The sequence below is a fragment of the Janthinobacterium sp. PAMC25594 genome (genome assembly GCF_019443505.1).
Taxonomy (GTDB): Bacteria; Pseudomonadota; Gammaproteobacteria; order Burkholderiales; family Burkholderiaceae_D; genus Janthinobacterium.
This window is the reverse complement of sequence record NZ_CP080377.1, coordinates 5,040,622-5,155,964: the sequence shown is the minus strand read 5'-3', so window position 1 is coordinate 5,155,964 and position 115,343 is coordinate 5,040,622. Positions and strand designations below refer to the sequence as shown.

Annotated in this window: 100 protein-coding genes, 1 tRNA gene and 3 pseudogenes (2 of these 104 only partly in view); 66 read left to right on the top strand and 38 right to left on the bottom strand. The window is 58.9% G+C overall.

Annotated features, from left to right (window positions below; genetic code table 11):
• A protein-coding gene (locus KY494_RS23155) for a tetratricopeptide repeat-containing diguanylate cyclase (protein ID WP_308836394.1) crosses the window boundary here: on the top strand, positions 1 to 85 show its 3' end. Its footprint begins 1,976 nt before the window's first position; only the last 85 of its 2,061 coding nucleotides appear in the window; its start codon lies off the left edge, out of view; its stop codon occupies positions 83 to 85.
• A gap of 34 nt (positions 86 to 119) precedes the next feature.
• Here KY494_RS23155 and KY494_RS23150 read toward each other — a convergent pair whose 3' ends face one another.
• On the bottom strand, positions 120 to 449 hold the full coding sequence (locus KY494_RS23150; RefSeq protein ID WP_219136614.1) for a hypothetical protein: 330 nt from the start codon (positions 447 to 449) through the stop codon (positions 120 to 122).
• A 149-nt stretch (positions 450 to 598) separates the two neighbouring features.
• Positions 599 to 1,834, bottom strand: coding sequence for a cytochrome-c peroxidase (locus tag KY494_RS23145; RefSeq protein ID WP_375143394.1), 1,236 nt, complete (start codon positions 1,832 to 1,834; stop codon positions 599 to 601).
• A 163-nt stretch (positions 1,835 to 1,997) separates the two neighbouring features.
• On the opposite strand from KY494_RS23145, the gene acpA reads away from it, so the two are divergent.
• A complete protein-coding gene (gene acpA / locus KY494_RS23140; protein WP_219888383.1) occupies positions 1,998 to 4,118 on the top strand; it encodes an acid phosphatase in 2,121 nt (706 codons plus the stop codon).
• A gap of 57 nt (positions 4,119 to 4,175) precedes the next feature.
• Here the strand turns inward: acpA and KY494_RS23135 are convergent, their stop codons facing one another.
• Positions 4,176 to 5,069, bottom strand: a complete 894-nt coding sequence (locus KY494_RS23135) for a hypothetical protein (RefSeq protein WP_219888382.1) — start codon at positions 5,067 to 5,069, stop codon at positions 4,176 to 4,178.
• Positions 5,070 to 5,237: 168 nt separating this feature from the next.
• On the opposite strand from KY494_RS23135, the gene KY494_RS23130 reads away from it, so the two are divergent.
• Together KY494_RS23130 and KY494_RS23125 are read left to right on the top strand one after the other, a co-directional pair.
• Positions 5,238 to 6,125, top strand: a complete 888-nt coding sequence (locus KY494_RS23130; RefSeq protein WP_219888381.1) for a hypothetical protein — start codon at positions 5,238 to 5,240, stop codon at positions 6,123 to 6,125.
• The gene (locus tag KY494_RS23125) at positions 6,122 to 7,624 is read left to right on the top strand and encodes a choice-of-anchor X domain-containing protein (RefSeq protein ID WP_219888380.1); all 1,503 of its coding nucleotides are present in this window, start codon (positions 6,122 to 6,124) and stop codon (positions 7,622 to 7,624) included. The genes KY494_RS23130 and KY494_RS23125 overlap by 4 nt, the downstream gene beginning before the upstream one ends.
• 93 nt (positions 7,625 to 7,717) lie before the next feature.
• On the opposite strand, the gene KY494_RS23120 is transcribed toward KY494_RS23125, so the two are convergent.
• Positions 7,718 to 8,137, bottom strand: a complete 420-nt coding sequence (locus KY494_RS23120) for a hypothetical protein (protein WP_219136608.1) — start codon at positions 8,135 to 8,137, stop codon at positions 7,718 to 7,720.
• A gap of 327 nt (positions 8,138 to 8,464) precedes the next feature.
• On the opposite strand from KY494_RS23120, the gene KY494_RS23115 reads away from it, so the two are divergent.
• Positions 8,465 to 9,535: a hypothetical protein gene (locus tag KY494_RS23115; RefSeq protein ID WP_219888379.1), complete on the top strand. Its 1,071-nt coding sequence runs from the start codon at positions 8,465 to 8,467 to the stop codon at positions 9,533 to 9,535.
• Here KY494_RS23115 and KY494_RS23110 read toward each other — a convergent pair.
• A complete protein-coding gene (locus KY494_RS23110) occupies positions 9,528 to 10,487 on the bottom strand; it encodes a LysR family transcriptional regulator (protein WP_257572330.1) in 960 nt (319 codons plus the stop codon). The genes KY494_RS23115 and KY494_RS23110 overlap by 8 nt on opposite strands.
• Before the next feature lie 109 nt (positions 10,488 to 10,596).
• Here KY494_RS23110 and KY494_RS23105 point away from each other — a divergent pair, with 109 nt between their 5' ends.
• The 13 genes from KY494_RS23105 to KY494_RS23045 all read left to right on the top strand — a co-directional run bounded on the left by KY494_RS23105 (position 10,597) and on the right by KY494_RS23045 (position 27,974).
• The gene (locus KY494_RS23105; protein ID WP_219888378.1) at positions 10,597 to 11,436 is read left to right on the top strand and encodes a phytanoyl-CoA dioxygenase family protein; all 840 of its coding nucleotides are present in this window, start codon (positions 10,597 to 10,599) and stop codon (positions 11,434 to 11,436) included.
• Entirely contained in the window at positions 11,436 to 12,254 is an 819-nt protein-coding gene (locus KY494_RS23100) for a sugar phosphate isomerase/epimerase (protein WP_219888377.1), read from the top strand. Before KY494_RS23105 ends, KY494_RS23100 begins: the two co-directional genes overlap by 1 nt.
• Positions 12,255 to 12,299: 45 nt before the next feature.
• The gene (locus KY494_RS23095) at positions 12,300 to 12,761 is read left to right on the top strand and encodes a MarR family winged helix-turn-helix transcriptional regulator (protein WP_219888376.1); all 462 of its coding nucleotides are present in this window, start codon (positions 12,300 to 12,302) and stop codon (positions 12,759 to 12,761) included.
• Positions 12,762 to 12,926: 165 nt separating this feature from the next.
• Entirely contained in the window at positions 12,927 to 15,296 is a 2,370-nt protein-coding gene (locus tag KY494_RS23090; protein ID WP_219888375.1) for a M1 family metallopeptidase, read from the top strand.
• On the top strand, positions 15,293 to 15,781 hold the full coding sequence (locus tag KY494_RS23085; protein ID WP_219136602.1) for a DUF6702 family protein: 489 nt from the start codon (positions 15,293 to 15,295) through the stop codon (positions 15,779 to 15,781). Before KY494_RS23090 ends, KY494_RS23085 begins: the two co-directional genes overlap by 4 nt.
• A gap of 14 nt (positions 15,782 to 15,795) precedes the next feature.
• The gene (locus KY494_RS23080) at positions 15,796 to 17,832 is read left to right on the top strand and encodes a TonB-dependent receptor (RefSeq protein WP_219888374.1); all 2,037 of its coding nucleotides are present in this window, start codon (positions 15,796 to 15,798) and stop codon (positions 17,830 to 17,832) included.
• 105 nt (positions 17,833 to 17,937) lie between these two features.
• Positions 17,938 to 18,672 carry a 2OG-Fe dioxygenase family protein gene (locus tag KY494_RS23075; RefSeq protein WP_219888373.1) on the top strand — a complete coding sequence of 245 codons (735 nt, stop codon included), beginning with the start codon at positions 17,938 to 17,940 and terminating at the stop codon, positions 18,670 to 18,672.
• A 142-nt stretch (positions 18,673 to 18,814) separates the two neighbouring features.
• Positions 18,815 to 20,176, top strand: coding sequence for a hybrid sensor histidine kinase/response regulator (locus KY494_RS23070; RefSeq protein ID WP_219888372.1), 1,362 nt, complete (start codon positions 18,815 to 18,817; stop codon positions 20,174 to 20,176).
• A 263-nt stretch (positions 20,177 to 20,439) separates the two neighbouring features.
• Positions 20,440 to 21,168 carry a CerR family C-terminal domain-containing protein gene (locus KY494_RS23065; RefSeq protein WP_219888371.1) on the top strand — a complete coding sequence of 243 codons (729 nt, stop codon included), beginning with the start codon at positions 20,440 to 20,442 and terminating at the stop codon, positions 21,166 to 21,168.
• Positions 21,165 to 22,580 carry an efflux transporter outer membrane subunit gene (locus KY494_RS23060; protein ID WP_258194379.1) on the top strand — a complete coding sequence of 472 codons (1,416 nt, stop codon included), beginning with the start codon at positions 21,165 to 21,167 and terminating at the stop codon, positions 22,578 to 22,580. The genes KY494_RS23065 and KY494_RS23060 overlap by 4 nt, the downstream gene beginning before the upstream one ends.
• A gap of 13 nt (positions 22,581 to 22,593) precedes the next feature.
• Positions 22,594 to 23,757 (top strand): efflux RND transporter periplasmic adaptor subunit, encoded by a 1,164-nt coding sequence (locus tag KY494_RS23055; protein WP_219888370.1) that lies wholly within the window; start codon positions 22,594 to 22,596, stop codon positions 23,755 to 23,757.
• A 9-nt stretch (positions 23,758 to 23,766) separates the two neighbouring features.
• Positions 23,767 to 26,883: an efflux RND transporter permease subunit gene (locus KY494_RS23050; RefSeq protein ID WP_219136596.1), complete on the top strand. Its 3,117-nt coding sequence runs from the start codon at positions 23,767 to 23,769 to the stop codon at positions 26,881 to 26,883.
• Positions 26,884 to 27,014: 131 nt separating this feature from the next.
• Entirely contained in the window at positions 27,015 to 27,974 is a 960-nt protein-coding gene (locus KY494_RS23045) for a hypothetical protein (RefSeq protein WP_219888369.1), read from the top strand.
• Between the two features lie 19 nt (positions 27,975 to 27,993).
• On the opposite strand, the gene KY494_RS23040 is transcribed toward KY494_RS23045, so the two are convergent.
• The 6 genes from KY494_RS23040 to KY494_RS23015 form a co-directional block, all read right to left on the bottom strand.
• Entirely contained in the window at positions 27,994 to 28,734 is a 741-nt protein-coding gene (locus tag KY494_RS23040; RefSeq protein ID WP_219888368.1) for a tetratricopeptide repeat protein, read from the bottom strand.
• A 95-nt stretch (positions 28,735 to 28,829) separates the two neighbouring features.
• Entirely contained in the window at positions 28,830 to 30,224 is a 1,395-nt protein-coding gene (locus KY494_RS23035) for an efflux transporter outer membrane subunit (protein ID WP_219888367.1), read from the bottom strand.
• Positions 30,221 to 31,393 (bottom strand): HlyD family secretion protein, encoded by a 1,173-nt coding sequence (locus KY494_RS23030; RefSeq protein WP_258194377.1) that lies wholly within the window; start codon positions 31,391 to 31,393, stop codon positions 30,221 to 30,223. The genes KY494_RS23035 and KY494_RS23030 overlap by 4 nt, the downstream gene beginning before the upstream one ends.
• Entirely contained in the window at positions 31,380 to 33,074 is a 1,695-nt protein-coding gene (locus KY494_RS23025) for an MFS transporter (RefSeq protein ID WP_219888366.1), read from the bottom strand. The genes KY494_RS23030 and KY494_RS23025 overlap by 14 nt, the downstream gene beginning before the upstream one ends.
• A 197-nt stretch (positions 33,075 to 33,271) precedes the next feature.
• Positions 33,272 to 35,683: a catalase gene (locus tag KY494_RS23020; protein ID WP_219888365.1), complete on the bottom strand. Its 2,412-nt coding sequence runs from the start codon at positions 35,681 to 35,683 to the stop codon at positions 33,272 to 33,274.
• 242 nt (positions 35,684 to 35,925) lie between these two features.
• Complete coding sequence (locus KY494_RS23015; protein ID WP_219136591.1) at positions 35,926 to 36,279, bottom strand: YqjD family protein; 354 nt, start codon at positions 36,277 to 36,279, stop codon at positions 35,926 to 35,928.
• Between the two features lie 330 nt (positions 36,280 to 36,609).
• Here KY494_RS23015 and KY494_RS23010 point away from each other — a divergent pair, with 330 nt between their 5' ends.
• Positions 36,610 to 38,010 carry a PLP-dependent aminotransferase family protein gene (locus KY494_RS23010; RefSeq protein ID WP_219888364.1) on the top strand — a complete coding sequence of 467 codons (1,401 nt, stop codon included), beginning with the start codon at positions 36,610 to 36,612 and terminating at the stop codon, positions 38,008 to 38,010.
• 98 nt (positions 38,011 to 38,108) lie between these two features.
• Here the strand turns inward: KY494_RS23010 and KY494_RS23005 are convergent.
• The 3 genes from KY494_RS23005 to pepN form a co-directional block, all read right to left on the bottom strand.
• Positions 38,109 to 38,184: transfer RNA gene (locus KY494_RS23005), tRNA-Thr, on the bottom strand.
• 115 nt (positions 38,185 to 38,299) lie between these two features.
• Positions 38,300 to 39,301 carry a class 1 fructose-bisphosphatase gene (locus tag KY494_RS23000; protein WP_219888363.1) on the bottom strand — a complete coding sequence of 334 codons (1,002 nt, stop codon included), beginning with the start codon at positions 39,299 to 39,301 and terminating at the stop codon, positions 38,300 to 38,302.
• Positions 39,302 to 39,414: 113 nt separating this feature from the next.
• Positions 39,415 to 42,069 (bottom strand): aminopeptidase N, encoded by a 2,655-nt coding sequence (gene pepN, locus KY494_RS22995; protein WP_219888362.1) that lies wholly within the window; start codon positions 42,067 to 42,069, stop codon positions 39,415 to 39,417.
• Between the two features lie 197 nt (positions 42,070 to 42,266).
• On the opposite strand from pepN, the gene KY494_RS22990 reads away from it, so the two are divergent.
• Entirely contained in the window at positions 42,267 to 42,896 is a 630-nt protein-coding gene (locus tag KY494_RS22990; RefSeq protein ID WP_219132904.1) for a DUF4136 domain-containing protein, read from the top strand.
• Between the two features lie 171 nt (positions 42,897 to 43,067).
• Here KY494_RS22990 and KY494_RS22985 read toward each other — a convergent pair whose 3' ends face one another.
• The 4 genes from KY494_RS22985 to KY494_RS22970 form a co-directional block, all read right to left on the bottom strand.
• Complete coding sequence (locus KY494_RS22985; protein ID WP_219132903.1) at positions 43,068 to 44,057, bottom strand: quinone oxidoreductase; 990 nt, start codon at positions 44,055 to 44,057, stop codon at positions 43,068 to 43,070.
• Between the two features lie 23 nt (positions 44,058 to 44,080).
• Entirely contained in the window at positions 44,081 to 44,470 is a 390-nt protein-coding gene (locus KY494_RS22980; protein WP_071075681.1) for a methylglyoxal synthase, read from the bottom strand.
• A 29-nt stretch (positions 44,471 to 44,499) separates the two neighbouring features.
• Positions 44,500 to 45,420, bottom strand: a complete 921-nt coding sequence (locus KY494_RS22975) for a DMT family transporter (RefSeq protein WP_219888361.1) — start codon at positions 45,418 to 45,420, stop codon at positions 44,500 to 44,502.
• A 172-nt stretch (positions 45,421 to 45,592) separates the two neighbouring features.
• Positions 45,593 to 48,076 (bottom strand): alkaline phosphatase, encoded by a 2,484-nt coding sequence (locus KY494_RS22970; RefSeq protein WP_258194376.1) that lies wholly within the window; start codon positions 48,074 to 48,076, stop codon positions 45,593 to 45,595.
• 217 nt (positions 48,077 to 48,293) lie between these two features.
• Between KY494_RS22970 and KY494_RS22965 the strand changes: the two genes are divergently transcribed.
• From KY494_RS22965 to KY494_RS22900, 15 genes and pseudogenes are all read left to right on the top strand, one after another.
• A complete protein-coding gene (locus tag KY494_RS22965; protein ID WP_010401062.1) occupies positions 48,294 to 49,019 on the top strand; it encodes a YebC/PmpR family DNA-binding transcriptional regulator in 726 nt (241 codons plus the stop codon).
• A 73-nt stretch (positions 49,020 to 49,092) separates the two neighbouring features.
• Entirely contained in the window at positions 49,093 to 50,361 is a 1,269-nt protein-coding gene (gene purD / locus KY494_RS22960; RefSeq protein ID WP_096237665.1) for a phosphoribosylamine--glycine ligase, read from the top strand.
• An 81-nt stretch (positions 50,362 to 50,442) separates the two neighbouring features.
• Entirely contained in the window at positions 50,443 to 51,189 is a 747-nt protein-coding gene (locus tag KY494_RS22955) for a hypothetical protein (protein ID WP_219888360.1), read from the top strand.
• Between the two features lie 83 nt (positions 51,190 to 51,272).
• Positions 51,273 to 52,547, top strand: a complete 1,275-nt coding sequence (locus KY494_RS22950) for a hypothetical protein (protein WP_219888359.1) — start codon at positions 51,273 to 51,275, stop codon at positions 52,545 to 52,547.
• 16 nt (positions 52,548 to 52,563) lie between these two features.
• Positions 52,564 to 53,211, top strand: coding sequence for a hypothetical protein (locus KY494_RS22945; RefSeq protein ID WP_219888358.1), 648 nt, complete (start codon positions 52,564 to 52,566; stop codon positions 53,209 to 53,211).
• Positions 53,208 to 54,011 carry a hypothetical protein gene (locus KY494_RS22940; protein WP_219888357.1) on the top strand — a complete coding sequence of 268 codons (804 nt, stop codon included), beginning with the start codon at positions 53,208 to 53,210 and terminating at the stop codon, positions 54,009 to 54,011. Before KY494_RS22945 ends, KY494_RS22940 begins: the two co-directional genes overlap by 4 nt.
• A gap of 101 nt (positions 54,012 to 54,112) precedes the next feature.
• The gene (gene hemF / locus KY494_RS22935) at positions 54,113 to 55,027 is read left to right on the top strand and encodes an oxygen-dependent coproporphyrinogen oxidase (protein WP_219888356.1); all 915 of its coding nucleotides are present in this window, start codon (positions 54,113 to 54,115) and stop codon (positions 55,025 to 55,027) included.
• A 56-nt stretch (positions 55,028 to 55,083) separates the two neighbouring features.
• Positions 55,084 to 55,695 carry a nicotinate (nicotinamide) nucleotide adenylyltransferase gene (nadD, locus tag KY494_RS22930; RefSeq protein WP_258194973.1) on the top strand — a complete coding sequence of 204 codons (612 nt, stop codon included), beginning with the start codon at positions 55,084 to 55,086 and terminating at the stop codon, positions 55,693 to 55,695.
• The gene (rsfS, locus tag KY494_RS22925) at positions 55,696 to 56,382 is read left to right on the top strand and encodes a ribosome silencing factor (RefSeq protein WP_219888355.1); all 687 of its coding nucleotides are present in this window, start codon (positions 55,696 to 55,698) and stop codon (positions 56,380 to 56,382) included.
• A gap of 6 nt (positions 56,383 to 56,388) precedes the next feature.
• Complete coding sequence (rlmH, locus tag KY494_RS22920) at positions 56,389 to 56,859, top strand: 23S rRNA (pseudouridine(1915)-N(3))-methyltransferase RlmH (RefSeq protein ID WP_034747108.1); 471 nt, start codon at positions 56,389 to 56,391, stop codon at positions 56,857 to 56,859.
• A gap of 8 nt (positions 56,860 to 56,867) precedes the next feature.
• Positions 56,868 to 57,488, top strand: a complete 621-nt coding sequence (locus tag KY494_RS22915) for a nucleoside triphosphate pyrophosphatase (protein WP_141170572.1) — start codon at positions 56,868 to 56,870, stop codon at positions 57,486 to 57,488.
• Positions 57,489 to 57,529: 41 nt separating this feature from the next.
• The gene (gene rng / locus KY494_RS22910; RefSeq protein ID WP_034747098.1) at positions 57,530 to 58,993 is read left to right on the top strand and encodes a ribonuclease G; all 1,464 of its coding nucleotides are present in this window, start codon (positions 57,530 to 57,532) and stop codon (positions 58,991 to 58,993) included.
• A gap of 2 nt (positions 58,994 to 58,995) precedes the next feature.
• A pseudogene (locus KY494_RS29885) lies at positions 58,996 to 59,223 on the top strand (AraC family ligand binding domain-containing protein); the annotation flags it as partial.
• 47 nt (positions 59,224 to 59,270) lie between these two features.
• Complete coding sequence (locus KY494_RS22905; RefSeq protein ID WP_258194375.1) at positions 59,271 to 59,792, top strand: helix-turn-helix transcriptional regulator; 522 nt, start codon at positions 59,271 to 59,273, stop codon at positions 59,790 to 59,792.
• A 79-nt stretch (positions 59,793 to 59,871) separates the two neighbouring features.
• Positions 59,872 to 60,498, top strand: coding sequence for a LysE family translocator (locus KY494_RS22900; protein ID WP_219888354.1), 627 nt, complete (start codon positions 59,872 to 59,874; stop codon positions 60,496 to 60,498).
• Here the strand turns inward: KY494_RS22900 and KY494_RS22895 are convergent.
• Positions 60,474 to 61,013, bottom strand: a complete 540-nt coding sequence (locus KY494_RS22895; protein WP_219888353.1) for a hypothetical protein — start codon at positions 61,011 to 61,013, stop codon at positions 60,474 to 60,476. The two genes, KY494_RS22900 and KY494_RS22895, sit on opposite strands and share 25 nt — an antisense overlap.
• A 64-nt stretch (positions 61,014 to 61,077) precedes the next feature.
• Entirely contained in the window at positions 61,078 to 62,103 is a 1,026-nt protein-coding gene (locus KY494_RS22890) for a LacI family DNA-binding transcriptional regulator (RefSeq protein WP_219888352.1), read from the bottom strand.
• Positions 62,104 to 62,310: 207 nt separating this feature from the next.
• Between KY494_RS22890 and KY494_RS22885 the strand changes: the two are divergent.
• Positions 62,311 to 63,549: pseudogene (locus KY494_RS22885) on the top strand (malic enzyme-like NAD(P)-binding protein); the annotation flags it as partial.
• A gap of 103 nt (positions 63,550 to 63,652) precedes the next feature.
• Here the strand turns inward: KY494_RS22885 and KY494_RS22880 are convergent.
• From KY494_RS22880 to KY494_RS22870, 3 genes are all read right to left on the bottom strand, one after another.
• A complete protein-coding gene (locus tag KY494_RS22880; protein ID WP_219888351.1) occupies positions 63,653 to 64,867 on the bottom strand; it encodes an O-antigen ligase in 1,215 nt (404 codons plus the stop codon).
• A 119-nt stretch (positions 64,868 to 64,986) separates the two neighbouring features.
• A complete protein-coding gene (locus KY494_RS22875; RefSeq protein ID WP_219888350.1) occupies positions 64,987 to 66,375 on the bottom strand; it encodes a HAMP domain-containing sensor histidine kinase in 1,389 nt (462 codons plus the stop codon).
• Positions 66,372 to 67,058 (bottom strand): response regulator, encoded by a 687-nt coding sequence (locus tag KY494_RS22870; protein ID WP_219888349.1) that lies wholly within the window; start codon positions 67,056 to 67,058, stop codon positions 66,372 to 66,374. The genes KY494_RS22875 and KY494_RS22870 overlap by 4 nt, the downstream gene beginning before the upstream one ends.
• A 159-nt stretch (positions 67,059 to 67,217) precedes the next feature.
• On the opposite strand from KY494_RS22870, the gene KY494_RS22865 reads away from it, so the two are divergent.
• Positions 67,218 to 68,036, top strand: coding sequence for a MipA/OmpV family protein (locus KY494_RS22865; protein WP_219888348.1), 819 nt, complete (start codon positions 67,218 to 67,220; stop codon positions 68,034 to 68,036).
• 148 nt (positions 68,037 to 68,184) lie between these two features.
• Positions 68,185 to 68,415: a DUF6139 family protein gene (locus KY494_RS22860; protein ID WP_071075660.1), complete on the top strand. Its 231-nt coding sequence runs from the start codon at positions 68,185 to 68,187 to the stop codon at positions 68,413 to 68,415.
• A 64-nt stretch (positions 68,416 to 68,479) separates the two neighbouring features.
• On the opposite strand, the gene dnaE is transcribed toward KY494_RS22860, so the two are convergent.
• Positions 68,480 to 72,019, bottom strand: a complete 3,540-nt coding sequence (dnaE, locus tag KY494_RS22855; protein ID WP_257571960.1) for a DNA polymerase III subunit alpha — start codon at positions 72,017 to 72,019, stop codon at positions 68,480 to 68,482.
• Positions 72,020 to 72,156: 137 nt separating this feature from the next.
• Here dnaE and KY494_RS22850 point away from each other — a divergent pair, with 137 nt between their 5' ends.
• From KY494_RS22850 to KY494_RS22785, 14 genes are all read left to right on the top strand, one after another.
• Positions 72,157 to 73,047 carry a sulfurtransferase gene (locus tag KY494_RS22850; RefSeq protein WP_219888347.1) on the top strand — a complete coding sequence of 297 codons (891 nt, stop codon included), beginning with the start codon at positions 72,157 to 72,159 and terminating at the stop codon, positions 73,045 to 73,047.
• Between the two features lie 365 nt (positions 73,048 to 73,412).
• Entirely contained in the window at positions 73,413 to 74,495 is a 1,083-nt protein-coding gene (rfbB, locus tag KY494_RS22845) for a dTDP-glucose 4,6-dehydratase (RefSeq protein ID WP_219888346.1), read from the top strand.
• Complete coding sequence (rfbA, locus tag KY494_RS22840; protein ID WP_219132883.1) at positions 74,492 to 75,385, top strand: glucose-1-phosphate thymidylyltransferase RfbA; 894 nt, start codon at positions 74,492 to 74,494, stop codon at positions 75,383 to 75,385. The genes rfbB and rfbA overlap by 4 nt, the downstream gene beginning before the upstream one ends.
• A gap of 265 nt (positions 75,386 to 75,650) precedes the next feature.
• On the top strand, positions 75,651 to 76,379 hold the full coding sequence (locus KY494_RS22835) for a GNAT family N-acetyltransferase (protein ID WP_219888345.1): 729 nt from the start codon (positions 75,651 to 75,653) through the stop codon (positions 76,377 to 76,379).
• Positions 76,376 to 77,500, top strand: a complete 1,125-nt coding sequence (rffA, locus tag KY494_RS22830) for a dTDP-4-amino-4,6-dideoxygalactose transaminase (protein WP_219888344.1) — start codon at positions 76,376 to 76,378, stop codon at positions 77,498 to 77,500. Before KY494_RS22835 ends, rffA begins: the two co-directional genes overlap by 4 nt.
• 2 nt (positions 77,501 to 77,502) lie before the next feature.
• A complete protein-coding gene (wzxE, locus tag KY494_RS22825) occupies positions 77,503 to 78,762 on the top strand; it encodes a lipid III flippase WzxE (protein WP_219888343.1) in 1,260 nt (419 codons plus the stop codon).
• An 84-nt stretch (positions 78,763 to 78,846) separates the two neighbouring features.
• Positions 78,847 to 80,118 carry a glycosyltransferase gene (locus KY494_RS22820; RefSeq protein WP_219888342.1) on the top strand — a complete coding sequence of 424 codons (1,272 nt, stop codon included), beginning with the start codon at positions 78,847 to 78,849 and terminating at the stop codon, positions 80,116 to 80,118.
• Positions 80,119 to 80,256: 138 nt separating this feature from the next.
• Positions 80,257 to 81,411: a hypothetical protein gene (locus KY494_RS22815; RefSeq protein WP_219888341.1), complete on the top strand. Its 1,155-nt coding sequence runs from the start codon at positions 80,257 to 80,259 to the stop codon at positions 81,409 to 81,411.
• Between the two features lie 14 nt (positions 81,412 to 81,425).
• The gene (locus tag KY494_RS22810) at positions 81,426 to 82,400 is read left to right on the top strand and encodes an NAD(P)-dependent oxidoreductase (protein WP_219132877.1); all 975 of its coding nucleotides are present in this window, start codon (positions 81,426 to 81,428) and stop codon (positions 82,398 to 82,400) included.
• Positions 82,397 to 83,626: a glycosyltransferase gene (locus tag KY494_RS22805; RefSeq protein WP_257571959.1), complete on the top strand. Its 1,230-nt coding sequence runs from the start codon at positions 82,397 to 82,399 to the stop codon at positions 83,624 to 83,626. The genes KY494_RS22810 and KY494_RS22805 overlap by 4 nt, the downstream gene beginning before the upstream one ends.
• A 54-nt stretch (positions 83,627 to 83,680) precedes the next feature.
• Positions 83,681 to 84,640, top strand: coding sequence for an SDR family oxidoreductase (locus KY494_RS22800; RefSeq protein ID WP_219888340.1), 960 nt, complete (start codon positions 83,681 to 83,683; stop codon positions 84,638 to 84,640).
• A complete protein-coding gene (locus tag KY494_RS22795) occupies positions 84,624 to 85,184 on the top strand; it encodes a sugar transferase (RefSeq protein WP_219132875.1) in 561 nt (186 codons plus the stop codon). The genes KY494_RS22800 and KY494_RS22795 overlap by 17 nt, the downstream gene beginning before the upstream one ends.
• 136 nt (positions 85,185 to 85,320) lie before the next feature.
• Entirely contained in the window at positions 85,321 to 87,267 is a 1,947-nt protein-coding gene (locus KY494_RS22790; protein WP_219888339.1) for a nucleoside-diphosphate sugar epimerase/dehydratase, read from the top strand.
• Between the two features lie 89 nt (positions 87,268 to 87,356).
• Positions 87,357 to 88,610: a lipopolysaccharide biosynthesis protein gene (locus tag KY494_RS22785; RefSeq protein ID WP_258194374.1), complete on the top strand. Its 1,254-nt coding sequence runs from the start codon at positions 87,357 to 87,359 to the stop codon at positions 88,608 to 88,610.
• 353 nt (positions 88,611 to 88,963) lie between these two features.
• On the opposite strand, the gene KY494_RS22780 is transcribed toward KY494_RS22785, so the two are convergent.
• Positions 88,964 to 90,517 (bottom strand): DEAD/DEAH box helicase, encoded by a 1,554-nt coding sequence (locus KY494_RS22780; protein WP_219888338.1) that lies wholly within the window; start codon positions 90,515 to 90,517, stop codon positions 88,964 to 88,966.
• 363 nt (positions 90,518 to 90,880) lie between these two features.
• On the opposite strand from KY494_RS22780, the gene KY494_RS22775 reads away from it, so the two are divergent.
• Positions 90,881 to 91,099: an oxidoreductase-like domain-containing protein gene (locus KY494_RS22775; RefSeq protein ID WP_219132871.1), complete on the top strand. Its 219-nt coding sequence runs from the start codon at positions 90,881 to 90,883 to the stop codon at positions 91,097 to 91,099.
• Positions 91,100 to 91,123: 24 nt separating this feature from the next.
• On the opposite strand, the gene KY494_RS22770 is transcribed toward KY494_RS22775, so the two are convergent.
• Positions 91,124 to 91,297 carry a hypothetical protein gene (locus KY494_RS22770; RefSeq protein ID WP_219888337.1) on the bottom strand — a complete coding sequence of 58 codons (174 nt, stop codon included), beginning with the start codon at positions 91,295 to 91,297 and terminating at the stop codon, positions 91,124 to 91,126.
• Between the two features lie 274 nt (positions 91,298 to 91,571).
• On the opposite strand from KY494_RS22770, the gene KY494_RS22765 reads away from it, so the two are divergent.
• The 4 genes from KY494_RS22765 to KY494_RS22750 all read left to right on the top strand — a co-directional run bounded on the left by KY494_RS22765 (position 91,572) and on the right by KY494_RS22750 (position 94,012).
• The gene (locus KY494_RS22765; protein ID WP_035828139.1) at positions 91,572 to 92,291 is read left to right on the top strand and encodes a Crp/Fnr family transcriptional regulator; all 720 of its coding nucleotides are present in this window, start codon (positions 91,572 to 91,574) and stop codon (positions 92,289 to 92,291) included.
• Between the two features lie 342 nt (positions 92,292 to 92,633).
• A complete protein-coding gene (locus KY494_RS22760; RefSeq protein ID WP_219888336.1) occupies positions 92,634 to 93,125 on the top strand; it encodes a DUF4265 domain-containing protein in 492 nt (163 codons plus the stop codon).
• A gap of 120 nt (positions 93,126 to 93,245) precedes the next feature.
• Positions 93,246 to 93,614: a BPSL0067 family protein gene (locus KY494_RS22755; RefSeq protein ID WP_219888335.1), complete on the top strand. Its 369-nt coding sequence runs from the start codon at positions 93,246 to 93,248 to the stop codon at positions 93,612 to 93,614.
• Entirely contained in the window at positions 93,611 to 94,012 is a 402-nt protein-coding gene (locus KY494_RS22750) for an STY0301 family protein (RefSeq protein ID WP_219888334.1), read from the top strand. The genes KY494_RS22755 and KY494_RS22750 overlap by 4 nt, the downstream gene beginning before the upstream one ends.
• Before the next feature lie 120 nt (positions 94,013 to 94,132).
• On the opposite strand, the gene KY494_RS22745 is transcribed toward KY494_RS22750, so the two are convergent.
• On the bottom strand, positions 94,133 to 94,858 hold the full coding sequence (locus tag KY494_RS22745; protein ID WP_219888333.1) for a pyridoxine 5'-phosphate synthase: 726 nt from the start codon (positions 94,856 to 94,858) through the stop codon (positions 94,133 to 94,135).
• Positions 94,859 to 94,983: 125 nt separating this feature from the next.
• Here KY494_RS22745 and KY494_RS22740 point away from each other — a divergent pair, with 125 nt between their 5' ends.
• Entirely contained in the window at positions 94,984 to 95,697 is a 714-nt protein-coding gene (locus tag KY494_RS22740; RefSeq protein WP_219888332.1) for a YjjG family noncanonical pyrimidine nucleotidase, read from the top strand.
• A gap of 109 nt (positions 95,698 to 95,806) precedes the next feature.
• Here KY494_RS22740 and KY494_RS22735 read toward each other — a convergent pair whose 3' ends face one another.
• The 4 genes from KY494_RS22735 to KY494_RS22720 form a co-directional block, all read right to left on the bottom strand.
• Positions 95,807 to 96,142 carry an FKBP-type peptidyl-prolyl cis-trans isomerase gene (locus KY494_RS22735; RefSeq protein WP_219888331.1) on the bottom strand — a complete coding sequence of 112 codons (336 nt, stop codon included), beginning with the start codon at positions 96,140 to 96,142 and terminating at the stop codon, positions 95,807 to 95,809.
• A gap of 199 nt (positions 96,143 to 96,341) precedes the next feature.
• Positions 96,342 to 98,348: an NACHT domain-containing NTPase gene (locus KY494_RS22730; RefSeq protein ID WP_219888330.1), complete on the bottom strand. Its 2,007-nt coding sequence runs from the start codon at positions 98,346 to 98,348 to the stop codon at positions 96,342 to 96,344.
• Between the two features lie 197 nt (positions 98,349 to 98,545).
• Positions 98,546 to 99,556 (bottom strand): IS110 family transposase, encoded by a 1,011-nt coding sequence (locus KY494_RS22725; protein ID WP_219888329.1) that lies wholly within the window; start codon positions 99,554 to 99,556, stop codon positions 98,546 to 98,548.
• A gap of 33 nt (positions 99,557 to 99,589) precedes the next feature.
• On the bottom strand, positions 99,590 to 100,738 hold the full coding sequence (locus KY494_RS22720) for an IS5 family transposase (protein ID WP_219888328.1): 1,149 nt from the start codon (positions 100,736 to 100,738) through the stop codon (positions 99,590 to 99,592).
• Between the two features lie 712 nt (positions 100,739 to 101,450).
• Here KY494_RS22720 and KY494_RS22715 point away from each other — a divergent pair.
• From KY494_RS22715 to KY494_RS22695, 5 genes are all read left to right on the top strand, one after another.
• The gene (locus KY494_RS22715; protein ID WP_219888327.1) at positions 101,451 to 102,737 is read left to right on the top strand and encodes a site-specific integrase; all 1,287 of its coding nucleotides are present in this window, start codon (positions 101,451 to 101,453) and stop codon (positions 102,735 to 102,737) included.
• The gene (locus KY494_RS29875; protein WP_258194373.1) at positions 102,718 to 103,302 is read left to right on the top strand and encodes an AlpA family transcriptional regulator; all 585 of its coding nucleotides are present in this window, start codon (positions 102,718 to 102,720) and stop codon (positions 103,300 to 103,302) included. The genes KY494_RS22715 and KY494_RS29875 overlap by 20 nt, the downstream gene beginning before the upstream one ends.
• Before the next feature lie 431 nt (positions 103,303 to 103,733).
• Positions 103,734 to 103,952 carry a recombinase family protein gene (locus tag KY494_RS22705; RefSeq protein ID WP_219888326.1) on the top strand — a complete coding sequence of 73 codons (219 nt, stop codon included), beginning with the start codon at positions 103,734 to 103,736 and terminating at the stop codon, positions 103,950 to 103,952.
• Between the two features lie 210 nt (positions 103,953 to 104,162).
• Entirely contained in the window at positions 104,163 to 105,512 is a 1,350-nt protein-coding gene (locus KY494_RS22700) for a primase-helicase family protein (protein WP_219888325.1), read from the top strand.
• Between the two features lie 253 nt (positions 105,513 to 105,765).
• The gene (locus KY494_RS22695) at positions 105,766 to 106,296 is read left to right on the top strand and encodes a hypothetical protein (protein WP_219888324.1); all 531 of its coding nucleotides are present in this window, start codon (positions 105,766 to 105,768) and stop codon (positions 106,294 to 106,296) included.
• A gap of 56 nt (positions 106,297 to 106,352) precedes the next feature.
• On the opposite strand, the gene KY494_RS22690 is transcribed toward KY494_RS22695, so the two are convergent.
• Entirely contained in the window at positions 106,353 to 106,835 is a 483-nt protein-coding gene (locus KY494_RS22690; RefSeq protein WP_219888323.1) for a hypothetical protein, read from the bottom strand.
• Positions 106,836 to 106,983: 148 nt separating this feature from the next.
• A complete protein-coding gene (locus KY494_RS22685; protein ID WP_219888322.1) occupies positions 106,984 to 107,226 on the bottom strand; it encodes a hypothetical protein in 243 nt (80 codons plus the stop codon).
• A gap of 156 nt (positions 107,227 to 107,382) precedes the next feature.
• Here KY494_RS22685 and KY494_RS22680 point away from each other — a divergent pair, with 156 nt between their 5' ends.
• Both KY494_RS22680 and KY494_RS22675 read left to right on the top strand, forming a co-directional pair.
• Complete coding sequence (locus KY494_RS22680; RefSeq protein WP_308836393.1) at positions 107,383 to 107,622, top strand: helix-turn-helix transcriptional regulator; 240 nt, start codon at positions 107,383 to 107,385, stop codon at positions 107,620 to 107,622.
• Positions 107,623 to 107,715: 93 nt separating this feature from the next.
• Complete coding sequence (locus tag KY494_RS22675) at positions 107,716 to 108,384, top strand: recombinase family protein (protein ID WP_219888321.1); 669 nt, start codon at positions 107,716 to 107,718, stop codon at positions 108,382 to 108,384.
• Between the two features lie 802 nt (positions 108,385 to 109,186).
• On the opposite strand, the gene KY494_RS22670 is transcribed toward KY494_RS22675, so the two are convergent.
• The gene (locus KY494_RS22670; protein ID WP_219888320.1) at positions 109,187 to 110,344 is read right to left on the bottom strand and encodes a DUF3800 domain-containing protein; all 1,158 of its coding nucleotides are present in this window, start codon (positions 110,342 to 110,344) and stop codon (positions 109,187 to 109,189) included.
• A gap of 28 nt (positions 110,345 to 110,372) precedes the next feature.
• A complete protein-coding gene (locus tag KY494_RS22665) occupies positions 110,373 to 111,431 on the bottom strand; it encodes a hypothetical protein (RefSeq protein WP_219888319.1) in 1,059 nt (352 codons plus the stop codon).
• A 49-nt stretch (positions 111,432 to 111,480) separates the two neighbouring features.
• Between KY494_RS22665 and KY494_RS22660 the strand changes: the two are divergent.
• A pseudogene (locus KY494_RS22660) lies at positions 111,481 to 111,687 on the top strand (integrase core domain-containing protein); the annotation flags it as partial.
• A gap of 76 nt (positions 111,688 to 111,763) precedes the next feature.
• Here the strand turns inward: KY494_RS22660 and KY494_RS22655 are convergent.
• The 3 genes from KY494_RS22655 to KY494_RS22645 all read right to left on the bottom strand — a co-directional run.
• Positions 111,764 to 113,041: a hypothetical protein gene (locus KY494_RS22655; protein ID WP_219888318.1), complete on the bottom strand. Its 1,278-nt coding sequence runs from the start codon at positions 113,039 to 113,041 to the stop codon at positions 111,764 to 111,766.
• A gap of 582 nt (positions 113,042 to 113,623) precedes the next feature.
• Positions 113,624 to 114,916, bottom strand: coding sequence for a type II secretion system protein GspD (locus KY494_RS22650; protein ID WP_219888317.1), 1,293 nt, complete (start codon positions 114,914 to 114,916; stop codon positions 113,624 to 113,626).
• On the bottom strand, positions 114,913 to 115,343 hold the end of the coding sequence (locus tag KY494_RS22645) for a zonular occludens toxin domain-containing protein (protein ID WP_219888316.1). Its footprint extends 724 nt past the window's final position; the window shows 431 of its 1,155 coding nt (coding positions 725-1,155); the start codon falls outside the window, past its right edge; the stop codon is at positions 114,913 to 114,915. Before KY494_RS22645 ends, KY494_RS22650 begins: the two co-directional genes overlap by 4 nt.

The following is a 115,343-nucleotide window of genomic DNA, read 5'->3' as shown; positions in this document are numbered from 1 at the left end:
GATGGACGGTGCGGATACAGCGACTGCGGCGCATGGCAGGCAAGCTGGCGCCAAAGATGGCATCGCCGCAGCCGCCATCACCTGACGGCAGCGGCGGGCGGGCGCGCTGATTGCGATGATTACTTGTGCGCGGCGTCCTGCATCTTTTCGCCGGCTTTTTCCACTTTCTTGCCCACGGCATCGGCCGCTTCGCTCATTTTCTTGTCGGCGTCAGCGGCGACCTGGTCCATCTTGGCGCCCGTATCGGTGGCAGCCTTGCTCATGGCGTCGTCAGCCTTGGTAGCGGCGGCCTTGATGTCGGCTTCAGCCTTGGCAGCGGCGGCATCGATCTTCTGGCCAGCTTGTTCAGCAGGACCAGCGGCGACATCGCTCTTCTTCTGGCAGGCAGCCAGTGCCACAACCATCATCCCGGCGGCGCACACGGTCATCCAATTTTTGCTTACTTTCATGATATTCCCTTTCATTATTATCAAAAGACACAGATCAGTTCGCAATATACACCTGCCTAAAATTTTCTAGCGTGCGCTAACGCACATAAAAACAGGCTTTTGTGGCGTAATTGTAAGCAATGGTATCTTGATATTTTTTAGTATCCCGTTCAGTGCGTGGCAGGGACCGCTTGATAGCCATCCGTCAAGGTGTGCAGGAAAACGATCACGTCGGCGATCTCCCGCGCGTTCAGGGCCGGCGCCTGGCCCGGCTGGCGGTCGAACGGCGCTGCCACATTCACGTTCGCTGCCAGGCCGGGCGGCAGATCGTCGTATTTGCGCACCTTGCCGTTTTTATCTGTCGGATACCATTTTTGCGGCGCCGTGTCGCGCTGCACGTAAAAACGCAGCACCTGCTCCAGGCTGTCAAAGCTGCCATTGTGAAAGAACACCTTGCGCAGGGCGACATTGCGCAGGGACGGCGTCTTGAAGCTGCCGCAATACTCCTTATGCAGCATCAAGTCGGTGCGGTCCGGGCCGCACAATCCCATGTCGAAGAAGGCCGGGTCCCCATTCGCCGGCAGTCTGGCATTGCGCGGCACGCCGATATTGATCAAGCCGTAGTCGGTAAATTGGGGAAAGGCGCCGCCGGAGCTCACCTGGCTGATGTGGCAGGAGGCGCAATTGCCCTTGCGCTCATCGTTGAACAGGGCCAGGCCGCGCGCTTCCTGCGGCGTCAGGCTGGCCTGCTTGCGCAGGAAGGCGTCGTACTTGCTCGTGTACGGATAGAAATCTGGCGGGCTTTCCTGGAACACTTCCAGCGACATCAGCGCCCAGCGCAGCGCCTGGCCCGGCTGTTCGAAGATATCGGCGCCATACGTCTGGCGGAACTGCGCCGCCAGGGGGCCGGCCCGCAGTTTGGCGACCACGGCCGCCGCATCGCGGTTGCCCATCTCGCGCTTGGATAACAGGGGCGCCAGCGCCTGTTCGTGGCCGGACTGGGCGCGGCCATCCCAGTTGCGCCCGCCCGTGGGCCCGGCGTCGACGCTGTCGTCGCCGTCATCATCGTGGTAGTGCTCGCTGAACGGCGGCGCGTTCTGGAGATAGCGCAGCGAGGGCGCGGCGCGCGTGCCCGCATCCTTCAATGCCGGGCCGCCCAGCTGCACCGCCAGCGCGTTCGGCGGACCGTACGCGTGTTCGGGACTGTGGCAGCTGGCGCACGACATCTTCCCGGACACGGACAGGCTCGGTTCGAAAAACATGGCGCGGCCCATGGCCGTCATTGCCGCCACCGAAGGCTGGCTTTTCAGGGTGGGCGCATACGCGCCCGCGTCTTTTGGCGGCGCGGGCTGGCAGGCGGACAGCACGCACATGGCGAGCAGCAGGGCAGGTATCGTTTTCATCATGGGCTGGCAGCGTAGCAAGGGCATGTGACAACTGCGTGACAAGCCCCCGCAAAACGTCATGTATCAAGTTCGTACATTACGTCATGTAACAGACGCTGACATGTCACGCAGCTGACATATTGCCTGCCTAGCATGCGACGTTTTCCACCCAGAAGGCATGAACATGAACTTGCACGCAAAAACTTCTTTACGGCCCCTGCCGTTGCTACTGTCGCTGGGCCTGGCCGCCTGCGGCAGCGACTACGCCGTCACGCCCCATATCACGGGCCAGGTCATCGGCAGCTACTATGAAAACGCCCAGGTGTGCCTGGAAAGCGGCACGACCAAGCTGACCTGCGACAGCGGCTCGGCGGCCGTGCGCACGGCCGCCGACGGCAGCTACACGCTCGATGGTCAGGGCGCCGTGCTCGTGACCATCGGCACGGATGCCATCCGCCACGAAGCCATCGGCGACGCCGGCAGCAAGGTCACGCAAAAGCTGCTGCTGCGCGCCCCCGCCGGGCACAGCGCCTTCGTCAGCGCCCTGTCGACGGAACTGGCGCAAGTCATGGACGGCAACGGCGGCGACTTTACGGCTGCCAGCGGCAAGCTGGCCGCGCGCCTGGGCGTGTCGGAAGCGGGCCTGGCATCGGACTTCAACAAGGCCAGCGGCGACGAGCTGGCGAAACTGAAGGCGGAAAACGCCAGCGTGACGGCCTTGATCGCCAGCGCCAGCGCACAGGCGGCGCCGGCCGACGCGCTGGCCGCCCTGAACGGCGCCCTGGCGCTGAACAATATCCAGACCATCGTCGTCATCTACGCGGAAAACCGCGGCTTCGACAATCTGTACGGCCTGTTCCCGGGCGCGAATGGCGTACCGGGCGTCAATCCCACATCGACTTCCGCCTATGTGCCGCAGAAAGACTATGACGGCAGCACCCTGCCCGTGCTGCCGCCCACCTGGGGCGGCATGACGGCGGCCGGCCAGAGCACTGTCATCACCCAGGCGCAGTCGGCCAACCTGCCCAACAAACCGTTCCAGATCGACGATGCCGGCAGCCCCCTGTACCTGCCGCAATCGGTCATCACGCGCGACCTGGTGCACCGCTTCTACAACAACCAGATGCAGATCAACGGCGGCGCCAACGACAAGTTCGCCGCGTATTCCGACGCGGGCGGCCTGTCCATGGGCTATTACGACGGCAGCAAGATGCAGCTGTGGGACATCGCCAAACAATATGCGCTGGCCGACAATCTGTTCATCGGCGCCTTCGGCGGCTCCTTCCTCACGCACCAGTACCTGATCTGCGCCTGCGCGCCCACCTATCCGAACGCGAACACCTCGGTGGCCAAGGGCTCGATCGCGAAGATCGACGTCGACGCCAACGGTAACTTCGTGCGCCTGACGCCGTCCGCCACGGCACCGAGCACCGTGCTGAACGGCGCGCCCGCCTATGCCAACGACGGCGCGCTGACGCCGGCCGACGGCACCGGCATGTTCTACGCCGTCAACACCATGCAGCCGCCGTTCCAGCCCAGCAGCAACGCGCCCGCGTCCGGCGACAGCAGCAAGCTGTATGCGGACACGGGCAAGGCCAACACCCTGCCGCAGCAGACGCAGACGAATATCGGCGACTTGCTCTCTGGCAAGAACATCGACTGGGCCTGGTATGCGGGCGCCTGGAAGGATACGACGGCCCTGGCCACGGCCAGCGCGCGCGCCGGCAGCTTCCCGAATCCGCCCAACTTCCAGTTCCACCACCAGCCGTTCAATTACTTTGCCAACATGGACCCGGTGAAGGCGCCCGCCTACCGCGCCGCCCACCTGCGCGACTTCGACAGCCAGTTCCTCGCCGATGCCAGCGCCGGCAAGCTGCCGCCCGTGGCCTTCTACAAGCCGCAGGGCAATTTGAACCAGCATGCGGGCTATGCCAGCGTGGCCGACGGCGACGCGCATATCGCCAGCGTCATCGCCCAGCTGAAAAAGAGTCCGCAGTGGAAAAACATGCTGGTCATCGTCACCTACGATGAAAACGGCGGCTTTTATGATCACGCCGCGCCGCCGAAGGGCGACCGCTGGGGTCCGGGCACGCGCGTGCCGGCCATCCTCGTCTCGCCGTACGTGAAAAAGGGCTTGGTTGACCATACGCAATACGATTCGGCCTCGATCCTGCGCGCCATCACGCACCGCTTCGGCCTGCCCGTGCTCGACGGCCTGAGCACGCGCGACAAGGCGCTGGTGGCCAATGGCGGCAAGCCCATGGGCGACTTCAGCGCGGCGCTGGCGCTGGTGCCGCAAGAGTAAGGCTGCGTAAAGTGCGCCCGCCCGGCCTGGCCGCGGCGGGCGTTTTAGTTGTTGGCGCTACTGGCCTGGTGACGCATCGAGCAGCGAACGTTCGAGCAATTGCGACAAAGCCGCGCGCAGCGCCTGCGTGCGCGCCGCCAGTTCCGGCCGTTGATAGCGCTCGGCGGCGATCAGGCTGTTTTCCAGGCAGACGCGGTCGCTTTTCGCCAGACAGGCGTCGGCCGCATCGAGCTGGGCGCTGGCCAGTGCCACTTTTACTTTGGCATCGAGTTCCAGCGTATCGGGATCGTCGCCCCAACGCTTCACATAGGCGGCCAGGCGCGTGGCGGCCAGCTCCGGCTTGCCCGCATCGAGCGCCTGCCTGACGCTGTCTTGCAGCGCCGTCCACGCCTGCGCCCGCTGCTGTTGCCGGTCGCACGCGGCGGCGGACTTGCTGATGTTCGCCTGCAAGCGCTTGATCTGCGCGGCGGACGCCCTGGCGCTTTTCAGCACGGCCAGCGCGCTGCGCGCCCCGTCCAGGTCGCACTGCGCCGCCAATGCGGTGGCGGCCTCGACCTGTTCCGCCACGCTGGCCGGCTTGTCGGCCGGCTTGTTATAAAACCAGATACCGGTCAGCACCACGGCCGCCGCGATCCACGTGCGCAAGCGCACGGGAGGGCGTGGCGGCGGCACCGAAGCCCTGGCGGCCGGTTTCGCGGGCGGCGCCTTGACTGGCGCGGGCGCCGGTGGCAGGACAGGCTGGGGAGCGGGCTGGGGCATGGGAGCGGGCGCGGGCGCGACTACCGGCACCGGCGGCGGCATGCGCGGCAGCGAGGGCGGCGCTGGCACTTTCTCTAATACAGGCGCTGCAGCCACCTGGCGCGCGCCGCAAAACGGGCAATGCGCCACGCGCAGCGGCAAGGTCCGGCCGCAAGCGGCGTTGATGCAAACTTCATTCACTTTTTCAGACACGTTCCAACCTTTTCCTGGATTTACTCAGCTGCATTCTGCCGCAATCTTACCCCACGCAGGCGCCGCCACGGCGTGCCTGCGCAGCGATCCGCAGACTTGATGCCGATCAAGAGGCCAGGGCCGCCGCGGCCTAAGCTACAAGCACCGGCCACGGACAAGGAGATTGCCATGTCAGCCCACCTGATCATCGAAGACGGCCAGCCCTGGTGGTGGGATAGCGCCGATATCTGGGTCGTGCCCGGTAATGATCCGAATGGCCCACCCGGCGCGCCCATTGCCGGCACCAGCAATTACCTGTGGGGCCGCGTGCACAACACGGGCAACAGCGCCTCGAATGGCGTGCGCGTGGACTTTTACTGGGCCGACCCGTCCGGCCAGATCGCCGTCGGCGCCGCCACGCAGATCGGTTCCGCGTTTGCCGACCTGCCGCCCGGCGCCACGCAGGAAGTACTGTGCCTGGTGCCCTGGGTGCCCGTCATCGTCAATGGCGGCCACGAATGCCTGCTGGCCGTGGCCCACGGCGCGGGCGACATCAACCCGCTGCCCGACCCGCTGCCCAACGGTTTCCCCTTCCAGCCCACCTTGCACGAGCAGATCGCGCAGCGCAACGTCACCGTGGTGCTGGCGGCCAGGCGCGCGCAGCTGCTGGCCCTCACGGTGGCGGCCCTGCCCCGCGCAGCGAGGAAAGTGGAATTGCACATTGAACAGGGTGGCGAACTGCCGGCGCGTTTGCTGGCCACCCTGGGCCTGGACAGATGGCAGCCGGCCCGAGAAGCGCGCCTGACAGCGGGCCTGGCACGCACGCCCCACTGCAATGGCGATGTGCCCGGCGAGCAAAAACTGGCGCTGGAAGTGCCGCGCGGCCAGGCGCAGGCCGCGTACCTGAGCCTGCGTGCCGAAGCCTTGCCGCCACGCCAGTATGCGCTGCTGCGCGTGCTGGAGAGCCAGGACGGCAAGGTACTGGGCGGCATCACGTATGTCGTCACCGCTCTGGAGAAAGAGCAAGCTCAAGAGCAGGCGCAAGAACAGCACAGCCCCGAGGAGCAAGCATCATGAGCGACACCCCCATGCAGGTGCTGACGCGGCCGTTCGCGATCGAGCCCGTCACCAATATCATGCTGCCCGATGGCATTTTCGACAATGCCATCTATGGCTTGCGCATCGCCGCCCACGTCACCAACATGTCCAGCAGCGCGATGACGAATGTCACGGTGTACCTGGAAAGCGTGGGCGACCCCGGCATCGTACCCGTGGCGCGCACCTTTTTCTTTGCCAGCATTCCCGCCGGCGCGGCCATGCTGGTGATGTGGGACGCCGACTTCCAGCATGCGGCGCCCGGCAAGAGACTCGTCAGCTTTGTCGCCAAGGCCGACGGCTACACGCCGCGCCGCTCGATCCAGCAAATCTTCGTCTCGCAGACGCGCTTCGACAGCACCACCAACACCTACACGTGCACGGTCGAGGAAGGCACGCTGGAACTGTCCAAGCCGCAGGGGCACTTGCCGGGCAAGCGCTGGGGCGGCACGGGCACGGATGGGAAGGAGTGCCGCTGCCCGCCCGGCCTGGGGCCCATCGTGCCGACCGGCATGACCCTCGTCTGGACGCCGAACCCCGCCTACGCGGGCACGCATGGCGAGCTGCCGTTTTCCGACCCGTGGTGGAAGATACTCGCCATCATCATCGCCATCATCGCCGCGCTGGTGGCCATCATTGCCGCCGCGCTCGGCTCCGGCAAGGCCAGTTTCAGCGTGGGCGGCAGCTTCGAGGAAACGGAGCCCGACGTGCATTGCTGTTCGCTGGAAGGGGCCGGTTCGGGCCAGCCCGAATTCACGGTGGCGGGCGTGGCCTCGGCCATCGCCTCGGGCGCCATCGCCGTCGCCTGCTCCGATATCGCCGACCCGTTCTGGCGTGGCCAGGAAGCAACACCACCGGCCGCCGGCGAACTGACCCTGGCCGAACGCGTCGTGGCGCAATGGGTGTTGCCGGAAGCGCCGAACGCGGGCCTGCCCTACACGGCCGACATCAGCTGGGAGTATCAACGTTTCACGACGGGCGCCACCTACCAGCATGCGGTGACCGAAACACAAGTCAACATCCATGTGGCGGGGCCTGTGGAAACGGATACGCCGGCCGTCGTGCAAGCGTATGAACCGTTGTGGATACGCGCCAGTTTCAAGCGCGACAACGGCACTGTCTTCCGCGGCACGGAGCTGTATGCCTTCGTGCTGTTCCAGGCACCGCAGGGCCTGTATTTCGTCGAATCGCTGACGGACGATGGCCTGGGCTTCGACGCGGGCGCCAACGACGGCGTATATGCAGGCAGCCTGGACTTGAAGCGCGCTTACCGCACCCTGCTGCAATATGATCAAAAGGTCTACGGCACCTGGCGCGTGTTTGTCTTCGCGCAAGACGTCAACCTGACCAAGCCCGGCACGCCGCCGGAAATCGCCGCCCAGCACATCGGCGGCATGTTCGTCGCCAGCGCCATCGAAATCACTTTCGACGACACCCTGCCCTGCCCGCTCAAGGCGCAGGCGAATATCATCGTGGTATAGGAATAAGCAAGGTCAGGCGTAGGTCGAGTAGGTCGGATTAGCGCGGCAAAGCCGCGCGTAATCCGACAACATTGTTGGCTCCCGTATGCACACCTACACCTTGACGGCGTCAATCTTGGCGATCACCGTGCGCGGAATGATATCCGTCACCGGGCAAGTCTCCATCGCATCCGAATACGCGAGCCAGCGCTGCAGGCTTTCCATACGGCGGATGGTGATGCCCTTGCCATTGATGTAGCCGATCTGCTCGAAATTGACGGGGCTGGTGGTCAGCTTCGACACGGTGGGCGCATTGTCGACCAGGCGGTCGTAGGCCTTGCGCGCCTTGTGCTCCCACTTGGCCAGCACGGGGTCGTCAAAGCGGTTGCTTTCAAAATACACGGTGATCGTGCGGTCGTGATTGGCAAAGCCGACGATCGCCGCACCCTTGCGTATGGTCAGCAGGACATCTTCCTTGACGCCCGTGACGGGAACGAATACGGCAGCGCGCCCATCCGTATCTGGCCGCTCCATGGGAATATCTTGTCCGATTATGCTCATCACATCACACTCTTAGTCATCGCCTGTTGGCTTGTTGTCCCTGCATCACTGAAAGCGTGTCACCGTGCGCATGTGCGGCTTTGCCGCTGCGCCGGTCCGCTTCCAGGCTCGCTGCCATGTCCTGCCATACCATACCATTTCTCAAATAATACATTGCCATAAAGCACTACACAAGATAATCAGGGGCGCGGCAGCCACAGGTCCTCCGCCCGATGGGGAATGGTGTGCCCTGCCGCAATCACCTTAAGCAGCAATCACCTTATAATGCTGCGATTCCTTCACGCCAGACACCTTCGCACCATGACGCTTCCCGAGAATGACACCAGCCGGCTCGACGCCATCAGCGCCGCCGCCACCGAAGTGGCCGCGCAAAACGTGGCCGACCTGCTGGCCATGGCCATCTGCCACCGCCCGGACGAACCGGCCCTGATCGTCTGCGACAAGCGCAGCTGGCTCAATGTCGTACTGACGGAAGCGTATCGCCAGGCCTTGCCGGACGCGAGCTTCATCGATTTCGACGAGGTCACGCCGGACGCCGTGCTGGCCGCGTTTGCCGAACTGCCCGCCGGCAGCCTCGTCGTGCTGATCCAGTCGACCAGCTTCCGCCTGGAAGCGTTCCGCATCCGCATCGAACTGTTCAAGCGGGGCCTGAAAGTGATCGAACACGTGCATTTGTCGCGCATGCCCGGCGTGCAGGGACTGCACTACATCGCTTCGCTGGCCTACGACCCCGCCTATTATCGCGGCGTCGGCCATGCGCTCAAGGCCCGCATCGACCGCGCCCGTCACGGCATGGTCGACAGCGGCGGCGAGCAGCTGGTCTTTGCCTCGCCGTTCGAATCGGCCAAGCTGAATATCGGCGACTACAGCGGCATGAACAATATCGGCGGCCAGTTCCCCCTGGGCGAAGTGTTTACGGAAGCGCAGGACCTGGAAGCGGTGAACGGGCGCGTACGCATCTTCGTCTTTGGCGACACGCAGTTCATGGTCAACCGCCCCGACACGCCGATCACCCTGATCATCGACAAGGGCCGCGTGACGGGCACGGAGCATGCCACGCCGGAATTTACCGCCATGCTGGAGATCATCCGCGCGCATGAGGGCGAAGTGTGGGTGCGCGAACTGGGCTTCGGCATGAACCGCGCCTTTTCGCGCGAGCAGCTGGTCAACGACATCGGCACGTATGAACGCATGTGCGGCATCCACCTGTCGCTGGGCGCCAAGCACGGCGTGTATACAAAACCGCAGTTCAAGCGCAAGGATGCGCGCTACCACGTCGATATCTTCGCCGTTACCGAGGCCGTTTACCTCGACGACGAAAGAGTGTACGCGGACGGCGCATGGACGCTGGAACCCGTCACCCTCAACTAAAAAAACCCGCCGCTGCCAGCTCGCGGTCCCACGGCGGCACGGGCTGGTATTCGGCCACCAGGAAATCGATCAGCGCGCGCACCTTCGGCGACGGCTGGCGGCTGGCAGGATACAGCGCGCTCAAATGATTCAGCGGCAGCTCCCAGCCGGACAGCACGGGCAGCAGGCTGCCATCGAGCAGATTGCGCCAGGCGAGGAAGGTGGTGCTGTAGACGATGCCCAGTCCCCGCAGCGCCGCCTGGTGCAGCACCAGCCCATTGTTCGCCGTGAATCCCGCCTGCACGCGCACGTCCACATCCTCGCGCTGCTCCCCTTCTCCCCGCTGGAAATGCCAGTGCGTGCCGTCGGTCAGGTGGCTGAAATGCAGGCACTGGTGCTGCAATAAATCTTGTGGCGTCTGCGGCACGCCCCATTGCGCCAGATAGGCGGGACTGGCGCACAGCACGGCGCGGCACGGCGCCAGCGGGCGCATGGCCAGCGCGCTGCTGTCCGGGATGCCGCCCACGCGGATGGTCAAGTCAAAGCCGTGGCGTATCGGGTCGAGCAGCGCATCGTCGACAAACAGCTCGGCCCGCACCTGCGGGTGCAGCAGGCTGAAACGGGCCACGGCATCGGCCAGCCACGCGCTGCCGAAACTCGATGGCGCCTGGATGCGCAGCGGTCCGGCCAGCGCCGCCCCCGCTCCCGTCTGCGCCACGTGCGCCACCATGCGCGCCGCTTCCTGCGCCTGGCTGACGGTGGCCATGCATGGCGCCAGGTAGGCGCGACCCGCATCCGTCAGACTCACTTCGCGCGTGGAGCGGTGCAGCAGACGCGCGTTCAGGCGCTCTTCCAGCTGCATGATGGTCTTGCTGACCATGGCGCGCGTCAGGCCCAGGCGCTGCCCGGCCAGCGTAAAGCTGCGCTGGCGCGCCACTTCGACAAAGATTTCCATCGCTTTTAGTTGATCCATGTCAAAGATTGTCTGCGTTTTGGCGACAATCTGTCAACCGCCGGGCGATTGTTTGCGCACTGTCCCCATCCTACAATGGCGCTTTCCCTTGACCTCCGGAGCCGCCGCCATGCTAACGATCGAACAACAAGAACAATACCAACGCGACGGCTACATCATCCTGCCCGATTTCAAGGCAGCGGACGAAATCGCCGCCTTGCGCGCACGCGCCGAGCAGATTGTCAACGAATTCGATCCCGGCGTCAGCCAATCCATCTTCACCACGCGCGACCAGGCGAAGAACACCAACGATTATTTTCTCGCCTCCGACAACACCATCCGCTGCTTCTTCGAGGAAGAGGCATTCGGCCCGGACGGCCAGTTAAAACAGGCCAAGTCCCTGTCGATCAACAAAATCGGCCACGCCATGCATGACCTGGATCCCGTCTTCCGCGCTTTTTCGGCCGACCCGAAACTGGCCGAGGTGGCGCGCGACCTGGGCTTGGCGGACGCGCAGGTCTGGCAATCGATGTACATCTTTAAACAGCCCGGCATCGGCGGCGAAGTGCGCTGGCACCAGGACGCCACCTACTTCGAAACCACGCCGATCAGCGTGACCACGTTCTGGTTCGCGCTGGAAGACGCGACCCTGGACAACGGCTGCCTGTGGGCGGAACCGGGCGGCCACCGCGGCCCCCTGCGCGAACGCTTCATCCGCAACGGCAATGCCGTGCGCGTGGAAAAACTCGATGCCATGCCCTGGCCCGACGACAGCACGGCCGTGCCACTGGAAGTGAAGGCGGGCGCGCTGGTCTGCTTCCACGGCTTGCTGCCCCATTACAGCGCGCCAAACCGCTCGCCCGTTTCACGCCATGCCTACACCCTGCACGCCACCGATGGCCAGACCGAATACGCGGCCCACAACTGGATACAGCGCGACGCGGCGTTTCCCGTGCGGGGCTTCGTCTGATGCGCATCCAGGTTTTCGCCGCCCACTGGGGCAATAACGAGCTGGCGCCCCAGGTCTTCATTGACAAGGTAGCGGCGGCCGGCTTCGACGGCATCGAAATGTCGCTGCCGCTGGACGCCGCCCTGCGCGAGGAATGGACGGACCGCATCGCCAGGGCGGGACTGGAACTGATCGCCGCGCAGTGGGAAACCGTGTTCCACAGCGACTTCGATCTGCACCGCGCCGCCCTGGCCGAGCTGCTGGAAAACGCCTGCCTGGTGCGCCCCGTGCTGGTCAACACGCACACGGGCAAGGATTACTACACCCCGGCGCAAAACGCGCAGCTGATCGACCTGGCCGCCGCCATCTCGGAAAAGCACGGCGTGCCCATCGTGCATGAGCTCCACCGCAGCCGCTTTTCCGGCCACCCGATGCTGCTGCTGCCGTATCTGCGGCAGTACCCGCACCTGCCATTGACGGCCGACCTGTCGCACTGGTGCTGCGCCTGCGAATCGCTGCTGGAAGACCAGCCACAGACCCTGGCACAAGTGCTGCCGCTGGTGCGCCATGTGCATGCGCGCGTGGGCCATGCACAGGGGCCGCAGGTGGCCGACTTCCGCGCGCCGGAAGCGAAGCAGGCGCTTGACGCCCACCTGGCGTGGTGGGATGCCATCGTCGCCCTGCGCCGCGCGGCCGGTGCCGAGCGCATGACGTTTACGCCGGAATTCGGTCCCGCGCCCTACCTGCAAACGCTGCCGTACACGCAGCAGCCCGTCAGCGATGCATGGGAACAGAACGTCGCCATGCTCGAACTGCTGCGCGCGCGTTACGCCGGGTAGGCGCCGCGCATTGCAATTAGGTAGTGCGCTATATATACTGTGCCAATGGATACCACCACTTCTCCCAACCCGCTGCACCAGGTGCCGCGCCTGGACAGCCAGCTGTGCTTTGCGCTGTACTCGACCTCACTCGCCATGAACAAGCTGTACCGCAAGCTGCTGCGCAAGCTCGGACTCACGTACTCGCAATATCTGGTGATGATGGTGCTGTGGGAGCGCGACGGCTTGACGGTGTCGGAAGTGGGCGAGCGCCTGTTCCTCGACTCGGCCACCCTGACGCCCCTGCTCAAGCGCATGGAGCAAGCGGGCCTGTTGACGCGCACGCGCGCCGCCAGCGACGAGCGCCAGGTCATCATTTCGCTCACGGAGCAAGGCGACCAGCTGCGCCACGAGGCGGCCCTGCTGCCCGAAGCCATCCTGACGGCCAGCCATTGCAGCGTGGAGCAGGTTGTGGACATGAAACAACAACTGAACCAGTTGCGCGACAGCCTGATGAAAAGTGAGTAAAAGCGCCGCTTTTCCGAGCAAAATCAGGTAAAGCATCACCCGGACGGCGCCAGGCAAAAGCTGGCGCACAATCCGCCTTTCTTTATTACAAATCGATACAAGGATGGCCACACCCTGCGTATAGAATAGTTGCCACTATTTCCTTACAACAACACCAGGGTGACCATGCGCATACCTTTCGGCTCCGTAGCCTCGTTGGCTCTATGTTTTACCGTGTCGGCGTTCGCCGCCGAACCATTCGACGACAAGTTCCGCCAGCTCGACGAAGTGCTGCCCACCCCGAATACCTACCGCACCGCCTCCGGCGCGCCGGGCCACGCCTACTGGCAGCAACGTGCCGATTACACCATCCGCGCCACCCTGGATGAAGCCAAACGCGAGATCGCCGGCAGCGGCAGCATCACCTACCACAACCAGTCGCCCGACACCCTCGGCTACCTGTGGCTGCAACTGGACCAGAATATCTACAAACCCGATTCCGACGCGCGCCGCATGACCACGGCGCCGTCGCGCCAGGCGTGGGCCAAAACGGCGGGCGACGAGACCATGAAATTCGAAGGCTTGCGCGGCATGCTGGCGCGCGGCGACTTCCAGGGCGGCTTCCATATCCGCGCCTTGAAAGGCGCGGACGGCCAGCCGCTGAAATACGTAGTGAACCGCACCATGATGCGCGTCGACCTGCCGCAGCCCCTGAAGCCGGGCCAGGATTTCGTCTTCCAGATCGACTGGGATTACCGCATCAACGAACAGAAGGTGCTGGGCGGGCGCGCAGGCTATGAAGTCTTCGACGACAAGAACGCCCTGTTCGAAGTGGCGCAGTGGTTTCCCCGCATGGCGGCCTACTACGACGCGGCCGGCTGGCAGCACAAGCAGTTCCTGGGCTCGGGCGAATTCACGCTGGAGTTTGGCGACTACGACGTGCAGTTGACGGTTCCCGCCGACCATATCGTCGCCGCCACGGGCGCGCTGCAAAATCCGCAGGAGGTGCTGTCCGCCGCGCAGCGCGAGCGCCTGGAGAAGGCCCGCGGCAGCGACAAGCCCGTCGTCATCGTCACGCAGAAAGAGGCGGAAGCGGCCGAAAAAACGGTGAGCCGCGCGCAAAAGACCTGGCATTTCAAGGCGGCCAACGTGCGCGACTTCGCCTGGGCATCGAGCCGCAAGTTCATCTGGGATGCGCAGGGCTACAAGAAGGGCGGCAGCGATGTGATGGCCATGTCCTACTATCCGAAAGAGGGCAATCCGCTATGGGAGAAATACAGCACGCAAGCCATCGTGCACACGATAGAACAGTACAACAAGTACAGCATAGCCTACCCGTATCCGACAGCCATTTCCGTCAACGGCCCCGTGGGCGGCATGGAGTATCCGATGATCTCGTTCAATGGCCCGCGTCCCGTGAAAGACAAGAAAACGGGCGAGCTCACGTATTCGAAGCGCACCAAGTATGGCTTGATCGGCGTGATCATCCACGAAGTGGGCCACAACTACTACCCGATGATCATCAACTCGGACGAGCGCCAGTGGACGTGGATGGATGAAGGCCTCAACACCTTCGTGCAATACCTGGCGCAGCAGGCCTGGGAAGAAGACTACCCTGCCTCGCGCGGCGAACCGCGCGAGATCGTCGACTACATGCGTAGCCGCGACCAGGTGCCCATCATGACCAATTCCGAGTCCCTGCTACAGTTCGGCAACAACGCCTACGCCAAGCCGGCGGCGGGCCTGAACATCCTGCGCGAAACCATCCTCGGACGCGAACTGTTCGACTACGCGTTCAAGGAATATGCGCAGCGCTGGAAATTCAAGCGTCCCACGCCGGCCGACTTTTTCCGCACCATGGAAGACGCCTCCGGCACGGACCTCGACTGGTTCTGGCGCGGCTGGTTTTATACCACCGATCCGGTCGACATCAGCATCGATGGCATCAGCGAATACGGCGTGAGCTCAAAAGATCCCGCCACGGAAAAAGCCTGGAAAAAGGCGCAAAAGGCCGCCCAGCCGGAATCGGTGACGAGCCGCGCCAACAAGGGCATGCCGCGCCGCGTCGATGCGCACCCGGAGCTGAAGGATTTCTACAACCAGCACGACGATTTCACGGTGACCAACAAGGACCGCAACGCCTACGCCGAAGCGCTGGCCAGCCTGGAGCCGTGGGAAAAGGACCTGCTGAAACAGGGCAAGCACCTGTACCTGGTCGACCTGTCGAACGTGGGCGGCATGGTCATGCCCCTGATCCTCGAGATCGAACTGAAAAGCGGAAAAAAGTACGTGGAGCGCGTGCCGGCCGAAGTGTGGCGCTACTCGCCAAAAAAGATCACCAAGGTCGTCATCACGGATGAACCGATGGTGGGCCTGGTGCAGGACCCGTACTGGGAAACGGCCGACATCGACACCAGCAACAATAGCTGGCCGAGAAAGATCACGCCATCGCGCCTGGAACTGTTCAAGAGCGAAAAATCGCCCAAGGATAACCTGATGCGCGACTTTCATACGCCGTTGAAAGGCAGCGGCGCGACCAAAGGCGACGAGGCGTGAAGCGCTGGCGCCTCCTCGCTTGCGCCGTGCTGGCCTGCGCCAGCATGGCGGCCGGCGCCCATAACTTCCACATGGGGATCGCCGACATCAGCTACAACGCTGCCAGCGGCAGCACGGAAGTGGTGCACACCTACACGGGCCACGACGTCGAGGCGCTGCTGACAAACCTGTACCAGCGCCGCTTCGACCTGGGCCAGGAAGACAGCGAAGCGGCCCTGCGCCGCTATGTCGAAAAACAGTTTTACCTCGTGGCGCCGGACGGCAAGCGCTTGCGCCTGAACTGGGTCGGCATGAAGGTCAATGCCGACAATGTGGTGATCTTCCAGGAGATCGAACGCACGCGCCTGGCGCCCGCCACGCGCATCCATAACCAGTTGCTGATCGACTTCCTGCCCAGCCAGCGCAATACCCTCAACGTGCAGGACAGCGGCAGCATCCAGACGCTGATTTTCGACCGCCAGAACACGGAATTGCCGATCCGCTAAGCCCCAGTACACCCATGACGCCACGCTCTCTTCCCCTGCTCCTCGCCGCCCTGTTTTCACCCGCCGCCGTCCATGCCGACGACATCTTCCAGCGCGTGCTGGTCGACGGTTCGCGCCTGAACCAGCTGGGCGTGGCCGATTCGGCCAACGCGGGCAGCGTCACGCAACAGCAACTCGACGCGCGCACCAGCTACCGGCCCGGCGAATTGCTCGAAGCCGTGCCGGGGCTGATCGTCAGCCAGCATAGCGGCGAGGGCAAGGCCAACCAGTTCTACCTGCGCGGCTTCAACCTCGACCACGGCACGGACTTGCGCACCAGCGTCGACGAGATGCCCGTCAACCAGCGCAGCCATGGCCACGGACAGGGCTGGACGGACCTGAACTTCCTGATCCCCGAACTGGCCATGCGCCTCGATTACAAAAAGGGGCCGTACGCGGCGGCGCAAGGCGATTTTTCCTCGGCGGGAGCGGCGTCCATCGTCTATGCGAACCGCCTGACGCAAGGTATCGCCAGCGCGGGCATGGGGCAAAACGGCTTTCGTCGCGCCCTGCTGGCCGATTCGTTTGACGCAGGCGACGGCAGCCTGCTGTACGCGCTCGAAGCGCAGCATAACGATGGCCCGTTCACGCAGCCGGACCGCTACCGCAAGCGCAATGGCGTGCTGCGCTACAGTCAAGGCTATGCCAACAACGGCTTCAACGTCACGGCCATGGCGTACGACGCCAGCTGGAACGCCACCGACCAGATTCCGCTGCGCGCCGTGCAGGACGGTAGCCTGGGCCGCTTCGACGCCATCGATGCCAGCGACGGCGGCAAGGCGCAGCGCTACAGCCTGTCGGGCGCCTGGCGCCAGACGACGGACGACGTGTCGTCCAGGGTCAGCGCGTATGTGATCGCCAACCGCCTGGCCCTGTTCTCGAATTTCACGTATGCGCTGGACGACCCCGATAACGGCGACCAGTTCGCCCAGCCCGACCGGCGCGTGACGTCAGGCCTCGATGCCAGCCATACCTGGCACCGTCACACGGACAGCGGCAGCAGCGACACCACCATTGGCCTGCAGCTACAGAACGACAATATCCACAATGGCCTGTACAACACGCGCCAGCGCCAGATCCTGTCGACCACGCGGCAAGACCATATCGTCGAAACGAGCATCGGCGTGTATGGCGAAAACAGCACGCGTTGGTCGCGCTGGCTGCGCACCGTGGCCGGCCTGCGCGCGGACGCCTACCGCTTCGACGTGCGCAGCGACCGCGCCGCCAATTCGGGCCAGGCCAGCGACCATTTGTTCAGTCCCAGCCTGAGCGTGATCGCGGGGCCGTGGCGCGACACGGAAGCGTACTTCAACATTGGCAATGGTTTTCACAGCAACGACGCGCGCGGCACGACGATCGCCATCGATCCGAAGACGGGCGAGGCGGCCGACAAGGTCACGCCCCTGGTGCGCTCGCGGGGGCTGGAACTGGGCTTGCGCAGCGCCGCCATCGCCGGCCTGCAAACCTCGCTGTCGCTGTACCGCCTGGACTTCGATTCCGAACTGCTGTTCATCGGCGACGCCGGCGCCACGGAAGCGGGCCGCCCCAGCCGCCGCTACGGCATCGAGTTTTCCAGCTACTACAAGGCGGCCAGCTGGCTGTCGCTGGACCTGGACCTGGCGTATGCGCGGGCGCGCTCGCGCGGCAGCGATCCGGCGGGCGACTTTATCCCCGGCGCCATCGAAGGCGTAGCCCAGCTGGCCATGACGGTGACGCCGCGCGGGCCATGGTCAGGCTCTTTGCGCCTGCGCTACTTCGGCCCGCGCCCGCTGATCGAAGACAACAGCGTGCGCTCGTCGGCCAGCGTGGGCTTGAACGGGCGCATCGCCTACCAGATCGACAAGACCTTGCGCGTGGAGGTCGAAGGCTACAACCTGGCCAACCGGCGCGACTCGGCCATCGATTACTACTATGCCTCGCGCCTGCCCGGCGAGGCGCTACCGGTCGACGATATCCACTTCCATCCGGTGGAATCGCGCTCGCTGCGCCTGACCCTGGTAAAGAATTTTTAACTCGACAAGCATAATTCCTGGCGGACGTAGCACAAGAGTCGCCGCGAAGTCGTAGAATGCCAGGCTGGATAAACTGAGACAGGCCGCGTTCCGGCCCGCACCGCCATGAGCACTTCCGCACCGATCTTTACCGACCCGTCCCACATCAAGGACGCCTTGCGCGATGACGGCTATGCCGTGCTGCGCCCGCAAGACGTGGCGGCGCTGTCCGGCTGCCCGCTGGCCGCACTGCGCGCGCTCGAACCGAGCTGGAATACCCTGGCGCTGGACAATTACCTGAAGGATGGCGGCCGCTATCGCCGCCGGCGCCACTCGTGCTTCGTGCAGGATGGCGCGCGCCTGACGCAGACCGCGCACCGCCCGCACTGGCAGCCGGTGGAATACAACGCCCTGCATGGCGGCATGCACCGCCTGTTCGAACCGGTCGAGCCGGCCATCGTCGCGCAGGCGGCATGGCAGCAGCTGATCCGCGCGCTGGGCGACGCCTGCTCGCAGGTCAGGGGCAGCCAGCCGTGGTTCATCGAGGCGCACCAGTTCCGCATCGATACGACCGATGGCATCGGCCGCCCCACGCCGGAAGGCGCGCACCGCGACGGCGTCGATTTCGTCGCCGTACTGCTGATCGGACGCGAGCAGGTCAAGGGCGGCGAGACGCGCATCTTCGAAGCCAATGGTCCCAACGGCAAGCGCTTTACCCTGACCGAGCCATGGTCGCTGCTGCTGCTCGACGATGCGGCGGTGATCCACGAATCGACGCCGATCCAGCCCATCGGCGAACATGGCCACCGCGATACGCTGGTGCTGACGTATCGCGCCGGCCAGTTCCAGGGTGAAAACTGACAGGCGGCCACAGCATTCCCTGTGGCCAAAATAGTTACTTGGAAGTTACTTTTGCAGACCTAAATCCGATATAGTCATACGATGTCGATATTGTGCGCTCATTGCGCCCAGCATCACCACACTGAAATCCTAGGAGAGGTCTGTGGACTCCAACAACCAAATCAAGCCTGACGAAATCGAGATCCTGATCGTCGAGGACAGCCCGACCCAGGCGGAGCGCTTGCGCCGCCTGATCCAGTCGCTGCACTACAGCGCGCGCGTGGCGGCGAATGGCCAGCTGGCCCTGGCCGCCATCCGCGAGCGCAAGCCGCACCTGGTGCTGTCCGATATCGTCATGCCTGAAATGAATGGCTACGACCTGTGCCGCGCCATCAAGACCGATCCGACCCTGCGCGACATTCCCGTGATCCTCGTCACCTCGCTCAACGACCCGAAGGACATCATCCGCGGCATCGAATGCGGCGCCGACAATTTCATCCGCAAGCCATATGCGGAAGACTACCTGCTCAACCGCATCAGCCACATGCTGATGAACCAGAAGCTGCGCAAGAACCAGAACGTGGAAATCGGCATCGCCCTGTACCTGGGCGACCAGAAGCACTTCATCAACGCGGAACGCCAGCAAATCCTCGATTTGTTGATCTCCACGTATGAGCAGGCGGTGCAGGTCAACGGCGAACTGCAGGCGCGTGAACGCCAGGTGATCGAATTGAACATGCGCCTGGCGCACCATGCGGCCGAACTGGAAACCATCAACCGCGAAATCGCCCTGAAAAACCTGGAGCTGGCCGAGGCCAGCCGCATGAAGTCCGCCTTCATCGCGAATATGTCGCATGAACTGCGCACGCCGCTGAACGCCATCATCGGGTTTACCGGCGCACTGCTGATGAAACTGCCCGGCCCCCTGACGTCCGACCAGGACAAGCAACTCAACACCATCCGCGCCAGCGCGCGCCATCTGCTCTCGCTGATCAACGACATCCTCGACGTGGCCAAGATCGAGGCGGGCAAGCTGACCCTGTCGATCGAACCCGTGCACTGCCAGGAGCTGATGGCCGAAGTGGCCGACACCTTGCGCCCGCTGGCCCAGCAAAAGGGCCTGACGCTGGAAATGGCACTGGGCGATGCGGGCCAGCCGCCCGCCATCATCGACACGGACCGCCGCGCGCTGACGCAAATCCTCATCAACCTGCTCAACAACGCCATCAAGTTCACGGAACAGGGCACGGTGCGCATCAGCCTGTCCCAGCGCGAAGAAGACGGCGCGCTGGTGACGGAAATGAGCATCGCCGACAGCGGTGCCGGCATCAAGGAAGAAGACCAGGCCAAGCTGTTCCAGGCCTTCTCGCAGCTCGATTCCACCTCCACGCGCCACGTGGAAGGCGCGGGACTGGGCCTGTACCTGTGCCAGAACCTGGCCAACGCCATCGGCGGCGCCCTGTTCTTCAATAGCGACTACGGCTCCGGCAGCACGTTTACGCTGGCCCTGCGCAGCAAGCCCTGATTCGAGTGCGCCGCAGCATGAATTCTGCATATTTTGCCATCTGAAGCAGATCGATACCGTAGTTCTACGGTATTGCACTGCACCATTTTCAGCGCTATAGTGGAACTGTCTCCTCCAATTTGTTCTCCGAACATTGGATTACGCCCGCGAATACAACCGCGGGCTTTTTTTTGCCTGCGTTTTACATTATCTTCATTTTTCCTTAACTAAATCAATCGATTTAGTTATATCAAACGCTTGAGATATGTGTTTAAATCTCCGGCATGATTGAAAAAAACATTTCCCATACATCAGTTGCCGACGACGTGCGCAAGCCCCGTTCCGACGGCGAACAGTCGCGCGAGCGGCTGCTGCATAGCGCCATCCGCCTGTTTGCCGAGCAGGGCTACGCCAAAACGTCCACGCGCGAACTGGCGCAGGCGGCCGGCACCAACGCGGCCGCCATCCGCTACTATTTTGGCGACAAGGCGGGCCTGTACCGTGCCGCCTTCGCGCAGCAATCGTCGGACCCGCAAGACAATATCGCCCTGTACGAGCAGCCCCATTTCACCCTGCGCCAAAGCCTGGAAGGCTTTTATGCGCAATTGCTCGCGCCCATGCAGCAGGGCGAGATCGCGCGCGACTGCATGCGCCTGTGGTGCCGCGAAATGCTCGAACCGACGGGCCTGTGGGCACGCGAGATCGACCAGAACATCCGTCCCGAGCACGAGGCGCTGACGCGCGTGCTGGCGCGCCACCTGGGCGCGCCCGACAACAGCGACGACATGCACCGGCTGGCGTTTTCCATCGCCTCGCTGGCCCTGCAGCACATGGTGGGCGCCGAGGTGCTGCAAACCTTGCGTCCGCAATTGCTGGAAACGCCGCACGCCATCGATACCTGGCTGGCGCGCATGACCGACTACGCGCTGGCCATGGCCGACGTGGAGCGCCGGCGCCTGGCCACTCCGCCCTCTCCCCCTACCGCTCAACGACAAGCAGAAGGACCAGCATGACGACTATTCGATGCACCGTTCAACGCGCCCTCGCCGCCAGCATCGTGCTGGCGCTGGGCGGCTGTGCCCTGCAGGGCCCGCCCGCGGCGGTGGCCGCCAGCGCGCCCGCGCAATGGCAGGCGCCGCTGCCGCATAACGGCAAGCTGACGGACCTGGCCAGCTGGTGGCAGGGCCAGGGCGACAGCCTGCTGGTGGAATTGATCATCGATGCGCAGCAGGTCAGCCCCACCATCGCCGCCGCCGGCACGCGCATCGTGCAGGCGCGCGCGGACAGCATCGCCAGCGGCGCCGCGCTGGCGCCCAAGCTCGATGCGACCGGCAGCGTGGTGCGCACCAGCCAGCAATCGGCCCAGCCCGGCGGCACCACCTCGCAGGCCGCCTTGCAGGCGTCGTGGGAAATCGATGTGTTTGGCGCCAACCGCGCCACGCGCGATGCGGCGCAGGAGCGCTACGACAGCGCCCGCGCGCTCTGGCATGAGGCCCGCGTGTCGGTCGCCGCCGAAGTGGCGAACCAGTACTACGCCTTGCGCACCTGCCAGCAACTGCAGGCCGTGGCCGAACAGGATGCCGTCTCGCGTCGCGACTCGGCGCGCCTGACGGAACTGAGCGCCGGCGCCGGCTTCCAGCCGCCCGCCAACGCCGCCCTGGCCCGCGCCAGCGCCGCCGAAGGCGCCAGCCGCGCCATCGAACAGCGCGCCGCCTGCGATGTGAATGTCAAGGCGCTGGTGGCCCTGTCGGCCGTGCCGGAAGAGACGCTGCGCCAGAAGCTGGCGGCCAGCCCCTTTGTTGCGCCCTCGCCCGTGGCGATTGCGCAACTGCCGGCGCAAACCCTGGGCCAGCGTCCCGACATCTACAGCGCCGAGCGCGAAGTGGCGGCCGCCAGCTTTGAAGTGCGCGGCGCGCAGGCGCAGCGCTATCCCCGTCTGAGCCTGGCCGGCTCCATCGGCAAGGGCAATATCCGCGCTGGCGGGACCAGCATCACGGCCAGCACCTGGAGCATCGGTCCGCTGGCCGTCAGCCTGCCCATCTTCGACGGCGGCACCCGCCGCGCCCAGGTCGATGCAGCCACGGCGCGCTACGACGAAGCGGTGGTGAAGTACCGCGCCGGCGTGCGCCAGGCCGTGCGCGAAGTGGAAGAGGCGCTGGTCAACCTGGCCAGCACGGACGAGCGCAGCGGCCACGCGACAACGGCCCTGGAAGGCTACCGCGTGTCGTTCGTCGCCACCGAAGACCGCTACAAGAATGGCCTGGCCAGCCTGATCGAACTGGAAGACGCGCGCCGCACGCGCCTGGCCGCCGAAAACACGGTGGTCAACCTGGAGCGCGAACGCAGCGCCGCCTGGGTGGCGCTGTACCGCGCCGCCGGCGGCGGCTGGAACAGCAGCAACGCCATCGCCAACAATGCCCCCTGACGGATACGACAACATGAAAAAAATGACCTTGAAACCGATGGCGCTCGCGCTGGCCGCCCTTTGCGTGATGCTGGGCGCCGGCGTGGCCCTGTACTCTCCTTCCTCCACGGCGGCCGACGACGCCAAGGATAAAAGCGCGGCACCAAAGCCTGCGCTCACCGTCACCACGGCCAAGCCGCAAACGGCCAGCCTGCCCATCAAACTGAAGGCCAACGGCAACGTGGCCGCCTGGCAGGAAGCCGTCATCGGTAGCGAATCGAACGGCTTGCGCCTCACCGACGTACGCGTGAATGTCGGCGACGTGGTGCGCGCCGGCCAGGTGCTGGCCGTCTTCTCGAACGACACGGTCAACGCCGACGTGGCGCAGGCGAAAGCGGCGGTACTCGAAGCGGAAGCGAATGCGGCGGAAGCGGCCGCCAACGCCCAGCGCGCCCGCTCGCTGCAAAGCACGGGCGCCATCAGCGCGCAGCAGATCAGCCAGTACCTGACGGCCGAACAGACAGCCAACGCGCGCATTGCCTCGGCCAAGGCGCAGCTGGCGTCGCAGCAGCTGCGCCTGAAATACACGCAGGTGGTGGCGCCCGACAGCGGCATCATCTCCTCGCGCTCGGCCACCGTGGGGTCGGTGGTGGGCGCCGGCACGGAACTGTTCCGCATGATCCGCCAGGGCCGCCTCGAATGGCGCGCCGAAGTGACGGCCACCGAGCTGCTGAACCTGAAACCGGGCACGCTGGCGCAAGTGAAGGCGGCCAATGGCAGCGTGTTGACGGGCAAGGTGCGCATGATCGCCCCCACCGTCGATCCGCAGACGCGTTCCGCCCTCGTATACGTGGACCTGCCGGCCAGCAGCGGCAACAATGCGCCGTTCAAGGCCGGCATGTACGCCAGCGGCGAATTTGAACTCGGTACCTCGGGCGCGCTGACGGTGCCGCAACAGGCGATTGCCGTGCGCGATGGCTTCAGTTATGTCTTCCGCCTCAATGCCGACCAGCGGGTCAGCCAGATCAAGGTGCAGGCCGGACGGCGCCTGAGCGACCGCATCGAGATTGTAGGCGGCATCACGGCCGACACGACGATTGTCGTCAGCGGCGCCGGCTTCCTCAATGACGGAGATTTGGTCCGTAATGTGAAAAACCCGGTTCAGACGCCGGTGGCAGCACCGGCAGCGAAAAAGTAAGGAGAGGCCATGAACTTTTCCTCCCTCTCGATCAAGAATCCGATCCCGGCCATCATGCTGTTCGCGCTGCTGACCCTGGCCGGCCTGCTGGCCTACAAGGCCAATCCGGTGCAGGATTTCCCTGACATCGAACTGCCCATCGTCACCGTCAGCGCGGTGTTGCCCGGCGCCGCGCCGGCCCAGCTGGAAACGGAAGTGGCGCGCAAGATCGAAGACTCCGTCGCCACCCTGCAAGGCGTGAAAAACATCTACACCAAGGTGCTCGATGGCGTCGTCACGGTGACCGTCGAATTCATCCTGGAAAAGCAGATCGCCGAAGCCGTCAACGATGTGCGCGATGCCGTCGCCCGAGTGAAAGCGGACATGCCGGCCGAGTTGCGCGACCCCACCGTCACCAAGGCGTCCACCGCCGGGCGCGTGGTGCTGACCTTTATCGCCACGGCGAAACCCGGTGTCGATAATCCGCTCGACGCGCCCGACCTGTCCTGGTTCGTCGACAACACGGTGGCCAAGCGCCTCTTGACAGTACCCGGCGTGGGCGCCGTCAACCGCGTGGGCGGCGTCTATCGCGAGATCCAGGTGGAGCTCGACGAGGCGCGCATGGCCGCATTGAAAGTGTCGGCCCTCGACGTCTCGCGCCAGCTGCGTCTGGTGCAGCGCGAAGCGCCTGGCGGCCGGGGCGACATCAGCGGCGCCGAACAATCGGTGCGCACCATCGCCACCGTCAAGACGGCCGATGAACTGTCGCGCGTGGAAGTGCCGCTGCCGGACGGCCGCCATGTGCGTCTGGACCAGGTGGCCACGGTGCGCGACACCATTGCCGAACCGCGCGCGCTGGCCGAGCAGGATGGCAAGACCGTGGTCGCTTTCGAGGTGTTCCGCACCAAGGGCGCCAGCGAAGTGGCTGTCGCCAAGGGCGCACGCGAGGCCATCGCCGATCTGCAGAAAGAAAATCCCAGCGTGGTGCTGCAGCAGTCGATCGACAATGCCTTCCCCGTCGAGGAAAACTTCGTCGGCTCGATGGAGCTGCTGTACGAAGGCGCGCTGCTGGCCGTACTGGTGGTGTGGTGGTTCCTGCGCGACTGGCGCGCCACCCTGGTGGCAGCCGCCGCCCTGCCCCTTTCCGTGATGCCGGCTTTCCTCGGCATCTACTGGTTCGGCTACACGCTCAATACCGTCACCCTGCTGTCGCTGGCGCTGGTCGTCGGCGTGCTGGTCGACGACGCCATCGTGGAAATCGAAAACATCGAGCGCCATCTGCGCATGGGCAAGTCGCCCATGCAAGCGGCCATGGAAGCGGCCGACGAAATCGGCATGGCGGTGATCGCCACCACCTTCGCGCTGGTGGCCGTGTTCCTGCCGACGGCCTTCATGAGCGGCATTCCAGGCCTGTTCTTCAAGCAGTTCGGCTGGACGGCCGTGCTGGCCGTGCTGGCCTCGCTGGTGGTGGCTCGCCTGCTCACGCCGATGATGGCCGCCTACATATTAAAACCGCTGCCGCACAAGGAAGAACAGGATGGCTGGCTGATGACGCGCTACCTGCACGTGATGCGCTGGTGCCTGAACCACCGCGGCGTCACGGCGATCGCCGCGGCCCTGTTCTTTGTCGGCGCCATCCTGCTGGTGCCGCTGCTGCCGACGGGGTTCGTGCCGGCCGCCGACCGCGCGCAGACGCAGATCAACCTGGAATTGCCGCCCGGTTCCACCCTGGCCGAAACGCAGGCCGTGGCAGCCATGGCGCGCGACGCGGCCATGCAGACGCCGGGCATCAAGGGCGTCTTCAGTTCGATAGGCGGCGGCTCCAGCGGCGATGCCTTCGCCCCCGGCGCGGCGGCAGAGGCGCGCCGCGCCGTGCTGACCCTGACCACCGTGCACCGCACCGAACGCAAGGAATCGATGGCGGGCCTGGAAACGCAGCTGCGCCACAAGCTCGATACGATCCCCGGCGCCCGCTTCACGGTGGGCCCGCCCGACACGGGCGTCAAGATGCAGCTGGTGCTGCGTTCGGAAGACCCGGTGGCGTTGATGGCGGCGGCGCAAAAGGTCGAGCGCGAGCTGCGCGGCCTGAAAGGCATCGGCAACGTCAATTCCAGCGCCTCGCTGGTGCGCCCGGAAATCATCGTGCGTCCCGATTTTGCCAAGGCGGCAGACCTGGGCGTGACGGCGGCGGCCATCGGCGAGACGGTGCGCGTGGCCACGGCCGGCGACTACGATACGGACCTGACGAAAATGAACCTGCCCGAACGGCAAGTGCCGATCCGCGTCAAGCTGCCCAACAGCGTGCGCGCCGACCTGGCCGCCATCGAGCGCCTCAGCGTACCCGGCAAGAATGGCCCCGTGCGCCTGGCGAACGTGGCCAGCGTGACGATGGAAAGCGGCCCGGCGCAGATCGACCGTTTGAACCGCAGCCGCAACGTGACCCTCGACGTGGAACTCGGTTCGCGCACCCTTGGCGAATTGAATGAAGAAGCGCGCGCGCTGCCGTCGATGAAGAATTTGCCGCCGTCCGTGAAGATCGCCGAACTGGGCGACGCACAGGAAATGGCTTCGCTGTTTGCCAGCTTCGGCCTGGCCATGCTGATCGGCGTGCTGTGCATCTACTGCGTGCTGGTATTGCTGTTCAAGGACTTCATGCAGCCGGTGACCATCCTGGCGGCGCTGCCCTTGTCGATCGGCGGCGCCTTCGTGGCGCTGCTGATCACGGGCAGCGCCCTGTCGATGCCGTCGATGATCGGCCTGATCATGCTGATGGGGATCGTCACGAAGAACTCGATCCTGCTGGTCGACTATGCGATCCTGGCGCGCCAGGCCGGCATGAACCGCTTCGATGCGCTGGTCGACGCCTGCCACAAGCGCAGCCGCCCCATCCTGATGACGACGATTGCCATGGGCGCCGGCATGATGCCGCTAGCGCTGGGCTGGGGCGCCGACCCCAGCTTCCGTTCGCCGATGGCGATCACCGTCATCGGCGGCCTGATCACCTCGACTTTATTGAGCCTGCTGGTGGTGCCGGCCGTATTCACCTATATCGACGACCTCGAGCACCTGCTCAAGCGCGGCATGGCGAAACTGCGCCGCCAGCAGGCGCCGCTGCGGCGCGATGACAGGGTGGCGCTGGAAAAATAAGCGCCACGGTTGATTGAAAAATCGCCCCCTGCGGGCAAGGAAGCGAGGGACGGGCCGCCAGGCCGCGCTCCCTCGCTGCCATCTATCTGGCATACTGCGCCCATTCTCCATGAACGCAATCTGCCCTGCCTATGAATTACCGCACCCCGCTCGTCCTGCTGATGGTCTCCGCACTGCTCGGCGCCTGCTCGGAAAAAACCGCGCCCGCCAAGACGGCTGAACTCGCCGACGCGCCGGCAGCAGCCGTCGAACCGGCGCCGGCCGACATTGTGCCGCCGCCTGCCGCCACAGCCTCCAAGACCGACGAGATGAACACGCCGCAGGCGCGCGAACGCGAAGCAGGCATGATGCGCGCCGTCTTCGGCAAGGGATACCGCAGCGACAGCGAGGATGCGCTGGCCGACCTGCCGGACCCCGACAACCATGTCGATAGCCTCAGCTACGTGGTCAGCGCCATCAGCCACAAGCTCTTGCCAGATGGCCGCGCCATCCTGGTGGCGAATGCGGAAACAGCCAACACGGAAGGCACGGCCGAATCGGCGCACGCCTCGCCGGGACTGTTGAACGTCTTTTTCCTGGCGCCCAAGGGCCAGCCGGACGAAGGCCAGTGGCAAGTCGTGAAACGGCTGGAAAACATCGCCGCCCTGGGCTCGTCGGGACAGCTCGGTGAAGTCCACTGGGTCATGCTGGGCGCGAACAAGCCTGGGCTGGCGATCCGCCATGGCTATACGGGCCAGGGTTACACCATCACGCAACTGGCCCTGTTTGAAATCGGCGACGGCAAGGTCACCTCACTCGATGGCGCCATCGACCTGTACTCGGACAACATGGGCGCCTGCGGGCCTGAAACGGACGAGTGCTGGCTGGTCAGCGGCAAGTGGCGCTTCGCCACGGCGCGCAATGGCGGCGCCTACGACGACTTGCTGATCGATTTCACGGGCGCGTCCGAAAAGATCAAACCGGGCGTCACGGTCAAACCGGACCAAGACCCGCCGCGCATCGCCACGCCGCTGAACGGCCATGCGCGTTATGGCTTCGATGGAAAAGGATACAAACTGGTCGAGGGCAAAAATACGGTGCCTGGCGTCTGAGCCAGGCACCGGCAAAAAATCAGCGGCGCGCCGCCTCCAGGCGCACCAGCAGCGGCGCATACATAGCCCGCGTATGGCTGCTCCAGCGGGCCATGGCGCTGTCGATATCGAGCAGCAGGCGTTCCGACAGCACCTTGTCGCCCTGCTGCAGCGCCCAGATCGCGCATTCGGCGCGGCAGTCGAAGCTGTTGTAGCGCGTCAGCGCGTCGTCAAATTCCGCCTTCGCTTCCACCTGGCGCCCGCTTTGCGCCAGCGCGCGGGCCGTCAGCAGCGACACCATCTCGGGACGAAAATGCATATCCGTGCGGCGGATGAATTCCAGGTGCGTCAATGCCTCGGCGCCGCGCGCGCACTCCAGGTAGGCGCGTGCCGCGCCCAGGCGAATTTCCAGGTCCGATGAAAACGCTCCCCGCAAGCAGGCCTCATACGTCGATGCCGCTTCCTGCGCATTGCCCGCTTCGAGCAGCGCGCTGGCCAGGCGCATCTGGTTTTGCGCCGTCGGCGTGTACTCGAAGGCGGCCTTCGCCTCACGCAATTCCCGGTTCGGATCGAGCACCTGCACGGCCACCGAAGCGACCTTGCGCGCGCTTTGCGGCAGGCGCGAATTGGGCAGGTAGATGGCGAAGAAATACACCACGCTGCCCAGCAGCGGGAACATGAACAAAATGAGCAGCCAGTACAGCTGCTGCCCGTTGCGCACCACGTGAATCGCAAAAAATACCGCGATCAGGATGTGGATGCCTATGCCAAAAATCGTCATGCTGCGACCTCGTTGGTTCGTGATGGGAGCGGCTGGCACCATGCCGCCGCTTTCCCCGGTCAGAATATTACACTGGCGATGCCGTGCACACGCGCCTATTGCGTCTTGGCCGACCAGCCGCCGCCCATGGCCCGGTACAGGTCGACCGAAGCGACGAGGATGCGCGTCTTCAGCTGCAGCAAGCCCACGTCGGCGCTGTACAGGGTGCGCTGGGCGTCGAGTTCTTCCAGGTAGGAGGCATAGCCATTGCGGTAGCGGTTGTGCGCGATGCGCAGGGTGTCCGCCGCCGTGGCGCGGCGCGCGTCGTTTTCCACGGCTTGCTGCTGCAGCCGGTAGATGGCGCCCAGGCTGTTCTCCGTTTCGGCGAAGGCGTTGCGCACCACGTTCTCATACGTGTATGCCAGCTGGTCGCGCTGCGCGCCGGCCGCATCGGTCTGCGCCTGTACCCGCCCGCCATCGAACAGGGGGCCGGCCGCCAATGCCGTCAAGCGCCACAGGGCCGTCGGCGCATGCAGGAAATCGGTGAGTGTTGTGGCTTGCCCGCCGCCCGCCGCCGTCAGCTTGAACGAGGGCAGCAGCTGGTCGCGCGTGGCGGCCAGACTGGCGTTGGCGGCCGCCAGGTTGTGTTCCGCGCGCGCGATGTCGGGCCGTCGGCGCAACAGTTCGGACGGCAGGCCGGCCGGCACGCCCGGCGCCGCCAGCTCGGCCAGCGGCAAGCCGCGCGCGATGGCGCCGGGATTGCCGCCGACGAGGATCGCCAGCGCGTTTTCCTGCTCAAAGATCTGCCGCTGCAGCTGCGGCACCTGCTCGGCAGCCGCATGGTATTCCGATTGCGCCTGCAGCCATTCCAGGCGCGAGCTGTAGCCCACCTCGAACTGCTTGCGCGCCAGCTCGCGCGACTGTTCGCGCAGCTGCAGGGTCGATTGGGTGAGCGCCAATTGCGCGTCGAGTCCCCGCAGATTCAGGTAACTGGTCGCCACGCTGGCGGCGATCGACAGGGCCGCCGCATCGAGACTGGCCTGTTCGGCGCGATAACTCTCGCCGGCCGCGTCGCTCAGATTGCCCAGCCGGCCCCACACGTCGATTTCATAGCTGGCCTGCAGTTCGGCCTGGAAGACATTCGTCACATACGGCTTGCCGCTCGACGCCAGGGTGCGCGTGCGCGTGGGCGAACCGTCAAAGGCCAGGTTCGGCGCGCGGTTCGCATCGGCCTGCGCCAGGCGGGCGCGGTATTCCTGCACGCGGGCACGCGCCACGCGCAAGTCGCCATTGCGCGCCAGCGCCTCGCCCACCAGATCACTTAAAACGGGATCGCCGAAGGCCTGCCACCACAGCTGCTCGACATGGGCGTCAGTCGCCGCAGGCGCACCGGCCGCCTGCGCGCGCCAGCCGGATGGCAGTTGCAGGGCCGATACGGGCTGCGGTGGCGCGTTGGCGGCGCAGCCCGCCAGCGCCAGCACGCCGGCCATCAGCCATACGCGGCGCTTCATGGCTTGGCTTTCTTTGGCGGCGGCGGCGGGGGCGCCGGATTCTCCGCCGAGTCGTTCAGCACGGCGGACGTGTCGACGCTGACCACCACCGACATGCCCGGCACGAGGCGGCGCGCATTCGCCTGCCCCGCATCGATGCGGATGCGCACGGGAATGCGCTGGGCGATCTTGAGGTAATTGCCCGTCGCGTTATCGGCCGGCAGCACGGAAAATTCGGAACCGGTGGCCGGCGAGATGCGCTCCACCTGGCCCGTCAGCACGGCGCCGTCAAGCGCGTCGACGTGGAAGGTGGCGCTCTGCCCTTCCTGCACGCCGTTCATCTGCGTTTCCTTGAAATTGGCGATGACCCACATCTGGCGCGGCACCAGCGCCATCAACTGCGCGCCCGAATTCACGTACGCGCCCTGGCGCACCGTCACCTGGCCCAGCTGGCCGTCGGAAGGCGCCACGATGCGCGTGTTATCGAGGTCGATCTTCGCCGCCTTGACGGCCGCCTGCGCGTTGGCCACGGCCGCTTCCAGGGCCTGCTTGTTGACCACCACGCTATGCACGCTTTGCTGGGCGATGTCGAGATTGGCGCGCGCCTGCGCCAGCGCCGCCGCCATCTGCGCCTGCGTGGCGCGTGACTGGTCGTGTTCGCGCTGCGACAGCGAACCGTCAGCCACCAGCTGCTCCACGCGATTCAAATCGGCGCTGGCCTTGCGCGCCTGCGCTTCCGCGTTGGCCAGCGCCGCCTCGCTGACGGAAATGCCCGCCTGCGCGCTGGCCTTCTGCTGCGCCCAGTTCGACAGCGCCGCCTGCTGCGCCGCCAGCTGGGCCTGCGCCTGCTCGTAGCGCTGCTGGTAGATGCGGTCGTCGATGCGCACCAGCAGCTGGCCCTCCTTGACATCCATGAAGTCCTGCACCGTCACTTCCACCACATAACCGGACAGCTGCGTGCCGATGATGGTCACCTGCCCGCGCACGGTGGCGTTTTCCGTCGTCACGATAGGGCTGGTGAACGGCGGCAAACGCCACGCGTACAGCACGATCAGTACGCCCACCAGGGCCACGGCGGCAAAGGCCAGCGCGGACAGCCACTGGTGGCGCCGGTCCGGCTGCGCCATGGAAGGGGCGGCCGGTGCGGGTGCGGTGGGAGGTACTGGCGGCGTCGTGTTATTTTCTGTCATTGCTCGGTTCCGAATTGGTAATGGGGACGATGGCCATGGCCGTCTGCGCATCGCGCACGGGGCCGACCAGGCGACGCGCGCCGGTGGTGATGCGGGTCCAGGACTGGCTGACCAGCATCCAGATCAAGGTGGCGATGGCGACGCCGGCGATCATCAGGAAAACATCGTTGTAAGCGAGGACATTGGCTTCCCGCGTGGCGATGGCGCCCAGGCGCGCCACGCCCTGGGCGCTGCGCAGCGCCGGGTCCATCAGCACGCCGCCATAGCTTGCGGCGCCCGACTGCACGCGCGCGGCCACCTGCGGGTCGAGCATGGTCAGGTGCTCGACCAGGTAGCTGGAATGGTATTTTTCGCGCGCCGTCTGGATGGTGCCGACGATGGCCGAGCCAAGGAGGCCACCCAGGTTCTGCGTCATGGTAAACATCACGGAAAAACTCACCAGGTTGCGCGGTTCGGCGATCACGGCGCCCATGCCGGCCACCATGGTGGGACCGAGGAAATACGTGCCGCCAAAGGCCAGCAGGAACTGGCTGACATACATGTTGACGGGGCGCGTCTGGCTGGTGGCGTGCGCATCGATCAGGGCGCCGGCGGCGATCAGCAGCAGCGCGAACATCAGCGAGCGATTGAGGGTGGCCGGATTGATCGTCAGCGCGCTGACCACCAAACCTGCCACGCTGCCCAGCAGCACCACGATGAACAGGTGCTGCATCTGGTCCGTGTTCAAGCCCAGCGCCTGCAGGAAGCCGACCGCCCCCGTCGATTCGGACAGCACGATGCGAAACAACAGCACCGATAAAAACAGCTTGGCGATCTTGCCCGTGGTGAGCCAGCGCGTATTGAGCAGCGGACGCGCGCGGTTATGCTCAATGGCCAGCGAGGCGGCGATCAGCACGATGGAACACGCCAGGCACACGCCCACCCACTCGGACTCCATCCACCACGCCGTGCGCCCCTGCGCCAGCACGGCGCACAGCAGGGCCACGCCGGGCGCGAACAGGATGAAGGTGAGGAAGTCGAGCGGCTCGAACGTCTGCACGCGGTCGCCGGGCGGCAGTTTCAGGGCCAGCACGCAGCCCAGCGCCAGCAGGGCCAGTCCCAGTTCGAACAGGTACAAGCCATGCCATTCGCCGATCTGCAGCAGTTCGGAGGTGAAGATGCGCGCCAGCGGCAAGGCCAGCTGGGCAAAGCCCAGGCCCAGCACCACGCCCTTCAGGCGGTGCCGCGCGGGAAACGCCTGCAGGGTGTAGTACAGCCCGAGCACGCCCAGCGCGCCGCCCACCATGCCATGCGCGGCGCGCACGGCGATCGCCGACGGCAAGGTATTCGCATACAGGTGGGCGAACGTCACCAGCGCATACAGCACCAGGAACGCTTCCGTAAACAGGCGCAGGCCGAATTGCTGGCGGAACTTCACCAGCAGCAAATTCATGGAGACGATGGTCATCACGTAGGCGGCCGGCAGCCACTGCATCTGGTAGGCATAGGCGGCCAGCGAACCTTGCAGGTTCAGCAGATTGGCCGTCACCAGGCCGTTGCCGAGTCCCCCCGTCAGCGCGACGATCAGGCCGACGATGAAATACGCGACACGCTTGGGCGTCGAATGTTCGGGCATCGATGGCGACCCGGGCAAGGTCGGGCGTTCGCCCGGCCCCCAGGTGCGAGGTGTGTACTTGTCCATGCGGTAATCGCGATCCGGTTTGCTGAAGCCGTTCTTTGCTGGTGTTATAGAAATAGTTGCAAATGAACAGTTCTAGTCAGCAGCATATCACCGCAGGACGTTTTCATTGTTTACATTGTTGTATGGCGTTGCGCATGCAGGGCAAACAGGGTAGGCAACGGGACCGACGGGTCCCGTCCATGCGCTGACGCAGCCACTTACACCCGCGGCGGATCCGTTTCTCGCGCGAACGCCCGGTGCGCGGCCAGCGCCTTTTTAAAGGCCGCCACGGCTTTCACCACGTCGCTGGAAGGCGCGACGATGACGGCAGGGTCCGGCTTGCCATCGGGCAGGGCCGCCGGCACGCCAGCCTTGTCCAGCAAGCCCTTGCCCGCGCCGATGGCCAGCATCGGCTTGCAGTGACGGTATTGCAAGCGCAGGAAGTCGAGCGCGTTGGCGTCGTCGCCCAGTTGCTGCACGGCCCCCTGGCCGTCGGGCACCACGACGGCGTCGAACAGCACGGACGGTCCCGTTTCGAGCGAGATTTCCACGTCGAGCGGCGCGCCGCCGCTGGTGTCGACTTTCCCCAGGAGGCTGCCGACCAGGCGCGGCACGGCGCCATCGGACAGCAACGCGGCATAGATGTGGCGCACCTGTGCGCCATCGCTGCCCGGCCCCACCAGGATGGCCACGCGCAAGGTATGGATGCCCGTCTTGCCGGGGCGGAAAAAGAGCGACAGCGCTGGCGATGGCGGATACGTAGGCATGGGCAGCATGGAGGCGAGCGGCATGGCCGGTGGCAGGGCCAGGCCCAGCGCGTCGGCCAGGCGCTGCGCCAGCGTCTCATCGACATTGCGCAGCATGGCGACGATGCGCTTGCGGATGACCACCGTCTGCACCTTGCTCAGTTCAAAGCGGAACGCATGCACAATGTGCTCTTGTTCGATAGGCGTCTGGCTGATCCAGAACAGGCGCGCCTGCGCAAAATGCTCGGCGAATTTCTCGGGCTTGCCGCGCACCTTGTCGCCTTCGGTCGGCGCGGGAAAGCTGTTGAACCCCTTCGCGCCCGCCTGGAACGGACAGCCGCCCGCCAGCGAATTGGGTTCGTACGCGACCCGGCCACGGTTGATGGCCTGGCGGTGGATGCCGTCGCGCTGGTTGTTGTGCAGCGGCGCCAGCGGAGCATTGATGGGGATTTCATGGAAGTTGGCGCCGCCCAGGCGCGTGATCTGCGTGTCCACGTACGAGTGGATGCGCCCCTGCAGCAGCGGGTCGTTGGAAAAATCGATGCCGGGCACGATGTGCGCCGTGCAAAAGGCCACCTGCTCCGTCTCGGCGAAAAAATTGTCGGGATTGCGGTTCAAGACCATTTTCCCGACGGGGACCAGCGGGACCAGTTCTTCGGGGATCAGTTTGGTGGGATCGAGCACGTCGAAGGGAAACGCTTCCGCCTGCGCTTCCGTGAAGACCTGGAAGGACAATTCATATTCGGGATACTCGCCGCACTCGATGGCTTCCCACAGGTCGCGCCGGTGGAAGTCGGAATCGGCGCCGCTGATCTTGACGGCTTCGTCCCACACGAGCGAATGTGTGCCGGCCATGGGCGACCAGTGGAATTTGCAGAACACGGACTGGCCCTTGGCATTCACCAGACGGAAGGTATGCACGCCGAATCCCTGCATCATGCGAAAACTGCGCGGGATGGCGCGGTCGGACATGGCCCACATCAGCATGTGCGTGATTTCCGGCGACAGCGAGGCGAAATCCCAGAAGGTGTCGTGCGCGCTGGCCGCCTGCGGCATGCCGTTGTGCGGCTCGGGCTTGACGGCGTGGATCAGGTCAGGGAACTTCATCGCATCCTGGATGAAGAAGACGGGGATGTTATTGCCGACCAAATCCCAGTTGCCCTCGTCCGTATAAAACTTCACGGCAAAGCCGCGCACGTCGCGCGCCGTGTCGGTCGAACCGCGTTCGCCGGCCACCGTGGAAAAACGCACGAAGACGGGCGTGCGCTTGCCCGCCTTGGCGAACGGCGCGGCGCGCGTCAGCTTGCTTTGCTCCTTGTAGCATTCGAAATAGCCGTGGGCGGCCGAACCGCGCGCATGCACGACGCGCTCGGGGATGCGCTCATGGTCAAAATGCGTGAGCTTTTCACGCAAAATAAAATCTTCCATCAGGGTCGGGCCGCGCAAGCCCGCCTTCAGCGAGTTCTGGTTGTCGCCCACGGGCACGCCCTGGTTGGTCGTCAGCACGCAGCCGCTGTCGTCGCTGCGGGCGCCATCGAGGGAAACGTTACGCGCATTCTCGCCCAGCGCGGGCTGGCCATCGCCGGTCTTCGGAGAAGGTATCGTTTCGCCCGTGGTACTGGCCGTGGCCAGCGCTTCGCCGGCCGCCACATGCACGCCTTCGGCCGGCGTGCGCGCCGCCTCGCCATACTGGCCCGCCTCCTTGGGATTGTCGGCCATGGCGGCGGCCAGCTGCTGGCTGGTGGCCGTCTTTTGCAGCAGCGCGCGGGTCATGTCATTGTCCGCGCCCAGGCTGTGCGGCGCACTGCTGTCGGATGGGCCGGACATGCTGCTCAAAACGGAACCCGCACCGTCCGTGGACGGCGTTTTCTTGTTGGTAGCCATTACATCTCCTGTGAGTAGTTTGCCCCGGGAAGTAACGCTACAACTCCCTCATTCAGCGTACGAACAGGGCAATCAAAATAATGATGGGAATAGGTATGCCAATCAACCACAACAAAATGGAGCGCATCTTCACTCTCCTTTACTGCTTGCTACTACCTTGTGCGCGTGGGCGCTGCTCCGGCCCGCCATGAGGGCAAACCGGGCCAGCGCCCACGACAACTACCTTGCCGGACTGCGTAAGCTTATTTACGCGAACCCAGCAGCTTCGACAGGCCATAACCGGCCGCCGCTGCAATCAGCAGCGACATGGCCGGGCGTTCGCGCACATAATCGCGGCCCGTCTCGCCAGCGCGCTGGCAGGCGGCGCCCAATTGCTTGCCGCGCGCCATCAGGCGTTCGGAAGCCTTGCTGACGCTGTCGCTGACCTGCTCGATGCGCTCGCCCACCTGGTCCACGCCGTCATGGGCGCGCGTGGCGACCTTGTCGGCCAGGGGCTGGGCCTGGCTAGCCACCTTGTCGATGGTGCGGTGCAATTCCTGGCGGGTATCCTGCACGGTGCCGTTCATATCGGAGCTGGTTTTTTCAATCGCGTTCATGGTGGTTTCCTTAACAGTGAATAATTTCAACCATGCTCGATGCCGTGACCGAATCATGATTCTCCTCGCTTCGGGGAAAAAGAAGCGGCTAAACGCTGCCGGGCTGAGCCATATCAAATACGGGATCAGCAGCAAGCTGTTGGCACTACCTTAACCGCGCCCGCCGTGCGCCACCGTGCGCTGCCACACCTTGAAGCCAGACTTAAATGCCTGTTGGCAATAACAATCCCCGCCAGCCTGGTGAGTCCAGCGAGGAATCCAAACATGTATGGATTTTTAACGTGATTTTCCGCATAATTGCGAGAGGCAATATCCATACATATAGACAAAATGTCCAAATCAAAAGCCATACAAGAAGAAAGCCAGGCCAGTGCGTGGATCACGCCATTCGTGCAGCACGGCGGCCCGCGCTATCTGCAGATCGCCGACATGCTCGAGCGCGCGCTGTCCGACGGCAGCCTGCGCCCGGGCGACCGCCTGCCGCCGCAGCGCCGTCTGGCGGCCCTGTTCCAGATCGACCTGACGACGGTGACGCGCGCCTACGACGAGGCCAAGCGCAGGAATCTGCTGGAAGGGCAAGGCGCGCGCGGCACCTACGTGGCCGCGCCGAAGGTGGAATTGACGCAGATGCTGGACCTGAGCATGAACATCCCGCCGCCGCCCGCAGGCGTGGATTTCGACGACCTGCTGAAACAGGGCGTGGCACAGGTGCTGATGCGCACGGACAGCGATCTGTTGATGAGTTATCACCTGGGCGGCGGCGGCAAGGCCGACCGCGCGGCGGGCGCCGCCTGGCTCGCGCCCATGTTCGACCACGTCGAGGCGGAACAGGTGGTGGCCTGCCCCGGCGCGCAGGCGGCGCTGGCAGCGCTGATATTGACCCTGAGCCGGCCCGGCGACAGCATATTGACGGAGCCAGCCGTGTATCCGGGCTTGCGCGCGGCAGCGGGGCAGCTCAATCGCAAGGTCATCGTCGTGGAAACGGACGCGGACGGCATGCTGCCCGATGCGCTGGAAAAAGCCAGCCGCAAGCACCGTGCGCGCCTGGTCTACCTGAATCCCACCCTGCAAAACCCCACCGCACACACCATGCCGGTCGCGCGGCGCCTGGCCATCACGCAGGTGGCCATACGCTGCGGCATGCATATAATCGAGGACGACCCGTACTGGCTGCTGGCCTCCGATGCGCCGCCGCCGCTGGCTCATTACGCGCCGGGCAACGTGTCGTATATCGCCACCCTGTCGAAATGCCTGGCGCCCGGCTTGCGCATGGCCTACGCGCTGGTTCCCGACGCGCAGCTGCGCGAGCGCTTCGTGCAGGCCCTGCGCGCGTTTTCCCTGATGGCCACGCCCCTGACGACGGCGCTGGCGACGCAATGGATACACGACGGCTCCGCGCACGCACTGCTGGCCGGCGTGCGCAGCGAAGCGGACGTGCGCCAGGACGTCATCCGCACCATCCTGACGGGCACCACTCACCCGCGCAGCGACGGCATCCATGTCTGGTTTTCACTGCCCAGCTACTGGACCTCGCGCGAACTGGCCGCCACCGCCCGCGCCCAGGGCGTGGCCGTGACGGCCTCGGACGCCTTCCACGCCAGCAAACCACCGAACGCCATCCGCATCTCGCTGGGCAGCATCCGCGACCGCGCACGCCTGGCCAGCGCCTTGAAAAAACTGTCGCTGCTGCTGGCGCACAAGCCGGTGGCGCACCAGGAGTTCGTCATTTAGGCGCCAGATGACCGCGCCGGCGCAGGCTGGCGGGGAACAAAGCTTCAGACGAAAAAAAACCACCGTTTGAGCGGTGGTTTTTTTCTACTGCGAATACTTGGTGCCGTTGGCCGGAATCGAACTGGCGACCTTCACATTACGAATGTGCTGCTCTACCAACTGAGCTACAACGGCGAAGACCCACATTCTACAAACAATGCACAAAATTTGCTAGTGTCAACGCGAACTTTTTTGCATTTTTTTAGCGGCCCGGCTGCGGGCCGCTGAAAATCGCGGAAAAGTGCGGCTTTTATTCCGCGTGGTAGGCCGTGACGCGGGCCACTTCGTCTTTCGAGCCGAGGAACACGGGCACGCGCTGGTGCAGCTTGTGCGGGGCGATGTCCATGATGCGCTGCTGGCCGTCGGTGGCGGCGCCGCCGGCCTGCTCGACGATGAAGGCCATCGGATTCGCTTCGTACATCAGGCGCAGCTTGCCCGGCATCGAAGTGTCGCGCAGGTCGGCCGGGTACATGAAGATGCCGCCGCGGTTCAGGATGCGGTGCACGTCGGCCACCATCGAAGCGATCCAGCGCATGTTGAAGTTGGTGCCGCGCGGGCCCGTGTCGCCGGCCAGCAGTTCGTCGACATAGCGTTTCACGGGCGGATGCCAGTGGCGCGCGTTCGACATGTTGATGGCGAACTCCTTCGTCGTTGGCGGAATCTGCATATTGCATTGCGTGAGGACCCACGAACCCATTTCACGGTCCAGGGTAAAGCAGTTCACGCCATTGCCGAAGGTCAGCACCAGCATGGTTTGCGGACCGTACACGGCGTAGCCGGCGGCGACCTGCTTGGTGCCCGCCTGCATGAAGTCCTGCTCGGTCGGCTGCCCCATGCCTTCCGGCGCTTTCAGTACCGAGAAGATGGTGCCGATCGAGACGTTGACGTCGATGTTCGACGAGCCATCGAGCGGGTCGAACAGCAGCATGTATTCGCCCTTCGGATAGCGGTTCGGGATCGGGTGGATCGATTCCATTTCTTCCGACGCCATGGCCGCCAGATGGCCGCCCCACTCGTTCGCTTCGAGCAGGATCTCGTTGGAGATGATGTCGAGTTTTTTCTGTACTTCGCCCTGCACGTTTTCCGTGTCGGCCGTGCCCAGCACTTCACCGAGGGCACCCTTGCCGACGGCGTGGCTGATGGTTTTACAAGCGCGCGCGACAACTTCGATCAGCAGGCGCAGTTCGGCCGGAATGCTGTTGTTCGAGCGCTGCTCTTCAACCAGGTATTGCGTAAGACTGATGCGTTTCATGAAACCCCTTAGTTAGTGTTTTAAATACGTCTCGTGCGGTGACTGTCGGCTTACGCGCCGTTGGCGCCAAGCCGACCTACGAAATCATGACGCCGTGTAAATCCGACATGCATTCAGTTGGCCAGCGCCTTGCTGACCACTTCCATCACGTCATTCGACAGGCTGGCCTGGCCGGCGACCTGCTCCAGCGCCGTGCGCATGTGGTTTTGCAGTGCGGGCACATAACGGCGCCAGCGGTCCATCGAGCGCACCAGGCGGGCCGCCACTTGCGGGTTCAGGGCGTCGAGCGCGATGACTTGCTCGGCCCAGAAAGCGTAGCCGCTGCCATCAAACGCATGGAACTGCGATGGATTGCCATTGGTGAAATTGAAGATCAGGCTGCGTGCGCGGTTCGGATTTTTCAAGGTGAAGGCCGGGTGCGTCATCAACTGGCGCACGGCTTGCACATCGGTCGTTGGCGCGGCCGCCTGCATGGCGAACCACTTGTCGATCACCAGCGCTTCGTTCTCGAAATCGGTATAGAAGCTGGTCAACGCCGCCTGCGCATGCGGCTGCGAGCCGGAATGAATCAGTGCCGCCAGCGCCGCGGCGCGGTCGGTCATGTTGCCGGCATTGTCGAACTGCAGCCGCGCCAGGTCCAGCTCCGCCGCCCCGGGCGCGATCAACAGATACGACAGGGCCAGGTTTTTCAACGCCCGCTTGCCGGCCGACAGGGCGTCAGGGCTGTACTCGCCCGGCGTCTGGTTGGCGTGGTACTGCGCCAGCAATTCGGGCTTCAAGGCTGCCGCGATGGTCGTGCGCATGAACTGGCGCGCCGCGTGGATCGCTTGCGGGTCGACTTGCGCCATGCGCTCGGCGATGATGGTTTCCGATGGCAGGATCAGGGCCAGCTCGCGGAAGGCAGGATCGAGCGTTTCATCGGCCAGCAAGGCGCGCTGCGCGGCGATGAAGGTCTCGTCCAGCGCCAGGGTCGCTCCGGCGGCGACGGCGCCGGTGAGTTTCAGCAAGCGTTCCATGGCCAGGCGCTGGCCCGCTTCCCAGCGGTTGACGGGATCGCTGTCATGGCGGAACAGGTGCAGCAGCTGCGCATCGGTATAGCCGTACTCCAGCACCACGGGTGCGGAAAAATCGCGCAGCAGCGATGGCACGGGCACCTCTGGCACCTGGGTGAAGCGGAAGGTTTGCGACGCCTCGGTCAGTTCCAGCACGACGCTGGTGGCGCCGTTCGACGCCACGCCATCGACGTGCAGCGGCAGGTCGCTGCCATCGGCAGCCAGCAAGCCGACGGTGACGGGAATGTGGAATGGCAGTTTTTTCGGCTGGTCCGGCGTGGCCGGGCAGCTTTGCGCCAGCGTCAGTTCAAACGTCCGGCTGGCGGCGTCATAGCGCGTGGAAGCGGTGACGACGGGCGTGCCGGCCTGGCTGTACCAGCGCTCGAACTGGGTAAAGTCGCGGCCATTCGCGTCCGCCATGGCGGCGCGGAAGTCGTCGCACTGCACGGCCTGGCCATCGTGGCGTTCAAAATACAGGTCCATGCCCTTGCGGAAACCGTCGCGGCCCACCAGGGTCTGATACATGCGCACCACTTCGGCGCCTTTTTCGTAGATGGTGACCGTATAAAAGTTATTGATCTCGACGAAGGAATCGGGACGCACGGGATGCGCCATCGGACCAGCGTCTTCGGGGAACTGCGCCTGGCGCAAGGTGCGCACCTGGTCGATGCGCGTGACGGCGCGGCCCGTGTCCGTGCCGATCATGTCGGCCGAAAATTCCTGGTCGCGGAACACCGTGAGGCCTTCCTTCAGCGACAGCTGGAACCAGTCGCGGCAGGTCACGCGGTTGCCGGTCCAATTATGGAAGTACTCGTGGCCCACCACCGCTTCGATACCCGCGTAATCGACGTCGGTCGCCACGCGTGAATTAGCCAGCACGTACTTGGTATTGAAGATGTTCAAACCCTTGTTTTCCATCGCGCCCATATTAAAATCGCCCACGGCGACGATCATGAAGCGGTCCAGGTCCAGTTCCAGGCCGAAGCGCTCCTCGTCCCAGCGGATCGAGTTTTTCAACGACTGCATGGCGTAGTCGGTTTTATCCAGGTTGCCCTCTTCCACCCATACCTGCAGCAGCACTTCGCGGCCGGATTTCAAGGTGTAGCGCTCTTCCTGACACACCAGGCGCGCCGCCACCAGGGCGAACAGGTAGGACGGCTTCTTGAACGGATCTTCCCACTTGGCGTAATGGCGTCCGTCACCGAGGTCGCCCTCCTCGATCAGGTTGCCGTTCGATAGCAGCACCGGATACTTGTCCTTGTCGGCGCGCAGCATGACGGTGTACCTGGCCATCACGTCCGGGCGGTCCGGGAAGAAGGTGATGCGGCGGAAACCTTCCGCTTCGCACTGCGTGAAGAAGTTATAGTTCGACACATACAGGCCGGACAGCGAGGTATTGTCTTGCGGCGCCAGCACGGTCTCGATCTCGAGCAGCACCTCGTCCGGCGCCTTGGGAATGGTCAGCATGCCGGCCGTCAGCTTGTACTGCGACGGTTTTAGTTCCTTGCCATTCAGGCGCACCATCACCAGGTCGATGTGTTCGCCGTGCAATTCGATACTGCGACTGGTACTGGCGGGGTTATGGCGCATGTGGATCCGGCTCGCCACCACTGTGCGGGCGGGATCAAGATCGAAACCAAGTTCGACGCTGTCGACCAGGAAGCTGGGCGGCGTGTAATCTTTGCGGTAAATCGTCTGAGGGCTGTCTGTGCGCATAGGGAATGGGTGGGAGCGGAGGCAAAAGCCTATTTTACCAACACCAGCCCCCCGATAGTCGCGATTCAGCTCAGGAATGTTGGATTCCCTTACACGCCGACATACCAGGTAACATTCTGTAATAATGCATGGAAACAAATAGAACTATTCTTATAATACTAAGCGATGAATTGTGTCTACTATCAGGAGGTCATGCAATGAAACGTTATCTCACCATCATGATGGCCGCATTGACCGTGTTGCTGACCGGATGCGCCACCACCATACGCAGCGATGTGACCGTCTTCCACGAGTGGCCTGCGCAATTGCAGGACAAATCGTATGCGTTTGAAGCGCCAGCGGCGGAAAACGACACGCTGGAATACCGCAGCTACCAGAACCTGGTGCGCGCGGAACTGGCCAAGCACGGCTTCGGCGAAGCTTCCGGCCCAGCGGCAGCCAATTTGCGCGTGGCGATGCATTTTTCCACCGTCGACTATCCTGAGCGCGTGCTGCAAGCCACCGACCCGTTCTGGTATGGCCCCGGCTACTGGCCTGGCCGCTACGGCTATCGCTACGGCGCATGGCCAGGCTATGGCCGCTTCGGCTACAACCCTTACTGGTATGGTCCGATGGATGTCGAAGAAAGCGTGCGCCATAAATACGAACGCGAACTGCGCGTGACGATCAATGACCGCAACGGCAAGAAACTGTACGACGTGACCGTGCAATCGACCAGCAACAAGCGCGCCACGTCGCAAGTGATGCCGGCCATGGTGGCCAGTGCCTTTGCCGACTTCCCCGGCCAGAGCGGCGTACCCCGGAAAGTCGAAGTCAAAATCGAGTAATGACGTTGCAATGTAAAAAAACCGGCTGGCGCAGCAATGCGCAAGCCGGTTTTTTTTACGTCTACGAATAATACGCCTCGGCGGCAAAGGTCAGCGCGCCGATCAGGGCCACGGCCAACACCAGCACGATCAGCAGGCGGCCGAACTTCGGAGTGCCGTCACTGCCGCCGCTCATGGCACGATGATGGTCGAGCCGGTGGTCTTGCGCCCTTCCAGGTCCGTGTGCGCCTGGGCGATATGGGCCAGATTGTAGCGCTGGTTGATCTCGATTTTGACTTCGCCGCTGCTGACGACGCCGAACAGCGAGGCAGCCATCTCTTCCAGGTTCGCGCGGTTCGAGGCATAGCTGAACAAGGCGGGACGCGTGATGAAGAGCGAACCGCGCGACGCCAGTTCAGATAACGTGAACGCCGGCACGGGGCCGGAGGCGTTGCCGAAGCTGACCATCATGCCCAGCGGCGCCAGGCAGTCGAGCGAGCCCGTAAACGTATCCTTGCCGATGGAATCGTAGACCACGGAGACGCCCTTGCCGCCCGTGATTTCCTTCACGCGCTCGACGAAGTTTTCCGTGTTGTAGTTGATGACGTGGGCCGCGCCATGCGCCTTGGCCAGCGCCGCCTTTTCATCGGAACCAGCCGTGCCGATCAGGTTTACGCCCAGCACCTTGGCCCACTGGCAGGCGATCAGGCCCACGCCGCCCGCGGCCGCGTGGAACAGGATGGTGTCGCCCGCCTTCAGCGCCACCGTGCGGTGGAACAGGTATTGCACCGTCAAGCCTTGCAGCATCATGGCGGCGGCCGTATCGAAACCGATGCGCTCGGGCAGCACCAGCAGCAGGGCCGCCGGCAAGTTACGCTGCTGCGCATACGCGCCATTGATGCGCGCCGCATACGCCACGCGGTCGCCGACCTTCACTTCCGTGACGCCCTCGCCCACCGCCTCGACGATGCCGGCACCCTCGACACCGAGGCCATTGGGCAGCGGCTGCGGATACAGGCCCGAGCGGAAATACACGTCGATGAAATTGAGGCCGATGGCCTCGTGTTTCACGCGCGCTTCGCCGGGACCGGGCGGCGGCAGTTCCACATCCACGTATTCCATCACTTCCGGGCCGCCCACGCGCTGTACGCGGATGGCTTTGGTGGTAATCGTTGCGCTCATGCTCATCTCCTTGTCTGGGTAAATCAGGCGGCGGCGTTGGCCCGCGCCTGCAGCTGCGACAGCACCAGGTGCGCCGACGACAGGTTCGTTGCGCACGCCACGTTGTGCACGTCGCAGGCGCGCACCAGGGCATTGATGTCGGGCTCGTGCGGCTGCGGCGTCATCGGGTCGCGCAGGAAGATCACGCAATCGATCATGCCCTCCACCAACAGCGAGCCGATCTGCAAGTCGCCGCCAAACGGGCCCGAATGCTTGCGCTCCACTTGCAAGCCCAGCTCGTTGATCAGGCGGCCACCCGTGGTGCCCGTGGCCGACAGTTCGCAACCCTTCAAAAAGTCCAGGTATTCGCCCGCCAAGGTAATCATGTCATCTTTTTTCTTGTCGTGGGCAATCAGGGCGATGCGTGTTTTCATGTTGGGAACATTTTCAGTGGGTGGAGGAATTATTTCTTTTTCGACAGCAAGTAAATACCGGCCAATACCAGGCTGGTGCCAGCCAGTTGCCAGTTGGTGATCGGCTCATCGAGGATCATGGCGCCCAGGAACAGGGTCGACACGGGGCCGATCATGCCCGCCTGCGAGGCGACCGGCGCGCCGATGCGCTCGACGGCGATCATCGTCATGAAGACGGGCATCACCGTGCAAAAGATGCCGTTCAGCAAAGACAGGCCATACACGGGCATGGGCTGGATCAGCAGCTCGACGGGGCGCAGGATGAAGAATTGGGCGATGCAGGCAAAGCTGGCCACGCACATCGCGTAGCTGACAAGGCGCATGGAGCCGATGCGTTTCACCAGCTCACCGGAACCGAGCAGATACACGGCATACGAACAGGCCGAGCCCAGCACCAGGGTGGAGCCCAGCGCCACATTGCTGGCGCCGCCCTGCAAGTCGTGCACGAACACCAGCACGATGCCGCAATACGAGGTGAGCAAGGCCATCCACTGCAAGCGGCTGATGCGCTGCTTGAAGTACACGGTGGTAATCAGCAGCACGAAAGTGGGCGTGAGGAACAGGATCAGCCGCTCCAGGCCCACGGAAATGTATTGCAGGCCAAGGAAGTCCAGATAGCTGGACAGGTAGTAGCCGACGAGGCCCAGCCCGACCAGGCGCCAGCGGTCGCTGTTTGATAACGGCGGCTCCGTGCGCATCTTCCACCAGGCGATGACGGCGAACACGGGCAGCGAAAAGATCATCCTGAAGGCGATCAGGGTGACGGCGTCGATCTGGTAGCGGTACAGCAGCTTGGCGACGATGGCCTTGGTGGAAAACAACACCGCTCCGCCCACGGCGATGGCCAGGCCACCGAGGTAGACGGAACGGGGAATAGATGGAGGGGTTGCTTGCGGGGAACTGGAGCTCATGCCCAGATTGTAAGGCAAAAGCGAAAGCAAGCTGATAACCCCAACGGCAAATACCGGGGTCGGACCCTGAGGGTCCGACCCCAGCCTTCTTTGGGGTTAACGTTTAAGAAATAAGGGCGTAGGTCGGGTTAGCCCAAACGGCGTAACCCGACAACACCACCATTGCCCGCCTTTACGCCACCACCACCGCCGCCGCGCCCGCCGTCACCGTCGCCGTCGTCACGCGCGCAATCACGTTCGACGGCGCCGCCGTGCCGATCAGTTTATTCACCTGCTTGAACTGCGCCACCAGCTTGCCAGGCGTCAAGGTCACCACCGTGTAGCCCTGTGCATCCGTGTTCAGGTGCTTGATCCACGGATTGTTGCCCAGGCCGGACAATTGTTGCGCCAGGCCCAGCAGGGTCGCACTGAAGTCAGTACTTGCTTTCAAGCCCGCCTGCACGGCCGCCACCGTCGCGTCGAGTTGCGCTTCCGGCACGCCCTTGGCGGCCAGCGCGCCGCGCAGCTGCACGCGCAGTTGTTCCAGCAGGCTGTCGACCGTGGGCGCCGCCTTGCCCATGGTGTAGTCGAGCAGGTTGACGTCGAGATTGACCGTGCCCAGGCCCGTGACGGGAATGGCCAGCGGATAGCTGACGAGGGTGCCGATGTCGCCCATCGCGCCGGCGGCCGACTTCAGGTAACTGAAGAAGGAATCCGAGCTGACGCCGGCCGAGACCAGGTCGACCATCACAGGCGTGCCGCCGCCAGCGGCGTCGAAATCATCGCTGACGGTGCCGGCAAAGAACGAGTGGATATCGCCGGTCAGCGCCACCACGTTGCCGATGGCATTCGTTTTCAGGTGCGCCATCAGGTTCTTGCGTTCGCTGTTGTAGCCATCCCACTGGTCGCAATTGAGCAGGAAACGCGTGAAGAACGGCGCCAGCGCCGCTTGCTGGCCCGATGCGGCGACAAAGCTGGACGCGGCGCCCTTGGCCTGCACGTCGGGCTTGATCCAGCCGAAGGCGATCACTTGCGCGGCGGCGGCCGGCGAGCCGCTGTTGTAGGCGGCCACCGTGATGCCGGCCTGGGCCGCGCTCAAGCCGGCGCCCACGGCCGCCGCGCCCTGCGCGCTGGCATTGGCGGCGGCAGCGGCAATCGCCATGGCCGCCGCCTGCGCCACGGTCGTTGATGCACCCGCCGTCGAAGCGGCCACGATGGCGGACGCCAGCGGCACGCTGCTGCCGACCAAAGGCAGGGTGCTGGCGATGGCCTTGCCCACGTTCGACATGGCGCTCAACGCCAGCAAGGTGGCAATCGCATCCGTGCCATTCAAGCCCATGCGCAGCAGCGACACTTCATTGCCCCACAGCTTCCAGGTGGACGTGGCCGCCTTCATCTTGCTTTTCCACCAGTCGCGCTGGGTCGAGCCCAGCATGCCGACGGCGGCCAGCGGATCGCCACCGGCCTTGGTGGCGGCGGCCATCTTCTGGCCTTCCACGCTGTCGAACAGCGCTTGCGGCACCAGGTAGCGGCTGCCGATGCTGCCCAGCGGCTTGCCCGTGGCCGGGTTGATGGTCGATTCCGCGATCGCATGGTCGGCGCGGTACAGGCGCTCATCCGTCATCACCAGCTGCATCAGTTTGCCGAACTGGAAATCGCGGTAGATCTGGATGTTCTGGAACGTTGTCGCGGCGCTATCGAACGTGACGTCGGCCGGCATGTATTCGAACCAGGCCTGGTTGGCGCTGCGGCGGCGGGCCGGCAGGTGCAAATCGCTGCCGTCGGCGGCCACGATGCCTTCATAGGTGGAAGCGTCCTGCCAGGCGTCGTCCGTGAATTCATGGTCATCCCATATGGCGATGAAGGCGAAGCGCTCGTGCACGGCTTGCAGGCGCGTATCGGTGCGGTATTTCTTGTACAGGTAGCGGTAATCGGCCACCGTGGTCGCGTACTTCGCGCCGGACGTACCGCTTTTATACGTGCCGTCCGGCAATTTCAACTGGTCGTGGCGGCTTTCCACGGCGCCGCTCTGGAAGGCCTCGCCCACCGTTTCATAGATGTAATCGCCCAGGTGGACGATGAAATCGAGCGCTTCGTTGGCGGCGATGTGCGACAGCGCGCCCCAGTGGTTGATGCTCCAGTCCTGGCACGTCAGGTAGGCGAACTGCAGCTGCGATACGTCGGCCGTGGCGGCAGGCGCCGTCTTGAAGCGGCCCACGTTCGAGCGCACGTCGCCGGCGATGAACTGGTAAAAATACACCTGGCCCGGCTGCAATCCCGTCACCTTGTGGCGCAGCGTATTGTCGAAATCGGCTTTTAATGGCAGCTTGGCGTCGACGATCGGGGTGCCGGCCAGGGCCGTATTGCCGCCCAGGGCGGCCGTATTGTCGCTGGCGCTGACGATCAGGCGCACGGCCACGTCCGACTTGCCGGCAACGGCGGGCGCGACGGCGTCAAAACTGGCGGGCACGACGCGCGTCCACAGCATGGCGCTGTCGGCGCGCGGATCGCCCGAGGCCACGCTTTGCGGGAATTTCCAGTCGCTGCCCGAGGCCAGCGGCACGCCAGGGTCGCTGTAATCGGTGCTGCCGCAGGCGGCGAGGCCGACGGTGGCCACGGAAACCGTGATGAAGCCGCCCAATTTCAGAAATTGCCGCCTGTCCATTTGACTTGCCATGATGTCTCGCCCTTTATTAATCTTGGTTATGAGTAGAGGTGATGGGATGATGCCCGAGTTCGTGCACGCGCAGCCGCATCAGATGATGCATAAGATGAAAACGCGTCACTTTAACAACAAAATGTGTCGGCTTGATGACGGGCCGATGCCGCTTCGCAGGGGGCCGATATGCTAAAATGTCGGCCACAATTGAACCCCCGTCTAAGGAAGATTCGACATGGCAGGACATAGCAAATGGGCCAATATCAAGCATAAAAAGGCTGCCACCGATGCCAAGCGCGGCAAAATCTGGACGCGCCTGATCAAGGAAATCACGGTCGCGGCCCGCATGGGCGGCGCCGACGCCATCACCAATCCGCGCCTGCGCCTGGCGGTCGACAAGGCGGCTGACGCGAATATGCCGAAAGACAACGTCCAGCGCGCGATCAACCGCGGCAGCGGCGGCGTCGATGGCGCCAACTATGAAGAAGTGCGCTACGAAGGCTACGGCGTGGGCGGCGCGGCCGTCATCGTCGAATGCATGACCGACAACAAGGTACGCACGGTGGCCGAAGTGCGCAACGCCTTCAACAAGAACGGCGGCAACATGGGCAACGAAGGCTCCGTCGCCTTCATGTTCCAGCACTGCGGCCAGCTGCTGTTCGCCCCGGGCACCGACGAAGACAAGCTGATGGAAGCGGCGCTGGAAGCGGGCGCCGACGACGTCATCGCCGATGAAGAAGGCGGCTTCGAAGTGCTCACTCCCGTGCACGATTTCGCCACCGTCAAGGAAGCGCTGGAAGCGGCCGGCTTCAAGGCCGAAGTGGCCGAAGTCATCATGAAGCCGGCGACGGAAACCGTGTACGCGGGCGACGACGCCATCAAGATGCAAAAGCTGATCGATGCGCTGGAGCTGCTGGACGATGTCCAGGAAGTGTTCACCAACGCATTAATAGAGAATTAATCTAGAGAATTAATCACTCTGCACACAAGGGCGGCACCGCCGCCCTGCAACCCACCTTGAACGAACGGTCCCTATGAAAATTCTGGTAGTCGGCTCTGGCGGCCGCGAACACGCCCTGGCCTGGAAACTGGCCCAGTCCGAACGCATACAGATGGTGTATGTCGCGCCGGGCAACGGCGGCACCGCGCGCGATGCGCGCCTGGTCAATCTCGACATCAGCGACCCGCAATTGCTGGCCGACTTCGTTCAGCAGGAACACATCAGCCTCACGGTCGTCGGCCCGGAAGTGCCGCTGGCGGCGGGCATCGTCAACCTGTTCCGCTCGCGCGGCCTGAAAATCTTCGGCCCGACGAAAGAAGCGGCGCAGCTGGAATCGTCGAAAGACTTCGCCAAGGCCTTCATGCAGCGCCACGGCATCCCGACGGCCGCCTACCAGACGTTTTCCGACGTCGCGCCCGCGCATGCCTACATCGACGCCATGGGCGCGCCCATCGTCATCAAGGCTGACGGCCTGGCCGCCGGCAAGGGCGTGGTCGTTGCCATGACCCTGGAAGAAGCGCACCAGGCGGTCGACATGATGCTGTCCGATAACCAGTTCGGCGACGCCGGCGCGCGCATCGTCATCGAGGAATTCCTCGCCGGCGAAGAAGCGAGCTTCATCGTCATGTGCGATGGCAAGAACATCCTGCCACTGGCCACCAGCCAGGATCATAAACGCCTGAAGGACCACGACCAGGGCCCGAACACGGGCGGCATGGGCGCATATTCGCCGGCCCCCATCGTCACGCCGGCCATGCATGCGCGCGTCATGCGCGAAATCATCGTTCCAACCATCCAGGGCATGGCCAAGGATGGCATCACGTTCACGGGCTTCCTGTACGCGGGCCTGATGATCGACGACAAGGGCACGCCGAAGACGCTGGAATTCAACTGCCGCATGGGCGACCCGGAAACGCAACCGATCATGGCGCGCCTGAAGACCGACCTGGTCACCGTCATGGAACACGCCGTCAACGGCACGCTCGATGCGGTGGAACTGGAATGGGACCGCCGCACGGCTGTCGGCGTCGTCATGGCCGCCGCCGGCTACCCGGACGATCCCGTCAAGGGTACGCCGATCGGCGACATCCCGGCCGAAACGCTTGACTCCGTCACCTTCCATGCGGGCACCCGCATCGAGGGCGAGCGCCTGGTCACCAACGGCGGCCGCGTGCTGTGCGTGGTGGGCCTGGGCGACAGCATCAAGATGGCGCAGAAGCAGGCATATGAAACGGTGGAAAAAATCCATTTCGACGGCGCGCAGTACCGCCGCGACATCGGCTGGCGCGGTTTGAAGCATTGATCGCTCCATAGCGATCACACGACGGGCCGGCGCGGAATTCATCCGCCCGGCCCGTTTTGATTATCACCTCCATTCCTCGCCATGAGCATACCAACCGGCCTTGCCGCACCAGACAACGATGCCCCGGTGAGCCCCCTCGCGTGGCTGACGCTTGCCTCGCTGCTCGTTGCCGGCCTGGCTTGGTACTGGTTCAGCAGTTATGCCATACCACGCTGCGACACCAGACAAACCGTGGCCGCGGTCACGGATGGCAAATTCAGCCTGCACGATGTCAAGCAGGCCGGCTATGCCTGGTCGCAAAAAACCCGTGGCTGCCTGGCCACCGTCATCGAGGACGGCAAGCCGCTGCAATACGCCTGGACCATTTCGCGTGTGGAAGGCCGCCGCAAAAGCCGCCTGGAGTATGACCACGCGCATCCGGGCATCGTGCAAACGCGCTTTGCCGACATCGCCTGGCATGGCGGCTTTGCGCAGCAGGGCCAGCCCATCGGGCGCGATGGGCTGAAGAAGGCGGTGCTGGCCGGCATGGATGCACTGCGCGGCAAACCGCTCTACCATGTCAACCTCAACGCAGTGGTGTCGCCGCAGCACTACCGTGAAATTGGCGATATTGAAGCGCTGGCACCATGCAAGGAAGTATTGCCCGGCGTGGTTTCCTGCCGCCTGCTGCTGGCCCGCAACGACCTTGCGCCCGCTGCCGCGACAAAGGTGCTGGCAGTCTCGGTGCTGCAGCAAGGCGACTTTACTTTCCAGCGCGGCAAAGATGGCAAGAACTGGTCAGTCACACCCCAGTTCAGGACAGAACTGGATCAGGCGCCACTTCAATAGTACGCCGGGGAAACGAGATTGCATTGTAAAATTTATCATCTTAAATTTTGATAAACCCACTCCCGATGACAAGCAATCTCCCCGTGTCCACGCATACTTCCGTCGAGGCGCTGCATGTGCTGAAGCTGCTCACGCGCCGCCAGCGTGAGCAGGCGCTGGCGCATCCCGACTTGCCGCAGCTTGCCATCGGGACGCCGCTACCCGACACCTTGCTGTGGTTGTACCGGCGCCAGATCGTTACGTCCGAGGATGTGACGAGCCTGTCGTCGAGCGTGGCGCGCCACTTCAACGGCGACGAGCTGGCACTGCGTTTGTCGATCTTGCAGCAGGTGGTGGAGGTGCTCAATCGCGAATCGCTCGATCATCTGCGCGACGAAGCGATCATTACGCCAGAGCTTTATCAACAGGCGCTGCCGCACCTGCCCGGCGACGTTCTGCTGCCCACGCCGGGCGAAGCGCTGAACTGGATGCTGCATGTGGGGCTGCTGCCGCGCGCGCAGTTCAAGACCACGGCGCAGCGCATCGAGGCCGGCGGCAGCGACGATGCAAAGCGCGTGGTCCGGCATGCGCAAGCGCGCCAGGATGAACATAAAAAGGCGGTACGCGGCGTGGTCCTCGACGGTTTGTTTCCCGGCCCGCGCCTGGCCTGGCTGATCGGCGCGCCGCTGGCGCTGGCCGGCATGGTCTGGTATGTGATGAGCGGCAATTCCGTGCCCGAGTGCGACTCCACCGACACGCTCACCACCATGACACGCATGCTCAACAAGGCGGCGCCGGAAGGCACGGGCAAAGCAAGCCTGCACGACGTAAAAGAAGCCGGTTACGCCTCGTCACAACAGATCCGTGGCTGCCTGGCCACGATAGCACTCGATGGCGAGAAGATGGACTATGCCTATACCGTCGCGCGCGACGACAGCGGCAGCAAGAGCCGCATCAGCTATACGGGTGCGCAACCGTTGCTGGTCCAGGCGCGCTTTGGCACCATCGAGGATGGCGACTTTGCCCAGCAAGCCAAGCCCCTGGGGCGCGAGGCGCTGGAAAAGGCTTTCCGCGACGGCATGGATGGTGCGCGCATCATGCCCCAGCCACGGCAAGCGTTTTCGCTGACGCAATCGATGGAGCGCACGCGCGAAATCGCCGAAATCGAACCGCTGGCGCCATGCAAGGAAATCTCGCCGGGCATCTACTCCTGCCGCCTGCTGATCGAACGCAATGACGCCTTGCTGGGCATGCTCAACGGCGGCACGGCAGTGATGCAGGAAGGCGAGTTTACCTTCCAACGCGACGCTGCCGGCAATGGCTGGTCGGTAACGCCACAATTTGCCCTGGAGCTGCGGCAGGCCAAAGTAAAAGAGTAAATAAAAGAGTAAATTCATGCATACCGAACCGCCCCACGCATCGCTGGACCAGCTGCACCAGCTGGGCCTGATCACCGCGCAGGAACTCGACGAGGCCAACTCGGAACGCGATGTCGCCGCCCATGAGCGCCTGCACCCGCCCGAGGAGGCGGTCGACATGCCGGAACTGGCGCAGGACGCCGACCTGGTCACCACCCTGGGCTGGCTGCTGCTGACCGATCTGCTGCCCAAGAATGACTTCGACAAGCGCGCGGCCACACTGCCACCCCGGCAACAGGCGCTGGCAGCAGAGGGGGTGCGGTACTACAACCGCCGCGAGGTCGACGCCTTGTACGAGCTCGATTTGCTGAACCCGTTCCAGCGCGATGCCGCACACGCGGCGGTGCCGGCCGACCGCATGTTGTATACGCCGTGGATCGCCATGCGCTGGCTGTTGCTCAACGACATCCTGCCCACGGCGCAGTTCGAGGCGCTGGAAGCGCACGTGCGTGAACATGGCAGCGCACTGGCGCGCGAAATCATGGAAGCGTCCAGGCTGCGTCATGGTCACGACCGCATCCCGTACAAGCGGCCACCGGCCTGGAAAGGCGCCTTGATCGTGCTGGGCATGATCCTGGTGATGTCCGTGCTTTACGGTGTTGTGACCGGAGGCCTGCGGCCATGAGCACCGATCCGCGCCTCAAACCGCTCGGCGAACTGCGGCAACTGGACCTGATCACCAGCGACGAATACGACGATACGCTGGCCGAGCTGCAGATCATTGAGATCCAGCGCGCGCACAACGCCGCCGAAGACATCGATGTGCCCGAACTGGCGATGAATGCCGACCAGATCAAGACGCTGGCCTGGCTGCTGAGCGCCGAACTGGTGCCCGAGGAGCGTTTTTTCAGGATGCTGCGCAAGCTGCCCGCCGATGAACCACGCCGGCAACTGGCCAGCGCCGCGCTGCGGCAGGTGAACCGGCAAGCGGTCGATGCGCTGTACCAGCAGAACCTGATCAACGCCTGGCAGCGCGACGCCGCCCACGACAGCCGGCCGGCCGATCACCTTGCCGCCACGCCCGTCACGGCCTTGCGCCACATGCTGAAACAGGGCACGCTATCGCCGCTGCAATACAAGGAGCTGCAAGCGCACACGCGCGCGAACGGCTCGCAACTGGCGCGCCTGATCGTCGACGCCGCCGGCAAACCGCCGACTCAATATGGCCGGCCCCGCCCGCGCCCTTCCACCATCATGGCTGCGGCACTGCTGCTGGCGATACTGACGATGCTGACGTATGCAGGACGCGCATGGTTCAAGCGCGAGCAACCAGTGCCTGTGGCACCGCTGGCGCAGCCGGCCGACACGATCGAACACACGGACCTGCAACAGCGCGCGGCAAGCATGGTGGAGGGCGCCCGCCAGCCAGGCGCGGATGCGCCCCAATTCGAGGTGCAGGTAATACAGGACAAGCCGCCTCAGTAAAGCAGGGCCGGCAACAGCATCGCCGGTTTTGCTATCACAAAAATCCGTAACAGGGTACAATCCGTCCTTACTTTTTTATTTCGGCCTCGTCGGCCCACGCGATGTCGTCAACTCCCTCTCCTTCGGCCGTCAAGGCTTATTTGCTCGATTTGCAAAGCCGTATCGTGCAGGCGCTCGAAGCGCAGGACGGCAAGCCTTTCCTGACCGATGCCTGGCAGCGCCCCGAGGGCGGCGGCGGCATTTCGCGGCTGATCGAGGAAGGCAATGTGTTCGAGCGTGGCGGCGTGAATTTTTCGCACGTGACCGGCGCCGCGCTGCCACCATCGGCCGCGGCCGCGCGCCCTGAACTGGGTGGCAAGGCATGGGAAGCGATGGGCGTGTCGCTGGTGCTACATCCGCGCAATCCCTACGCACCGACGGTGCACATGAACGTGCGCTTTTTCAGCACCGTGAATGCCGATGGCGCTCCCGTATGGTGGTTCGGCGGCGGCATGGACCTGACGCCGTATTACGGCGACGCGGGCGACGTGAAGCACTTTCACCAGGTGTGCCATGATGCGCTGGCGCCGTTTGGCGCGGAGCTGCATCCGAAGTTCAAGCAGTGGTGCGATGATTATTTCTACCTGAAGCACCGGCGCGAAGCGCGCGGCGCCGGCGGCATCTTCTTCGACGACTTCAACGCCCTGGGCTTTGACGACAGCTTCGCGATGCTGCGCAGCGCCGGCGACGCCTTCGTCGACGCGTATGTGCCGATCCTGGCGCGGCGCAAGGACACGCCCTACGGCGAACGCGAACGCGATTTCCAGTGCTACCGGCGCGGACGCTATGTCGAGTTCAACCTGGTGTTTGACCGCGGCACCCTGTTCGGCCTGCAATCGGGCGGACGCACCGAGGCGATCCTGATGTCGATGCCGCCCGTGGTCAAGTGGCGCTACGACTGGCACCCGGAAGCGGGCAGTCCCGAAGCGGCGTTGTATACTGACTTCCTCGTGCATCGCGACTGGCTGCAGGCGTGAAGGAAAGTGGTACGGCATGCGTGGCGCTACTCGGTGGCAGCTACGATCCGGTTCACATGGGCCATGTCGCGCTGGGCACGCATTTTTCCAGCCTGCTGCACGCCGATGAGCTGCGCGTGATTCCGGCGGGCGCGCCGTGGCAAAAGAGCAAGCTGGGCGCCACCGGCCAGCAGCGCGCCGAGATGGCCGGTCTGGCGTTTGCCAGCCTGCCCCTGCCCGTGATGATCGACCGTCAGGAAATCGAGCGCAGCGAACATGGCCAGGCCAGCTACACCATCGATACCTTGCGCCAGGTACGCGCCGAGCTGGGGCCGCGCGCTTCCATCGTTTTTCTGATGGGCGCCGACCAGCTGCAGCGGCTCGCGACATGGCGCGAATGGCAGCAATTATTTGAATACGCGCATATCTGCGTCGCGGCCCGCCCCGGCTTCGCGCTGAATGACACAGCAGTACCGCAAGTGGTCGCCGACGAATTTTCGCGCCGCCTGGGGTCGCTGGACAGCATCCGCAACACGCCGCACGGTCTGACTTATCTGGCACAGGACTTCGCGGTGGATATCTCCGCCACCGAAATACGTGCGGCATTACAACGGGGGAATCGGGCAAACTCGCTTGTTTCCCCGCTAGTGCTAGACTATATTGAACAACATAATTTATACAAAAGCTAAATGGACATCAAAAAACTGCAAACCCTCGTCGTTGACGCCCTTGAAGACGTCAAAGGCCAAGACATCGCCGTCTTCGAAACGAGTCATCTGACCAGCCTGTTCGACCGCATCGCGATCGTCTCCGGTACCTCGAACCGTCAAACCAAGGCGCTGGCCGCCTCGGTGCGCGACAAGGTCAAGGACGCCGGCGGCCAAATCATCGGCATGGAAGGCGAGGAAACGGGTGAATGGGTGCTGGTCGATCTGGGCGACATGATCGTCCACATCATGCAAGCGCCTATCCGCGCCTACTACCGACTGGAAGAAATCTGGGGCGACACCCCGATCAAGCTCGGTGCCGCCAAGCGCGCGCCGAAAAAAGCCGGCGACGACGAGCCGAAGAAAATCAGCGGCCATCTGGCGGCGAGCAAGGCCAAGGTCGAAGTTTCGCCTGTGATCGAAAAGAAAACACCAGCGAAGAAATCCACGACAGCCACCACCGCCAAGAAAGCCCCGGCGAAAAAAGCCGCCTCGAAAGCTGTCGGCAAGACCGTGAAAATCGCACCGACCAAGACCGAAGCGGCTGCCGTGAAAGCCTTGAAAGCGCTGCCAGAGAAAAAAGTGCGCACCCCGCGCGCGGCCAAACCGGCAGCCGATGCTGCACCGGCAAAAACCGTGATCAAGCGTATCAAAAAAGTCGAAGCGTAAGCCTCGATGCAGCTCATCATCGCTGCGGTCGGCCATAAAATGCCGGCCTGGATAGAGACGGGCTTCGCGGAATACGCGAAGCGCATGCCGCCGGAATTGCGCATCGTGCTGAAAGAAATCAAGCCGGTGGAGCGTTCCGGCAGCAAGACCGCCGCTACGGCGATGGCGCTGGAACGCGAACGCATCGAAGCCGTCCTGCCCAAGGGCGTGCGCATCATCGCCCTCGACGAACGCGGCAAGGATCTGACCAGCGTCGGCCTGTCGCAGCAGTTGATGGCGTGGCAGCAGGATGGCCGCGACACCGCCTTTTTGATCGGCGGCGCCGACGGCCTCGATCCGCAGCTCAAGGCGCGTGCCGAAGGCATGCTGCGCATTTCCAGCATGACCCTGCCGCACGGCGTGGTGCGCGTGATCCTCGCCGAGCAGCTCTATCGTGCCTGGTCGATCACGCAAAACCACCCCTACCATCGCGTCTGAACTCCCCCATGAAAACGGCTGATCACAAGATCTACCTCGCTTCCAAAAGTCCGCGCCGGCGCGAACTGCTGCGCCAGATCGGCATCGATTTCGAATTGCTGCTGCTGCGCAGCGATGGCCCGCGCGGCGCCGACGTCACCGAGGAAGTCCTTCCCGGCGAGTCGGCGCTCGACTATGTCGCCCGCGTGTCGAATGAAAAAGCCGCCTTCGCCTGGGACCTGGTGCGCCGCCGCCACCTGACCCCGCGCCCCGTGCTGGCGGCCGACACCACCGTCACCATCGACGGCATCATCCTCGGCAAGCCGGCCGACCGCCTTGAGGCCGTGGCGATGCTGCAGCAGCTGTCGGGCCGCACGCATCAGGTACTCACCTCGATCGCCGTGCACTACAAGGACTTCGCCGAGCAGCGCACGCAGGTGTCGCAAGTGCGCTTCGGCGTGCTCTCGCCCGCGTCCATCGCCGCGTATTGCGCCACGCCGGAACCGTACGACAAGGCCGGCGGCTACGGCATCCAGGGCAGCGCCGCGCTGTTCGTCGAGCATATCGAAGGCAGCCATTCCGGCATCATGGGCCTGCCCCTGTACGAAACTGCACAGTTGCTAAGACTGGCAGGTTTGCCCCTGCCCTGATCGGGTATGATGTCATTCGTTGCCTCCACTTCCCCGCCTCCATGAACGAAGACATCCTGATCAATATCACGCCGCAAGAAACCCGCGTCGCCCTCATACTCCAGGGCGCCGTGCAGGAATTGCACATCGAGCGCACGCTCACGCGCGGCCTGGCCGGCAATGTGTATTCCGGCAAAGTGGTGCGGGTGTTGCCAGGCATGCAATCGGCCTTCATCGACATCGGCCTGGAGCGTGCCGCGTTCCTGCACGTGGCCGACATCTGGGAAGCGCGCGGCCACGACGGCCAGAACGCCACACCGGCGCCGATAGAAAAAATCCTCTTCGACGGCCAGGTGCTGACGGTGCAGGTGATCAAGGACCCGATCGGCACCAAGGGCGCGCGCCTGTCGACGCAGATTTCCATCGCCGGGCGCATGCTGGTGTACCTGCCGCAAGACAAGCACATCGGCATCTCGCAGAAAATCGAAAAGGAAGCGGAACGCGAGCAATTGCGCGTGCGCCTGCAAAGCCTGCTGCCGCCCGATGAAAAGGGCGGCTACATCGTGCGCACCATGGCCGAGGATGCATCCGACGCGGACCTGAAGGCGGACGTCGACTACCTGAGAAAAACCTGGAGCACGATCACGCACGGCGCACGCACGCGTCCCGCCACCAGCCTGCTGCACCAGGATTTGAGCCTGGCGCAACGCGTGCTGCGCGACTTCGTCGGCGATGAAACGGCCACCATCCAGGTCGACTCGCGCGAAAACTATGTGAAACTGCGCGAATTCGCGGAAATCTACACGCCCAGCGAACTGACGCGGCTGCAGCACTACACGGGCGAGCGCCCACTGTTCGATTTATATGGCGTGGAAGAAGAAATTTTGCGCGCGCTGGGGCGCAGAGTCGACCTGAAATCGGGCGGCTACCTGATCGTCGACCAGACGGAAGCGATGACCACCATCGACGTCAACACGGGCGGCTTTGTGGGCGGGCGCAATTTCGCCGACACGATTTTCAAGACCAACCTGGAAGCGGCGCACGCCATCGCGCGCCAGCTGCGCCTGCGCAACCTGGGCGGCATCATCATCCTCGACTTCATCGACATGGACAATGCCGAGCACCGCAACGCCGTGCTGGCCGAGCTGAAACGCACCTTGTCGCGCGACCGCACCAAGGTGTCGGTGAGCAATTTCTCGCCGCTGGGCCTGGTGGAAATGACGCGCAAGCGCACGCGCGAATCGCTCGCCCACATCCTGTGCGAACCGTGCCCCGCCTGCGCCGGCAAGGGCCAGGTGAAAACCTCGCGCACCATCTGCTATGAAATCCTGCGCGAACTGCTGCGCGAGGCAAAACAGTTCAACCCGCGCGAATTCCGCATCCTCGCCTCGCAGGAAGTCGTGGATTTGTTTTTAGAGGAAGAATCGCAGCACCTGGCCATGCTCGGTGATTTCATCGGCAAGAAAATTTCGCTGCAGGTGGAAAATGCCTACCACCAGGAGCAGTATGACGTCATTTTGATGTAGTCATGCCGGGCACTGCCTTCTTCTGGCGCGACCCGGAGCTGCCCCACGTGGAGAGCCGGCGCGCCTGTCACAGCCGGGCCTGCTACAAGCCGCACAGCCATCCCACGTTTTCCATCGGCGCCGTCGACGCTGGCGGCAGCATGTTTACGGGCAGCCATGGCCGCCAGAGCGCTCTCAGCGCCGGCAGCCTGGTGCTGGTGCCGGCCGGCTGCGTGCACGCCTGCAATCCCCTGCCTGACGCCGTCTGGAGCTACCAGATGCTGCATCTCGATGCGCAATGGCTGCAAGCACACGCGCCGGCGCTCGATGGCGACACGGCGACACGGCGACGGTGTTGCACTGCCCGCGGCTGTACGCGCAGTTTTGCGCCATGCATGCGCTGCTGTTTTCAAGCGCCGACGCGGCAGAGAAGGATGCGGCGCTGCTGGCGTTCCTGGGCGCTTGCGCCGACGCCCGCGCAGACCTGCTGCCCTCGGAGCGCAAGCCGGTGCCGCCGCAACTGGCGCCCGTGCTCGCAACGCTGCAGGCGCGGCCTTCGGCCAGCCTGCGGCAACTGGCGGAAGCGGCAGGCCTGAGCCCTTATCAATTGATCCGCGCTTTTCGCGCCGCCACGGGCATGACGCCGCATGCCTACCAGCTAAATATGCACGTCAACCGCGCGCGCAGCCGCTTGCAGGCAGGAACGGCGCTGGCGCAACTGGCGCATGAACTGGGTTTTGCAGACCAGAGCCATCTGCAGCGCGTCTTCAAGGCGCATGCGGGCATCACGCCGGGACGCTATCGCGGCCAGGGCGGCTGAGGCGCCCGCAATTTTCTTCAATACAGGCGCTCGCCTGCCCCGGCATACTCGCGCATCGCCATTGCCGGAGCCAAATTCCATGCAGGATTTCTTCTTCATCGCCGCCGCCCACTTTCTTTCCCTGCTGTCGCCCGGTCCCGATTTTTTCCTGATCGCACGCACCTCGCTGGCCCACGGCTGGCGCGGCGCCGCCGGCACGTGCATGGGCATTACCGCAGCCAATGCGGTGTTTATCGTGGCGGCATTTGGCGGACTATCGGTGCTGCGGGCGGGCAGTACGGCATTCATGGTGGTGCGGCTGGCCGGATGCGCCTATCTGCTGTACCTGGGCTGGCTGTTCTTGCGCCATGCGGGCAAGAACAGCCTGGATACAAAGCCCGCCACCGGCAAGGCGCGCTGGCGCGGCGGTGTCGCGATGGGGTTTGTCTCCGCCATTCTGAACCCGAAGAATGCGCTGTTCTACGTCAGCCTGGCCACCGTGCTGGCCGCCAGGCAGACGAGTCCCGTTGCGATGGTGGCGTATGGCGCGTGGATGATCTTTGCCGTGCTGGCGTGGGATATGGCGGTGGCGCTGGCCATCGGCAGCACCGCCCTGCGGCAGCGCTTTGCGCGCGCGCTGCCGCTGCTGGAGCGGCTGTCGGGCGTGATGCTGATCGTGCTGGCGGTGGTGCTGTTGGCGGATCAGGCCGGCAATGGATCCAGGTAAAACACGGCGTACACTTTCAGTGGCGACGTTTCAGTGGCTTTTTCCGAGCGCACGACGGAGCAATCGTCGGCGGCCAGGCTGCGCCAGTTCTGGATACCGGCCTTGGCGAACATCGCGTGCGCCGGGGCATTCGCGGCCAGGTCCAGCACCAGGCAGGCGTTGCGCGGGCCGGCGCCATAGTTGACGGCGCGGATCTCGATGCCGAAGGTCGTCATCCAGGGTTCCCACAAGCCTTTTTCCTTGCCGGCGGCCATGCGGTCCAGCATCTCGCCAAAGCTCAAGCCCTTCTTGACGGTGTCGCGCAAGGCTGCCAGCGACGGCGCCAGACGGGGATCGGGCTGCTTGTTGCCGGCGCGGATCTCGGCAATGGCTTTCAATTCCTTGATGATGGCGGCATCGCGCTCCGTGTAGTCGCGCATGCGCGCGTAAAACTCGGCGTCGAGGAAGGGATTGACGGTCAGCTTGGCGACGCCCTCTTCGCGGCGTTTGGGGGAAGGCGTGTTGGTTTTGGTCATGGCGATGAGGGCAAGGAAATCAAGGAGGGCCGCCAGTGTACCACCTTGCGGCTCTGCCGCCACCTCAAACTCTGGGCGCCGCCGTCGATTCGCGCACCACCAGTTCAGGTTTCAGGCGCACGTCGAGCACCGCGGAATCGGGCGAGGCGATGGTTTGCAGGATCAGCCGGGCCGCTTCCGTGCCGATGCCGTGGTGGCGGATGCGGATGGTGGTGAGAGGCGGACGGATCATGTCCATGTACGGCATGTCGTTGTGGCCCACCACGGAAATATCTTCCGGGCAGCTCAAGCCCAGCTCGCGGATGGCATCGTAGCAGCCGAGGGCCACCAGGTCGCTGCCCGTCACCACGGCCGTCGTCCGCGGCGACTGGCGCAGCAGTTCCAGCAGGGCCGCCTTGCCGCATTCGCGCGAATAGCCGCTGCTTTCAAACACGAACGCTTGCGAGGGATCGAGTTCGCTGGCCTGGATGGCGGCCAGGAAACCGAGGCGGCGCACGTGCCCCGTGGAGAGGTTTTCCGGGCCGGCGATGTGCGCGATATGGCGGTGGCCCAGCGCCAGCAAGTGCTCGACGGCCAGGCGCATGCCGACCACGTCGTCGCTGACGACGCAGGAAGCGACGCCCGTCTCGTCGCTGCGGTTGACGGTGACCACCGGCACGTTCTGGTCGATGCACATCTTGATGACGGGATCGTGGCGCCGTGCCGTGGCCAGGATCAGGCCGTCGACCTGCTGCCCCAGCAGCCGGTTGATGACGAACAGCTGCTCTTCCTCGTCGGCACCCACGTTGGCGACGATGGCCAGGTAGCCATGCTTGCGCAAGCCTTCCTCGATGCCCAGCAGGATGGGCGGGAACACAGCGTTGGTGATGTCGGGCAGGACCACGCCGATGATGCGCGACTTGCGCGTGACCAGGGTGGAGGCGGCGCGGTTGGGCCGGTAACCGAGCCGGCCCGCTTCGGCCAGCACGCGCGTGGCCACCTCGGCGCTGACCATTTGCCGCGTTGCCGGGTTCATCACGCGCGAGACGGTGGAAAAGTGCACGCCGCTGGCCCGCGCGACGTCGCTTAAGGTGGGGTTCTTGTTTGTCATGGGCTTCCCGGATCGCAATACAGTGATTTTATCGCAAAAAATGCCCATGCCGTCAAAAACCGAGCAAACGCTTGCATTGAAATAATGCCGTTGCCCAAAGCGGTTTTGAGACTCTTAAGTACAATACAGCCTTGACAGCGTGCAAACGCTTGCATAACATGGCCCGGATTCACCACTCGGGCCCTGTAGGCCCTTCCCAGAATTCTTATGTCTACTTCCCACAGCAAGCACGCCGAACAGAACGGCGAAACCTTCAACCTGAAAGAAGCCGCCCTCGCCTATCACGCGGAACCCCGTGCAGGCAAGATTTCCGTGACGCCAACCAAACCGCTGGGCGACGCCCGCGCCCTGACCCTGGCGTACTCGCCGGGCGTGGCCTTTGCCTGCGAAGCCATCGTCGAAGATCCGCGCACGGCCGGCATCTACACCTCGCGCAGCAACCTGGTGGCCGTGATCACGAATGGCACAGCCGTGCTGGGCCTGGGCGATATCGGCCCGCTGGCCAGCAAACCGGTGATGGAAGGCAAGGCTTGCCTGTTCAAGCAATTTGCCGACGTCGACGTGTTCGACATCGAACTGGCCGAGAACGATCCCGACCTGTTCATCGACACCGTGGTGCGCATGGAGCCGACCTTCGGCGGCATCAACCTGGAAGACATCAAGGCGCCCGATTGCTTCTATATCGAGCAACAATTGCGCAAGCGCATGAACATTCCCGTCTTCCACGACGACCAGCACGGCACGGCCATCATCGTCGCAGCCGGCATCCTGAACGGCCTGGAGCTGGTGGGCAAGGATATCGGCAATGTGAAAGTGGCCGTCTCGGGCGCCGGCGCGGCCTCGATCGCCTGCCTGGACTTGCTCGTCTCGCTGGGCCTGAACAAGTCGCTGCTGAAAGTGTGCGACAGCCAGGGCGTGATCTACCCGGGCCGCGATGCCAGCATGGAAGAGAACAAGGCGCGCTACGCGAACGACACGAGCGACCGCGACCTGGCCGACGCGATGGTTGGCGCCGACATCTTCATCGGCGTCTCGAAGGGTGGCGTGGTCAGCGCACAGATGGTCGAATCGATGGCCGCCAAGCCCTTGATCTTCGCCCTGGCCAATCCGCATCCGGAAATCGCCCCGGAAAAAGTGCATGCCGTGCGCGACGACGCCATCGTGGCCACGGGCCGCTCGGATTACCCGAACCAGATCAACAACGTGCTGTGCTTCCCGTACATCTTCCGCGGTGCGCTCGACGTGGGTGCCACCACCATCAACGAAGAAATGAAGCTGGCCTGCGTGCGCGCCATCGCCGCGCTGGCCAAGGAGCCATTGCCGGGCCACGAAACCAGCGCCTTGACGCCGCTGCAACTGATTCCGTCGCCGTTCGACGAACGCCTGCGCAGCTGGGTCGCGCCTGCCGTGTCGCAAGCGGCCATCGCCACCGGCGTGGCCACGCGCGTGCCGGCCAGCGCCAAGTAAAGCAGTTGATGTAAAGCAGTTGAGGTAAAGCAGGAAAGCAGGACCGCGCCGCCCGCACATGGGGGCGGCGCGGATTACCGGATCAGTCCGGTACGCGGGGCGGCTGCCCCGCCCGCGCCGGCAAGGCGCCCGCCAGCGGAATCGCCAGCAAGATCATGAAGGCCATGCCGAAGACGCCATCGCGTATCATCGCGTTGAACATGGCGCCCAGCATCAGCGACAAGGTCAGCATCCCCAGCCACATGCCACGCTCGCCTCCCGTGCGCCAGGCATGTACGAGCAAGCCCACCAGTATCCACAGCAGTGCCAGCAGGCCGAACAGGCCGATTTCCGACATGTACAGCATGTAGTCATTGTGCGGCGTCAATTGAATGTTGATCGGATTGCCCACTGTCCTGACCCGGTATTCCTGCAGCCAGGTTCCCACGCCATGCCCTTGCAGCGGTTTCTCGGCAATAATTTGCAAGGTGACGCCATACATCGCCAGGCGAATGCCTTGCTCGCTGGTTTGCTTGCCTTCGGAAAAGGCGCTGATATCGGCCACCGTGTTGTCGACGCGCTGACGCAGGCCCGACGCTTGCGCCAGCAGCAGGGTCAGCAGTACGCCCACGGCCAGCACGCCCAGCACATTGCGCCACGACAGATGGAGGTGGCGCGCACCGATGAGCATGCACAGCATGACAAAGATCAGGCTACCCGTGCGTGTCTTGCCCAGCAACAGACCGGCCGCAGCCACATACAGGAATTGCAGCAGGCGTGGCCAGTTGACGGGCCGCACCGGCTGCTCGCTCAACTGGAACAGCATCCAGGCGGAAGCAATGGCCAGCAACACGCCCAGCAAGATCGACTTGTTACCGGAATAAGTCACATAACTGCGGAAAAAGCTCACGTTCGGCAACACGCCCAGGTAATTGAGATAAAACAGGGTGGCAGCCACCGTGGCGCCGGTAAAGAAGGTCTTGACGGCGCGGTGCTGCCACGCGCCAGGGCCGATGCTGGCAAAAAATAACAAGAAGACAAAAATCTGGTAATGCACGAGATCGGTCCAGAATTCGCTGGGCGGACGCTCGAGGAAGATGCCGGCGCCCACGGAGACGACGCTCAGCGCCAGCACCGGCCAGCGCAGCGGGCTTTCCTTGACGTGACGCCAGCGCGTGGCGAAGTCCCCGGCCAGCAGGTAGGCGATGATGAAAGCCACCACGCCGGTGTACATGAAGCCGAGTGGAAAGAACAGGGTGAACGGCAAGACGGCAAGGATGGCTTGAGGCCATTGTGAACGGCGGGCAAAGAAATTCATGGAGGGAGGGGCTCGGTATCTAGTGAAAAACGGTGGCGCTGCAGCGCGACACACGGTGACACGCCGGAGCAGGAAAGCAGTATCGCCTATGCATCAGGGCAAGTCAAACCACGACCCTGCTAGCCGGACGACGCCAGCGGCAGGCGTACTTCCACCAGCAGGCCCTGGCCGCCGCTGGCGCGGTGCAGCTGGATGGTGCCGCCATGCTGCCGCACCACGGAAGCGACGATGGCCAGGCCCAGGCCGCTACCAGGCTGGGCCTGCTGGGGCGCACGGAAGAAGCGGTCAAACACCCGCTCATACAGGGCCGGCGCAATACCCGGCCCCTGGTCCGCCACGTGCAGCACCGCCTGGCCCCGCTCGGCATGCAGCGACACCGTCACGCTGCCGCCATGCGGGCTGTACTTGATGGCGTTTTCCACCAGGTTGTCGATCAGCGATACCAGGCTCTCGCGCTGGCCCGGCACCTGCAGCGTGGCGCTGGCTTGCAGCTCCAGCTCGATGCCGCCCACCTGCGCCAGGCCGGACAGGGCGGCCAACCGGTCTTGCAGCAGGATATCGAGCGCCTGTGGCGGCCGTTCGCCCGCCTGCGCCTGCACTTCGCTGCGCGTCAGCTGCAGCAACTGCCCCACCAGGCGAGCGGCGCGGTTGCCGCTGTTCAAAATGCCATCAAGCAATTCTTGCTGGCGCGGGTCGCTGGCCTGGGCCTGCAAGGCTTCGACATTCACACGCATGGCCGCCAGCGGCGTGCGCAGCTCATGCGTGGCGTCGGCGATGAAGCTGCGTTCGCGCGCGGCGCTGGCGCCCACGCGCTGCAGCAGCGCATTGAGATTGTCGACCAGCGCCGCCAGTTCACCATGCGGTGGCTTGAAGGCCAGCGGACGCAAATCCTGCGGCCCCCGCGCCGCCACCTCTTGCGCCACGCGGCGCCACGGGCGCATGGCCAGGCGGATCGACAGCCAGGCCGGCAGCAACAGGAAAGGCAGACTGATCAGTAACGGCAGCAGGTAATAGCCGTGTGAATTGATCGTGATGAAAAACTGCCATGGGCCGCCCACCTCCAGCACCGTCACGCGCGTGCCGCCCTCGGTCAGGCTGCGGCTGCGCCAGGCCTGGCCCTTGATGTACACCACTTCCATCTGCTCGGGGCCGGCGCTGCGGATGCCGCTGGGCGCATCGGGCGACTTGTAGACCAGCTCGCCGCCGCGCCACACCAGGATACGCGGCGCCAATTCCGACACTTGCCCCGTTTCAAACTCCTCGCGCAGGGCTTCATCGATCGCGCGCAAGCTGTGCTGCTGGCGCTGCGGCTGCTCGGCCAGGTTATCGGCCACGCTGATAATGGCGTGCAACACGCCGCGACTCACATTGCTCACTTCGCCCGTCCCCTCGAACAGTACATAGGCCACGGCCAGGCTCCACAGCACCGTCAGCGTCAGCATCTGCGCCATCATCAGGCGGCGCACCAGCGTCGGCCGGCGCAGCATGGCCCATACGTGGCCGATCATGCCGACGCGCCCGGCGCCGCGGGGGAATCGCCTTGCTGGTCGATGACATAGCCGACGCCGCGCACGGTGCGGATATAGCCCTCGCCTATCTTGCGGCGCAAGTTACCCATATGCACATCCAGGGTATTGCTGGCGTTGGCCAGGCCACCGGGCAGGATATGCTCTTCCAGCACGCGGCGCGTGATGACTCTGTTGGCGCGCATCAGCAGGGTTTTCAGCAACGCATATTCGCTGGCCGTCAGTTCCACCGGCCGCCCCTGCACGCTGACCCGGCGCGTGGGCACCTGCAGCAGCAAGCCGCGCAGTTCGATGGTGTCGCCATCGAAGCCGTAGCTGCGCCGCGCCAGTGCGCGCACGCGCGACAGCAGCTCGGCCAGCACGAAGGGCTTGACCAGGTAATCATCGGCGCCGCCATCGAGGCCGCGCAAGCGCTGCTCCAGCGTATCGCGGGCGCTCAGGATGAGCACCGGCAGGCGCGCGGCGCGCAGCCGGGCCAGCAAGTCGAGGCCATCGCCGTCCGGCAAGCCCAGGTCCAGCAGCACCAGTTCACAGCTGTCGTGCTCGATGCTGCGCGCCGCGTCTTCCAGGCTGCGTACCCACACCACTTGCATGCCCTGGTCGCGCAGGGCGATGCGCACACCGTTGCCCAGGTCCATGTCGTCTTCTATCAGCAATATCTTCATGTGGCGTATTAAACCACCGCAAGCTGAAGAATAGTTAAAGAACAAATCTTCATGCAATCTTCAGCAAGGGCTCATTTTCCCTTCATGGCGGCGGCCGATACTGAGCAGCGTCAATCGAGCCATTCCGGACTCGGTTCTCCACCTGACGGAAAACATCTTATGCAAGCACCTACTACCCTGTCCTCGACCCTGACACTGGCCAGCCTGCTTTTCATGCCTTTGTCCGCCCTGGCGGCCGAGCCAGCCTCCGGCAATGTCTTCACCATCGGTGGCGGCGTCGGCGCCGCCACCAGCTATTCGGGCGGCGACAAGATCCAGGCCTTGCCAGTCATCATCCTCGATTACGCCATGAGCAATGGCTTCTTCGCCAGTACCACGCGCGGCCTCGGCTATGGCGGCCAGGCCGGGCCCTTCAGCTACAGCGCCGCGCTCGGCTATCGTGGCGAGCGCGCAGACCACAAGCGCACGGGCGTCAATGGCATGGGCGGCAGCAACTACCTGAAGGGCATGGGCGCCGTCAAAGGCAACGCCAGCGCCCTGCTGGGGATGGGCTACTCGCCGCTGCCAGGCCTGCAGCTGAGCGTTTCGAGCGACATTCCCCTGACACAGCGCGACAATGGCGCCAATCTGCACCTGGGCGCCAGCGGCCAGATCTATGGCCGCAGCGACAGCAAGGGCCAGCAGCAGGACACCGTCAGCCTGAGCCTGCAAGCGGGCTGGGGCGAGAAAAAGTATGTGCAGACCATGTACGGCGTGACGGCCGTCCAGGCCGCCAACACGGCGTTCAAGCGCTACACGCCCAAGGGCGGCTTCTATGAAGCGCAGGCCAGCGCCAGCTGGGAACACCGGATCGACGCGCGCTGGAGCGTCAACACCCTGGTCGGCGTGACGACCCTGCTGGGCGACGCCGGCAAGAGCCCCATCGTGCAACGCAAGACCACGCCGATCGGCGCCGTCTACGCCACCTACCGTTATTGACCTCAGGCAAGGAAACGGCAGGCCACGCCTGCCGCCGCGCACGACAAAAAGCATGGCGGCCGCAATCCTGTTACGCTAGCATGATTGGTTGGCGCCTTGTTCACGCCTGGCGCCCACCGGTTCCCCCAACGCTTACTAGGAGGCATTCATGCGCGTAGACATCTACCGCCGGGCCGAGCACGACGGCATTTTTTCCTACCTCGCCGTGCCGGAAGGAAAGATCATTCCTGAAGAGGTGACCAATACCGACTGGCAACTCGAAGTACGCGCCAGCGAAGTGGCCGACGATGCCGAGATCTTGCCCGACTACCATATCGAACAGCCGCACCAGCAGATCGCCGCCAAGGGCTATGCGATCACGGGCCTGAAAGACATGTAAACGTAAAAAAAGCCAAACCAGCATGTCTGCGGTTTGGCTTTGTTCTGTGCGGCAAGGGCGCCCGTCAGTATTCGACGGCCACCTCTTGCGCGCCCAGCATCTGCTCGAGTGCCATCTGCAATTCATCCGATGGCGCCACTTTCCACTCGTCCCCGAACTGCAGCACGCAACTGACGCCTTGCGGGCTGACCCGCGCAGCGATCGGCAAGCCCGTCTCGGCCCGGTGCGGCATGAGCACATCGCGGATGCGCTTGGCGTCCAGGGTGGCCGGCAAGGTCAAGCCCAGCTGGCGGCCATATTGCACGCGCGCGGCGATGATGTCGAAGGCGCTCTCGGCCGTGATACGCAAGCCACCCGAAAAACGGTCTTCCGACACCTTCCCCACGACGGCGAGGAATTCATCCTCCTTGAAGATTTTCCGGTTGGCGTCGAACAATTCGCCATACACGGTCACTTCCACCGTGCCGCTCTTGTCGTCCAGGGTAACGATGAGAATCTTGCCGCGCTGCGTCATCTGCGTGCGCAAGCCCGTGATGACGCCAGCCATCATGCGCGGTTCGCGCGACGGCGACAATTCAGACAGTTTCGTGCGCGCAAAACGGCGCGCCTCGGGCGCATACGAATCGAACAAATGGCCGGACAGGTAAAAGCCCAGCGCGATCTTTTCTTCCGTCAGGCGCTGTTTATCCGTCCACACGGGCACCTTGACGTACTCGGGCGGCGCCACCATGTCGCTGTCGTCGCCGCCGAACAGGCTCACCTGATTCGCCGCCTTGGCGGCCTGGTCGGCGCACTCCATGGCGAACGCCACGGATGCGAGCAGGATGGCGCGGTCGACCTTCAGGCAGTCGAAGGCGCCGCTGCGTATCAGCGACTCGATGGTGCGGCGGTTGATCTGCTTTTTATCCACGCGCTTGCAGAAATCGAACAGGCTGGTGAAGGGTCCGCCCGCCTCGCGCGCGGCGATGATGGCTTCGATGGCGTTCTGGCCCGAACCCTTCACGGCGCCCAGGCCGTAACGGATCTGCGTGACTTTCTTGCCGCTCACGGAAGGCGCCGCGCCGCTCGGCGTGAAGCGGTAATCCGATTCGTTGATATCCGGCGGCAACAAGGTCAGCTTGCAGATTTCCAGCGAGTCTTCCACCAGGATCTTGATCTTGTCCGTATCGTCCATGGCCAGCGACAAGTTGGCGGCCATGAAGGCCGCCGTGTGGTGCGCCTTCAAATAGGCCGTGTGGTACGACAGCAAGGCGTAGGCGGCGGCGTGCGATTTATTAAAACCGTAGCCGGCGAACTTTTCCATCAAGTCGAAGATCTCGTCGGCCTTGGCGGCCGTCAAGCCGTCCTTGGCCGCACCCGCGCGGAAGATCTCGCGGTGCTCGGCCATTTCCTCGGCCTTCTTTTTACCCATGGCGCGGCGCAGCATGTCGGCGCCGCCCAGCGAGTAGCCGCCGACGATCTGCGCCATCTGCATCACCTGCTCCTGATACACCATGATGCCGTAGGTTTCGGACAGAATCGCTTCCGTGCGCGGATCGGGATAATCGAAACGTTCGCCGTGCTTGCGCTTGCAGAAGTCGGGAATCAGGTCCATCGGGCCCGGACGGTACAGTGCCACCAGCGCGATAATGTCTTCGAAGCGGTCGGGACGCGCGTCTTTCAGCATGCCCTGCATGCCGCGCGACTCCAGCTGGAACACGGCCACGGTCTTGGCCTTGGTCAGCAAGTCGTACGACGGCTTGTCGTTCAACGGCAAGGTGGCCAGGTCGAAATCGGCTTGCGCGGGATCGAGCTGCTTGATGTAGCGCACGGCGCGGTCGAGAATGGTGAGCGTGGTCAGACCCAAAAAGTCGAACTTCACGAGGCCGACGGCCTCCACGTCATCCTTGTCGTACTGCGACACGACGCCCGAATCGCCACCCTGCGTGTACAGCGGGCAAAAGTCTGTCAGCTTGCCGGGAGCGATCAGCACGCCCCCCGCGTGCATGCCGATATTGCGCGTGATGCCTTCGACTTGCTGCGCCAGTTCCAGCAACTGCTTGACCTCTTCCTCGTTTTCCAGGCGCTCCTTGAGCAACGGCTCTTCCTCGATGGCGTCGGCGATCGACACGGGTTTACCCGGCTTGAACGGGATCAGCTTGGAAATACCATCGCAGAAGTTGTAGCCGAAGTCCATCACGCGACCCACGTCGCGGATCGCGCCCTTGGCCGCCATGGTACCGAAGGTGGCGATCTGCGAGACGGCCTCCTTGCCATACAAATCCTTGACGTGCTGGATGACGCGGTCGCGCCCTTCCTGGCAAAAGTCGATATCGAAGTCGGGCATCGAGACGCGTTCGGGATTCAGAAAACGCTCGAACAGCAGGTTGTATTGCAACGGGTCCAGGTCGGTAATGAGCAGCGAATACGCCACCAGCGAACCGGCACCCGAACCGCGGCCCGGGCCGACGGGCACGCCGTTTTCCTTGGCCCACTGGATAAACTCGGCCACGATGAGGAAGTAGCCGGGGAATTTCATGTTGCAAATCGTATCCGTCTCGAATTTCAAGCGCGACTCGTAGCGCGGACGCTCCTTTTCACGGCGCTCGGGATCGGGATACAGCTGGATCAAACGCTTTTCCAGGCCCGCCTGCGATTCGGCAACGAGGAACTCATCGATCGTCATGCCGGGCGGCGTGGGGAAGTTCGGCAGCTGCGGCTTGCCCAGGGTCAAGGTCAAATTGCAGCGCTTGGCGATTTCCACGGAATTGGCCAGCGCGGTCGGCAAGTCGGCGAACAATTCCGCCATGTCGGCCTGCGACAGGAAGCGCTGGCTGTCATTGAAGCGCTTCACGCGCTTGGCGTTGGCCAGCATTTCGCCTTCGGCGATACAGGTGCGGGCTTCGTGGGCAATAAATTCCTCTGGGGAAATAAATTGCACGGGATGCGTGGCCACGACGGGTAAGCCGAGCTTGGCCGCCAGTGCCACCGCATGGCGCACCTGCGCTTCCTGGTTGGCCTGGCCGCCGCGCTGGATCTCGACATAGAAGTGGCCAGGGAAAATCTCGGCCCAGCGCTGCGCATTGCGCTCGGCCAGAGCCAGATTGCCATTCTCGATAGCAATACCGACATCGCCGAAATGCGCGCCGGACAGGGCGATCAAGCCATTCGCCGCGCTTTCGCCCGGGTACAGGTCGTAGGTATTCGTCGCCAGCGCCTGCAGCCACTCGACGCGCAGTTCTGCGCGGCCCTTGTACTGGTTCGTCAGCCAGGCCGTCGACAACAGTTCGCACAGTTGCAGATAGCCCATGCGATTCTTCGCCAGCAACAGCAAACGCGACGGTTTTTCGCGGTTGTCGTCATTCGTGATCCACACGTCGACGCCGACGATGGGCTTGATGCCCTTGCCGCGCGCTTCCTTGTAGAACTTGACCATGCCAAACAGGTTCGACAAGTCGGTGACGGCCAGCGCCACCTGCTTGTCCTTCGCCGCCGCCTTGACCACGTCGTCGATGCGCACCAGGCCATCGACGATCGAGTACTCCGAGTGCACGCGCAAGTGGACGAAGGCGGGACCGGGCTGCACCGCTTGCTGTGAACCTGCCGGAGCGCCGGCCTCTTGCATTACCATTTCCATCCTGTGTACCGTTTCGTGCAAAATTCAATGGGGTCTATTCTACCGCGTCGCGCGTACGGACCGGGTATCCGGCCTGGCCCGTCGGGCTTATAATATCGGCTGTTCAGTCTAAGCCGATCGCCATCATGCAAGCCATCACCCCAGCAACACCCGCCGTTTCCGCCGCCGTCAGCCCGCTGGCCGCCACGTTTGTCAATATCGCCGCGTATAAATTCATTACGCTCGACGATACGGAAGCCATGCGTCCCTTGTATCAGGAGCAATGCCTGGCGCTGGAGCTGAAGGGCACGATCCTGCTGACGCCGGAAGGCATCAACATGTTCCTGTCGGGTACGCGCGAGCATATCGACAGCTTCCTCGCGTGGGTGCGCAGCGACGAGCGGCTGGCCGATCTGGAATGGAAGGAAAGCTTGTCGAACGAACAATCGCACAAGCGCATGCTGGTCAAGCTGAAAAAAGAAATCATCACCATGCGCATGCCGCTGATCAAGCCGGAACTGGGCCGCGCCCCATCCGTCGATGCGCACACGCTCAAGCGCTGGCTCGACGCCGGCGTCGACGATGCGGGCAAACCCGTGGTCATGATGGAAACGCGCAACGCGTTTGAAGTGGACGTGGGTACGTTCAACAACACGCTCGATTACCGTATCGACAAGTTTACGGAATTCCCGGCCGTCGCCGCCGCGCACAAGGAAGAACTGGAAGGCAAGACCGTCGTCACCTTCTGCACGGGCGGCATCCGCTGCGAAAAGGCCGCCATCCACATGAAGGAAATCGGCTACGACAGCGTGTACCAGCTCGATGGCGGCATCCTGAAATATTTCGAGGAAGTGGGCGGCGAGCACTACACGGGCGACTGTTTCGTGTTCGACTACCGCACGGCCCTGAACCCGAAACTGGAACCGACGGAAACCGTGCAATGTTTCGTCTGCCGCGCCGTCGTCACGCCGCGCCAGCAACTGGCGCCGGAATACGTGTATGAGGTGTCATGCCCGCATTGCTACAAAACACAATAAAGTAGACACGGTGCCAGCACAGACGCCATGCCTGGCGGGGTAGCCATCCTAAATTTCCCGCCAGGTAGCAATCAGCATGCCCGGATATGCCCTTGGTCGATGCACGCGGGGGCATCGCCCTCTCCATCGACGGGAAATATTGCAAATATTACAATATATCAATATTGCAATGACTGAAAGCAATTGCCATCGGATAGCCGTTGTTTTTCGTCAAATATATATTGTTAAATGCGTTATATAATCTTACATATTCTTACATTATTCCTGCACACTTCTCCCTGATTTGCGCACGCGTCCATGGTCAACCTAGCCATTTTCAATTAAAATCAAAGACTTGCAATATTTTAAATATTTGGGGTATTAAAATGATTTTAGTGACCGGTGGTGCGGGCTTTATTGGTTCAAATTTTGTTCTTGATTGGCTGGCACAGACCGACGAACCTGTGATCAATTTAGACAAATTGACCTATGCAGGAAATATTAATAACCTGAAAACAGTAACGCACGATAACCGCTATACTTTTGTCCATGGCGACATCGGCGACACCACCCTTGTCGCCTCGTTGCTGAACAGCCACAAACCACGGGCAATTATCCACTTTGCGGCGGAAAGCCATGTCGACCGTTCCATCCATGGTCCTGGCGAATTCATTAGCACCAACATCAATGGTACGTTCAAGCTACTGGAAGCGGTCCGCGCTCACTGGACCTCTCTGCCGGCAGACGAACAATCTGCATTCCGTTTCCTGCATGTCTCGACAGATGAAGTCTACGGCACGCTCGGCCCGAATGATGCCGCGTTTACCGAGGCGACACCCTATGCGCCGAATAGTCCATATTCGGCCAGCAAGGCCGCGTCCGATCATCTGGTGCGCGCCTATCATCATACGTATGGATTACCGACACTGACCACGAATTGCTCGAATAACTATGGTGCGTATCATTTCCCGGAAAAACTGATACCGCTGGTGATCGCCAACGCGCGCGCAGGTAAGCCATTGCCGATCTATGGCGACGGCCAGCAAATTCGTGACTGGCTGTATGTCAGTGACCACTGCTCGGCGATTCGTCGCGTGCTGGCAGGTGGCCGCACGGGCGAGACCTACAATATTGGTGGCTGGAACGAAAAAGCTAACCTCGATGTCGTGTACACCTTGTGCGACATCCTGGACCGCCTGTCACCAAAAGCCGATGGCACAAGCTATCGCTCACAAATCACCTATGTGGCTGATCGCCCTGGCCATGATCGCCGTTACGCAATCGATGCACGTAAGCTCGAACGTGAACTCGGCTGGAAACCCGCCGAAACATTTGAAAGCGGCATTATGAAAACCGTACAATGGTATCTTGACAATCAGGAGTGGGTGCAGAATGTCCAATCGGGTGACTATGCGAACTGGCTGGAAAAAAATTATGTGCAACGCAATCCTCAGGAGGCGACGCAATGATGACGATGCAACGTAAAGGCATCATCCTTGCTGGAGGCTCGGGCACACGCTTATACCCTGTCACCATTTCAGTCTCCAAGCAATTGTTGCCAGTGTACGACAAGCCGATGATTTATTATCCGCTGACGACACTGATGCTGGCGGGTATTCGCGATATTCTGATCATTTCCACACCTCAAGACACGCCACGCTTCCGCGAATTACTCGGCGATGGCAGCCAGTGGGGCATCAACCTTAGTTATGCCGTCCAGCCCAGCCCTGATGGTTTGGCGCAGGCCTTTATCATCGGTCGTGAATTCCTCAATGGCGCACCGTCCGTATTGATTTTGGGGGACAACATCTTCTACGGAACAGATCTTGAAGCCAAACTGCGATATGCCTCCGCACAAGCCTGCGGCGCCACGGTATTTGCCTATCACGTGCAAGATCCGGAACGGTATGGAGTTGTGGAGTTCAATAGTGAACGCAGCGCCGTCAGTATCGAGGAAAAACCGTTGCGGCCGAAATCCAATTATGCGGTAACCGGGCTTTATTTTTACGATAATCAGGTCTGCGACATTGCGGCAAGCATTAAACCCTCGTCGCGCGGTGAACTCGAAATTACAGATGTGAACCGTCACTATCTGGAGCAAAAACAGCTGAATGTAGAACTCATGGGACGTGGCATGGCATGGCTAGATACGGGCACGCATGAATCGCTGCTCGAAGCGAGCCAATTCATTTCCACCATTGAGAACCGTCAAGGTTTAAAGGTTGCATGCCCGGAAGAAATCGCATATCGGAAATCATATATCGATGCCGCCGCCCTGGAAGCACTAGCACAGCCTTTAAAGAAGAACAATTACGGACAATATTTATTGCGTCTATTAAACGACGGCAATCGCTATTAACCGCACCTAAAGCCCGGCCAAGTGGCATCCTAACCAGTCAAATTTTTCATTTGAAGTTTAGTTCGGACGCCATTGTTTTATGGTAACACTCGCCTTGATCGCAGATGCGGATGGTCCCCGATTTTCCGCAAAAAAAGAAAAATCATCACTGTTACGAATACAAACTAACAGGCTGCAAATGGCATCTTGCTGGCATGCCCATCTCAAGCTGAGATGGATAACACCAAGGAAACCGCGGCAGAAAATATATTAAAATAATTAAATTATGAAGATTAGCCTATCAGAGTTGGATACAAAGCGTTTCGGAAAAAGAATAGCTAAAATCTCGGTTGATGACAGCATGGATATCGATGCAATTAATGATGCATGCGTGGCGCTGGATTTGAATATGCTGATTGTACGCTGCCCCACTTCGGATATTTCATCAATTCAGAAATTGGAGAAGTCAGGCTATTTCCTTACAGATACTCTTGTGTATTTTCAGAATAAGAAAATCAGTGCCAGCCCAATTCAATTGCCAGTTGGCTTCACATGGCGCACAGCAAACAAAGGCGATGCCGAAGCCGTCAGTGCTCTGGCCGGAAAGTGCTTCAGCAACTTCGCTGGACATTACCATACAGATCCATATTTAGACAGGAAAGATGCGGACCTTGTATACACCTCATGGGCATTCAATTCCTGCCACTTCGGACCATTTTCGGATCAGGTTTTTCTGATCTGCCAAGAAAATAACATCGTCGGCTTTTTGAGCACAAAGAAAATTGACGCAGAAAATGGCGAAATAATATTGAATGGCGTGGATCCCGCATGCCAGAAAAATGGCTTTTACGCGGAATTGGTTGCGATGGCGAAGAACTGGGCACTGGAAGAGAATTTGCAAAATTTATCGGTGTCAACTCAGATAAGTAATATTGCTCCTCAAAAAGTATGGTGCCGTCATGGCTTCGAACCTCTTACGAGTTTTCACACATTTCATAAATGGTTTAATCAATGATTCCTTTTAATCGTCCATACCTCACCGGCAACGAATTAGCCAATATTCAGCAAGTGTTAGAAAGTAGAAAAATTTCAGGCGATGGTGAGTTCACCAAAAAATGCCAGGCATTGTTCGAGAGCAAACTCGGCATGCGTAAAACGCTGCTGACCACGTCTTGTACGGATGCCTTGGAAATGTCTGCAATACTGCTAAACATTCAGCCTGGCGATGAAGTCATCCTGCCCTCATATACCTTCGTATCGACAGCGAACGCATTTGCTCTGCGTGGCGCAACGCTGGTATTTGCTGATAGCCAGGCAGATCAGCCCAATATTTCGCCAGACGAAATTGAACGCCTGCTTACGCCCAAGACAAAAGCGATTGTTGTGGTGCACTACGCCGGGGTCGCCTGCGATATGGACCGCATTCTTGCCTTGGCCGCAGCGCACGGTATCGCCATAATAGAAGATGCAGCCCAGGCCATTGACTCGTTCCACAACGGGCGCCAACTGGGAACAATCGGCGACCTGTCTGCATTTTCTTTCCATGAAACAAAGAACATTATGTGCGGCGAGGGTGGCTTGCTGTTGATCAATAAGCCTGAGTATGATTTAAGAGCAGAAATCATTCGCGAAAAAGGCACCAATCGTTCCTCTTTCTTCCGTGGTGAAGTCGACAAATACGGCTGGGTGGATGTTGGCTCCTCCTTCTTGCCATCCGATTTGCTCGCAGCTTTCCTGTATGCACAAGTGGAATCCCTTGACGCCATTCAGGCAGAACGACGCCGAGTATGGGCGCGTTATGATGCCAATCTGAAGCAAGGCATCAAGGGAGACTGGTTTACGATGCCCGTCATTCCAGAATATGCAAGCAACAATGCACACATGTTTTATATCGTGTGCCGCAGCCTGGATGAGCGCACACGCCTGATCGCTAAGCTGAAGGCGGCAGGTATCTTGGCCGTCTTCCATTATCTTTCCTTGCATAGCAGCCCATACTTTGCCGCATCGCACGGAACGCGGGCCTTGCCGAATAGCGACCGCTACACGGATTGCCTGCTGCGTCTGCCATTGTTCCCTGAGCTCACCAACGAGCAAGTTGATTACATTTCTAAAACCATACTTGAGTTCTATTCCTGAGTATGCGTTTTTTGAAAGTCGGAATACTTTTTGCGGCATCGACTTTAAGCAAATTGATCGCAGGGTTGCTAATCGTAAAGATCGTGGCCATTTATCTTGGTGCGCAAGGATTGGGCCAGTTGGGACAGTTCATGAGCCTGATGTCGATGATCACGATACTGGCAGGCGGTGGCATCAATACCGGCATCATTAAATATGTTGCCGAGTTTGAAAAAGACGAGCGACAGTTAAACGGTTACCTGAGGGCGGCGAGCATGATGACGCTTGCCGTATCGATCCTGCTTGGCGCCGCGCTGCTGCTAGGCGCATCGCAAATATCGTTATGGCTCTTCAACACGAACGAGTATGCGGTGGTCATCCGCGTCCTCGCGGCCTGTCAATTTGCGATTGCCTTCACGAATCTGCTGATGGGGGTGCTGAACGGCCATAAACGCGTGCATGCCTTCGCCGTCATTAATGCTGTCAGCGTCGTCATCGGCGCGGCGGGCGTCGCCCTGGGTTGCGCGCTGTATGGAATGAAGGGAGCCATGTATGGCTTGATATGGATGCCAAGTTGTACCATCCTGCTCTTGCTTCCTTGGTATCGTTTTGGCTTGAAATTTTCCTGGCGACGGCTGTTGCCACAATGGGACCGGCAAAAGATCAAACAGTTTGCCGGCTATTCCATGATGATCGCTGTCACTGTCCTGACAATGCAGATGTCTCAGATAGTGATACGGTATATAATCGCCGGCCACAATAGCTGGGTAGAGGTTGGCTATTGGCAAGCAGTCAGCAAAATATCGGACTCTTACCTTCTGTTTATTACGGTGGTACTGTCCAATTATTACCTTCCCAGACTATCGGCACTGCGCTCGCGCCTCGATATCAAGAAGGAGGTCACTACCGCCTATAAAATAGCCATGCCCGTATTGCTATTAATGAGTATCACTATATTCATTCTGCGCGACTGGATTATTTTGCTGCTGTTCTCGCCAGAATTCCTGGCAATGAAAAGCTACTTTACCTGGCAGCTCGCAGGAGATGCGTTCAAGGTTGCGGCCTACATCAGTGGCTATGTCGCGGTGGCAAAGGCAAATAGTAAACTATATATCGCAGCAGAATTATTTCAGTCCAGTCTGCTTATTTTGTTATGCTATTTCTTCGTAAATACCTATGGAGCCATCGGCGCAACGTATGCGTACTTTACCACCTATTTTATTTACTTCCCAATAACTTTTGCAATTTTAAGATATTACTTGTCACAAAAAGATACCGCTTGATTGTTGCAAGAATAAAATATCCCAAATAATTCCAAATCGGAAATATCTGCGCCAGTTAAAAATTAATTTCTATAAGTTCACAACATGCCATTTCCCAAAAAAATCTTGCTGCTACATGGTGCCTTCAGTCTGGGAGGAATTGAAACCCATATTCTGCGCCTGGCAGAAGAATTGCACGGGAGAGGCATTCAAGTACATGTACTTCTTCTCACCAAAAAACATGAATCAAAACTTCTTTCCGAATTAAAAAAGTTCGCCGTCGTACAATTTGCCGCCGATATCCTGAAAAATCCTTCATCGCGATTCAGGAACAATTTGCAGTTCATGTCCGTCATGGATCCGATCGAGTCCGAACTGGCGAACATCTTGCAGGATGTGGAGTGCGTGCATGTATGCGGCGTGTGGAGCCTTGTTTTCTACATTAAACATGTCATGAGAAAATTACCACACACTAAAGTGGTCTGTGGCGTCTATCACCAGAATGAGTTTAATTTTCGATCAATTTCCCCCCTTTTCTTTCAGAAGCAATTATTCAATTTGGTGAACCAATCCATTCCCGCTGAATCCATGCTGTTTTTCAATGAAAAATCCGTTGATACCGCGCTCGATTTATATGGTGAAAAATATACCGGGAGTGACGTTTTCCCGATTGGAATCAAATTCAAGGCAGATTCAATTTATGCGGGAATCAATTTCCGCTCAAGAAAGATTATTTCAGTAGGAAGAATTACAAGTTTCAAGACTTATAATTTCAAGATGGTTGAAGCTTTTCATGAAATATTAAAGATAGATTCATCATTTGAATATCACATTTATGGTGATGGTGAACAATTTTCAGAATTAAAGCAATTCATTGCATCCCAGGGAATGGAAAAATCGGTATTCCTGCATGGTTCGCTACCGTATCAAGATTTCGAAAAAGTCATCAGTGACGCCTTTGCCTTTGTTGGCAGCGGTACAGCACTGCTCGAGGCCGCGGCCATGGGCATCCCTGCCATCATTGGCATTGAGTCCGATGATCAAGGTCTCACTTATGGCCTGCTCAGCAAATTGACAGGGTATAGCTACCATGAGAAAGGACTCAATTTTCCGTTGCAGACTTTTTCGAACTGTATTGCAGATATCGCAATGGCCGATGTGGACGCCTATGCCATGATTTCAGAGCGCTCCAAAATAAGGGCCTCAGAATTTTCCATCGAAGAATTTGTTGATTTGTACCTCAACTACCTGAAAAAAAATACTCTGCTGCCCGATACAAATATCAGTATCGATATGCCCAAATACTATGCGGGAATTTTTTCCTGTTTTGCCCTGGGCATCATGGATAAGAAAAAAACGTTCAGTGCACGATATTAAAAACAAAAACAACACCAAAAATACTCGACACCAATCAAGTTTTACTTGAAATTAATTGAAAAATTACCAAGCATCAACCACACGGATATTAAATAATTTTATTGCCATTCTCAATAAAATTACTGAAAGAAAATTTTTGTGAAATATCGTCTTTTATTCACTTTTTTGACTTTGTCGAAGATATCAATTTTCATATACATCTTCCTGTTTCCCGCTGTTTTTTTTGGTGGCGGCAACGACTCGGAGTTTTATGACAGTTATGCCTTGGGCGAGGATAGCGAGATACCAAACATCTGGCCGGTTATCTTGAGGACTCTGAACGAGTATGGTTTATACTCGAGAAAAGGGGTGAGCTTTTTCCTGGCTTTTTTAGGCATACTAGTGATACCGCTATTGGTCGGCAAGCTGGCTGCCATCAAAAACAGTCCGATGCGCCAACGCGTCTTCTGGATTGCCGCCATTTTTATGGCAGCCTATCCAACATTGTTTTTTTATACCTTTGACATTTATCGCGATGTCTTCATGGTATTCCTGTTCGTGTTGGGACTGATGTCGGTAAGAAAATTCATCGTAACTGTTGATATTGCCGAGAAAATTTGGCATGCGCTGCTGATCACATTAATCAGTTATTTTCTTTATTTATTCCGTCCCTATCTTGGTTTTGGATTTTTTATTTCGTTTGTCGGATTCAATTATTTTCAGTTCAAAAAAATATCGCTGTTATTTCTGCTGGCGGCGCTTGTGGCAGCCCTTAACATCCTTTTCCTGCTTGGCCTGCTTCAACCAATTTTTGCCTACCGTGGAAATTTTGACGACATGGATGGCGGCTCGAATATTGGCATACGCTTTGATTCGATCGCAATTTTCATTCCTGATTTTATTAAGAGCTTCCTCTATCAGATATTTGGCCTCTACTTCCCCAACTACTTTGCGATTGCTGTATTCCTGATAGAAAGCTTACCTTTTATATTCATGTTTTTTTACCTTATCAAGAACCGGCGACATTCAAATGCCTTTGTCAACTATCTGATTGTCTTTTTTATTTCCTACTCAACAATTTGGTTGTTAGGCAACGACAATCTTGGAACGGCAGTGCGTTTACGGGTCTATAGCTATATTTCCGTGCTATTGGCATGCGCGATTATTTATCAGCGCAAGCTTGCCTTTCATGCTTCCGTAAAAAAATTCCGCCTCAGAAAGAAAAAGACAGGCACCGCCGTAAGTAACGCAAGCGCCTCCGGAACAGCAGGCCCCGCATCCGATACTGCCTGCCTTTCAGCCCCATTGCCATGAACGATAGTCAAATCATGAAAATCTCCATTACAGGCGCATCCGGATTCATCGGTAAATTGCTATTGAAGCAATTATCTTCCACGCAGCATGCGGTTTCCATCCTCACGAGAAAAGAGGCTGATGCCGGACCTGGCGTCAGCTGCATCAGGGGGGATCTGCTCAAAGAAGACGCGGCATTACATGCCTTCGCCGATGGTAGCGATGTCATTCTCCATTGTGCCGGAGAAATCAAAGATGAGAGTTTGATGCAGCAGTTGCATGTCGATGGCACCCGACATCTCTTGCGTGCCGTCAGCGCATCGATCAAACAACATGGCAAGCCAGTACATTGGGTGCAATTAAGCAGTGTTGGCGCCTATGGATTGGATGGCGCCGGCTCACAATCGGGGCGCACGATCACCGAGGATAGCCAGGAACAGCCTGTTGGCATGTATGAAGTCACAAAGACCGCGTCCGATCAGTTGGTACGCGAGTTTGCCGCGCAAGAACCGTTGTTCAGCTACACCATCGTGCGCCCTACCATTGTCATCGGCAGCAACATGCCCAACCAGTCATTCCATGCCATGGCCCGCATGATCAAGCGAGGTGCCTTCTTCCGCATCGGACGCCGGCAGGCCATTGCCACGTATGTGCTGGTCGATGACGTTGTCCGCGCGTTACTGCAGTGCATCAGTGACCGCCGCGCACATGGAAAAGTATTTATTGTGGCAAACGATTGCCCTCTTGATCAGGTAATCGATGCCTTGGCGCTGGCCATGCAAGTCGCTGCGCCGAAACTGATACTGCCTGAAGCACCATTACGCTTGCTGGTGAAGCTGACCGCCCCGTGGTTAAAATTGCCGTTGACGACCGCTCGCATTGATGCCTTAACTCGCAAGACACATTATTCATCCTCCCTGATTGGTAGTACGCTGGGATTTTTCCCCGCCGAATCGGTGCCGCAAAGCATCCCTCAATTGATCAACGACTCATCTGATCGCTTGAAATGAATGCCAGTGTCGCACAGCATGGTGACGGTGACACAAGAGAAAAATATGGAAAGCTGGATAAAAAAATGATCAGGAAAAAAATTTGTTTTGTTTCAACCGTGCCGATTCCGCTTCTGGTTTTTATGCGTGAGCACGTGGAGAAACTATCAGAGTATTATGACATCACCCTTCTGTGCAGCGGCGACGGCCATGAACTGAAAGACATGCTGAATGACCGCGTCGTCTTTCAATCCATTGCCATCGAACGCAAAATCAAGCTGGTTGCCGATCTCCTGGCTTTACTGGCATTGCTGCGGGTATTCCGACAGAAAAAATTTGACTGCGTCCACTCCTTGATGCCCAAAGCGGGCCTGCTCGCCATGTTGGCTGCCTGGCTGACGCGGGTGCCGGTCAGAATTCATATTTTTACCGGACAGGTCTGGTTCGCCAAGTCGGGAATCGCGCGCGCCGTCCTTAAATGGATGGATCGGATTGTCGCCGCATGCGCAACCCATCTGATGGCCGACAGTCCGTCGCAAAGCGATTTCCTGGTCGCTGAAAAGGTCGTCCCACGAGCAAAAATCACCGTATTGGGGCAAGGTTCCATCAGTGGTGTCGACGTGGGACGCTTCCAATTTGACGCCGATGCACGCCGCAGGGTGCGCGCCGAACTGGGCATTGCCGCCGACGCCATCGTCTTCCTGTTCCTGGCCCGCCTGACGCGGGTAAAGGGTATCCTGAACCTGAGCAAGGCGTTTGCCGGCATAGAAGCCCAGATGCCGCGCGCGCAACTGCTGATCGTCGGTCCCGATGAGGAGCAACTGACGCCGCTGCTAGAGCAGGAATGGGCGGGATGCGCACAAAAAATTCACCGCGTGAATTACACCAATCAACCGGAACGGTATATGTCGGCAGCCGATATTTTTTGCCTGCCCAGCTATCTGGAGGGCTTCAGTTCGGCAACCATCCAGGCGGCCGGCGTAGGCTTGCCGGCGATCGTGTCACACATTTACGGCCTGACCGATGCCGTAAAGGGCGGTGTGACGGGGATCTTTCATGAAGCCGGAGACATTGCGCAGATGCAAAATGCAATGCGCCTGCTGTATGCCGATGAAAATCTGCGCCAGCAAATGGGTGCGGCGGCGCAGCGGCGCGCGTATCAAGATTTCTCACAAGAAGTGATTGTAGAGGCGATGAGAGACTACTATCAGCAAGTCATCGGTGGGCAGGAAAACCAACATGTTTAACGCGGACGACACACAAGCCACGCAGGTGGAATATTTATATAGCAGAGGTAATAGATGATTTTGGTTACCGGTGGTACCGGCTTTGTAGGCGCATCCGTTTTACGCCGGCTGGCAGAGGATGGCACCCATGCTCTACGCGCGGCGGTACGCAGATCCGACGCGACCGTCCCGTACGGCGTCGAGACAGTCCTCGTGGATGCGCTTACCGCAAACACTGACTGGACCGCGGCACTCTCCGGCGTGACGGCGGTGGTGCATTGCGCCGCACGCGTGCACATTATGGATGACACGGCACAGCATCCACTGGACGAATTTCGTCGAGTCAATGTCCAAGGTACCTTGACTTTGGCGCGCCAGGCTGCCGCCGCTGGCGTGCAGCGCTTTATTTTTGTCAGCTCCATCAAGGTCAATGGCGAAATGACGGAGGCTGGCGCCCCCTTCACCGCCGATGACGTTCCCGCGCCCGTTGATGCCTATGGCGTGTCAAAATTGGAGGCCGAACAGGGCCTGCGCGAACTGGAAGTGCAAACGGGTATGGAAGTCGTCATCATCCGTCCCCCGCTGGTGTACGGACAGGGCGTCAAGGCGAATTTTGCCGCAATGATGCGCTGGCTGGCGCGCGGCGTTCCTTTGCCGCTGGGTGCAATCCATAATCAGCGCAGTCTGGTCGCACTGGACAATATGGTGGATTTGATGGTCACGTGCCTGCGCCACCCCAATGCCGCCGGACAAACTTTTTTGGTATCAGATGGCCAGGACACCTCCACCACCGAATTATTGCAACGCATGGCCCAGGCCATGGGCCGCCGCGCGCACCTGATTCCAGTGCCCGCGAGCATGCTGAAACTCGGCGCCAAACTGATAGGCAAGCCAGATGTCGCACAACGCCTGTGCGGTTCGCTGCAGGTTGATATTGAAAAAACGCGCCGTGTTCTGGGATGGACACCGCCCCTGACGCTTGATCAGGGTTTGCAAAAAGCAGCGAAAGGAAATGTACGTGAAACGAGTGTTTGATCTCTTGCTAGTCTTGGTGGCATCTCTGCTACTCCTCATTCCGGTAGTGCTGGTTGCGCTACTGGTGCGACTCACATCAACCGGCCCTGCCCTGTACTGGTCAGACCGCGTGGGGAGAAACAATAAAATTTTCAAAATGCCCAAGTTCCGCAGCATGCGGGTCGGTACACCGGCTGTGGCGACGCATCTGCTGACCGACGCCCAATCACACCTGACGCCGGTAGGCAACTTCTTGCGCAAGAGTAGTCTCGACGAACTGCCGCAGCTGTGGAGTATTATTCGTGGCGACATGAGCTTTGTCGGTCCCCGCCCCGCGCTGTTCAATCAGCAGGATTTAATTGCATTGCGCACACAATATGGCGTCGAAAAGATCTTGCCAGGCCTGACGGGTTGGGCCCAGGTAAATGGCCGAGATGAATTGCCCATTCCAGAAAAAGTGAAACTGGATGTGCAATATATGCAGCGTCAATCCCTTCCGCTTGATGTGAAAATTATATTCCTGACATTTCTGAAGGTAATACGCCGAGATGGCATCACTCATTAATTTTCAAGACGGAGTGCATCGGCCAGAAAGTTGCACCGTCAATTTTATTGAGTTGCATATAAATATACCAAGACCTCCTAAAAAATAAATTTACGGCAACATCGTAAAATTCATCTAGCAATTATTTATCATAAAAATGAAATTATTTCTTGGACTTTCCCGCACGCAAAAGAAAATGATTGCAGCAACGCTCGATCTATTCTTTTTGCCGTTGACTTTTTTCTTCGCGATCATACTCCGTTACGATGTGGTGAATAGCGCTTTGTTGTCACAATATCTGTGGCTGATCATAGCGGCACCGCTGATATCGATTCCGATCTTTACCCGACTCGGGCTTTACCGCGCAGTGGTCCGTTTTATCGATCAGAAAATAGTCTATGTCGTCATCATTGGCGTCACTGTATCTGTGGCATTGCTGGTCGCGTTGACAGCCCTGGTGTCACATATGGAGGGATATTCGCGTGGCGTCTTCGGCATCTATTGGGTCAGTGCCATTACCTATGTTGTGGCCAGCCGCTTCCTGGCCAGAGGCATTTTGCTCAATACAAACAAGGACAATCCGGCAGTCCGGATTGCCATCTACGGCGCAGGCAAGGCCGGCACCCAACTGGCAAGCGCCTTGCGCGCCGGTCATGAATATCTGCCGGTTGCCTTCATCGATGACATGAAGGAGCTGAAGGGCGCCACGATTTCCGGCATCAAAGTCTATGCATCCGCGGATCTGCAACAAGTCATCGAGAAAAAAAATATCAGCGAAATCCTGCTGGCCATGCCATCACTCAGCAAGGGAAAGCAAAAAAACATACTCAACATCGTTGAAAACCATAAGGTAAAAGTCAAGGTTGCGCCGCCAGTGGAAAGCTTGGTGAATGGTGAATTGCGTATCCAGGACGTGCGCGACATCGAAATCGAAGACTTGCTGGGTCGTGACCAGGTCATACCGCATTTAAACCTGATCTCTGGCTGCATTACCGGCAAGTCGGTGATGGTGACCGGTGCCGGAGGGTCGATCGGTTCTGAACTGTGCCGTCAAATCATCAAGTTGCACCCCACGCGCCTGATTCTCCTGGAAATGTCCGAGTTTGCCCTGTACTCCATCAAGCAGGAACTCAAAGACATCAAACATCTTCAAGGTTCGGACGTGGAATTGGTGCCTTTCCTTGGTAGCGTGCTGGATATCGAAAAATGTAAAAGTATACTGGCTACATTCAAGGTCGAAACTCTGTACCATGCTGCCGCGTACAAGCACGTGCCTTTGGTGGAGCACAATCCGATCGACGGCGTCCGCAACAACGTATTTGGCACGCTGAGCATCGCCCAGGCCGCCATGGCCGCCGGTGTAAAAAGTTTTGTGCTGATTTCAACCGACAAGGCCGTGCGCCCGACAAATGTCATGGGTACCACCAAGCGCCTTGCCGAATTGATTTTGCAGGCGTTTGCACGCGAGCAAACAAATACCCGTTTTTGCATGGTGCGCTTTGGCAATGTATTGGGTTCGTCCGGGTCTGTCGTGCCCCTGTTTCGCAAGCAGATTGAAGCAGGTGGCCCCATCACCTTGACGCACCCCGAGATTACGCGCTATTTCATGACCATTCCGGAAGCTGCGCAGCTGGTGCTCCAGGCCGGCGGCATGGGGGAAGGTGGCGATGTCTTCGTGCTCGACATGGGCGATCCTGTCAAAATCATGGATCTGGCAGAACGCATGATTCATTTGAGCGGACTTGAAGTCAGGAGCAAAGCGGCGCCGGACGGCATTGAAATCGAACATGTCGGCTTGCGCCCAGGTGAAAAGCTGTACGAGGAATTACTTATTGGAAATAATGTAGAAGGGACGGAACATCCGCTGATCATGCGGGCTCAAGAGTCAGAAATCGCATGGTCGGAACTGCGGACGATCTTGAGCAACATGGAGCATGCCTGCACGAATTTTGAATATGAAGAACTGCGTGCCTTGTTGAAGTTGGCAGTCAAAGAATATACGCCACTCTGTGGCATCGAAGATTTCATCTGGGCTAACAGAAGCCGGCTCAATGGACACGAACAGCAAACTATTGTCGAAAATCATTTGTATAAAATAAGGTAACTATTTGCCTTTTTCGGCAAACCACTTCCAGGCACAGCCCGGCAAGCGGGTAACAGATTGCAGTGAACAGATTACTAATAAAGAAAATTATGAAACACCTTGACGAATTGCAACAAGACAATCATCAACATGTATATTTTGATGAAAACGAAACCAAACTCAGCGACTTGCTGCTACCGCTGTGGCATGCACGCAAGCTGATTATTGGCGTCACGCTCGGCGCGACCGTAATTGGAGGTGTCGGCAGTATGATTCTCTCCAAATACAAAAGCGAGGGATTTTTTCAGTTTGGCGGTGCGATACCGCTGCAAAAGAAAATCAAGGATCCCAGGGATGGCAGGGAAATCGACCCGCCAACGGGTATCGCGATCAGCGACTACAAGCGTTATGCCGCCGCGTTCCATAGTGCGGAACGCTTCGCTGAATATACGCAAGAAGATAAATTGACCAACGCTCCTGAAGTCATTAACTTACGCAAGACCTTCGCATCACGTGAAGGCATCAGCGCACGCATCGAACCTATTTACTCTTTCACAAAACTGGATGCCAAGGAATTGGGTGGGGGAAGCAAGGATAGCGACAGCAACGTAATAGGGTTGCGCATCAACTATGCCTCCGCATCGCCAGAGGGCGCCCAAAAAGCAGTTGGCCTGCTTGGTACCTATGCCATGGATACGATCGTTTACTTGATCTATTCGGATGCCTTGCGCTTCAAGCATGCGGAAATGAACACGAAGATTACCGAACTCGAAAACGACATTATCTCCAGTAATGAGAAGCAGGAACAATACAAGCGCAAAGGCAATAGTCTGAAACAAATTATCACGCGCTACCCTGACTCCGCCAATCAGGCGACACGTCAAGTGGTCACTGTGACTGAAGAAAGCGCGCGCTATTTGTCGCCAGTAGCTCAATTGATGAGTAGTGAAGTGGAGTTCGCAGAAGCCAGCGAGGCCATTCTCAAAGCCAAGCGGGAACAGCAACAGTACAAGCTGCTGCGTGAGTATTATGATCGGGTCAAAGTCTTACTCGACAGCACAAAGTCGGGCGAGACCATTTTGCGCGGCCTGGAACCCATTAAACACGCCGTCTTCAAGGACAAGAACATGGAAGACGAAGCTATCCGCCAGGTCTTCAACAAGCTCACTATCGACAATCAATCAGCGCTCAATCTGTATCTGGACAAGAGCCGCTTCATTGCCGGTCCAAGCTTGCCGGAAAATCGTACCGAGCGTCTGTCGCTGGTACTGCTGCTCAGTGCCTTGCTGGGCTTGCTGGCGGCGGGATGCTTTGTATTCGTCAGAAATTGGTTGAAGAAAAATAGTATGCAGATCGAAGGTTAATTGGTCTGTAAGCGCAGACACGGTCAGCTGCCCTGCACGTTGCGTCCCGTCGCCAGAGATGCAGCGTGCAGCCTAATGTCGCCGGGCCTCAAGGGAATCAAGCCGTCAGGAAAGTACGTCCACGCAACAAGGGCAACGTTTTCCACCCGAGTAATCGACGCCCTGTCGATCCCGGCCATACCATTGAGTGATGCTTGGATTATTTTCCGGTAAGCTGACGCGTCACCGTTGGGAGGAGACTTTCGCGTGTACATACGCATCAGGCATGCACACTCAGGAAAAATGCAGAGGCAAGCTATTTAACGCCTCCGCATGAGCCGCCATCCCGTTGGGATAGCAGCGCGTAACACTTACTACTTTAACAAACCACCCAATAACGCCGCCACCTTCTGCTTCGGCTTGGCCGCGACTGGCGCCATGCTGGCAGAAGCGGGGGCCGCTGCCTTGGCTGGCTCATACGGCTTCAGGAACCAGGGATCGGCCTTTTCGCGGCGAGCGCCAGGCCCAAAGGCGGGACGCGCACCGCGCTCGGCGGAGCGGCTGTCGCGGCTGCTGTCGCGGCTGCTGTCGCCAACATGGCGGCTCTCTGGGGCGCGTGCGGGACGCGCCTCGCTACCTTCGGTCCGGCGCGGCGGACGGCGTTCGCTGTCACTGCCGCGGGCAGGCGCCGGGTTGAATCCCGTCAATTCGCCGCGCTTGATGCTTTGCTTGATGAGCTTCTCGATGTCGACCAGCAAGCGCTCGTCTTTATCCGAATAAATCGAAATGGCGTCGCCCGAGGCGCCGGCGCGACCCGTGCGGCCGATGCGGTGCACATAATCTTCCGCGTTGTACGGCAAGTCGAAATTGATGACGCAAGGCAAATCGGAAATATCCAGGCCGCGCGCCGCCACGTCGGTCGCCACCAGCACATCGATCTCGCCCTTCTTGAACGCTTCCAGCGCCGCCATGCGCTCTTGCTGGCTCTTGTCGCCATGAATCGCCGTGGCGCTCATGCCTTCCTGCTCCAGCACGCGGGCCAGGCGCGAGGCGCCAATCTTGGTATTCGAGAATACGATGACCTGCTTCAGGTCGCGCTGGCGCAGCAGATGGGCGACCAGGGCATGCTTCTGGTCTTCCGTCACCTTGTACACCACCTGCGTGACCTTATCGGCCGTCTGGTTGCTGCGCGCCACTTCGATCGTCAGCGGATCGTTGAGGAAGGTGGCGGCCAGCTTCTTGATTTCTGGCGAGAACGTGGCCGAGAACATCAGGTTCTGGCGCTGCTTCGGCAGCAAGTTGATGATGCGCTGCAAGTCCGGCAAGAAGCCCATGTCCAGCATGCGGTCGGCTTCATCCATGACCAGCATCTGCACCTGGCTCAGACTGATGTTCTTTTGCTCGATATGGTCGAGCAAACGGCCCGGCGTGGCGATGACAATTTCCACGCCGCCGCGCAGGAGGACCGTTTGCGGCTTCATGTCCATGCCGCCGAAAACGACCGTCGAACGCAGTGGCGTGTGCTTGGCGTAGGCCTTGACGTTTTCCGCCACCTGCACCGCCAGTTCGCGGGTCGGGGTCAGGATCAGCGCGCGCACCGGGTGGCGCGCCGGCGACATGCTGCTGCTGGCATGCGCCATCAGCAACTGGATGATCGGCAAGGAAAAACCGGCCGTCTTGCCGGTGCCCGTTTGCGCGGCGCCCATCACATCGCGCCCTTGCAGCACCACGGGAATGGCTTGCTCCTGGATCGGTGTCGGACGGGTGTAGCCCTGATCGGTCAGTGCGCGCTGGATTTCAGGCGCGAGGCCAAAGTCGGCGAAAGTCAGGGTGGGGGCAGCGGATGCTGCAGGTGCAGGTGCAGCGGCGGGCGCCGCTTCAGGGGCAATCGCCGGGCTGGGCGTAGGAGTCGATTCGGTTTCAGACATAAATTTTCTGGTGTGCCTCCGCACTGCGGAAGCCATGCTTTCTCAATAAACAACATTTCGGGGCACAGGCAGCTCCGTCTTGCAAGCCATGGATCATCGTTCTTGCGGCACCTCCGTGCTCCGGGACATGCTGTATGGCGTATGCGGGAGCGTCGAAGAGATGTGCTGCGATGGCGGCGGAGATCGCGCCGGCGGAACATCGCGCGCAGAAGATACAATATCAGTGCTGTAAACGATACCCTAATTCACCGCAACTGTACACGGAAACCGTGATTTTTGAGCAAAAAGCGTTCCAGCAACGGCACGCCGGGATGCCGTATCATACCAACTCCTATGCCTGCTCCGCCGTCCCCTGCCCTCATCATGCCCACCGCGCCGTTCCCCCACGATCCGCAACCGCAAGCGCCCAGCAAGCCGGGCAATGACGAGTGTTGCCACAGCGGTTGCACCTTTTGCGTGCTGGAAATGTACCAGGAAGACCTGGCCGCCTACGAAGAGGCCCTGAGAGCGTGGCAGCAGCGCCAGCAAGCCGCTGCCGCCCCCGCCGCCCCAGGCATCAAGAAACCGCGCAAGCGCGCTTAATTTCTTACTTAATTAAAAGCTTTCCTACTCATCCGCTGGCGCCACGGCAGCAGGCGCCTTGACGGGCACGCGCGCGCCCCTCATGGCGGTGCTGGCAACGTCGATCATGCGCGTTTCATTCAGCGCCATGTCGGCATCCTGTACGGCCAGGATGGGCGCCGCTTCCCAGCGACGGAAATCGCTGAATTGTTTCCACAAGGAAAAATACAGCAGCAGGCGTAGGAGTCGGATGACACGAGGCAATGTTCCTAGCCTACATACGCACGTCGGCTCATCCGATGCACGCACGCGTCCCCTGGTCCTATAGTGGATACAAGATTCAGCACAACGCTAGCAAGCCAGAAAAGCAGCGCCATCCAACAAAATCAGAAGACGAGGCCCTACCATGTACAAAGCTTATAGCAACCTGACCCCAACAACGAATAGCCACGCCGCCACCCAGCACAACTGGCAAGCCGCGCCGACAACGCCCATGATCAGCATCACGGGCGCGCAACAGAACGAATTGCTGCGCGCCTTGTCGCGCGCCGATCTGGAGCGCCTGTTTTGCCAGTTGGAACTGGTGGCTCTGCCTGCCGGCAAGCATCTGTTCGATTGCGGCGGCAAGATTGAATACACGTATTTCCCCACCAACGCCATCGTTTCCCTGCTGTATGTGATGGAAGACGGCGCCACCACCGAGATCGCCGTCATCGGCCGCGAAGGTGTCGCCGGCGTGGTGCTGTACGAAGCCGAGCGCGCCACCTGCACCGCCATCGTGCAGACGGCAGGCTACGGCTACCGCCTGAAAACGGCCTTCCTGCGTGAGGTGTTCAACGAAGGCGGCGCGCTGGCGCAATTGCTGATGCGCTACACCAGCGCCATGTTTGCGCAAATGGCACAGAATGTGGTGGGCGGCCGTCATTGCAGCATCGAACAAAAACTGTGCCGCTGGCTGCTGGACCGCCTCGACCGTTCGCTGTCGAACGAGCTGAAGGTCACGCAAGACACCATGGCCAACATGCTGGGCGTGCGCCGCGAAAGCGTCACCGTCACGGCCCGCAAGCTGCAGGACGAAGGCTTGATCCAGTACCGCCGCGGTACGGTCGAAGTGCTCGACCGCGAAGGTCTGGAAGCGGCCGCCGGCAATTGCTACAAGGCCGCCCGTGCCGGTTTCGAGCAGTTCCGCAGCGGCATCAGTGCACACAACTAAGTAATCAGCGCTAATTAATCAGCGCGAGCACGCTTCGGCGTGCTTTTTTCATTCCGGCGCATGCACCAGGTTTCGTACGATGCCCCGCAGGCCGGTTTCAGCCACGCGGCGCTACGCCACACACCAGACGCGACTCATCAGCAACGGTACTGGCGACCGGCCACCAGCCCGGCCCGGCATCGTCAAACGAGTGGTACTCGGGTGCAAAGGCTGGCTGCGTCGCATCATCCTCGTTTGCACCGTTGCGTACCCCGCCAGCTGGCACGGTCCCGGTACAATATTGCCATAAACCCCACGCTGGCGCGACCCGCAACGCAGCGCGCCGGCATTACGAAAGAATAAATGGAAGACATCAATTGCGAAGGCTTGCCGCACATCCGCGTACTGGCAGGCGAAAACACCGACGGCCCCGTGTATGAAACCCTGCCAGCGCGCCAGATCGACGAACACGTCTACGAACTTCTGGCCTCGCCCGGCCTGACCCTGAACCTGGCACGCGGCGACATTGTCAGCATCGCCGACCCGCTCGCCCCCGCCGAAGTTTTAAAGCGCGGCGGCAACTTCTGCATCCAGATCTATGCCGACGACGTACCGCAAGAAGCAGTCGACCAGCTCGAACGCGACGTGCAGGAGCAGCTGGGCGGCACCATGGATGGCCAGTACAAGGGCAATCTCACCTTCAGCGTGCCGGGACACCACGGCATCTACAGCGTCAACGGCCCCTTCGATGCCTTCCGCACGGCGACGGGCGTGGAATGGTACTTCGCCAACATCTATGTCAACCTCGATGACGACGATGATGAAACCTTGCTCAACTGGTGGGTGGATATGTAAGCATGCCCGTGCGCCAGGCAGGGCCATGACACATGTCAATGCTCCGCTCTGGCACACATCAAGCTGCTTGCCCGCGCCTTGCGTACGCTCTCTCTATCGTCAACCACAGCGAGAAACGCTATGCCTTACATCGCGCGCGCCGACTATGCGAAGCAAAAAGAAATCATGGGAAATGGCGAGTGCGTTACCCTGGTCAGACACCTCGCTGGCGCCCGCGCCGCATCGCTTTGGCGCGAAGGAGACAAAGTGCCGGACCTGCTGGAAAAAGGCGGCATTTCGAAAGGCACGGTGATTGCCACCTTCGTCAACGGCCGCTATCAGAATCTGCGGCAGGGCAACCATGCGGCGCTATTCATTCGCCAGGTGCCTGGCGGCATTGAAATTTTCGACCAGTGGCGCAACCACAAACCCAGCGCCCGCGTGATCTACTTTGGCCGTTCGGCGGCCGGGGCATCGAATCGCCCCGAACTCTATTCGGTGGTGGAATGAAGCCGCTCGCACTGCTGGCATTGCTCATCGCTGCCGCGGCGATGCGGCCAGCTGCCGCAGCCCGCGTTGCGTCCGTTTCTTGCCCGCAAGCAGCTCCATCGACCTGGAACCTGCCAGCCGCCAGGCTCGACAGCGTGCGCGTGCTGTCCTATCCGGCGGATCAGCCGCCGACAGACGGTGAAGCCTTGCCTATCCTGGCTCCAGTCAGGGAATGGACACGCGCCGGCACCTTGTATCAACGCTGGAACATCAATTTTGATACGCCCCACTATCTGTTTCAGGTGGACTGCCTGTATTCCGGTACCGAGCGCTACCTGCGCATGGCTTTGCCAGGCGTCAAACAGTGCGTCGCAGCCGTTACACAGCGAACGAAAACAGTCAGCTTCCAGTGCAAATAGTGCGCTCAGCATCACTCATCAAGCCACTCCCCACAGTTGCGTCAAACAGGCAAAAATCCATTCAGAAATAACTGGTAAGCAAGGTCAGCAAGCGGCAAGCGCGTTCGATGTGCGGCCACCCTACGATTGACATATCTCAAGGTAGCGGCCCAGCACCTTGTCCATGCCCATTTCCAGGCACTCGACCACCAGCGCATGGCCGATCGACACTTCCAGGATGCCGGGAATATCCAGGAAGCGCGCCAGGTTGTGCAAATCGAGGTCGTGCCCGGCATTCACGCCCAGGCCCAGCGCCTGTGCCCGCCGCGCCGCCTGCAGATACGTTTCAAATACGGCATCGGCCTGCGCGCCGCCATAACTCTCGGCAAACCGCTCCGTGTACAGTTCAACGCGCGCCGCCCCCACCTCGCGCGCCCATTCCAGCGCAGGATAATCGGCATCGACAAACAGGCTGACGCGGATGCCCAGGTCGTTCAATTGCGCAATGGCGGGACGCAACAGCGCTGCGTGCTGTTCGATGTCCCACCCGTGATCGGACGTCAGCTGGCCCGGCATGTCAGGCACCAAGGTGCACTGCGCCGGGCGGGTGCTTTTCACCACATCCAAAAAATCCGCCGCCGGATACCCCTCCACATTCAGCTCGCATCCCCGCTCCGCGCACAGGCGCTGCAATGGCGCAACATCGTCGTAGCGCGCATGGCGCTGGTCCGGGCGCGGGTGCAAGGTGATGCCGGCGGCGCCCAGATCGAGAAAGCGCGCGGAAAACGCGAGCAGATCCGGGAAATTACGGCCGCGCGAATTGCGCAGCAGGGCGATTTTATTGACGTTGACGGAGAGCTGGGTCATGGCAGAAATGGTGTGAAAGTGACGAGTCTGGCAGCGATTGTAGCGGATCGCCCGCTCGGGGCACCGCCAACCAAACTCGGCGCTACGTGCTACGATGCAAGACAAGTTCCTTTCAACAACATGCCATGAAATACAAATTATTCCTGTTTGACCTGGACGATACCCTGCTCGATTTCAGGGCGTCCGAAAAACGCTCGTTTCTGCACACCATGCATGAACTGGGCTTGCGTGACGGTATCGACGATCTGTTCACCCAGTACCAGGCGATCAACGTCGACCTGTGGAAACGTTTCGAGACGGGTACCGTGAGCAAGGATTTCCTGAAGGTGGAGCGTTTCCGCAAGACGTTTGCGCTGAACGGCATCGCCATCGACCCGGAACTGGCCAGCCGGCTGTATCTGGAATCGCTGCCGGACACGGTCGTGCTCATCGATGGCGCCAAACAGGTGTGCGAAACGCTGTCGCGCATCGGCGAAGTGGGCATCATCACCAACGGCGTCGAATCCATCCAGAACCGCCGCATTGCCGCCTCCGGCCTGAGCGACTACATTTCCTTCGTCGCCACCTCCGAAGCATGCGGCCACGCCAAGCCGGACGTGCGTTTCTTCGAATACGCCGCCAACATGGCGCGCGCATTCCGCAAGGAAACAACGATCATCATCGGCGACCGCCTGGACGCCGACATCCTGGGCGCCAACCGCTACGGCATCGACAGCTGCTGGTTCAACCCGGACAGCATGGCCAACACTTCGGCCGCCATCCCCACCTGTGAAGTCGCCAGCCTGCATGACATCGTGCCGGCGCTGGACCTGATGCAAGTCAAGTTGAAACAGGCTTGATCTTGAGCAAACGCACTACCTGAAATACGCTGGCAGCGGCATGAAAACAGGCCGCTACTCGCGTAGAGTGTAGGCAAGCGCACTGCCCACCTGATTGCGCGTCAAGAGATCAATCGCGCGTCAGCACTTCCAGCAACTCAATCTCGAAGATCAAATTGGAATTTGGCGGAATCAAACCCACCTGCCGCTCGCCATACGCCAGATGCGCCGGCACCCACAGCTTGCGCGTGCCGCCGACCTGCATGCCCTGCAAACCCAGAATCCAGCCCTGAATGACCTTGTTATTGCTCAATACACAGCGGAACGGCTCGCCCCGCTTGTGCGACGAGTCAAACTCCGTGCCATCTTCCAGCCAGCCCCGGTAATGCGCCGTGATCAGTGCACCACGCGCCGCCGCCTTGCCGTCACCCACCACGATATCGTCAATCTTCACTTCAGCCGTCATCTCTTTTCATCCTAAATAAATCGCAATGCCGCGATTGTACGACAGCATGAAAAAGCCCCGGCAGTCACCTGTCGGGGCTCGTTCTATTGCTGCTAAATTCTGGTGGGCCTCCCGTGAGTCGAACACGGAGCCAACGAATATGAGTCACATGCTCTACAAGAAAAAAATCATTCATAAGATAGGTGCCACATTAATAGCATCACTCCAAGCCCAACATCCCTGCCAGCCCTTCTTCAGCCTCCGTAAGACCATCCACTAAATTTATTAAGTTCAAACATTTCTCACGTGAAATCTCACTATTATTCAAGTCAACCGTAGATACTTTAAAATCATTTTTTCTACTAAGGAAATTAGATAATAACCACCTGAGGCTAGATGCACTTCTAAATTGGTAAACCTCCATCGAGTCCCATTGATGCCACTTCCCCATTTCAAAATTACTGACCAATTCTGAAAAAACAGATTCCTGAACGAATGCCGCACTCATGGACATAATATCATCAACAACAATTGGCGCACTTAGCTCAATCCAAGCGTTAGTATTAATAGGAAAATTCATTTCTGCAGAAATTGCGCAGACATATTCAATTCCATTCACTGAGCCATAAGTATACTGGCTCATGACTCTCTTCCAGTCTTTGACACGTGGAATATCAATTTCTTTTCTACCATTTTTCTGAATTTTCCGTACTTCACTACAAATGTGCAGAGACATACACCATTTACCAAAAAAACTCATAGTATCAAATAATGCATCCCTATGATCTCCTTCACTAAATTCCAGAAATCTTCTAGCAATAGGAGCGGTAACATACTTCCTATACAATCCAGGAGAAATATCATAAATATATTCGATTGCTTCTCTAAATTTACCAGAAAATTCCTCATCATTTATTTTTTCCAATATCTTCCCAGCCTTAGAACAATATGCAATATATTCTGCGGCAAAATATTCTGCAATACTTCTATGCATAAACTTTATTGACAGTCCATCTCTTGCCAAAAGTGGAACAGCTACGAGTAGGTCATCAATAAAATTCTGAGGAAGAAATTCCTTAATCGAACAAACCTTCTTGGCATCGGCTACTAAAGAAACAAAATAATTAGCAGACTGTCTTTGGTCAGAATTTTTGAAAATATAAAAGAAACAAAATGGACGAAACAATCTCCTAAACTCATCAACATCAAGACCAGACAATTTTTCTCTGACATATCCAGATTTAGTAAGGTCGTGACCTTTATACAACGCGTCAAAAATTTCCGAATAAAATATTGATATTTTTTGAGCGATTGAATTATTGAAACCATATGTTCTATACAGAAGCCCAACCAACAAAAGCGTAGTTAAAAACTTCTCAGGTATTCTTTCAAATTCTTTTTGCAATCTAAACCCAATATCCAAATCTGAGAAATTATCATACTTATTCAATATCGATATTACCTGATCCCGACTTAATGATTTTAGTCCGAGTCGAACAGCATTATCAAAAACAGGCACAGCTTCTTGCGGCCGAGAAGTCAGAACAAGAGAATTTTTTTGTTTTTTTCTATCAAAAACTTCTATTTGTGAAATAAGTATTTTTCGAGAATCAACAGCAACTTCGTCAAACCCGTCAAGAATTACAAAAAATTTCCCCTTTGCCACTAGCTTTTTAAATAAATCGCGATTAAATACCTTATCCAAGTCGTCAAAATTTTTTGCCAAATTATCAATCAAACTTAAAGATTGATCGAACTCCGACAGCTCAAAAAAAATTGGCACCTTTTCGCTACGATCAAAGATCTCCAAGCACATATTTTTTACAAATGTAGACTTCCCCATACCTGCAACATCTGTAATAAAGTATGTCATTCCGGAAATTGTGAAATCAAATTCATGATTTCTCTTAATATTTGATTTTACTCCATCTCCAGAAGACGACAATTCATACGCCACAATATTTTCATAAACCTTTTTAAGTTCTATTCTTTCCTGAGGAAAAACAATTGTGGATAACCTAGAAACTTTCTTCAAAGTTCGCTCAACGTAAAGTTTTAAAAGACTTGAAATATTTTCATCCGCCGCATATTTTTCTAGATCTTTATCAATCGCCCATTTTTTGAGACCTTCTATCTTATGCCCTAACAAAGCATCAAAAATACTTCCTAGTGGTTTTGCAATTTCCCCAACCGCCTTTACAGCTAATTTTGATTCGAATCCATTCATAGATCACCTCTGAAAAATAGTTTTTTATTTTTTATAAAACTCAAACAATACTCGGCAACATGTCAGCATATGTAGCCAAATGACTAGCAGAGAAATGAGCGCACCGTCTGACCATTTGCGGACTTTCCCACCCACCTAGCTCTTGTAGCACATTTAAAGGCCTACCACACATGGGTGGCGGGGTCAGGATGGCGGGGTCAGATACCGTCCTGAATGACAAGTCCTTTTGCCAAATAATGCGCATCAAAGGGCCTGTCAGTGTGGATCACTCCATAGATCAGATGTGCTAGTTTGTGCATGATCGCGCCAATTACGGCTTTTTTCGCCATGCCCGTTGCAGACAAGCGTTCTGCAAAACGGCAGAGAATGAGATTGTAGCGACGTGCGACCAAGCTGGGCATGTAAAGCGCGGCGCGCAGCGAGGTATTGCCGGTACGACTGATCATCGTGCGTCCCTTCACTGAAGCGCCTGAATTGCGCTGACGAGGAGTGACGCCAAGAAAGGCAGCAAATGCCTTGGCGTTGCAAAACCGACGAATGTCGCCTAACTGGCCCAGGATTCTTGCGGCTGTGGCCATGCCAACACCAGGGATGCTGACAAGAAGCTGAGCATCATGTTTCAGCCTGGGATGGCGATCAATATGATCGTTAATGTCACTCTCCAGCTTCGCAATTTCAGCGCTCAACCAAGCAATGTGCTGATGCACATGTGCCGCGACATCTTCCATGCCGATGAAAGCATTGGCTTCCAGCCGGCTTTCTTCCTGCTGGCGTATATCTTTGAGTGCCTGCACACGCAGCGTCCATGCCCGCAACTGGCGCTGCTCTAGCGGTGGCGGCAGCCATGCTGCCGGTCGCATCGCTGCGCAATAACGCGCAATGAGCGCCGCATCGATGGCGTCATTTTTATTGCGGATATTTTCACTGGCGCCAAAACCCTTAATGCAGGCAGGATTGACTACGCTAACAATTAGTCCTTCTTGATGCAAGGCCGGCGCCACTGGCTCAGAATAGACTCCAGTGGCTTCCATACAGACGTGTATTGACGACATCGGTACGGACGACTTGCTAAGCCATGCAAGCAATGATTTGTGCCCCTCGGCGGTGTTCTCAACCACTTTGGCCTTTATCTTTCCGCTCACAAGCATGGCAACATCCAGCTTCTTCTTGCTCACATCAATACCAACCAACGCGCATACCGTATCCATTTTTGACCTTCCTCGTAGAGGGTGTAGACAAAATCAACTCTTATAAGCGAGTCTGTTGAGTAGCATACGCGCTTCAGCCAACCAAACCCAAGCTGCCGAGACATCGAGTTTGCGGTCGTGATGCATTACCGTGCGGCGCCAGCGTTCAGTCCACGCATGGGTCCTTTCGACGACCCAGCGCATGGGAAGGACCATGAATCCGGCATTTGTAGCCGCATCATGCACAGGAGCGATCTTGGGATCGTGTAGCGTTCCGGTGGTGCCATTGGCTGGATGACGAACTACTTCAACGCGAATACCGTGTGCCTGCTCGATGGCATGCGCACATTTTCCGCCATAGGCACCGTCGGTATAGAGCTTCTCGAGGCGAGGGCTCTTGCTGCACGCTTGCGTCACCACCGCTGGTGTGGCATCCCGATCTTGCACGCTCGCGGCGGTGACCGACACTGCGATGAGCAGCCCCATCGTATCGACCACGAGATGACGCTTGCGCCCTTTGATCTTCTTGCCTGCATCAAATCCGCTTTCGCCACCTTGCGGCGAGATACGGGTGGACTGTGCATCAATCACCGCCGCGCTTGGCGTACTTGCTCGTCCCATGCGGATACGCCATTGTTCGCGTAGCCGGTCTTGCATCTGTTCGAATACACCTGCGCCAACCCAGCGCGAAAACGCCTTGTAGACCGCCTGCCAGGGTGGAAACGTCTCCGGTAGCAGCCGCCATGCGCAGCCGGTGCGCAGCACGTAAGAACACGCGTTGACGAGATCGCGGCGACTGTAACGCACGGGCTTGCCGCGCTGTCCCGGCATACGTTCGAACAAATCGGCAACCAGCTCCCATTCCGCATCTGTCAGGTTGGTGCTGTATGGCGAGATGGCCTCGCGCCTGTGGGCTGCTGTGTAGCCATACCGCTTCGTTCCTTCGGCTCGCACAGCGAAGGTCCGGTGTACCGGCTTGAGCCGTACGACACCTAGCGCGCGTAGCGCGCGACGAATCGTTGCTGCGCACACGCGTAAAGCACAGCGGTGATGAAGTTCGTCGGCGATTTCCTGCAAGCTGGCCTGCGCGCGCTCCATTACGATATCGTGTAAAACTGCGATATGCTCAGGCTTCAACGCAGGTGGTCTGCCGCCGGCTCTGCTTGACGGCTCCGTGCCGTCGAGTGGATATTTCGTTGCCATGGCATGCTCCTCCCACATCGCGATAGCATGCCACAACTCCGATATTGATTTTGTCTACACCCTCGTATACAGGCTTACGCAACATCGCGATGGCCCAAGATACCGTTCGGACTAGTAAAATGAAACAGGCAAAGGTACCTATCTGACCCACGTGTTCAAGAACACTCGGCCTGATCAGCATCACTCTGCCTGGCCGCTACCACGTCCTCATTATCTGACGGAGATGCGGCATATTCAATATACGAGGTCCGCCATTCAGACACAAGCCCAACCATAGCCGCATTGAACAACGATAATGACCTGTAGCGTATTTAATTGCAAATACAAGGTCGAACGGCAGGCAAAGTGGACAGCACCCCTATGCACTCCGTACCGCTATAAGATGAAATTAGTGACGAAGCCAGAATCAGCCCATCCGAACGACCAAACCTTACGGTGATTGTCTCGCGCATAAAAAAACCCCGGCAGTCACCTGCCGGGGCTCATTCTATTGCTGCAAATTCTGGTGGGCCTCCCGTGAGTCGAACACGGCACCAACGGATTATGAGTCCGACATAAATTGTATATTACGACGTTGATTTGAGTAGATAAATAATATAAAGTACTTAAAAATCATATACTTATAAATTATCACTCCTTGCCTTGTGTTGATTGGTGTAGACTGATATTCTTTGAATTTGCTTACTTATCGCTTACTTGGAACCAGATCAACATGGCAAAGACCACCACAGTAAATTTCACGAACGCCCGCGTAGCCGACTTCAAACCCCGTGTCGGCAAGATTCAAGACTTTCAATGGGACACTACGGCACCGGGTTTAGGTCAGTGCGCATCCAAGACTTCCAGCGCCTACGTTTTCCAGTTCCGACTAAACGGCAAGCCTCTGCGTCTGACCATCGGCAAAACCGCCGCATGGCGCTTGTCAGATGTACGCGAGGAAGCCCGGCGCTTGCAAGTCATGGTAGACCGTGGCCTTGATCCACGCCTCGTGAAAGCCGCCAATATAGCCGCTGAACTTACCACCGCAGCAGAAGTGGCGCGCAAAACCATAACATTTGGGGAGGCCTGGGCAGTGTACTTAGCCGAACGCAAACCCCGATGGGGGGATCGACACTACAACGACCATGTAGCCAAAGCCGCACCGGGCGGCATCCCGTCCATGCGTGGCACCCGTGGCCGTGGCGTAACCATCGCTGGGCCACTGAACTACTTCATGCCGATTGCCATGAATGCAATTGATAACAAGCTGGTGGAAAAGTGGGCCGAACGCGAAGCGAAAGAACGTGCAACTTCCGCCCGATTGGCGTGGCGCATGCTCAAGGTGTTTTTCCAATGGTGCTACGAAAGCGATGCTTACGCTGACCTTCTGCCCCACCTGAACCCCGGCAAAACGAAAAAAAGCGGTGAGTTCTTAGGAAAGGTGAAAACAAAGAGTGACAACCTGAAACGCGCGCAACTATCCAGCTGGTTTGCCGCCATGAAAGAAATTAAGAACCCAACAATCAGCGCCTACTTACAAGTCGTGCTTCTAACGGGCGCACGCCCTGGAGAAGTGCGCGCTATGAAATGGGAGGATATTAATTGGCAATGGAAGTCAATCGTCATCCGCGACAAAGTAGACGGCACGCGTAGCATTCCATTGACTCCCTTTGTAGAAGGTTTGCTAACCGCACTCCCTCACAGGAATGAGTTCATTTTTGCCAGCGAAAAAGAAGGTGTTGCAATAATCAGCGAACCCAACCAACCGCACACAAAAGCATGCACCGCTGTCGGACTCCAAGGATTGACCTTGCACGGCCTACGTCGATCCTTTGCCAGCCTTGCCGAACAGGTGGACATACCGCCCGGCGTCGCGGCTCAGATTCAAGGCCACAAGCCACAGAGCGCAAGAGAGAAAAGTTATATTATTCGCCCGTTCGATGTATTGCAAAAAAGCCACGCTAAAATAGAGGCTTGGATTCTTGAACAGAGCAAAGCAAATGAAACAACTTTACCTTGATGCCTTGCGGGATATAGCAATTGAACACATACCACGGGCGCGAAAGATTCGTGACAACGCAGCAAAGATGCCCAACGATCACTACTTGGGCGCACTCTATGAAACGCCTATGTTCGTTCTCAGCAAATCAGCAACGCCTGCAATCGAAAAAGCAGCCGCGCATCTGCTTGAAGCAATTATGAGTCTGTCAATCGATTGGGAGATCAAGAAAACCACTGCCGAGCGCAAGAGGATTGAACGTTGTGCGATAGACGCCGCCAATGAACTATGCACACTCACCGGACTATCAATCCCATGGCTCCCTGCCGCCTTAGCGGAGGAACCGGAACAGCAAACGCCACCACCACCAACCCCGCAGCAAACAACCAATCCATCGACAACATTGCCGCCACCTGGAATAAACCTATCAACCGCCCAAGCCGCACAACTACTAAATAGGAAGCCTCAAACCTTGCGAGCTTGGAACAGCAAAGACAACGGCCCTATGCGACCAGTTAAGAACGGTAGATCACTTGCATGGCCTTCGGATGAAGTGCTTAGGCTGATGAGTGGATGGATCAAATGATTGCAACAATGGCAACATATTTTAAATTCCAAAAACACACTTATTTGACAGTTCCCGTTATGGGTTTAGTACCCCACGCCCCACAGCCCAAATTAGCCGCAAAAACAGCGTCAAAAGTGCCACTTATCCCCTATAAAACAGTCTTCAAGACGTTCTTTTAAGACGGTTGACACTTACCCAGCCAAATCATATTTCGCGCTGATATACGCTGCCACGCCATAGAGCAAGCGCCTTACAGAATATTTTATAAATAAGAATCATTCTCATTTTGTTTAATGAGTACGCTTGCATTCTACTTTTAAAACCTGGCACGATTCTTACATTTCCCGTCTATTGACAAGAAGACACATTTATGGTATAATGTTAACTTAATAAAGGAATAAAAAATACCCCAAATAAAACTATACCATATTTTTAAAAAGGATGCAAACATGCTTCAACAAATCGACCACACCATTGCTCGGCTTTACTCCCTCCATCTTGAAGGCATCAACGCAAAAGAGATTGCCACCGTTTTAAACACCGAAGGCCACCGAACGCTACGAGGATGTAATTTTACACAATTCGTCATCAACAAGCTCTTGTGCAATTTCCGCCTCAATGCCCCCTCAAGGTACACAGTGGCCTTCAAACGAGCAACAGCAGTATGACAACTCGCCCGATCACCATTCCTCACACAAAGCGCCAAACGTGCCAGAACGCCGCAGGGCAAGCATTGCAACGTGCTTACATATACCTCTTGCCGTCAACCTGGATCGCGCTTAAAGCCTTATGTGCTGGCGCTGCTATGCCATCTTCAAAACTGATCGAACAACTGATTCTTACCGCCGCTTCCGGCAACCTATTGAACAAGGATATCAATGACCGTGCCAAACCTAACCCTAGTAACGCCTGAAACGCCAGCACCAACACCGCCTAATAAACCAAGCCCCGCCGACAAGATCACCCTTGCCGCCTATGTTGTAACTCTCAAAGCTCGCGGATTCTGCAAGCTTGATGATGCCTCATCCAACTACACCCGCCTATTCAACCGTTTCAACGGTAAACCCTTGCCCCTATCATTCATTGACAACGATTTTTCCCGCTGGCTATTCGTGAACAAGCAAAAGTGCTCCTATCGTTCGCCGTCCTACATCACCTACACTTTGCCTCACGTAGTCGGTACTAAGTTTGTACCTGTCGATACTGAGTTTTTTACAGAACCACAAACGGAATGTTTGTATGTCAATACGTATCGCAAGTACACACCAACGACAGACAGCGCCAGCGTTTCCCCTTTGTTTTTGGAATACTTAGAACGCCTCGCTCCCGATCCAGCAGAGCGCCACATATTTACACAATGGCTTTCTCACATATTCCAGTACCCCCAAGAACGCCCATCGTGGCACGTAATGCTATGCAGCGATGTAGGTACAGGCAAAGGCTTCCTTGTGGAGTCAATCCTTCATCCCTTACTACATCACACCAGTGTGGTAAGCAGCTTTTCCAAAGTGATGGGGCAGTTTTCTACGATGCTTGAAGATAACTTGCTGGTGCTGCTTGACGATCCCGCGCAAGGATCGGACGACACCCAAACCAAACTTAAAAGCTTACTATCAGAGGAACGGGCTTACACGGAACGCAAGCACCAACAAGGTGGAATGGTGCGAACTTACACACGGTTCATGCTCGCCAGCAACGACGACCGCCCTTTGCACCTTGCCGAAAATGAAAGACGTTGGTACTCACCCGCCCCGTTGATTCATCGACACGACAAAGAAGAAACGCAAAGATTCATTAAGATATTGGCTGACTGGCTTGCGCTACCTGGCTCATTGTGCGCTGTACACAATTGGTTTATGTCTTACTCCCTTGAAGGATTCAATCCAAAGCACATCGACCAAAGCGCTAACCTAAAAAGCATGATTGGAATGTCTGCGGATATCCACTCGCAATTCCTAAATAACTACATATCAGAACACGTTGTGTTCACTCACTCGGAATTAATGGATGCCTACGACACCGAGAAGATGCAGCGCCCGAACTCCCGGCAAGTGCCGCACCTGTTACGTGAAGCCGGTTATGTAAATGCAAGACCACGTATCGACGGAAAGCTAACAAGTTTGTGCCACCCGATCAATATGAAATTAGACGAAATTAGAGTAGCGCATAAGCGCCAATGGGAACCTGCTGAAAGCCACACCACAGCAACGCCATCAGCGCCATTCTGATCACCCCAAGAGGGATTTGATCACCCCATGATCACCCTAATGATCACCCCATGAATTACCATATTATCATTTAAAAACAGTAGCTTACACTTTCTGATCACCCTGATCACACCAAGCACTATATTCTTACTTAATACGAAGTACATGTTTTTCTGTACTGAAGTTTAGCCATTCCTCAGCAATGCCCTGCGGCCCATCTCGGCCCTTTCCCAAATATTAAAACTCAATTTCAAATCACTTGAAGGATATTCCTATGTCTAAACGCTTTGCATCTATTTCCGAAGGCGACGCCGCCCAATTTCTCGCAACACTTAATGTTCTTCCCTGCCAGTCCTTCTCACCAGACTTTCAAACTGAGTTCACGGACAAACGTGGATTCACTGGCACCTATCTACCAGACTTCAAACACACATGCCATGTCACCGGCAAAGTTACATTCTTTGAAACCAAGTTTGCAGCATTGAACTCCAAGCAGTCGCACGAGACATCCGAAAACAAACTTCGTGCGCAGTACCGTTACCGCTTTGGCGACGATACCGGCCTGAAATACCACGAAATAAGCAAAACATTGTGGAACTCGCATTGGCGTAGCGATTGCCTCTTACATGCTTTCAACCACAGTCTGACCAAGCACCTATTAATCCAAAAAGCTCTTAGCCGTGAGAATTACATTGTGATCTTCGGCAACGATCTTCCCTTGAATATAACGGAAAAATACACCAAAAAAGGCCTCTTCTATTTACATATATCCGAATTGGCCGATTACCTTACACCAGCTAAATAAATTATTTACAAGCACGAAATAATACATGGCACTTAAAATAACCATTTTTTCTTAGATTAAAAATATTTATCCAAATTATCAGGCGATTCGAATAGCAACTCTTTAGCTTGCTTTCCTTGTTCATCGGGTTTTAAGCCAGACTTAAAATAGCTTTTTGAAAATACAGGATCGCTTCTTAATTTATCATTAAGTTTTTGAAGAAGGTTACCCTCCAACTTCAACTCCAATAAAAATTCAGATGATGTATCTCTCACCCATTTTTCATTTTTTTTCATACACAGCATATTGCCTTGAAGATACGCACCATATGAATTTTTTGCTTTGTATCGCACCCAATATTGATCCACTTTAGTTTCTAGTCCTCGACTACCAAGGTTAGCAACAAAGAGCACGTCCGGGTCTTTAAAATTTAATCTCTCGCTATTGAGGCATTCTTGCTCATCCTGGTTTGGCAACATATGAAGTTTTTCACGAATGTCGTTGCATCCTGCAATAAAAATCGCCATTCCTATAACAAAAAATATATTTAGTGTTTTCATTTTTTCAATATTATTGTTTGCATGAATAAATTCAGTAGATGCAAACTTCAGTTAATTAACAGCCGAGCATACGGAAAAAATTTTCATCTTCCCAGATCAACACATAATTTATAAATATAGGTAAACACAAAATCAGTGGATCACCTAATTATTTCCGAGTAAAAACCTTGCCTGAACTGCCCACTTTGAATTTCCCTTCTTCCGTAAGGATCGCAGAATCACCATTAGGACTTTTGAAAATTTCTTTTTTATGATGAACAATATGTCCTACATCAATCGGCAATGTATCCCATAAAAGAAGATAGTGAGTCAGAACAATTTCCTCTCCGGTCTCATCATCCATTACCAAAACACTGTCCAGATCTCTTGTGCTGTATTCATTTAAAGACATAATCTCTCCTTTTAGCTCACATTAATTGCAATGCCGAAAAACTTCTCATCTACACTACCAAATTCGCCATTTGATAACAAGTTAATAATTTTCGATTTTAGCATAGCTACTCAAACTCTGTAGACCTATAGTCATCAAATCCGCAATGTTCTGTTTGTGCAGAACATCACTCCCCATCCTACCGAGCACCCACCAGCCAGAGTCCGCTTTGGTCTAGCACTTCGCCGCGCTCGTGAAAGTTTGAAGCTTTCTCAAGAAGTCCTCGCAGAGAAGGCCGGGCTTCATCGCACATACATCGGCCAAGTTGAAAGAGGAGAACGAAACATCTCAGTTGACAACATGGAACGGCTTGCGGAGGCGGTTAGTATGGAGTTATGGGAAATGTTGCACCCTTGATTGTTCACTGTGTCACATGAAATACCCATTGTATGCAACCACTAAACGGTCATATAATGGATGCATAGAGACTCCGCAATCAAGGAACCAGCCATGAAGCCAGCCATTTTGTATACTCGTTGCAGCACAGCCGAGCAAGGAAAATCAGGTCTTGGTCTCTTGGCACAATCCGAAGCTGTTCACAAGTTCGCAACAGCCGAAGGATTCACAATCATTGAGGAAATTTCAGAAGTCGCCAGCGGCAAACTTGGCCTTGATGAACGCGACGGACTGCGCAGCGCCCTTGCCAAAGCAAAGACCTTAAAATGCCCCGTCATTGTTGCAAAGCTTGACCGTCTAAGCCGTGACGTGTCATTCATATCCGGGCTTATGTCGCGCGGCATTCCGTTCATCGTTGCAGAACTTGGCATCGATACAGACCCCTTCGTTTTGCACCTTTATGCGGCCTTGAGTGAGAAAGAACGTCGGCTTATCGGCTCCCGCACCAAAGCCGCCTTAGCGGCCCTCAAGAGCCAAGGCGCACTGCTAGGCAATCGCACCAACCTAAGCGAAGCCCAAGCCAAGGGACAAGCCCGTAACGCCTCCAAAGCGGCCGATTTCACCGCCAAGATGCTTCCAATCATCAACAATATCCGCACACCTGATATGTCTATGGCAACCATAGCCGTCAAGCTAAACGAAATGGGTTTCCGTACTGCGCTGAACGGTACATGGCACCAATCAACGGTAAGCCGCTTGCTCAAAGCATCCACAGAAAAATAATCGAATCTGCTTACTTATCGCTTACTTGAAAAAAAATTGAGTGCAGAAAAGAAAAAAGAGTCACCAGCCGAAGCGGATAACTCTTTGATTTTACTGCTAAATTCTGGTGGGCCTCCCGTGAGTCGAACACGGCACCAACGGATTATGAGTGCGTCCAGCAAGTAATCACTAACCGTCATTAGCTTTCAAATCAGATGGTTACATCCAACAGCCCCGTCAACTACCGCCTTTAAACGCCAATATTATGGACAAAAACTGGACATACTAATTTATGTTACGAATGGCGCACTTGAGGTGCGCCATGATGCTGAAAGTGATCCCCTATACGGGGATCAGGCCGCTAAAGCAAAATACCGGCCCGCCGAGGCGCTTTCCTCCACCTTTTATGCTTTCACAACTAGGTCTACCAGGAAACGGAACGCTTATGGCAATGGCTCCCCAACTGCCAACAGGAGCTCACAAGGGTAAAAGCACGAAGCGAGGCACCTATCTATGCGAATCAGTGGCGGCAATGACGACCAAACCCAGGCATCTAAGCCAACTGACAGCCCCTACGGCTCGTGATTACTTTAGCGCGCTAAAGTTTTAGCAGCTCAAAGTCTAGTTACCTGCAAAATCAAAAGGATTTCGACGCCCGACCTATCCGAGGATTTCGACCACATGAACGAAGGCAGAAACGAAGGTCCCTCGCTGGCATTGGTATCCTTGCTATCCGTCAAGCCAACGAGACAAGCAATTGCATACCCGACATCTACTAATGAAAAAAGTCCCAACAAGAGCTTTTCACTACGCACAGCGATGACTACGGCATTGCTTTTTTAAACATTCTCGGCCCCAACCCAATTGCCTCTCTCCTTAGAGCATGAGCCATAAACTGAACATATTCAGGCATTTCCACAAGTAGATTTTGTTTCTTTGTCGCCCTTGAATGCAACTCCATCAGCACCAGGGCATTGAGCTTTGCAGCCATACCATTCAGGTCCAAGTGGTCAAAGTCAGGGATGACACTGCCGTAGCTACCAATCTCAGGCAGCATGGCACACCACTTCTGCGCCATAGGGTCATCAGGATTAGTAACAGCAAACACAGCAGCAGCAGCAAGAGTGTCGGCAATCTGAATTCCATGCTCAACCGCAGAACTCGCAAACTGGATAGGACCCGACAGGTTGAAAGTAAGAGGCTGTTTGCCGGTAGGACTATCAACAAAGATAGTCTCCCCTTTCCTACCTATCATGCCGTCAAAGAAATCGTTCTTTTCCATCAATGGCTTTGACTCATCACAGATTGCTGTAATCTCATCATGCATAAGCCCCCAATGAGCCAAAAGACTACCCAACGCACTGCCTGTTAAGTCAAGTATCCACTTACCTGTAACCCCACCTCTCAAGCTATCAAGTTCGGCCCTAATGTCATCGATTTGATGAATGGCAAACTCACGGATTTGAGTGAGTATTGGAGAATCACCACGGCACATAGACGAGGAAAAAAGACTTGCAAGCTTTTCCTCATCCATTTCACGCATGAGTGCTTCAAACTCATTGAAAATATCTTCGGCACCAGCCCCACGAGCAATAAACTCAACATACAAGATATTGGCTATGAACAAATGAAAGTTGATGCCATAAAACAATGTGCTAATTTCCGAAAGGGACGGTTCAAAAATATACTCAAAAAATTTTCCTGCCAAAGCATACTTTTTGTCTGAAATTGATATTTTTACCCTACCTTCAAAATGCGTAAGGATGTCGTCGATTGCAAGCTTGCCTTGGTGGCGTCTGACAAGGTACTTGCCTTTCAGCTCACCGCCTTGCACACGATATTGTTTCATAATCCGTTCAACAACCTCTTTTGCCTCATCAGGATTGGTTGCCACTGACGCATAAGCAAAGTAGTTTTGTTTTTCATTCAGCAGGTTGTTCCCTGTGAAACCCGATTCATCAAAGTAAATGTTCTGTGCCATTTCAAAATATCTCTTTAATTATTTTTAGTTATTCGTAAGGAAGCTCGCCAAACAAGCCGATCATAAGATCACCGTCAAGCACTTCAAAAGGCAACTCTAAGTAATAGTCAGGATGCCGAGGCTTTGCTTTGCCATCCTTTGAAGAATTCTTTGTATGTCCTTGCACGAGCTCGCCGTTTTCTTTGATGTATGGCAGAACAACAATGCGTCCGTGATTCTTAGAGACAATCTTACCCTCTTTCCAAATAGTATCGCCATCCTTACTCTTAGATGCACCACCGATACTTTTGACCGTCCAACCAACGTCTTTGCCCTCTTCATACCAGAACACAAAGCTACCGACAACAATGACATGCTGCCCCTTTGCCAGTGCCTCATCCAACATCCTTTGAACACTTGTAAGTTGCAGTAGCTGATTGGCACGGGGCAAAAGCAATGCTCTAATCTGAGCTTTAGTCTCGCCCCAATGTGCCTTACCCGATAAATCAAACCCGCTTGCAATTCGTTCGCGGAAACAAAGTTGGCCTGTCTTTTCGTTTGTATAGAACACAGTGGACCAATCCAAATCGCCCTTGCGCCTCAATGTAATACGATGACTTGCAAGCCTGGCGAACTCGATTTTAGGCGACTCAGTTAGGCATTGGTAAAGATCGTCTCTGTAGTCCTCACCCTCTTTTGGCAAGATCAAGCTTTCTCTTTTTGGTTTTGGAAAATCAACAGTTCTCTTGATAGATTCATTGAGCATCAACTGCTCTTCTGATGCAAGCCTTTCCTCAGCCGTAATGGCCTTCTCGGCTTTTAGAGAAATGGAAACCTTTTGTTCTTCGCTTACATCAAGGGCATAGACTCTATCGCGAATAGATTGATTAAATTTTTTTGCATCAGCATTAGCTTCTGCAAAATTCATATACCGTTCGGCTTTAGCAGTTCCATTTTCATCTTCAACATAATGTCGCATCCATTTCAGGGTTCCATCAGGTTGAAATTTGTACGCCCACATAATCCATACACCGACAAGCTGATGCCACATGAACGGATAGATTGCGATTGTGGGCTTTGAATACCCAGGCATTTTTGTAATCAACATTTGATCCTTGATGGTCAGTGAAATAGTTGCAACCCATTACATCATAGCGGATAACTCCCCAATGGAACGGCTGCTCCGCAGCTTCAAAACTGAATGGCTGCCGTCAACTGGTTACATGACGGCACAGGAAGCACAACGGGACATCAGCCACTACCTGATGCATCGGTATAACTGGATACGGCCACATCAGTTCAATAAGGGATTGGCACCGGCCGTCACCGAAGAAAAAATTAACATAGTGTCCCGGATGGGTTGACCACAACACCACAACGCTTTGCTAGATAGAGCGAAGGTGTGCTATCAGTTAAGTATCGCCGACTAAGTGCAGAGAACTAGATGGCCACGCCTAGCGCAGCAAGTTTTTTTCGATGCAGCGGCACATCGTGGCCTGCTGCTAGTGCATGCATCACAAGGCGCAGCGCCTCTGCCCGTATACCTTTCAAAGCCTCGTCGCCAGGCCCCAGAAGCTCGACCGACTTTACAATGTCTTCCACCGGTTCGGACAGGAGAGAGCATACAACCTCCTCAGGCGGAATGATCGCTACAGAGCCAGATATTTGGTATGACCATTGCGTCATCCCCTCCCACTTCTCACGGACCAATGCCTCTGCACTATCTAATGTGTCAGTATTGTCGATGGCAGCGCGCCAGGTTTCGATGACGTGTCCACGCAGTTCTCGCCACGCATATTCGATCTCGTTATTCCCACCAGCACGCTGAAGATCTTCGTACAACTCATCCAGCTGCTCTCGCATGTCATTAAGGTACGGATGCCAGTCAGCTGGCAGATTGCCTTCCTTCATTTCCTCAAAAGTGGCAGATAGCCTCCGGCGTACGTCGGCAAGAACTTGAGCGTCTTTAACTCTAGCGTAGTAAACGTCCGCAGCCGACACTTGCCGCCGCTCTTCGAGAAACAGCGGGTTAGCATATCTTCGCTGCAGGTGCCGCTCGAATGCTCCAGGCTCCGCTGCCCACTTCCAAGAATGAAAGCTGCTTGGGTTGAACGGTCCAATGTTAGCGAGCATCGGCTCCCAAATGAGCTGCGCTTGTTCCGTCGCATGTGCCAAGCATAGCGCCACGTTCAAGTCGGCGTCGCCAACAATATCCTTGCCATAGAACGGTGAGTCCTTGATGTGCATCAGAAACGCGAGCGCTAGATACCACTGGAATGACAAATCGATTTTTTCACCTGAGACCTCAAAGGCGCGCTTCTCCGCAGGCAGTTGCTCAAAGCTTTGCTTGGCATCATCTACGATGGCAAGCAACCATTCGGCGTGCTCGCCATTCTTGTCCTCCTCACTGAGATTTCCTAACAGAAGACAGAAAGCATCTCGCGCCATTCGAGCCGCGATGTCTCCATGAGTTCCCGCGAACTGCCAGAACCACAATGCCAAGACCAAGCCCCTACTACCAGTTTCAGCTATCTGTTCAGTGTCGACGGTCAACTGAGCATCGTCTGCACGCCAGAGAGCAAATGGTGGAAGATCTTGACCAACAAATAATGCGGCGAGCATCTTCACCGCATCGAAGCTGTCAACTGGCCACTCTACTTGCTCCTGTTGTTCCGCTGCTAACGCAGACTCTTTCTTCCGCCAAAACTTCCAACTCATAACCCTAGCCTTCCTTTTGAAATACCCATCTCATACCTAATCAGTTTTCAAAGTCTAGTAACATAGTAACAATACCAATATCACTCTAAGGTAATTTTTATTCCGTTTAGTGCCGCAAACTCAGTAGCAGCCAGCTGAAAGTCGGAAACAGGGTAAAAGCACGAACCAGCTTCGATACCGATAGCTAGTTTAACGGTAGCCCCATGGAACACAACAAACGCAATGGCAAAACAAGGGTAAAAGCACGAAGCAATACGTCTGATATCCCTCAAAGCTGTGGGCATATCATCCATGACATAGAACTACTTTAGCGCGCTAAAGCTTTAGCAGGCCAGCACGAAGCGATGGGCCGGGTAGACTTGCTAACGGTCTTGAATCTGAAATCAATAGACAACGCGGAAACGGCGGCCTCTGTGCTGATGGACTTAAATGTTACTGCGTTGACCAATGCTCCAAGATCACCCAAGACAACCCAAGCTTCTTAGCCAAAACGTTCAAGTCATGATTGAGTCACTTTAGCGCGCTAAAGAATCTGCGAACATCTCGTAACAATCAGAAAATTTAGTGAGCTTAGCTTTACAGCTAGTCGACTAGTACTTTAGCAGATACCACAAGCACAAGATCGGTCTGCTGTTTAGTTCCTGATATAGCGGACCACGAAGCAGGTAGGAAACCCAACCCGGACTTGGACTCGGACGACTGCATATCCTGCAAACCACCCAGCAACATTACATCACCATCCTTGAGACCTACGGTGGTCGTCAATTGACGCAGGATCAATGTAGGAGATCCGATAAGCCCGTTCGTATTGGCCTTGAAACTGCTGATCTGCGCATCCACGTCTAGGCTAATCTCTCCTCCGCCTAGTACACGAGGCAAGGCGTCGATGATGACTCCAGAAGGGGTGTACACGATATTTTGAACCCGATTTCCGGCATTGTCGTTGCCACTGCTGGATACGGTGGCCGTCTTGTCGCCCACTGTCAATTTCAGCTTCGTCCGGTCGTATCCGATAAGGCGACTGTTTGTAACCTGTTTGAAACGGGCGTCGCTGTTCAACGCATCGATGACCAATTCAAAGCGGGTGTTCTTCAGGCTGATGGCAGAACCCGAAGTGATTGTGCCGAGCGAGGCTCCAAGCTTGGCACCGAGGAAAGAAGCCGCCAATGAAATACCACGCCCAGTGCCACTACTGTTAGTGACCTCAATCCAAGACGCTGAGACGTCGACCATCTTTGCATGCGTGTCGAGACTGCGGCATAGCGAAAGCATCTTGGAAATAGCAGCCTTAGAGCCCGTCAGCACAACCAGTTCGCCAGCAACAGTTGCCGCTTTGGGGCCGAAGCCAGCGGCGACCACGGTGGCCACAAATTCGCTGGTCCGATGCTTCGGTGTGAACAGTTCAGTCTCATCGTCATCCTTACGACTTTGAAAGCCAGCGCCTTCTAATAGTGCATGGCCATCACTATCTGCAGGCACGATTTGCTGACTATTGGCACTCGGAACAGAGCCGATTGGAGGTACTACTGATGATGCCTGACCAGCGACATCAGACTGAGCAGTCAAAGCTCCCAGCCGGTTAAGCGTCAGATAGTACACACCATCCCGTACTGTCGTCTGAATGCCTTCGCGAGCAAGCAAATCCTCCACAAAGCGCGGAAGATCATCGCTGCTGATCGACTTCACGTCTATGGTAATCCTCCGATCAAGACTCACCACGTCCGGAGCTACAACGAAATCTCGCTTCATCATGCCTTTGAACATGGCCTGCCCGAACTGGACAATCGACACAGCATTGAAACTCAAAGAAACCGGCTCCGCTTTACCAAAGGCGAAAGCCGGGACTAATACCAAAATAGCGACAAGTATTTTCATTGCGCTCCACCCTTCACCCACAGGCCCTCAGAAATCTCGGCTTCCCAGCCGGCGGGGCCGCTCTTGAACCTAAGTGGCGATACCAAGCGACCATCGGAGAGGACGACGCTGACTGAGCCAGCGTTCGAGAAATATCCCTTGCCGGTTACGGCTTCGGAGTATTTGACAGGTTGCGAAGCATCAGGCACCGCCTTTATAGGAGCAAAAAATAGTGGACCGACGTAATGCGAAACTGACGCACCGAGCGCAAGGCCCAACAGTAGGGAAAATGCAAGGAACTTGGTCATATGTTTGTGTGGTGGCTTCGGTGGTGATGGGCGGGGTGATAGTAGATCGTAGTCATGGGGGATACGAACGGGACCAACAAATCCCTCGCGCATCCCGACACTGGCCTGCAAGTGCCAGCTCGACAGCACAGAATGAATGC

Coding starts and splice junctions, on each gene's coding strand:
- KY494_RS23110 (WP_257572330.1), bottom strand. CDS start 10,487: ATGGATCAACTAAAAGCGATGGAAATCTTTGTCGAAGTGGCGCGCCAG.
- KY494_RS23000 (WP_219888363.1), bottom strand. CDS start 39,301: ATGAAACGCATCAGTCTTACGCAATACCTGGTTGAAGAGCAGCGCTCG.
- KY494_RS22675 (WP_219888321.1), top strand. CDS start 107,716: ATGAAGCCAGCCATTTTGTATACTCGTTGCAGCACAGCCGAGCAAGGA.
- KY494_RS22755 (WP_219888335.1), top strand. CDS start 93,246: ATGCCTTACATCGCGCGCGCCGACTATGCGAAGCAAAAAGAAATCATG.
- KY494_RS23080 (WP_219888374.1), top strand. CDS start 15,796: ATGACGCCACGCTCTCTTCCCCTGCTCCTCGCCGCCCTGTTTTCACCC.
- KY494_RS22650 (WP_219888317.1), bottom strand. CDS start 114,916: ATGAAAATACTTGTCGCTATTTTGGTATTAGTCCCGGCTTTCGCCTTT.
- KY494_RS22715 (WP_219888327.1), top strand. CDS start 101,451: ATGGCAAAGACCACCACAGTAAATTTCACGAACGCCCGCGTAGCCGAC.
- KY494_RS22810 (WP_219132877.1), top strand. CDS start 81,426: ATGAAAATCTCCATTACAGGCGCATCCGGATTCATCGGTAAATTGCTA.
- KY494_RS29875 (WP_258194373.1), top strand. CDS start 102,718: ATGAAACAACTTTACCTTGATGCCTTGCGGGATATAGCAATTGAACAC.
- KY494_RS22890 (WP_219888352.1), bottom strand. CDS start 62,103: ATGACAAACAAGAACCCCACCTTAAGCGACGTCGCGCGGGCCAGCGGC.
- hemF (WP_219888356.1), top strand. CDS start 54,113: ATGTCGTCAACTCCCTCTCCTTCGGCCGTCAAGGCTTATTTGCTCGAT.
- KY494_RS22860 (WP_071075660.1), top strand. CDS start 68,185: ATGCGCGTAGACATCTACCGCCGGGCCGAGCACGACGGCATTTTTTCC.
- KY494_RS22850 (WP_219888347.1), top strand. CDS start 72,157: ATGCAAGCCATCACCCCAGCAACACCCGCCGTTTCCGCCGCCGTCAGC.
- acpA (WP_219888383.1), top strand. CDS start 1,998: ATGAACTTGCACGCAAAAACTTCTTTACGGCCCCTGCCGTTGCTACTG.
- KY494_RS23130 (WP_219888381.1), top strand. CDS start 5,238: ATGTCAGCCCACCTGATCATCGAAGACGGCCAGCCCTGGTGGTGGGAT.
- KY494_RS22805 (WP_257571959.1), top strand. CDS start 82,397: ATGAATGCCAGTGTCGCACAGCATGGTGACGGTGACACAAGAGAAAAA.
- KY494_RS23030 (WP_258194377.1), bottom strand. CDS start 31,393: ATGACAGAAAATAACACGACGCCGCCAGTACCTCCCACCGCACCCGCA.
- KY494_RS22670 (WP_219888320.1), bottom strand. CDS start 110,344: ATGGCACAGAACATTTACTTTGATGAATCGGGTTTCACAGGGAACAAC.
- KY494_RS22725 (WP_219888329.1), bottom strand. CDS start 99,556: ATGGATACGGTATGCGCGTTGGTTGGTATTGATGTGAGCAAGAAGAAG.
- pepN (WP_219888362.1), bottom strand. CDS start 42,069: ATGCGCACAGACAGCCCTCAGACGATTTACCGCAAAGATTACACGCCG.
- KY494_RS23040 (WP_219888368.1), bottom strand. CDS start 28,734: ATGACGATTTTTGGCATAGGCATCCACATCCTGATCGCGGTATTTTTT.
- KY494_RS22730 (WP_219888330.1), bottom strand. CDS start 98,348: ATGAATGGATTCGAATCAAAATTAGCTGTAAAGGCGGTTGGGGAAATT.
- KY494_RS22980 (WP_071075681.1), bottom strand. CDS start 44,470: ATGAAAACACGCATCGCCCTGATTGCCCACGACAAGAAAAAAGATGAC.
- KY494_RS22875 (WP_219888350.1), bottom strand. CDS start 66,375: ATGATCGGCCACGTATGGGCCATGCTGCGCCGGCCGACGCTGGTGCGC.
- KY494_RS23025 (WP_219888366.1), bottom strand. CDS start 33,074: ATGGACAAGTACACACCTCGCACCTGGGGGCCGGGCGAACGCCCGACC.
- KY494_RS23045 (WP_219888369.1), top strand. CDS start 27,015: ATGAATTACCGCACCCCGCTCGTCCTGCTGATGGTCTCCGCACTGCTC.
- KY494_RS22760 (WP_219888336.1), top strand. CDS start 92,634: ATGGAAGACATCAATTGCGAAGGCTTGCCGCACATCCGCGTACTGGCA.
- KY494_RS23150 (WP_219136614.1), bottom strand. CDS start 449: ATGAAAGTAAGCAAAAATTGGATGACCGTGTGCGCCGCCGGGATGATG.
- nadD (WP_258194973.1), top strand. CDS start 55,084: ATGGGCCATGTCGCGCTGGGCACGCATTTTTCCAGCCTGCTGCACGCC.
- KY494_RS22690 (WP_219888323.1), bottom strand. CDS start 106,835: ATGAAAACACTAAATATATTTTTTGTTATAGGAATGGCGATTTTTATT.
- KY494_RS23095 (WP_219888376.1), top strand. CDS start 12,300: ATGGATACCACCACTTCTCCCAACCCGCTGCACCAGGTGCCGCGCCTG.
- KY494_RS22735 (WP_219888331.1), bottom strand. CDS start 96,142: ATGACGGCTGAAGTGAAGATTGACGATATCGTGGTGGGTGACGGCAAG.
- KY494_RS22790 (WP_219888339.1), top strand. CDS start 85,321: ATGAAATTATTTCTTGGACTTTCCCGCACGCAAAAGAAAATGATTGCA.
- rsfS (WP_219888355.1), top strand. CDS start 55,696: ATGGACATCAAAAAACTGCAAACCCTCGTCGTTGACGCCCTTGAAGAC.
- KY494_RS23090 (WP_219888375.1), top strand. CDS start 12,927: ATGCGCATACCTTTCGGCTCCGTAGCCTCGTTGGCTCTATGTTTTACC.
- KY494_RS22740 (WP_219888332.1), top strand. CDS start 94,984: ATGAAATACAAATTATTCCTGTTTGACCTGGACGATACCCTGCTCGAT.
- KY494_RS23120 (WP_219136608.1), bottom strand. CDS start 8,137: ATGGAGCGGCCAGATACGGATGGGCGCGCTGCCGTATTCGTTCCCGTC.
- KY494_RS22945 (WP_219888358.1), top strand. CDS start 52,564: ATGCATACCGAACCGCCCCACGCATCGCTGGACCAGCTGCACCAGCTG.
- KY494_RS22835 (WP_219888345.1), top strand. CDS start 75,651: ATGAAGATTAGCCTATCAGAGTTGGATACAAAGCGTTTCGGAAAAAGA.
- rffA (WP_219888344.1), top strand. CDS start 76,376: ATGATTCCTTTTAATCGTCCATACCTCACCGGCAACGAATTAGCCAAT.
- KY494_RS22780 (WP_219888338.1), bottom strand. CDS start 90,517: ATGTCTGAAACCGAATCGACTCCTACGCCCAGCCCGGCGATTGCCCCT.
- KY494_RS22905 (WP_258194375.1), top strand. CDS start 59,271: ATGGCTGCAAGCACACGCGCCGGCGCTCGATGGCGACACGGCGACACG.
- KY494_RS22720 (WP_219888328.1), bottom strand. CDS start 100,738: ATGGCAACGAAATATCCACTCGACGGCACGGAGCCGTCAAGCAGAGCC.
- KY494_RS22880 (WP_219888351.1), bottom strand. CDS start 64,867: ATGAATTTCTTTGCCCGCCGTTCACAATGGCCTCAAGCCATCCTTGCC.
- KY494_RS22745 (WP_219888333.1), bottom strand. CDS start 94,858: ATGACCCAGCTCTCCGTCAACGTCAATAAAATCGCCCTGCTGCGCAAT.
- KY494_RS23035 (WP_219888367.1), bottom strand. CDS start 30,224: ATGAAGCGCCGCGTATGGCTGATGGCCGGCGTGCTGGCGCTGGCGGGC.
- KY494_RS22915 (WP_141170572.1), top strand. CDS start 56,868: ATGAAAACGGCTGATCACAAGATCTACCTCGCTTCCAAAAGTCCGCGC.
- KY494_RS22895 (WP_219888353.1), bottom strand. CDS start 61,013: ATGACCAAAACCAACACGCCTTCCCCCAAACGCCGCGAAGAGGGCGTC.
- KY494_RS22665 (WP_219888319.1), bottom strand. CDS start 111,431: ATGTTGATTACAAAAATGCCTGGGTATTCAAAGCCCACAATCGCAATC.
- rfbA (WP_219132883.1), top strand. CDS start 74,492: ATGATGACGATGCAACGTAAAGGCATCATCCTTGCTGGAGGCTCGGGC.
- KY494_RS22800 (WP_219888340.1), top strand. CDS start 83,681: ATGATTTTGGTTACCGGTGGTACCGGCTTTGTAGGCGCATCCGTTTTA.
- KY494_RS22965 (WP_010401062.1), top strand. CDS start 48,294: ATGGCAGGACATAGCAAATGGGCCAATATCAAGCATAAAAAGGCTGCC.
- rng (WP_034747098.1), top strand. CDS start 57,530: ATGAACGAAGACATCCTGATCAATATCACGCCGCAAGAAACCCGCGTC.
- KY494_RS22975 (WP_219888361.1), bottom strand. CDS start 45,420: ATGAGCTCCAGTTCCCCGCAAGCAACCCCTCCATCTATTCCCCGTTCC.
- KY494_RS22775 (WP_219132871.1), top strand. CDS start 90,881: ATGCCCACCGCGCCGTTCCCCCACGATCCGCAACCGCAAGCGCCCAGC.
- KY494_RS23125 (WP_219888380.1), top strand. CDS start 6,122: ATGAGCGACACCCCCATGCAGGTGCTGACGCGGCCGTTCGCGATCGAG.
- wzxE (WP_219888343.1), top strand. CDS start 77,503: ATGCGTTTTTTGAAAGTCGGAATACTTTTTGCGGCATCGACTTTAAGC.
- rfbB (WP_219888346.1), top strand. CDS start 73,413: ATGATTTTAGTGACCGGTGGTGCGGGCTTTATTGGTTCAAATTTTGTT.
- KY494_RS23100 (WP_219888377.1), top strand. CDS start 11,436: ATGCGCATCCAGGTTTTCGCCGCCCACTGGGGCAATAACGAGCTGGCG.
- KY494_RS22700 (WP_219888325.1), top strand. CDS start 104,163: ATGACCGTGCCAAACCTAACCCTAGTAACGCCTGAAACGCCAGCACCA.
- KY494_RS23020 (WP_219888365.1), bottom strand. CDS start 35,683: ATGGCTACCAACAAGAAAACGCCGTCCACGGACGGTGCGGGTTCCGTT.
- KY494_RS22865 (WP_219888348.1), top strand. CDS start 67,218: ATGCAAGCACCTACTACCCTGTCCTCGACCCTGACACTGGCCAGCCTG.
- KY494_RS22940 (WP_219888357.1), top strand. CDS start 53,208: ATGAGCACCGATCCGCGCCTCAAACCGCTCGGCGAACTGCGGCAACTG.
- KY494_RS23115 (WP_219888379.1), top strand. CDS start 8,465: ATGACGCTTCCCGAGAATGACACCAGCCGGCTCGACGCCATCAGCGCC.
- KY494_RS23145 (WP_375143394.1), bottom strand. CDS start 1,834: ATGATGAAAACGATACCTGCCCTGCTGCTCGCCATGTGCGTGCTGTCC.
- purD (WP_096237665.1), top strand. CDS start 49,093: ATGAAAATTCTGGTAGTCGGCTCTGGCGGCCGCGAACACGCCCTGGCC.
- KY494_RS23010 (WP_219888364.1), top strand. CDS start 36,610: ATGTCCAAATCAAAAGCCATACAAGAAGAAAGCCAGGCCAGTGCGTGG.
- KY494_RS22820 (WP_219888342.1), top strand. CDS start 78,847: ATGCCATTTCCCAAAAAAATCTTGCTGCTACATGGTGCCTTCAGTCTG.
- KY494_RS22750 (WP_219888334.1), top strand. CDS start 93,611: ATGAAGCCGCTCGCACTGCTGGCATTGCTCATCGCTGCCGCGGCGATG.
- KY494_RS22900 (WP_219888354.1), top strand. CDS start 59,872: ATGCAGGATTTCTTCTTCATCGCCGCCGCCCACTTTCTTTCCCTGCTG.
- rlmH (WP_034747108.1), top strand. CDS start 56,389: ATGCAGCTCATCATCGCTGCGGTCGGCCATAAAATGCCGGCCTGGATA.
- KY494_RS22655 (WP_219888318.1), bottom strand. CDS start 113,041: ATGAGTTGGAAGTTTTGGCGGAAGAAAGAGTCTGCGTTAGCAGCGGAA.
- KY494_RS22695 (WP_219888324.1), top strand. CDS start 105,766: ATGTCTAAACGCTTTGCATCTATTTCCGAAGGCGACGCCGCCCAATTT.
- KY494_RS23065 (WP_219888371.1), top strand. CDS start 20,440: ATGATTGAAAAAAACATTTCCCATACATCAGTTGCCGACGACGTGCGC.
- KY494_RS22870 (WP_219888349.1), bottom strand. CDS start 67,058: ATGAAGATATTGCTGATAGAAGACGACATGGACCTGGGCAACGGTGTG.
- KY494_RS22705 (WP_219888326.1), top strand. CDS start 103,734: ATGCTTCAACAAATCGACCACACCATTGCTCGGCTTTACTCCCTCCAT.
- KY494_RS23015 (WP_219136591.1), bottom strand. CDS start 36,279: ATGAACGCGATTGAAAAAACCAGCTCCGATATGAACGGCACCGTGCAG.
- KY494_RS22765 (WP_035828139.1), top strand. CDS start 91,572: ATGATCAGCATCACGGGCGCGCAACAGAACGAATTGCTGCGCGCCTTG.
- KY494_RS22970 (WP_258194376.1), bottom strand. CDS start 48,076: ATGGCAAGTCAAATGGACAGGCGGCAATTTCTGAAATTGGGCGGCTTC.
- KY494_RS22985 (WP_219132903.1), bottom strand. CDS start 44,057: ATGAGCGCAACGATTACCACCAAAGCCATCCGCGTACAGCGCGTGGGC.
- KY494_RS23075 (WP_219888373.1), top strand. CDS start 17,938: ATGAGCACTTCCGCACCGATCTTTACCGACCCGTCCCACATCAAGGAC.
- KY494_RS22785 (WP_258194374.1), top strand. CDS start 87,357: ATGAAACACCTTGACGAATTGCAACAAGACAATCATCAACATGTATAT.
- KY494_RS23105 (WP_219888378.1), top strand. CDS start 10,597: ATGCTAACGATCGAACAACAAGAACAATACCAACGCGACGGCTACATC.
- KY494_RS22685 (WP_219888322.1), bottom strand. CDS start 107,226: ATGTCTTTAAATGAATACAGCACAAGAGATCTGGACAGTGTTTTGGTA.
- KY494_RS23060 (WP_258194379.1), top strand. CDS start 21,165: ATGACGACTATTCGATGCACCGTTCAACGCGCCCTCGCCGCCAGCATC.
- dnaE (WP_257571960.1), bottom strand. CDS start 72,019: ATGCAAGAGGCCGGCGCTCCGGCAGGTTCACAGCAAGCGGTGCAGCCC.
- KY494_RS22990 (WP_219132904.1), top strand. CDS start 42,267: ATGAAACGTTATCTCACCATCATGATGGCCGCATTGACCGTGTTGCTG.
- KY494_RS23055 (WP_219888370.1), top strand. CDS start 22,594: ATGAAAAAAATGACCTTGAAACCGATGGCGCTCGCGCTGGCCGCCCTT.
- KY494_RS23050 (WP_219136596.1), top strand. CDS start 23,767: ATGAACTTTTCCTCCCTCTCGATCAAGAATCCGATCCCGGCCATCATG.
- KY494_RS22955 (WP_219888360.1), top strand. CDS start 50,443: ATGAGCATACCAACCGGCCTTGCCGCACCAGACAACGATGCCCCGGTG.